Genomic DNA, 114,644 nt, shown 5'->3' with positions numbered 1-114,644 from the left:
CGAAGGCGAGCCAGGCCTCGATGACGCCGTTGGACTCGGTCGGCGGCTCGGCGAGCGCGAAGCTGACCGGACGGACATTGTCGAGGGTCGCCGCCAGCATGTCGCGCACGCCGTCGGGCGTTTCGACGGTCCTGATGTTCCAGGTGAAGGCGATCAGGTCGCGCCAGAAGCTGACCGGCGCAAAGAGCCGGGCGGCGGCTTCGGCGTCACCGGCGTTCAATGCCCGGTTGAAACTGTCGAGCCACGCCTCGACCGCCTTCTGCGGCGCGGAGACGGTGATGGGCTTGTCGATCGTCATGTCGTTCATGGGTTGCGTTTCCCTTGCTGTTGTGACGCCGCGTCAGGCGGCGAGATCGATGAGAATCTTGATGTGCCTGCCGGAGGGATCGAGCAGCGCCTCGAACCCTTCGGCAACGGCATCGTCGAGCCGGATGCGGGCGGTGACGATCTTCGAGGCGGGCAGGATGCCGCTCGCGATCATGCGGATCACGCGCGGCCAGTAATGGGTCGGGTAGGCCCAGGCGCCCCGCAGGTCGACATCCTTGAACGTGACCTGGAACCAGTCGAGCGGATTGTCGTGCGGGTGAAGCCCGGTCTGGACCACCACGCCCTGCTTGCGCACCGCATCGAGGCAGGCTTTCAGCGCGTGCTCGTTCCCGACGCATTCGAGGGCGACGTCGCAGCCCGCCCCGCCCTCGGTCGCCGCACGGACGCGGGAGCCGACATCGTCGCGCTGCGGGTTGAGAACGACGATGTCGGGAAGGATGCTGCGGGCGAAGGCGAGCCGCGCGTCGTTGATGTCGGAGAGGAAGAGCGTCGTCGCGCCGGCGGCGCGGGCGGCAATCAGGGTGAGCAGGCCGATCGGCCCGGCGCCCGTCACCAGCACCGCGCTGCCCGCGCCGACGCCGCCGCGGTCGCAGGAATAGACGGCGACGGCGGCGGGCTCGACCAGGGCGGCCTCCTCGTCGCTCAGCGCGTCGGGAATCCTCTGCACGTTGTATTCGTGCAGCATCGCTTCCTCGGCCATGCCGCCCCAGGCCCAGCTGAGGCCGGCCAGCGCCAGCTGCGGGCTGAGGTGAAACAGGCCACGGTCGGCATAATAGTCGCCGGCGCGCGGCATGATCAGGGGCTGGACGGAGACGCGGTCGCCCGGCTTCACGCTGGAGACGCCCTCGCCGATCGCGGTGACGACACCGCCGAATTCGTGCCCGAGGATTTGCGGCCCCTGGGCGCCGGTGAAGGGATGCGGTGTGGTGGGGATGAAGATCGGCCCGTAGGCGTATTCGTGCAGGTCGGTGCCGCAGATGCCGACGAAGCGGTTGCGCACGAGGACCTGACCGGGTGGTGGCTTGCGGTCAGGTGCGGCGACGTCCTCGATCCGCAGATCGCGGGCGGCATGGAATCGTAGTGCTTTCACGTCGTTCCTCCTTGCAATCTTGGCGTTGCGAACGAGTGAAAAGCAAACGGCATGCCAGCCCGGATTCGGCGGAAATGCGCGGCCGGCCGGGCAGGATGGCGCCACAGTGTGGCGCCCCTGTGTGGCGTTCCGTGGCGCTCAGCGCTGCGGGCGGAGGCGGCCGGAGATGCCGAGGCGGCGCATCCGGCGGTGCAAGGTGGTACGGTCGCAGCCCAGGCGGCGGGCGAGAGCGGAAACATTGCCGCCACAGCCATCGAGCGCGGCGCGGAGCGAAGCGGCCGCATCGTCCTCCGTTCGAACGGAGACCGGGCCAAGACCGCCGGGAAGATCCGCAACGCGGATTTCGCCTTCCTCGCACAAGGCGGTCGCCACCGCGAGGACGTTGTCGAGTTCGCGCAGATTGCCCGGCCACCGGTGGGCGCGAAGCATGGCGGCGGCATCCGGCGCGAGACGGACCGGCCGCCCCTCGCGCTGCCGCGTCGCCAGCAGACGGGCGAGCAGCCAGTCGAAATCGCCGCGGCTGCGCAGCGGCGGGAGGCTGAGCGCGGCGACGTTCAGCCGATAGAAGAGATCCTCGCGGAAGCTCCCCGCGGCGACCAATGCGCGAAGGTCGCGATGCGAGGCCGAGATCAGCCGGAAGCCGACCTTGCGCGGGCGGGCGGCGCCGAGGGGCTGGACCGTGCGTTCGGCAAGGACGCGCAGCAGGCGGGTCTGCAGGGAGAGCGGCATGTCGCCAATCTCGTCGAGGAACAGCGTGCCGCCATCCGCCTCCTCGATCAGGCCGCGGCGGCCGCGCGGGGCCGCTCCGGTGAACGCGCCGGGAGCGTGGCCGAACAGCTCTGATTCGGCCAGGGTTTCCGGAATCGCAGCGCAGTTGACCGCGACGAAGGGGCCTTTCGCGCCGCTCGCCTCGTGAATTGCGCGGGCGAGATATTCCTTGCCGGTGCCGGTTTCGCCGTGGATCAGCACCGGCAGGTCGGTGCGGGCAAAGCGCGCGGCACGGTCCTGAAGCGCCTTGATCTCAGGCGTCTCGCCGCCGAGGCGGCGGAGGGCGGGCGGCAGGGTTTGCCGTGCTGCGCGCGGACGGGGCGGCGGCTCGATCGCATGGGCGAAGAGCATATTGCCGTCACGGGCGCGGAGCACGCGCTCATGGGTTGGCCGGCCGCGCATCAGGGCGGGCAGATCGTCGATCGAGAGATCGAGGAAGCGGGAGATCGGCTGGCCGATCAACTGCTCCGGGCGGCGCCAGTCGCGCCCCGCGGCGCGGGCGAGCATGCGCGCCGCGCCGTGGGTGAGGCCGGCGATGCGGCCGGAATCATCGATCGCGATGCCGCCTTCGGGGTCGACGTCGAGAAACTCGGGAGAGAGGGCGAAACGCAGCACCCACTGGCGCCGGGTGCGTTCCATCAGGTTGGCGAGTTCGATGCGCCGCACGGTGGTGGTGACAAGGTGCCGGGCCAGGTTCTGGCTGGTCTTTTCCACGGGCGATTTGAGGAGCGAGATGTCGAGCACCGCGGAAAGCTGCCCCGCGGTATCGTAGATCGGCGCCGCCGTGCAGGAGAGCGGCGTGTGGGTCATGTCGAAATGGTCGGTCTGATGGATCGTCAACGCCTCGCCGGTGGCGATGCAGGCACCGACGGCGCAGGTGCCGGCATGCGATTCGGCCCAGTCCGAGCCGAGATAGAGCCCTGCGCGGCGCAGATCGTCATCGTAGCGGGGATCGCCGAGATATTCGACGGTGACGCCAGCCCGGTCGGCGAGGAGCAGGACATAGGCCTGGTTCGCGACATTGCCATAAAGCCGCTCGAGGCCGGACCGGGCGATGGCGATCAGTCCCTCGGCCTGCTGGCGGTGCTCCTTCAGCCGTCCCTCGGGGAGGATGACGGCTTCGGCGTTCACCGCAGGATCAAGGCGGTAGTCATCGAGGCAGCGGCGCCAGGACTGGATGACATAGGGGTCGCGCATGCTGGCATTGCCCTGCCAGACGGATTCGATCTCACGCACATGGTCGGCGATGGTCATGCTTTCGACTTTTCAACGTTTCCCAAGGCATCATATGACAAAAACCGAATCCGCCTGCACGGAAATAGCACGAAATGTTCAACGTGCGCGGTCCGACCCGACTTCAACAGTGGAACCCGGAACGATACGATAACGGCACGATAGAGGATTGGGAGATAACGGTTTTTTCGGAGCCGTTTGAAGATCTTTTAAAAACGTAGTGCCACGTATCGCGCGATTGTGTGTTGATCTTGCTTGCATCGGCTCCGTAGCGTGGTGTCCGGAGTCGGGGTCATGTTCTTCCGCATCAAACCATCAGGTGGCCGTCGCTACCTGCAGATCGTCGAGAACAAGCGGGTCGATGGCAAGGTCCGCCAGGTTGTGCGGCTGACCATCGGCCGGATGGACGAACTCGAAGCAAGCGGCCAGCTCGCGAGGCTCCTGGCCTCCGGCGCCCGCCATTGCGAGCAGATGATGCTGCTCTCCGCCATGGAGAATGAGGCGACCACGCTGAGCATGCGCCGGTTCGGCGCGCCATTGCTGTTCGGCCGACTGTGGCAGGAGAGCGGGATCGCTGCTGTGTTCGAGGAGCTGCTGGCCGGGCGGCAGTTCGAGTTCCCGGTCGAGCGCGCGGTGTTCGCCACCGTGCTCCACCGGATTATGGTCTCGGGCTCGGATCGCGCCTGCGACAAATGGCTCGACGATTACGACATTCCCAGCACCGAGGAGCTCGGCCTGCATCACCTCTACCGCGCCATGGCCTGGCTTGGCGAGGAGTTGCCGGAGGCAGAGCAGGCGGATGCCACGCCCTTTGCGCCACGGACGGTGAAGGATCTGGTGGAAGAGCGGCTCTTCGCTCGGCGGCATGATCTGTTCACCGATCTCTCGGTCGTATTCATGGACACCACCTCGCTGTATTTCGAAGGTGCCGGCGGCGAGACGCTGGGCGCGTGGGGCCACTCCAAGGATTACCGCCCACAGCTCGCGCAGATGATCCTGGGCGTGGTGATCGATCAGGACGGAAGGCCTATCTGCACCGAGATGTGGCCGGGCAACACCGCCGATGTCTCGGTGCTGGTGCCGGTGATCGACCGCCTGCGGTCGCGCTTCGGCATCACCCGGGTCTGCGTTGTCGCCGATCGCGGCATGATCAGCGCCGCGACGATCGCCGCGCTGGAGGAGCGCGGGCTGGAATACGTCCTCGGCGCAAGGGAACGCACCGACCGCATCGTCCGCGAGGTGGTGCTGGCCGATGAGCGCCCCTACATCCCGCTCTGCCTCGAGCGCGCAAGTGGCGACGAGACACAGCTCTTCATCAAGGAGGTCAAGGTCGCGGGCAAGCGCTATATCGTCTGCCGCAACGAGGCGGTGGCCATCGAAGAGGCCGAGACCAGGCGCCAGGTGGTCGCCGCCCTCGATCGTCAGCTGAAGCGAGGCGACAAGGCGCTGATCGGCAACTCCGCCTATCGCCGCTTCCTGCGCCCGGTCAGTGACGCAAAGCCCGGCCGCAAGAGCAAGCTGTTCGAGATCGACGCCGGCAAGCTCGCCGAGGAAGCCCGCTTCGACGGCGTCTTCGTGCTGCGCTCCAATGCCAGGATCTCGCCGCTGCAGGCGGTGCTCCGCTACCGGGACCTGCAGAATGTCGAACGGCTGTTCCGTGTGGCGAAGGCGACGATGCGCACCCGGCCAATCTACCATTCCTCCGACGCCGCCATCCGCGGCCATGTGTTCTGTTCTTTTCTCGCGCTGATCCTGCACCAGGCGCTCGACGAAAAACTCCGCCGGGCCGGCAAGCGCGTCGAATGGGCCGATCTCCTTCGTGATCTCGACAGACTGCAGCACGGCGAAATCAGTCAGAACGGCAAGCGCTGGCAGCTGCGCACCGAAGCCGGCGTTGCGGCGGCCACAGCCTTCAAAGCCGCCCGCATCGCCCTGCCGCCCCGTCTGCAGACCCCCCAGCAAGCCGTAACCTGATCCGGCTGCGCATTCCGCCCTGTAGTGCCACAGCTCCGGCGCACGCCAGATTTCACACGCCTTTTCAATTGCTTAGGAAAACCCGCTGTTTAACTGGGGTCCGACGCGATCGGCCGCCTCCCGATCATCGGCGCCGAGGGCCCCGGAACCCGTTCGTCACCGGCGGCTTCCGTAGCCCGCGAGATGGGTCACGAAGCGCGCGCCCGCCTCATCTGCCGGGTCCACGAAATGCACATCGTCCGGCGCGCGGCGTGGCGTGTCGACGGTCAGGAATATCGCGGGGGCGGCGCCTTCGACCGGCCGGATCGCATGCACGACGTGACGCAGGAACATCACCATCTGGCCCGCGCGAAGCCGGCGCGGCGGCTCGTCGGCCAGGCTGAAATCGGCCTCGCCATCCAGGAGCAGGAGGTGCTCGTCGCAATTCATGTGAAAATGCCTCGGCAATGGCCGATACAAACGAAAGACACGGGAACTTGCCGATTCACTGTCCGACAGATAGGCATCGACAATCACGGAATCCGCAGCGTCGGGAAATCTCGCCTTGATTTCGTCAAGATCGAAGAAATTATGAATGTCGTTGCCCATGATTATGTTCCAGACCTGCATTTGCATTGAATTCGTGCACGTCCGAACGGATCGTCCCGGCCCGTTCCGCTCTGCCGTGTCCGCACCGGATCTGGCCCGTCCCCGCCATCGTTCAAATGAAATCTTTTGATCCACCCTTTCGGTTGCGCAGATGAACGGCCACGGGAGCGCCCATGCGCCACGGCGGACGACAAGGCGCCGCGCCGTTCACGACGCCGGGGGCGGACGCGCGGCTGACGATACCGGAGCACGGCAGGCCAACCCGGCCCCGGTGACCGCGCCTGGCATCCTCACCACGAGCACCGCTCCCGCGCACCGGGCCGGGTTCGCGGCCAGGTCTCGCCCGGAGCGGAACGGCGGATCATTGCTTGCGCGGTCCCGAGGGAGCGGCACCGCGCCCATTCAGGACATGCGCCCGTTCAGAAAGCCGAGCGCCGGCAGCGGCCGCCACCCGCGGGGCAATTGCGCGCGGCTCATCGAGCGGATCGTATAGCGCGGCACTGGCAGCTCGCAGCGTTGCAGAAAGCCGAGATAGGCCCGCACCTGCTGCTCGCGCCAGATCTGGTCAGCCTGGGCGCGGGTGTGGCTGGCATGAATGTCGGCGATCCGTACAACACGGCCGATGGTGGCGATAACGGCCCAGAGCCGATCATCGCCGCGCCCCGGATCCTTTTCATAAGGTCTGACGTTATCGGGCATTTGCCGGAAAACTTGGCATGGAGACACGGTGCCCGCAAGCCGGTTCTGCGCATCCGGCAGCGTCATGGCGCGGCCCGCCCGGCCGGCGCCGTCGAGCGGCTCGCCCGGGGCGTGACAAGGACGATCGTGTCCGGCGCACTCGCGGCCACCTGAGCGGCGCCCTCGTCCAGACCGTATGCAGCGCCCGATCCTGTTGATGAATGAAGCAGGATCAGCAGACGGACCCGTGCGCCGTGTAGGAACGCACCACGCCGCCGACGATGGCGAAGGTCACGGTGCAGGTATTGTGATAGGTCTGGGGCGGAACGGCTGGGGGAATTCCGCCGATCGCCGGTCTCTGGTCCACGAAGAGCGGCCCGCCGACCCAGCCGGGGACCGAGTAGGTGATCGTCCGCTCGTAGCGATCATAGGTGATCCCGCCGCTTTCGGTGCGGCTGGCCGGCACGCCCAGCGCCGCCACCAGCGCCGATTCCGGCTTGCCGACATAGGCGCTCATCGTCCTGGCAAGGTGCGGCCCAGCGCATCCGGCGAGGCCGAGAGACCACAGCGCCATCAGACCCAGTCGCCAGCCATTCCTCACGCGCATCCCCTCACTCCCCGAGACGCTCCGGCCCATCCCTTCAAGATCGGCTGAAATCTTCCGCTTCCAAGGGGGCGGCCGACATACCATCCCCGGTCGATGCGGCGCCCGCGCCGCTCGGGCCTACCGGTTCGCGGCGGCGCGGGCGATCTTGCCGAGGGCGGGGGGCGTCAGCGCGGGGCTGGCCAGCACATGGCGCAGGGCAGCAACGGTCGGCAGCCCGCCGCGCGGCGCCGTCACCACGACCACGAGTTGCGCATCCCGGGCCGCGAACAGGTCGTCCAGCATGTAGAGGCGGGTGACCAGCGAGCCGAGGGTAAGCCGGCCGTCGATCACGAGATCGCTCGCGGCCATGCGATGCCCGTTCTTGCTCACCGCGAGCTGCCAGTTCGGCGCGCCGGAACCCGTTGCCCGGATCAGCCCGAGATGCACTTCGCGCAGGTTGAACAGGCCGAGCCGGCGGCGCAGGTCGAAGATCGGCTCCGGCGCGGTGCCCGGCGGAAAGGCGACGATCGTCGCCCTGAACCCGTCGGGGTCGACGAAGTCGCTGCGGATGGCGCCGGCGGGCAAACCGCCGGAAGGGGTCGGAACCGCACGCCATCCGGCCAGCCTGGCCGGCGGCACGACGACGGTCTGCCGCGCCTGCCGGTCCAGCGCGAAGGCGACGGCCGGCCCGGCGAGGCTGACCGCCAGCACGGCGAGGGCGGCAACCAGACTCGTGCCCCGCGCCGCCGGCGCCGGCGCGCCCGGCACCACCGCCGGCAGCGCGTGATCCTCGCGGAACGGCAGGCCGAGCAGGATGATCACGAACAGCACGATCGAGAAGAAGATGTAGCCGTACAGCACGTGATCGGTCGCGGCGGCCTTCGCACTGCCTTCGGCATAGCCGAGCCAGATGATGCCGAGCGCGCGGAACCCGTTCGCGATGACCGGCACGACGAGACAGACGGCAATGAACGCCAGCCGCCGCCCGGTGGAGCGGAAGATCACCAGCGCATACAGCACGGCGAAGGCGATGGCGGCGATCAGGAAGCGCAGCCCGGCGCAGGCCCGGGCGATGCGGAACGCGCCGGCGGCGATCTCGATCGTGGTGCCGTGCAGATAATGGGCGATCCCCAGCAGGCTCAGGCCGGCGGCGGCGAATTCGGCGGTGAAACGCTGGAGCGGCGCGACCAGGAAACTGCCGAACGGCACGAGGAAGACCAGGTACCAGAACGGCGCGCGAAAATGCCAGTAGACCGACCGGCCGAGCACGCCGAGCAGCAGGCATTGCAGGATCCCCATCGCGGCGAGCTGGCGGCCCTCCATGATGCCGAGGCGCTGGGCGACGAACCATGCCACCACGAAGGGCACCGCCAGCAGCGCCGCGCGCGGCTCGGCCGCGGGCTCAAGCGCGGCGAACCCGGCACGGCGTTCCCACAGCAGATACAGCGCGATCGGCAGGATCAGGAAGCAGTGATTATACGCCGTCGACGCCCACCAGACGCCATAGGCGGCCTCGGCCTCATGCGCGAAGACGATGCCGAACCCGACGATGCCGAGGGCAAGCGCCAGCCCGGCCCGGCGCCATGAAGCGCTCACGCGAGCACCCGGTCGAGTGCTGCGAGCGCGGTCGACCAGCCGTGATTTGCGGTCACCGAAGCCCGCCCGGCCGCACCGAGCCCGGGCCACTCGCCCCGCAGGATCGCCCGCGCGCCGGAGAGCATCGCCTCCGCGTCATCGGCGACCAGCGCATCGCGCCCGGCGATCGCGGATATGCCGGTCAGGGCGGCGGTGGTGGTCAGCACGGGGCGGGCCATGGCCATGGCTTCGAGCACCTTGTTCTGGATGCCGCGGGCGATGCGCAGCGGCGCGACCGCCAGGGCGGCGTGACGGAGATAGGGGCGGATGTCGGGCACGTCGGGATGCACGTTGATGGATGGATGCGCCGCCAGCGCGCGGATCTGCGGCGCGGGATCGGCGCCGACGATGTGGAACACCGGCCCGGGCCGGTCCCGCGCCAGGTCGGGCATCACGCTCTGGGCGAACCACAGGCAGGCGTCGATGTTCGGCCGGTAGTCCATCGCGCCGGTGAACACGATGGCCGGCCGGTCGGGTGGATAGGGGTTGGGCCAGTCCTGCCCCGGATCGAAAAACCCGGTATCGACGCCGTTCGGCACCGCCTCGGTCCGCGCCCCGGTCTCCGGCGCCAGGGCGGTGAAGCGGTCGCGCTCGGCATCGGAAACCAGGAAGGTGCGGGTGAAGCGCGCCGTCGCGGCCCGTTCGAGGGCCAGCAGCGTGCGCGCCTCCCGCCGCCAGACCAGCGCGCGAAGGCCGCCGGACTCCGCGCCATAGGCGGCGAATTTCTCCGAATCGAGATCCACCATGTCGAACAGCGTCGGCAGCCCGTCGGCATCGTCGAGATACGGCGCCATCGCGCTGGAGAACACCAATGCGCGCTCGATCGGGTGGTTCCGGCGCGTCTGCCGCACCCAGGCGCGCAGCCGCCGGTCATGGAAATAGCCGACGCTGAGCGGCATCCCGGGCCGCAGCCGGGCGAGCGCGCGCAGCCGCGCCAGCCGCGGATCGAGCGGGATCGCCGCGACCGAGGCGAGGCCGGGCCGCAGCGTCTCGACATGCGCCATGTCCTCCTGCCGGTCGACGAAGCAGCCGAGATGGACGTCGTATTTCCGGCTGAGATGATCCAGCCAGCGGAAGGAGCGGATCTTGTCGCCCTTGTTCGGCGGATAGGGCAGCCGGTGGGCGAGAAACAGCAGATGCATCGCCCCTCACCCGAGGCCGCGGATGATCGCCGGGCCCAGCCGGTTCACCACCGGCCGCGGCAGGCGCTTCCAGAGCGCGATCATGGCGCGGTATTTCGGATTGAGCGGGTTGTTCTCCGGGATCGCGGCACCCGGCGCCAGCGCGAAGCAATAGGGCAGCGGCGCGGGCGCGAAGCCCCAGTTCTTCTTGAAGTCGAAGGCGCCGGTGCCGGCCTTGCTGCGGCCGAAATCGAACCCGCTCAGCCCCCGCTCCCGGGCGCGGCGCATCAGCGCCCAATACATGAAGTCGTGGCCGCCGACGCCCCGCGCCGCCGGCCCGCCGCCGGCGTAATAGGGCAGGATCTCGTCGCGGAACACGAAGGACAGCACGGCGCAGACCGGCCGGTCCTCGTGCCGCACGGTCAGGATCTCGACATCCCGGCCAAGACCTTCCAGCAGGGCGCGGACATAGCGGCGCGAGAAGACCGGCGTGCCGAGATGATGCACGCTCTCGGCATAGAGCGAAAAGAACGGCTCGACCGTGTGCTCGATCCGGCTGGTCAGCCCGCGCTCGATCGCCTTGCGCACCACGGCGCGCTGCTTGCGCGGGATCGCCTTCAGCAGGTCGTCCTCGCCCTCGGGCAGCGTCTTGCGGAAGGTGAAATAGAGCGGCTCGGGGGTGACGAAGCGCTGCGGGTCGAGGTCGAGCCCGCCGCGCGCGCGGAATTCGCACACCGGCGCGCCCAGCCGGCGTTGCAGCGCCAGCGCCGCCTCGGCGAGGCCCTGCAGCGTCTCGGCATCCGCCGCCAGCGGGCCGCCATAGACGGCGAAGGGCAGCGAGACCAGCGCATGGCCGAACAACAGCGTCTTCACCTCCATCAGCGGCAGCACGCCGCAGACCTGCCCGTCGCGCTCGGCGAGCAGGAAATGCGGCCGATGCCCGAAGCCGGTGGCGAGAATCCCGCCCCAGGCGAAGCGGTGAAAGAAGGTCGCGTCGGGATGGGTGTCGACGAACGCATCCCAGGCGGCGGCGTCGCGCGGTTCGGCGGGGCGGTAACGGAGCGTCATGTCAGCACGGGCGGGACGGGTCGAGAAGATCGGCATAGACCCGGTCCATCCGGTCCCATGCGAAATCCTCCAGCAGGGCCGCGAAGCGCGTCTTCATCCGGCCGAGATTGACCCGGTGGCGAAACCGCGCGCTGAGCCGGGCATGGGGGATGTGCGGCTGCCCGGGGTCGAGTTCCCAGGGATGGGTGTAGAAGATCTGCGGCCGCCCTTCCCGCCGGTGCAGGTGCCGCACCGCGCCGCGATAGGCGGCATAGGGCAGCAGGCGGAAATAGCCGCCGCCGGCGCAGGGCCAGTTCCGCCCGAAGCCGTGAACGGTGGTGAGCGGAATTTCCCAGAGCGACGATCCCGCCGGCCGGAACGGCACGCGCGCGGCATCCGGCGTGCCGTAGAGGTCGTGCTTCACCGGGAACAGGCTGGAGGTGTAGCGATGCCCGGTCTCCTCGAGGATCTCCCACGCCCAGGGCACGTGCGGCCCGATCGAGAAGGTCGGCGCCCGATAGCCGATCACCGCGACGCCGCCGGCATCCTCCAGCGCGGCGCGGGCGCGGGCGAGGTCGGCGCGGAAGGCCTCCGGCCCGATGCGGTCGACCAGCTGGTGCCCGTAGCCGTGGCTGGCGAGCTCGTGCCCGGCCGCGACGATGCGGCGGACCAGACCCCTGTGCCGCTCGGCCACCCAGCCGAGGGTGAAGAAGGTCGCGTGCACGCCGCGCGCGGCCAGCGCCTCGAGCATCCATTCCGTATTGGCCTCGACGCGCCGCGGCCAGCGCTCCCAGCTCTCGCGGTCGATCACGTCGGCGAAGGCCTGCACCTGGAAATAATCCTCGACATCGATGGTCATGGCCCCGGTCAGGCTCATCGGAAGAACTCCGGAGAGGCCGGCGCATCGTCGGGATCGAAGCCGGCCGGCTCGACCAGGCCGGTGCGTGACCGCGCGCGCGGGGCCGGCTCGGGCGGGCTGCCGGCGGTGAGGTCGCGTTCGAGCTCGTCGGCGATCCGCTTCGCCGCCGCCGCGCCGATATGCTGCTCGCCCTCCAGTGCGGCGTTGAACAGCAGCCTGGCGCAGAGGCGGTTGATGCGGCGCGGCACGCCGTTGGTGGCGGCATGGATCGCGGCGACCGCGCCCTCGTCGAACAGGTCGTCGCGCTCGCAGCCGGCCGCGGCGAGCCGGTGCCGGATATAGGCGGCAACGTCGGCGGCCGGCAGCGGGTTCAGATGGTAGGAGGCGAGGACCCGCTGGCGCAGCTGTTCCATCTGCGGGCTGGCGAGCGTGCGGCGGAATTCCGGCTGGCCCAGAAGGATGACCTGCATCAGCGGGCGAGACCGGTCCGCGAGGTTGGAGAGCAGGCGCAGGATTTCCAGCGTCTGCGCCGGCAGGGCCTGCGCCTCGTCGATGACGATGACGGGGCGGCGCCCGCGGGCATGGTCGCCGCGCCAGCGCTCGCAGATCTGCCCGAGGAACTCGGCCTGGTCGGCGACGCGGGTGATGCCGAATTCCGCCCCGATCAGGCGGAGCAGCGACCAGCCGCTGACCGCCGGCGTCGTGATCACCGCGGGCCGGTAGGCGCTCGGGTTGAGGCGCGCGAGCAGGCGCTCCATCAGCGTGGTCTTGCCGGCGCCGACCTCGCCGGTGATCACCACGAAGCCATCCCCCTGGGAGAGGCCGAACAGCAGATGCGCCATCGCCCGGCCATGTTCGCCGCTCTCGAAGAAATAGCGCTCGTCCGGCGTCAGCCGGAACGGCATTTCCCGCAGGTTGAAATGGCTTCGAAGCAGATCCACGCTCAGAACACCTTCTGCACGCCGAAGGTGATGCTCGCCTGCACCCCGTTGCCGGCGATGCCGGGCGAAACGCCGTAGCCGTTGAGCGATGTGTTGGTGACCGCGAGCTGCAGGTCGAATTCGAGCCGGTTGGCGGTTTGATAAGTGCCGGTCAGGGCGCCGGTATAGACCGGGCTCTGGCCGAGCCCGGCCAGTGCTCCGCCCTGCGGCGTATCGAGCGTGCTGTAGTCGAAATAGGCGCTGACCGTCGCGCTCCGCGTGAGCTGATGCGAAAACGTGGCCGACGCCGACAGGCTGCGCTGCGAAAAGCCGGACGTGCCGGGCGCGTTGGCGACCAGGGTTTCGTCGCTGCGCACGAGGTTGAGCGAGAGACGGTCGCGCGACCAGCGGGTGATGGTCGCGATCGAGAACTGCCGCGTGCGGAACAGGCCCGACTGGACGCTGAGGCTGTTATTGGTCAGCAGCAGCGGCACCTGCGTGCCGGTGGCGACGATCTGCCCGCCGGCGCTCACCGTGCTGCCGGCAAGGTTGGCCGCGATGGCCTGGGCCTGGGTGGCCAGCGTTTCCGAATAACTGGCCGATAGTGTGGTGCGCGGCGTCAGTTGCAGGGTGGCGCGCAGATAGGGCGCGTCGAACCCGTCGCGGTGGCGATAGGCGAGCCGGATATCGACGTCGCGGCGCGGATGCAGATGCAGGCCGATGCTCCAGACGGCATCGGCGATATGGGTCGGCGGAAAGCCCTGGTAGCGGAGATTTTCGTAGCCGCCGGAAACGATGAGAAATTCCTGCGGCAGGAAGGCGTAGCGGACCCGGTCCTCGGCCCGCATCTGGCTCGATCCGTCCAGCACGCCGGTGCCGGTGTCCTGCGAGGCGGTGACGAGGACGACATCGTCGAGATCGGGGAAGATCGGCACCGTGGTGAACTGCGCGCTGCCCGTCTGCGAAAAGACGTCGTTCGGCACGAAATAGGGAAGCTGGCTGCCGGACAGCGCGGCGCTGTTGCCGGTCTGCCGCGTATACTGGGCCAGATACACCAGATCGAGCCGGCCCAGCCCGCGAAACCTGTAGCGGTAATGCGGGCTGACCAGGTAGCTCTGCGTGGTGGTGCGCGCGTTCGGCGCGATGGCGGCGGAACCACCGGGCGCCAGGCCGCCTTCCGTCGCCTGCTGGGTCAGGAAGGCGCTGGCACTGAGGTCGAGCCGGCCGGGAATCAGCTGGGTCTCGAAGCTGCCGTTCAGCGACTGGCTGATGCCGGAATCCCGGCTCTCGCGCGCGTAGAGTTCGAGCTGCGGCCGATAGTCGAGCGACACGCGCCCGATCGGCGCGGTGCCGACGACACGCAGGCCCGGCGTCAGGCTGGTGATGAATTCGTTGTCGAAGCCATAGGATTTCGGAAATCCGCCGACAAGCGCCTCCTCCGACAGGCCGATCGAGGGGGTGAATTCCAACCCCCTCGGCAGCGGCGCCGGGCCTTCGAGCCCGCCGGACGAGGCGAAGGGGCTCGGCAGCGCGCCGAGGCGCACCGCGGTGCCGAACGGCGCCGCGCTGGTCATCGACGAGTCCGTCACGCCGGCGGACGACGACGACGCTGAAGATGACGACGACGACGCGGCCGCGTCGCTCGTGGCCTGGGCGACCGCCCGCCCTTCCCGCGCGACCAGCGCCGGCACGAGCAGCAGGGCCATGCGCAGGGTGCGGGCGCGCGGGAACAATGGCGCCGACAACGCGTCAGCCCCTTCTGGCGAACAGGCCGCGCCGGCGCTTCGCCGCGCGGTTCAGCAGCAGGCTGAGCTGCGGGCAGGAATCGAGCAGGTCGAGCGACTGTTCGATTTCGGCGCGGCGCGTCTGCCCGGCCTGCACCACCAGGATCGCCTGCCCGGCGATCGCGGAGATTTCGGTGGCGTCGCTCCTGGTCAGGCAGGCCGGGGCGTCGACCACGACGATCGCGTCCTCGTAGCTGTCGGCCACCGCGCTGGCCAGGCTGCGGACATGCCGCTGGGCGGCCAGAGCGGTGCGGGCTTCGGCGTCGGCCGAACCGCCGACGGGAATGAACACCAGCCGGTCGATCGCGGTGCCGAGCGGGATCGATCCGGCGAGTTGCCTTGGCGAGTCGCCGAATTCGAGAAGGCCGGGCGATTCCGCAAGACCGAAATGCGCGGTCAGCGAGGCGCCGCCGAAATCGGCATCGACGAGCACGATGTCGCGATCCCCGCCCTCCGCCAGCAGGCCGGCGAGATTCAGCGCGGCGAAACTCTTGCCGTCGCCGTCGCGCGGGCTGGTGACGAGGACGATGTTGTTGCGGCGCACCGGGTCGTGCTGCCCCTGCGCCTGCTGGAAGTGTTCCAGCACATGGTGGCGGACGATCCGGAACTCCTCGCCAACATGACGGTGACGACGAAGGGCGACCATGCCGTTTTCCTCCAGCTGGGCCAGCGACACGACGGCAGGGCGGTGCTGGCGGCGCGGCGCGAGGGGCGAGGAGAATCGCGCGGCGCGCAGCGCGAGCGGTTCGGCCGCGGCGGATGCCTGGCGGGCCGGTTGCGATGCGGCCTGCGGCTCGTTCGGGTTGATCACCGGCATCCCCTCGGCGTCCAGCCCGGCGGCGAGGCGCTCGATCAGGCTGCGGACGGAATTCGGCGGACGTTCGTTCTGGCTCATCCGAGCCCCCCGATGATGAAGGTCGCAATGAAGAGCGCGCCGAACACGCCCAGGAGCAGCGAACCGCCGATGCCGATGCGCAGCGCCGGCATGATCACGCCGGATTGCGGCGAGATGTCGGAAATCTGGCCGATCACGGGGATGCCGAAGCCGCGCAGATCCGCCTCGGAGCGGACGCGGCCCTCGAGTTCGCCGAGCAGCACGCCGACGCCGAGCCCGGCGCCGATGCCGAGGACCAGCACGGCGACGAGGAACAGGCGCCGGTTCGGCCCGATGGGAAGCCGGGGCAGAACCGGCGGATTGATCACCTGCAGCTGCACCTGGTTGGCATCGATATTGGCGGCGGCGCCGATGCGCATCGCCTCGCGCCGGCTGATCAGGTCCTGATATTCCTTCTGCAGGACACCGTAATTCCGGTTGAGGTTGATGAACTTCGCCTCGACGCCGGGCGCCGAACGGGCGAGCGCGGTCAGCTTCGCATGCTCCACCTTGGCGCGCGCCAGCGCGCGGGTCGTCTCGAGGATCCTGGTCTGCGTCTGCAGGATTTCGAGATGCAGCGCCTTGTAGACCGGATTGGCGACCGGCACGCTGTAGCTGGACTTGCCGCCGCCGGCCGGCCCGTGTTCGAGCGCCTTGACCTGCCGTTCGGCCGCCTGCACGCCGGGATAGCTGTTGGTGTATTGCTGGCGCAGCCTGGCCAGGTTGGCGAGGGCCGCGGCGAGCGCGGGGTTGCCGCCGGCGGCCTGGGTTTCCGACAGCAGCGGCTTGGTCTTGGCGAGTTCGCTGGCCAGCAGCGCCTGCTCGGCCTTGGCGTCCTGCAGTTCGGTCTCCAGCTTGCGGACCCGCGCGCCCGATGCCCGCACGGCGGAAACGCCGTCGCTGCCCGGCAGCAGTTCGAGATATTTCGCCTGGAACGCCGCGCGGCGCGCTTCGAGCGATTTCAGCTGGTTGTGGAAATAGTCGATCTGCGATTGCAGGAACTTGCCGGCATTGTCGATGTCGCTCTGGTTGTGGTCCGACGCGCGCTCGACATAGATGTTCACCAGACCGGCGATGATGTTGTAGGCGCGCCGCGGATCGTGACCGACATAGCGGATGGTGAACAGGTTGCGGCTCTGCGGCACCACGGTCACCCGCGCCCGCAGCCGGCGCACCAGCGCCTCGCGCGCACCCGGCCCCTGCGCGTGCAGCCCTTCGCGGTCGATCAGGTGCTGGAGATTGGGGGTGCTGAGCAGCGTCTGGCGGAGCAGGTTGAATTCCTGTTCGGAATTGCCGTTGATGGCGATGCCGCGCAGCAGCGGCGTCAGCACCGGGTCGGCCGCGACGTAGAGCTGCGCGCTGGCCTCGAAATTCGGCGGCAGCAGCATGACCGCCGTCCACCCGAGCGCGCAGACGAGCCACGCGGTGGCGAGCGCGTACCAGCGCTTGCGCCAGGCGGTGGCGAGCAGCCGCAGTGCGGTTTCGATGAGCTGTTCCATCGGCGGCTCAGAACAGGCTGCGCGGGATGACGACGATGTCACCCGGCTGCAGGGTGATATTCTGCTTCAGGTCGCCCTGGTTCAGCAGCGCGCCGAGGGCGACCGGGATCTTCACGTCATGCCCGCCGGTGCGGCGGATGATGAAGGCGCCGTTGGCCAGGCCGAAACGGGGCACGCCGCCGATCTCGGTCATCAGGTCGAGCATGGTCATGCCGTTGACGTACGGGATCGCGCGCGGCTTGCCGGCGCCGATGACCCTGATGTCGCTGCCGAGCGCGCCGTGAAAGCTTTTGACGATCACGGTGACGTTGGGATTCTTGACGTAGCTTTTCAGCCGCCTGGCGATGTCGTTCTGCAGTTGCAGGGGCGTCTTGCCGGCCGCGCGGATGTTCTGGACGAGCGGGATCGAGAATCGTCCGTCCGGCCGCACCGGCACCGCCGCCTCCGAGAGATCGGGCGAGCCATAGACGAACACGCTCAACACGTCCCCCGGCCCGATCCGGTAGGTCGGATTCGGAACCGCGACGGTCGGCACTTTCGGCGCCGGCGGCGCCGCGCAGCTGGCCAGTCCCAGGCTTAGCGCGGCCATGAACAGCAACGGCAGGGTTGTCTTGTGGCGAAAAATCCGCCGGTAACGATCTGAATTCATGGGCTTGCAATCTCCTTGCCGGTCAAAGATCCCGGGCGGCGCGTGAAACGGTCATCGGGGCGGTGATGAAAATTCCGGGCCGGGATCGTGCATCGTCCGACCACGCCGCGGCCGACCAGGCCCGCGCACCCACCCTTCGCCGCGGGGCGCGGCGACGAGCGCCCAACCGGGTTTACGGCAGCTTGCGGCAGGAGACACGACGATGCTCATGCGGGCCAGTCAGCGACGGGGAACGCGATCGGCGTCCCCGACGCCAGACACGTCGATCGATACGTTCTTCAAAATGACCTCTCTCGCTGAAATACGCGCCTGACAATCAGTTAAGCGATCCCTCAGGGCATAGCATGGCGATCGTGGGAAAGCGACAGATTTATGCACATTTCTGGACTGGAATCCTATTACGGTATAAAAATCACGAGAGCGGCGAGTATGTTTAATTTAAGACAACCTTGCGTTACGAAGACCGTCCGCCGAAGACCATGAAGGATCGGCTGCGGTGCCCCTCATGTTGATGAGCGGAGCATCGTCATCGCGCCCCTCATGCGCAGGCCGCCTGTTCGACCGGCGCGCCCGCCGCCGCGCCGCGCCGTGCCAGAACGGTCTCGAAAATCCGGGCCTGGCCGAGGCTGATGCTCCGCCAGTCGTGCGCCGCGGCAAAACCCGCCGTCGCCGCGCGATCGGGCGGGGATGAGAGCAGCGTCAGGATCGCGTCGGCCAGGGCCTCCGGCGTGTTCGCCGCGGCCACGAGCCCCGCCGCCGGATCGCGCACGACCTCGGCATTTCCCGGCGCCGGCGACGCGACGGCCGGCGTGCCGCACGCCATCGACTCGAGCAGCACGTTGGCCCAGCCTTCCCGGCTCGACGCCAGCACGAGAAGATCCGCGCCGGAATAATAGGCGTGCAGATCTTCCTGCGGGATGCTGCCCGCAAACCGCACCCGCCCGCCCAGCCCGAGCGACGCCGCGAGCCTGCGCAACCGCGGCTCCTCCGCGCCGCTGCCGGCGATCAGCAGGTCGTGCGAGCCGAGGCCGCGCCGATGCAGGATCGCCAGCGCGCGGATCACCCGGTCATGCCCCTTGCGCGGGATCAGATGCCCGACCGAGAGCAGATACCGCCGTTGCTGGCCGATCCGCTCGCGAGCCAGCACGGGGTCGATCGCGACGAACCGCCCGAGGTCGACGCCGTTGCGCAACACCGTGACCGATCGCGGGTCCGCGCCCAGCGAGACCAGGCCCTCGGCCAGTGCCGCACTCACCGCGATCAGGTGATCCGCCTGCCGGATCGCGGCGCGGATCTGCCGGGCCGGCCCCCTGTGCGCCGGCCAGGCGGTGACATCCGAACCACGCGCCGTGATCACCAGCGGCAGGCCCAGGCGCCGCGCCAGACGCGCGGCGGCGACACCGTCCGGATACAGGTAATGGGCATCGATCAGCTGCGGATGAAATCCGGCCGCATGCAGGCGCTCCATGCCCCGGCACATCGCCCGGTAGAGCAGCGACGGCGTCGCGGCACCGCTGATGCCGGGAATCACCCCGTAGCGCGGATGCAGCACATCGAGCCCGAGGCGAACATCCTCGCGCGGCACGCGGCCCCATTGCCCGAACCGGCCGAAGAGCGGCGCACGGAACGGGAAATAGGGCACCGGCGCGATCACCCGCGCCGCGCAGCCGGTATCGGCGACGAGATGGCGCAACCGCGTCTCCACGAAAATCCCGTGCGAGGGAAACATCGCATTGGGATAAAGCGTGGACACGGTGGCGATGCGCATCACGGCCGCGTCTTCGACTGCGCCCGCCGCTGCCGCCAGCCCGCGCCCGCGGCCGGGGTGACCGCGGCCGGTGCGGCCGGCTTCGCCTCGACGTAATCGAACGGGGTCGCGCGCGGCTTGCGGGACGGATCCGCCGTCCGGGGCTCGTCGAAAATCCAGACCCCGAGCCAGAGGACGGCGATCATGGCGAGGAGAAAAAGCGCGGCGCTCATTGCGCGACCGCCCCGCGCGCCCGCCACCCCCGTGCGGCCGCAGGCGCCGCCTCGGCGGCGACCCGGGGCAATTCCGCGCGCAGCAGCACCAGGGCCGAGGACACGAGAATCAGCAGCATGTAGAAGTAGTCGTAATAGCCGAGCGAAAGGAACGATCCGCCGACCATGAAGGCAATGATGGAAACCTCCGTCATGCGGCCGAAATCGACCAGCCAGGCCAGGGCCGGATTGCCTCGCGCCCGCCGCGCCACCCGCCGCGCCATGAACAGGCCGTTGAGGTTCAGCGCGATCCAGACGAACAGCGCCGGGAATCCCTGGTCGCCCAGGACCTCGAACCAGATGCTGTGGGTCGCCCGCTGCTGCGCCATCGGAAAATAGCGATGGATGACGCCAGGCATGGCGGTGGCCTGGAATCCGCCGCCGGTTAGCGGATTGTGCAGCGCGATCCCGAACGCATCGCGCCAGACCGTCATTCTCTCATTGGCCGAATTCGAATGATGGAAATGCAGGATGGTGAACATGCGCGCCTTCCAGTCGGCGGGCATGAAGCTGATCGCGGTGGCCATCACGATTCCGAACAGCAGGAAACTGGTCAGGCGGTTTCTGCTGTTCCACCACAGCCGCGCGACCATGGCGGCGAGGGCGATCAATCCGCCGCGCGAATAGGTCGCGACCACGGCGAACAGCGTCAGCACCATGCTCGCGAGCAGACCCGTCCGCACCGCGCGATGGGCGGCGTGCAGGCGCAGGTAGTTCATCAGCGGGATCGTCATCAGCAGCGCCACCGCGAGCTGATTGTTGTCGCCGATGAACGTGTTGGCCGGGCCGTAGACGTGATCTTTCCCGCCGGTCAGCAACGCGAAACCACCGCCGCGCACGCCGTAATAGCCGATCGAGATGACCATGATCCAGAGCACCGCGTGCAGCCGCCGGCGGCTGGTGACGAGGGCGCCGGCGAGCAGGGCAAAGCCGAGCGACTTGATCAGCTGGATGTAGTCATGGCTCTCCACACTGGCCGGCACCAGGGCGAAGAGCGTGTTGAAGGTGATCAGGCCGGCGAAGGCGACGATCAGCACCTGCGTCGATGTCATCGGAAATCGGCGCGGCTCATGCGCGACGAGACAGCCGATCACGGTCGCCAGCGCGGCACCCAGCGCCCAGGGCAGATGCGCCCCGGTGCCGAAGAGGTCCTGCTGGGGGTTCATCAGCGAGATCCAGTCGAACGCGATCACCCCGACCATGGGGCGCACCATGGCCATGCCGAGCAGGATCAGGAACGGAACGGCCAGCGCCAGGAGATGCAGCATCGCGGGATCTCAGCCCTGCCGCTCCAGTTTCGCCAGCAGCGCCGCCGCCGCGGCATGGTCGGCGAACGAGGCCTTCGGCGTGACGATCGGCTTGAGGATCGCGATCGCCTTGCCCCGCTCGCCGGTGCGGGCCAGCGCCGCGGCATCGTGATAGGCGATCGACGGGTCGGCGGGGTCTTCCCGGTGCGCCGCATCGAGCAGCGCCGCCGCCCGCGCGCGCCGCGCCTTGCCGGGCGTGCCGTGGAGAAGGATCCAGCCGAGTGTGTCGGCGGTTTGCGGCGTCGGCGCCCCGACATAGGCGCGCTCGGCCAAAGCCTCGGCGTCCGGCTTGCCGGATTTCGCCTCGATCCAGGCGAGATTGTTGAGCGCCACCGCGTCCTGCGGCGCCAGGCGCAGGGAGTGTGCGTACTCCGCCGCGGCCGCTTTCAGGTCGCCCCGGGACAGCGCGACCGATCCCCGCATGTCGCTCAGCGCCACGCTGTCGGGGAACCGGGCGCTCGCCGCCTTGAGCAGGGCCAGCGCCGCGTCGCGATGGCCGCCCTGGATGTCGGCGCGGATCGCGCCCGCCGCCAGCGCCGGCGACGGATTGGCGTCATAGGCGGCCTTGAACGCGGCCGCCGCCTTCGCCCAATGATGCAGCGACAGGGCGAGATCGCCTTCCAGCGCGCCGGCCTCGGGCATGTGGTCGGGCGCGGCGGCGAGTCGCTTCGCCTCCTGCTCGGCCGCGCCGGCGCCGTGCCGCGCCAGGGCCAGGCCGACCCGGGCCTGCATGAGGGCGAGCTGGCGCGGATCGCGCGCGAGCCCGGCCTCGATCACCGCTTCGGCCGCCTGCGGCTGCTTGCGCGCCATGTCGATATGCGCGAGCGCCAGCCGCGACGTCACGTCGTCCGGCGTCGCGGCCAGCAGGGATTGCAGGTTCAGGGCGGCCTGATCGAGGCGCCCCTGCGCGGCATCGAGCTTCGCGCGCAGGAGCAGGATCTGCGGCTGGCGCTGCATCGCGGCCGGGAGGGTCGAGACCAGGTTGCCGGCCTCGGTGAACTGCTTCGCCGCGAGCCGCTGCTGCAGGATCGCCGCCACGAACGCGACATTGTCGGGGGCACGGTCATGCGCGCGATCGAGCGTGGCCAGCGCGGCGTCGGGCTGGTTCATCGTCCGTTGCAGGGCGGCCAGCGCGAGCACGGGGCGCGGGTCCGCGGGATGCGCCTTCACCACGGCGGTCAGGCGTTTCAGCGCCGCATCCGGCCGCTGCGTCAGCAGGTCGACCCGCGCGAGGCCGAGCTGCGCCGTCACCGAGCCAGGGCGGGCGGCGAGCAGCCGGGTCAGGTCGGCCCGCGCCGCGTCGAGATCGCCGCGGCGGAAGTCCAGTTTCGCCTGCAGCTGCGCGGCGGCGGGTGTGGCGCCCTGCTTGTCCAGCGCGGCGACCATCTGCGTTACCGTCGGGGCGTCGTTCGCCAGCAGCGCGGCCGATCCCAGCCGGATCTCGACCGAGGTGAGCACGGCGCTCGCCGATGCGGGAACCCCGGCGAGCACCGCGCGGTATCGCTGCTCGGCCGCCTTGAAGTCGCCGCGCTGCTGGGCGAGCTCGGCCAGATTGATCCCCGCCGCGAGATCCTTCGGATCCGCCTTGAGGGCCTGAAGCGCGTCCTGTTCGGCCTGATTCCACTTGTGGTCGTGGATCTCGATCGCCGTGCGCAGGTCGAGGGCCTGGGCATCCAGCTTCCCGGCCGCCGCCAGCTTGTCGAGGCTGCGGCTGGCGACGCCGTAATGACCGCTCCGCACCGCCAGCGTGGCCACCAGCAGCTGCGCGGCGCTGTCACCGGGCTGCTGCGCCGCGAACTTCTGGGCCGCGGTCAGCGCGGCGGCCGGCTGGCCGAGCGCCGCATCCGTCCTCGCGCGAAGATACAGGATGCCGGGCAGCTGCGTGGCGATGCCGCCGAGATGATCGAGCAGCGCGCTGGCGCGATGCCAGTGATGTTCGTCGACGTCGATCGTCGCCTGGAAATACGCGAGCCCGGCCGAATGGGGCAGCAGGGAAGCCGCGCGCTTGAGCTCGGCCTGCGCCGCGGGCAGCGCGCCGGCGGCCAGGTGAGCCTGGATGAGCAGCAGTTTGCCGCGGGTGTTGAGCGGGTCCGCGGCATTGGCGCGCTGCAGGATGGTTGCGGCGCGCGCCGGCTGGCCCTCCCCGATGTCCAGTTGCGCCTCGCGGCGCAGCAGGGCCGGCGCGGCCGGCGTCACCTTGAGCCGCGCGGCGATCATGCGCCGCGCCGCGGCGAGGTCGTGCCGGGCGATGGCGAGGTCGATCCGGGTCTCGTACAGGCCCGGCGCATCGGGCGCGAAACCGGCGGCGCGCGCGAGGTCGGCCTCGGCGCGGTCGAAGCGGGCGAGGACCAGGTTGGCGCGCGCCCGCCCCACGGCGATGACGGCGGCGTGGACCCCGGTGGCCGAGCCGATCGGGAAATCGTGCAGCAGGGCGATCGACCTGCCCTGGGCCACGTAGCTGCGCAGCAGCAGGGCCAGGCTGCGGTTCGGCTGGTAGCCGGCGGCGATGGCCTTGCGCGCCTCGCGCTCGGCCGAGACGGCATCGCCGAGCTGGAGCGAGACCTCGCCCAGCAGGGCGTGCGCGGCGCCGTCATGCGGATGCCGGCGGACGGCGTTCAGCAGGTCGAGCCGCGCATCGAGCAGCTTGCCGTGCGCCACGGCCGCCTGCGCCCGCTGGTAGGAGCGCGGTTGCCCGGCATGGGCGGCGGGGGCGAAGCCCGCCATCCCCGCCACGGCCAGTGACAGTGTCACCGACCGGACGGATCGCATGATCGACGCTGGTTTCATCATCGCGCGCCCCTTCTCGCGTTCATGTGCGGCATTGCGTTCAGGCCTGACCGTCGATGGCGCGGTCATGGCTCGTCGGGTCCGGACGGGTCGGCGGCGTCGGCGGCGCGGTCCGCCCTGACGTCATCGCTCAGGCCCAGGCTGTCGATCAGCGCGTACAGGGTGGGACGGCTGATGCCGAGCAGCTTCGCCGCGGCGACCATCGAGCCGTCGGCCCGGGCCAGCGCGAGCTGGACGGCTTCACGCTCCGCCTCGCGGCGCGCCGAGCGCAGGTCCGGCAGCGGCGCGAGCGCGCCGTCCGCCAGGTCGAGGTCGGCCGCCTCGATCTGCTGGCCTTCGGCCATGATGACGGCGCGGCGCACCCGGTTTTCCAGCTCGCGCACGTTGCCCGGCCAGCCATGCCGCATCAGCGCGGCGATCGCCGCTTCGGAGAAGGCGAGTCCCTGACGGTTCTGGTCCTGGGCGAAGCGCCGGAGAAAGAAGCGCGCCAGCAGGACCGCGTCGCCGCCGCGCTCGCGCAGCGGCGGGATCCTGACGCTGACGATATTCAGGCGGAACAGCAGATCGAGCCGGAACCGGCCGGCGGCGACCAGCCCGTCGAGATCCTGATGGGTCGCGGACACGATCCGCGCGTCGATCGGGATCGGGCGCCGCCCGCCCACCCGCTCGATCACGCCCTCCTGCAGGAAGCGCAGCAGCTTGACCTGCAGGGCGAGCGGCAGGTCGCCGATTTCATCGAGGAAGAGCGTGCCGCCCTGGGCCAGTTCGATCCGGCCCGGCGTCTGCTTGATGGCGCCGGTGAAGGCGCCCTTCTCGTGCCCGAACAGCTCGGACTCCAGCAGGGGCTCGGGGATCGCGCCGCAATTGATCGCGATGAAGGGGCCGTCCGCGCGGGGGCCGAGATCGTGCAGCGCCCGGGCGAGGATCTCCTTGCCGGTGCCGCTTTCGCCCAGCAGCAGGACCGGCGCGGTCGCCGGCGCGAGCTTCTCGATCGTCCGGCAGGTCTTGAGCATGGTCTCGGAGCCGGCGATGACGCGCGGCAGCGGGCTCGGCCCCACCATGTTGCTGAGGCGGCGGTTCTCCCGCTCCAGCGCGGCCAGCCGGAAGGCGCGGTCGACGATGATCCGCAGGATCTCGATATCGACCGGCTTTTCGAAGAAGTCGTGGGCGCCGCGCCCGATCGCCAGCAGCGCGTTCTCGCGGCGGCCGTTGCCGGTCGCCACGATCACCTTGATCGCCGGAAGCTCGCGGAAGAGCGCATCGAGGATGGCCAGCCCCTCGCTGATGCCGTCGGGGTCGGGCGGCAGTCCGAGATCGATGATGGCCACCTCGGGCCGCGCCCGGCGCGCCTGGTCGATGGCCTGGTCGCGGTCGCCCGCGACGAGGACGGTGCGGCCGGGGAACGCCCAGCGATATTGCCGGCGCAGGCCCGGATCGTCCTCGACGATCAGCAGGCTCGGCTCGGGGACGGTGGGCTCACTCATGATCGATGCCGGCCGTTTCGAGGCGTTCCGCCGCCGGTTCGTGGACCGTCGGCAGGCGGATCGTCATGGTGGTGCCGGCCGCTTCCTCGCTCTCCACGTCGAGCGATCCGCCGGCCTGCAGGATCAGTTCGCGCGTCTGGAAGGCGCCGATCCCGAAGCCGGCGGCCTTGGTCGAGGCGAAGGGCCTGAACAGGCGCTCGCGCACGAAATGCGCGCTCATCCCGCGGCCCTGGTCGATGACCCGGATCGTCACCCGGCCGGGCTCGTGCGACAGGGCGACGATGACGGTCTGCGCCGCCGTGCCGGCCTCCAGGGCATTGTCCAGCAAATGGTTGACGATCATGTCGAACGTGATCGGGTCGATGGCGACGATCGAGTGACCGTCTCCCTCGTCGAGCACCACCCTGCCGCGATGGGCGAGCAGATGCCGCAGGCGGGCGCCGACGTCGAGCCGGCCGGCCCGGTCGGCGGCCGACGGATCGAGGCGGCGGATCATCGCGCGGATCTTGTCGACCGAATCGCGGACCGTGCCGATCAGGTCGGCCTGGAATTCCGGGTCGGCCATGTGGCGCTGGGAGTTGTCGAGCAGCAGCCCGAGCTGGTTGGCGATGTTCTTGATGTCGTGCGCGACGAAGGCGAAGCGCTTGCCGGCTTCCTCGAAGCGGCGGGCGACGGCCAGGGCTTCCGCGGCCTGCCGCTCCGCCATCACCAGCGAGATCTCGCCGGCGACCACGGTGAGCAGCGCCGCCATCTCGCGGTGCAGCGGCTGCGCGACGCGCGGCCGGCCGAGCAGCACCACGCCGAGCGGGCCGCTCGCGCGCGGATCGGGCAGGGCGACGGCGAGCCAGAACGGCGCGGTCACGCCCTCGGGGTCGAGTTCGACGACCGTGCGTTCGCAGCATTGGCGGAACAGGTCGGTCCCCGCCGGAATGGCCGGGATTTCGAGCGCGGTGTTCCACCCCTCGCTGTAGCGGAGCCTGGCGGCCTGCCGGTCGTGCGTGAGCAGGATGCCGCTGGGGGAATCCGCCGTGTCGGCCAGCGCCTTGATCGCCCGCTGGGCGACGCTGACCCCGCCATCGGCGGACAGCGTCGCGATGCTGCGCAGCCATTCCTGGCGGTAGTCGTACGGCGCCGCCGCGAAATGGCGGCTGAGCGCGACCATGAGGCGGGAGCGCGCCGAGCCGGAACTCGCCAGGATCGCCAGCACCAGCAGGCCGGCGAACATGATGGCCCATTCGATGACCCCGGCGAGGCTGGTGCCGTAATCGCGCACGAGTTCGGCGACGATGCCGAGCACGATCATGAACGAGCCGCCGAGGATCAGGCTGGCGGAGTAGAACGCCGCCTCCCGCGAGAGGTGCAGCCGACGCGGCCGCCAGCGGATCGCGCGCATCGCGCCGGCGGCGAAGAGCGGCAGGACCATGACCAGCAGGGCGAGTCTCGCGCCGATCAGCGGCGGGCTGAAGCGGTGCTGCAGGATCACCGCCGCGTACAGAAGCAGGCTGACCAGCGCGAGGCCGCCGGTGGCGACGCCGGGCAGGCTGACATGCCACAGGATCTCGCGCTCGGCGTTGCGCATGACGTTTTCCAGCAGCACCAGCATGGCGATGGCGAAGACGACCTGGGCCTCGATGGCGATGGCCGCGCCCAGCGCCGGTGCGAGCGCCCGCGTCAGCGTCACCGCGGCGAAGACGACGACGAGCGCGGTCAGCAGGCCGCGCTGGAGGGCCGGCAGCTCGCGCAGCCTCTTGCCGCGGGAGACCGCATCGAGGATGACGACCGCGCCGGTCCAGCCGAGCAGCGCCGCCATCCAGGTGCCGGAAGCCACGGCCGAGCCGGGTGGAAGCAGGCTCGAGGCGAGGGCGAAGGCGCCGGTCGCCACGGCGGCGAGCGTCATCGGCAGGCGGGTGCGGCGCCAGAGCGGCCAGGCGACCGGCGGCAGGTTCAGCCGGTCCTGCCGCGGCAGCCGGGCGAGAATCACGAAGACCGAGAGAGCGAGATAGGCCAGGCCGACGGCGATGCCGGCGGCGCCGAGTCCGGATTCGTTCACATGCCCACGCAGGCCGTCACCGTGCGCCCTTGCCAAACAATACGACCGAAACGGTTTCGATCAGAATTTTTCCATCGAGCAGGAACGACCTCTTCCTGAGGTACTCGGTGTCATAGATGTGCTTGATCCGCGCATCCTCGACCGAGGCGCCGTAAGCATAGCGCACTTGAGCGAGACCGGTAATGCCCGGCTTCACCGCGTGGCGCAAATCGTAGTCGGGGATCGACTCGCGCAGGATCGCGACGAACTCGGGACGCTCGGGGCGCGGGCCGATGATGCTCATGTCGCCGCGCAGGACGTCGAAGAACTGGGGCAGCTCGTCGATCCGGTATTTGCGCAGGATGCGGCCGACCGCGGTGATGCGCGGATCCTCGGTCGCGGCCCAGACGGCGACGCCCGCTCCCTCGGCGTCGCGGCGCATGCTGCGGAACTTGGTGATGCGGAACGGCCGGCCGTTCAGGCCGACGCGGGTCTGGCGGTAGAAGACCGGGCCGGGACTGTCGATGGCGATGGCGAGGGCGGCGAGAAGCATGACGGGGGCGAGAAAGACCGCCATGACGAGGCTCATCGTGACGTCGAAGACCCGGCGGGAGGCGCGGGCCAGGCGCCCCTCCCGCCGGACCTGCAGGTCGGGCGCGGCAGGGGCGCGGGTGACCGGCGAGGCGAAATGCGGCAGTTCTGCAAGCTGATCGCCATAAGGCATGAAGCGGACCAGCGGAAACCGATGCTTCGGATCGACGATCATCATGCAACCTCTCAAATATGCGATAAATCTAAAAGGCGGATCGAAACGCCTAATGTGAAGCAATGTTATCCAGTTGCGCTTTATTAACTCAATTTTATCTAATAGGCAAACGAAGTTCTCAAAACGGAGATATCGACCGCGCTTGACATTATGCCACAAAAACAGTTTGTTATGTCGATTCGTATGCAAAATGTCTACAAAATATGATGGAATCCAATTAATAATTTTTCATGATTTGCATCAATTTACGAAAAAAATCTTAAATTTGTCGTATTGTATCGTTTAGTTAAATGATTCGCATTTTTTAGATGACGTAAACGTAAGGCTGCCCGAATCGCGACTGAAGAGCCTCTCCCAACCCGTTTCCGGATCATCCGCCGGTCGCGACGCGGCGTGCCGCCGCGCCGGATCAGCCGGTGTCGAGGCGGAGGTCCGGGTGGAGCGGACAGGCGCGGTTGCCGGGCGGCCGCGCGAGGCGGCGGCGCGGGAGGAGCGGCGAAGGCGCGGGCGGCGGCGCGGGCCGGGCGCGGGGCCGGGCGCGGGGCCGGGGTGACAACGGGGCGCGGAGCGCAACCTTGCGGCGCAGGGCGGGTGGCGGGCGGATGCCGAGCAGATGGCAGAGCGGGCGCAGGGCGCGGCCGGTGGCCGGGCGCGATTCGATCAAGGCGGTCATGTCCGGATCGTCGAGCAGGTGGCGCAGCTGCGAGGCGGCGGCGCCGGTGCCGGGCAGGACGCGCAGCAGCCAGGCGAAGCGGCGGGGCAGTGGCGAGGGGACATGCGCGCGCGCCGGGCGCGGTTTCGCGCCGCGGCGCGGCTTTGCCGCCGCCTGCGCGGAAGCGGCGAAGCGGGCGACGAGGCGGTTGAGGCGGATCGCGATCAGGATGATGAGCGGGCCGCCGAGGCCGCGCGCGAGGCCCTTCGCGGCGACGAGGTCGACGAGCCCGGCGACGATGCGGGCGAGGCGCGCGGCGATGTCGTCAGTTGTGCTCATCGCCCCGTTTGAAACACGAACGGGCGGGGGTGGGCAAGGCGCCTCGCGCCGGGGCGGGATAGGGCGCGGCGGACCGGCCGCGCGGCCGGGCACCCTCACGCGCCGGGCAGCACGGCGCGGGGCCTGTCGCGGAAGCGGCCGGCGGTGGCGAAGGCGAGCAGCGCCGCGGCGAGGGCGGGGATGGCGATGGCCCGGGACAGGGATTCGGCGAGGAAGCCGGACAGGGCGGCGCCGGCGAGGTAGACGCCCAGCATGCCGGACTGGCGGAGGGTGATGGGCGTGAAGGGCGAGAGGTCCGGCCGGCGGTGGCGGAGGCTGCGGCGCAGGGCGGCGCCGACGGCGCTCATCACCAGGGTCAGGGTGTTGGTGACGACGACGGTGTTGATGCCGGGGAGGTTGATTTCCTTGGCGGCGATGCTCTGCATGCCCATGGCGAAGGCGCCGGCGACGATGAGGACATAGAGGTGCGGGCCGAAGACGGGATGCCGCGCCACCGCCCAGAGGACGAGGACCGCGGCGAGGAAGGCGGCTTCGGCGCCGATGAGCAGGCGCAGCCGGAGGGCGCGGCGGAACCGGGCGGCGGCATCGTTCAGGATGGTGCCGGCGACGCTGCCGGAGCAGTAGCCGAGCAGCGCGGCGAGCGAGCGCTGGGCGGCGAGGACGTGCCCCTGCCCCAGCGCGAGGCCGAGCAGCGCGGTGTTGCCGGTCATCGCCGAGGTGAAGACGTCGTGGAATTTCAGGAAGGCGAAGATGTCCGCGCTGCCCGAGGCGAAGGCGAGGGCGGCGAGGGTGAGATCGGCCGCGGTGAGGAAGGTGGCGTTGGCGTGGTCCATGACGGGATTATCCTGGGGAGGACCCGTCATGGACCATTGCCGCGAGGGACGCGACGCTATTCCGCCGGCGCCGTCGCGGCGCTGCGGGTGACCGCGCTGACGGCGAAGAGGACGACGATGTTGGCGATCAGCGCGATGATGCCGACATTGAAGTCCTTCAGCGGGCCGGGCAGGAAGGGCAGCAGCTTGCCGACCGAGGCGTGGCTGAAGGTCAGCCAGGCGGCGACCGCCACACCGACGACGATGCCGGCCATCGCCCCCTGCCGGGTGACGCCGGAGCGGGGGAAGAGGCTCGCGATCAGGGCGGGGAACATCTGGGTGACGAAGCTGTAGCCGACCAGCAGCAGGGTCACGATGGTGGAGTTGCCGGTCAGGGTGAAATAGACCGCCACCGCCATCACCACCGGGACCAGGCATTTGGCGAGGAAGACGACCTGGTCGTCCGAGGCGTCGCGGTTGAAGGCGCCGTAGATGTTGCGCGAGAGCAGGGTGGCGGCCGTCATCGTGATCATCGAGCCGGGGACGAGGGCGGTGAGGACGCCGGCGGCGCCGACCACGCCGACCACCCAGGGCGGCAGCGTCGCGGTGACGATCTTGAAGAGGGCGAGGTTGGTCGCCGCGCCCTTGAGGCCGGGAACCTTCAGCACCGCCGCGAAGCCGACGAAATACACGAAGAGCAGGATCAGCTGGTAGAGCGGCAGCACCATCGCGTTCTTGCGGAACACCTTCTCCTCGCGCGCGGTGTAGCAGCTGGCGAAGGAATGCGGCCACATGAAGAAGCCGAGCGCGGTCAGCAGCACGGTGGAGACGAACCACCAGACCGAGGTGCCGTGCGCGGCGAAGACGAGGAAGCCGGGCTTGGCCTTGGCGATTTGCGTGAACATCGGGCCGATGCCGCCATAGAGATGCGCCGGCAGCCAGAGGCCGAGGAAGAGGACGACGGCGAGGATCATCAGGTCCTTGGCGACGGCGGTCCAGGCGGAGCCGCGCACGCCAGAGATGATGACATAGACGGTGACGACGACGGCGCCGATGAGGACCGAGATCCAGTCCGGGATCGCGCCGTAGCTGGCGGCGGTGACGATGATGCCGAGGCCGGTGAGCTGGAGGACGAGATAGGGGATCAGCGCGACGATATCGACCAGGGAGACGACGACGCCGAGCGAGGGGCTGTCGTATTTGTGGGCGAAGAAGTCGGGCTGGGAGACGAGGTGGTGCTGCTTCGCGTAGCGCCAGACCGGCGGGAGCATGAAATAGCCGATGACGTAGGCGATGGTGCCGTAGGCGAGGATGTAATAGGCCGGCGCGCCCTGGCCGTAGGCGAAGCCGGAGGCGCCGAGGAAGGTGAAGGTGGTGTAGATTTCGCCGGCGAGCAGCAGGAAGACGAGGATGGCGCCGAAGCCGCGGTTGCCGACCGTCCATTGCTCGAGGCCCATCTCGTGGCCGGTGCGGGCGACGACGCCGAGCACGAGGGCGAAGACGGCGGACAGGGCGAGAAGAACGAGGGCGATGCTCATCGGCCGGCCCCCGCGCCGTCGCGGTTGGCGGGATCGAGCGCGTAGACGAGGGCCATGACCACCGCGGTGATCAGGATCCAGACGGTGATCCAGCCGAGGGGAAAGGGCATGCCGAGGATGAGGGGATCGACCTCGTTGTGCAGCACGGGGCCGAGCAGCATCACGATGCACGGCAATGCCGCGATCCAGTGGATGGGTTTCATGGTTGCTCCCTTGTTTATTGTGCGACGGCGTCTCCGCGCGCAGTCTGGCGCAGGCGGAGGGCGCGCCGCAAGCTTTTTATCGCGAAGGCGCAGGGAGCGGCGGCGCGGGCGCGCGGGGCGCCGCGGCGGTCAGGCCTCGACGGCGTCGAGGTCGAGCGCGTAGCCGGCGGCGCGGACGGTGCGGACCAGATCGATGTCGGTCTCGGCGTTGATGGACTTGCGCAGGCGGCGGATGTGGACGTCCACCGTGCGGGGCTCGACATGGATGTCCCGCCCCCAGACGGCGTTCAGCACGTCCTCGCGCGAGAAGACGCGGCGGGGGTGGCGCATGAAGAATTCGAGCAGGCGGAACTCGGTGGGGCCGAGATGCAGGACGCGGCCGCCGCGGGTGACGCGGTGGGTGGTGGGGTCGAGCTCGAGATCGTGGAAGACCAGCGGCGCCCTGGCCGGGGCGGTGCCGCTGCGGCGCAGCAGGGCGCGGATGCGGGCGATCAGCGCCTCGGGCGAGAAGGGCTTGGTGATGTAGTCGTCGGCCCCGGTTTCGAGGCCGCGGACGGTGTCCTGGTCCTCGGCGCGGGCGGTGAGCATGATCACCGGCAGATGGCGGGTGGAGGGCTTGCGGCGGAGCTGGCGGCAGACCTCGATGCCGGACATGGTGGGCAGCATCCAGTCCAGCAGGACGAGATCGGGCATCGCCTCGTTGATGCGGCCGAGCGCCTCGCCGCCATCGCCGGCCTCGTCGACGCGGAAGCCGGACTTCTCGAGATTGTAGCGCAGCAGGGTGACCAGCGGGGCCTCGTCCTCGACCACCAGCACAAACGGCTTCGCCGCCTCGTTCATCGCGTTGTCTCTCCTCAGGAAGCGGCGCCCGCCCCGGGGCTGGCCGAAAGGTCGCCCTTGGGCCGCGCATCGGGCAGGGTCTGGCCGGTGGCGGCGTAGTAGGTCAGCTCGGCGATGTTGGTCGCGTGGTCGCCGATGCGCTCGAGATTCTTGGCGATGAAGAGAAGATGCGTGCAGGCGGTGATGTTGCGCGGATCTTCCATCATGTAGGTGATCAGCTCGCGGAAGATCGTGGTGTAGAGATCGTCGATCATCTGGTCGGCGCGCCAGACCGAGATCGCCTTCACCGGATCGGCCTCGCCGATCGCGTCGATCGTGGATTTGAGGCTTTCCTGCACGAGGCGGGCCATCTGCGAGAGGCTGGCGAGCGGCCAGGTGGAGCCGGCCTGGTTGAGCACCAGGGTGCGCTTGGCGACGTTCGCCGCATAGTCGCCGATGCGCTCGATGTCGGTGGTGACCTTCAGCGCGGCGACGACCTGGCGGAGATCGTCGGCGACGGGCTGGCGCAGGGCGAGGACGCGGACGGCGAACTGCTCGATCGCGCGTTCGTCGGCATCGACCTTCGCGTCCATCTCGACGACGCGGGCGGCGATCGCGCTGTCATGGGTGAGAAGGGCGGTGACGGCATCGGCGAGCTCGGTCTCGACCAGGCCGCCCATCGCCGCGATCATGTCGCGCAGGCGGGCGAGATCGGCCTCGAAACTGCTCAGGATGTGCTTGCTGTCTTCGGGCATGGCCGTGCTCCTCAGCCGAACCGGCCGGTGATGTATTCCTGGGTGCGCCGCTCGCGCGGGGCGGTGAACATCTGCGTCGCGTCGGAGACCTCGATGAGCTCGCCGAGATAGAAGAAGGCGACGCGGTCGGCGCAGCGGCCGGCCTGCTGCATGTTGTGGGTGACGATGACGATGGTGAAGTCGCGCTTCAGCTCGTCGATCAGCTCCTCGATGCGCAGCGTCGAGATCGGGTCGAGGGCGGAGGTCGGCTCGTCGAGCAGGAGGACCTGCGGGCTGACCGCGATGCTGCGGGCGATGCACAGGCGCTGCTGCTGGCCGCCGGAGAGCGCGTTGGCCGAGGCGTGCAGCTTGTCCTTCACCTCGTTCCACAGCGCCGCCTTGTGCAGGGCGGATTCCACCCGCTCGTCCATCGCGCTGCGCGAGAGGCGCTCGTGCAGGCGGACGCCGAAGGCGATGTTCTCGTAGATCGATTTCGGGAAGGGCGTGGGTTTCTGGAACACCATGCCGACGCGGCGGCGCAGGCGGTTGATGTCGGTCCTCGGGTCGAGGATGTTCTCGCCGTCGAGGATCACCTCGCCCTCGGCGCGCTGGCCGGGATAGAGGTCGTACATCCGGTTGAGCACGCGCAGCAGGGTGGACTTGCCGCAGCCGGAGGGGCCGATCATCGCCGTGGTCTGGCGGTCGGGGAAGTCGATCGAGACCGATTTCAGGGCCTGGGTCGCGCCGTAATAGAAGTCGAGATTGCGGATCGAGACGCGGGGTTCCATCGCCGGCTCCACGACTTCGGACTTCATGCGGGCAGCTGCGTCGGGCATCACCAAATGACCTGTTCCTCAAAACGCCGCCCGCGGCCCTTGCGGACCGCGGGACGCGCCGGCGGCATCGCCGGATGGCAGTAGCGGACTATCATGCAACCATTGTGACAGTCGCATGAAGCTTTCATGACAGCGGCCGCGGCTCAGCTCGCCGAGGGGAGCTTCGGCTGCTTCACCATCCGCAGATAGGGCTTGAGCGTGCGGAAACCCTCGGGGAAGCGCTGCTTCGCCTCCTCGTCGGAGAGCGAGGGGACGATGATCACGTCCTTGCCGTCGGTCCAGTTGACCGGGGTGGCGACCTTGTAGCCGTCGGTCAGCTGGAGGGCGTCGATCACGCGGAGGATTTCCGCGAAGTTGCGGCCCGTCGCCGGCGGGTAGGTCATGATCAGGCGGATCTTCTTCTGCGGGTCGATGATGAAGACCGAGCGCACCGTCACCGTCGGGTCGGCCGCGGGGTGGATCATGTCGTAGAGGGTGGAGACCTTGCGGTCATGGTCGGCGATGACCGGGAAATTGAGCGTCTGGCCCTGGGTTTCCTCGATATCGGCGGCCCAGCCCTTGTGGTTCTCGCCAGTGTCGACCGAGAGGCCGACGGGCTTGACGTTGCGCTTCTTCCACTCCGGCATCAGGCGCGCGGCCTCGGCCAGCTCGGTGGTGCAGACCGGGGTGAAATCCTTCGGGTGGCTGAACAGGATGCCCCAGGACGAGCCGAGATACTCGTGGAACTTCAGGCGCCCCTCGGAGCTGTCCTGTTCGAAATCCGGCGCGATCTGGCCGAGTTGAAGAGCCATGCTGGTGATCCTCCATCGCTGATGGCAAAGGGCGACGCCGCGCGGCCCGGACGGCCGGCGGCGTGCCCGACACATAGGACCGGACGCGGCGAAGCGCAAAACGCGCGGCCCTCGCCCTTTGGGGGATGGCCAACCGCGGCGGTCAGCCGCCATGACCAACCGCGGCGGTCAGCCGCCGGAGAGGACGCGGCCGGCGACGGCGTCGAGCCGTGCCACCAGATCGGGGTCGCGCGCGGCGGGGGCGGTGATCAGCGCGTGGTCGAGCGCGTGGTCGCAGCCGGCGGCGCAGGCGGGGCGGGCGGCGCCGAGGCTGGGGACGACGGCGCGGACCAGGGCGCGGGCGCGGTCGGCATTGCCGAGCAGCACCTTGACCACCTGCTCGACCGTGACCGCCTCGTGATCCTCGTGCCAGCAATCATAGTCGGTGACCATCGCGACGGTCGCGTAGCAGAGCTCGGCCTCGCGGGCGAGCTTGGCCTCGGGCATGTTGGTCATGCCGATCACCGAGCAGCCCCAGGCGCGGTAGAGATGGCTTTCCGCCTTCGTCGAGAATTGCGGGCCTTCCATCGCGAGATAGGTGCCGCCGCGGGTCACCGGCAGGTCGAGCGCGCGGGCGGAGCGTTCCAGCGCGTCGCCCAGCCGGGCGCAGACCGGCTCGGCCATCGAGACATGGGCGACGCAGCCGGCGCCGAAGAAGCTTTTCGCGCGGGCGAAGGTGCGGTCGATGAACTGGTCGACGATGACGAAATGGCCGGGCGGCAGATCCTCGCGCAGGCTGCCGACGGCGGACATCGACAGGATGTCGGTCACGCCGGCGCGTTTCAGCGCGTCGATATTGGCGCGGTAGTTGAGGTCGGTCGGCGAGAGCTTGTGGCCGCGGCCGTGGCGCGGCAGGAACACCACCGACACGCCTTCGAGCGTGCCGAACATCAGCTCGTCCGACGCCTCGCCCCAGGGGGTGGCGACGCGCTCCCAGCGCTTGTCCTCGATCCCCTCGATGTCATAGAGGCCGGAGCCGCCGATGACGCCGATGACCGGGCGGCGGGGTTCGGCCGCGCTCATGCGCGCCGCCGGCGGAAGACGACGGCGCCGAGCCCGCCGAGGACGAGCAGGAAGAGGATGGCGCCGAGGCCGCTGACCTTGCGGTCCTCCAGTTTGGGATCGGCGGTCCAGGCGAGGAATTCGGCGACGTCGTGCGCCATCTGCGCCGCGTCGGGCTGCTTGCCGTCGGCCAGCGTGACGGAGCCGGGCTTCAGCGCCGGGGGCATCGCGATCTGCCCGCCGGGGAAGGCGACGTTGTAATAGTGGTTCGGCAGCAGGGTCAGGTTCGGCGGGGCCTTGCGGTAGCCGAGCAGCAGCGACTGGACATAGGCGGCGCCGCGCGGATGGCCGGCCTCGAACAGCGAGAGGTCCGGCGGCAGGGCGCCGTGATTGGCGGCGATCGCGGCCTTCGCATCGGGGTAGGACCAGGTGATGGCGTCGTCCGGCGTGGCCTTGACCATATGCGGCTTGCCGTGGGCGTCGGTGCCGTCCGGCTGGCTGATCTGCGCGGTGATCGCCGCGATGTCCTTCTCGGAAAGGCCGATGCCGCCGAGATCGCGGTAGTGCACGAGGCTGAGCCCGTGGCAGCTCGCGCAGTCGGCGCGGTAGACGGCGAAGCCGGTCTGCAGCGCGGCCTGGCTGTAGCCGCCGAACAGCGAGTCGAAGCCGAAGCCGTTGCCGCTGGCGAGGGCCGGGCCGGCGGCGAGAAGCGCCCCGGCGGTGAGGCAGGTGGCAAGCAGGCGCCGCATCAGGCGGTCCTCCGCGAAAGCCGCGCCGGCACCTCGTGCGGGGTTTCCAGCATGGTGACCAGCGGCGTGATGATGAGGAAATGGGCGAAGGCGTAGATCGCGGTGATGTCGGTCACCGCGGGCCAGAGGCCGCGCGCGGGCTCGCTGGCGGCGATGCCGAGGAGGACGAGATCGACCGCGAGCAGGATCAGGAAGCCGGCATAGACCGGGCGGTAGCGGCCGCTCGCCACCGTGCCGCGATCGAGCCAGGGCAGCGCGCCGAGCAGCAGGAAGGCCGCGACGGTGAGCAGCAGGCCGCCGCCGGGCGAGCCGCCCATGCGGGCGAAGCCGTGGAAGACCAGCAGGTACCAGGGCGGGGTGACCCGCACCGGGATGGCCAGCGCCGCCGGCAGGAGCGGGGTTTTCGGCGTGCCGAGGCCGGGGGCGAAGGCGAGGATGGCGGCGAAGATCAGCGCGAAGATCAGGAAGGCGGTGAAATACTGGCCGGCCAGGGCGGAGCGGGGCAGCAGGTCGCGCGGGTCGGGGGTGGCGATGCCGTCGGGGTTGGCGGGCGGGGCGGCGCGCGAGGCGACCACGGTGAGGGCGGCGATCAGCAGGACGAGGAAGCCGATCGCCTCATGCGCCATCGCGATGCGCGGGCCGGTGGCGGCATTGAGCCCGGCGCCGCCGAGAAAGGCGGGGCCGACCAGATGGCCGACCAGCGGAAGTGCCGCGAGATGCGCCTGCATGATCAGCAGCGCGCCCTGGGCGGCGGGGCTGCCGGTCATCGCGAAGCCGAGGAAGCCGACCGCCATGCAGGCGAAGAGGCGGACGATCCCGATGACCCAGGCGAGTTCGCGGCCGTTGCGGTAGGTGCCGTAGAAGGCGCCGCGGAACAGCTCGACGAACAGCACGCCGAACAGCATGGTGGTGCCGACGCGGTGCAGGTCGCGGATCAGCCAGCCATAGGGGACGTTGCGGGTGTAGTCGGCGATCGACAGCGCGGCGCCGGACAGGCTCGGCTGGTAGGCGAGGCCGAGCCAGATGCCCGAGAGCGTCAGCACCGCGAGGGCGACGCCGACCAGCGGGCCGACCGACCAGGAGAGCGGCTGGCTGGCGGGGACCAGACCATCGCTCCAGTGGCGGCGATAGACGGCGCAGAGCGGCAGGCGGGCCTCGAACCAGCCGGGTTTCGTGTCGGTGCTCATGTCAGCGCAACTGGTTCATCATGGCCGGGGCGAGCGGCGCGGGGGCTGGCCCGGAGCGGGAGGGCGCGAGGGCGGCGGCGAAGCACCAGAGCAGGACGACGAGCCCCATCACCGAAATCGTGGCAAAAATGATCCGCAGGGAATCGAGCTGCCCGCCGTCTCCCTGTCCGCCGCCATGCGCGCCGGCATCCGCTTGCGTTGCCATGAGCTGTCTCCGTGACCAACCTGTTGCCTCTGGATGACCGCAAACCGCATAAAATTCAATCCCGTCCGGCCGGCGGGAGGGGTTGCGCGCGCTGGAAGGGGGGCGGCGATGCTGTATAAGTCGGGCATGAATGATCGTTCCGCACCGAATCCGCCCGCCCCCGCCCACGAGGCGCTGAAACCGGCGGCGAGCGAGTGGTTCCGCACGCTGCGCGACCGCATCTGCGCCGCCTTCGAGGCGATCGAGGACGCGCATGGGGGAATGCTGGCGGACCGCGCGCCGGGCCGCTTCGCCCGCACGCCCTGGACGCGCGCGCCGGACGGGCAGAACCGGCTGGAGGGCGGCGGCGAGATGAGCCTGATGCGCGGCCGGGTGTTCGAGAAGGTGGGGGTGAACATCTCGGTGGTGGGCGGCGCGTTCAGCCCGGACTTCGCGAAGAACATTCCCGGCGCGGCGGAGGACCCGCGCTTCTGGGCGGCGGGGATCAGCCTGGTGGCGCACATGCACTCGCCGCGGGTGCCGGCGGCGCACATGAACACGCGCATGATCGTGACGACGAAGGGATGGTTCGGCGGCGGCGGCGATCTCACCCCGTTGCAGCCGGGGACGGCGGCGGCGAAGGAGGACGCGGCGCTGTTCCACGACGCGTTCCGGGCGGCGTGCGACAGATACGATCCCGACTACTACCCGCGCTTCAGCAAGTGGTGCGACGAGTATTTCTACCTGCCGCATCGCGGCGAGACGCGGGGTGCCGGGGGGATTTTCTACGATTATCTGGAGACCGAGCCGGAGCTTCATTTCGCCTTTACCCGCGATGTCGGGCTCGCGTTCCTTGAATCCTATCCCGCGATCGTGCGGCGGCGGATGGACGAGGCGTGGACGCCGGAGGAGCGCGAGGCGCAGCTGGTGCGGCGGGGGCGGTATGTCGAGTTCAACCTGCTCTATGACCGCGGGACCACGTTCGGGCTGAAGACCGGCGGCAATACCGAGGCGATCCTGATGAGCATGCCGCCCGAGGTCAAATGGCCGTGATGGCGGCGTGAGGGCGTGGTGGTCCGGCACGGCGGGGCAGCTCGCCGCGGCGGCGCCGGAGGCGGTGATCGGCGCCCTCGCCCGCCGGCTGGTCGAGACCCATGCGCTCAACCATGAGGAGCAGATCCGCGCCTGGCGGGCGCAGCTGCCGATCCTGACCGCGGCGCTGGCCGGGTGCGGGGACTGGCGGGTGATGCTGGAATATCCGCTGATCCGGCTGGGGCGGCGGATCGATGCCGTTGTGCTGGGGGAGCGCGGGATTTTCGTGCTCGAATTCAAGATCGGGGCGGCGCGGTTCGCCAATGCCGACCGGTTGCAGGTGGAGGATTACGCGCTCGACCTGTTCGATTTTCACGCCGAGAGCCGGCGCCATCCGATCGTGCCGGTGCTGGTCGCCCCGGACGCGCCGGCGCGCGCGGCGACCCCGCCGCTGCTGGCGCAGCCGATCATGCCGGTGATGGAGGCGAATGCCGCATCGCTCGGCGGGCTGATCGCGGCGACCGAGGCGATGCTGCCGGCGCCGGCGGCGGCGATCGACGCGGCGGCCTGGGAGGCGGGGGCGTATCGGCCGGTGCCGACCATCGTCGAGGCGGCGACGATGCTGTATCGCCGGCACGGGGTGGAGGAGATCGCCGCGGCGCGGGCGGATGTGAGCAACCTGACGCGGACGACCGAGGCGATCGGCCGCGCGGTGGACCGGGCGCTGGCGGCGGGCGAGCGGGTTGTGGTGTTCGTCACCGGGATTCCGGGCGCGGGCAAGACGCTGTGCGGGCTGAACACGGTGTTCCGCAGCGCCGCACCTGCGGCGTTCCTGACCGGCAACCTGCCGCTCGTGCATGTGCTGCGCGAGGCGCTGGCGCGGGATGCGAAGGGGCCCGGCGTGTCGCTGCGGGCGGCGAACCACCGGCTGGACAGCGCGATCCAGCCGCTGCTCGGCTTCCTGCGCGACAACGTGCCGCGCGCGGCGGCGCCGCATGAGCGGGTGATCGTGTTCGACGAGGCGCAGCGGGCGTGGGACGCGGCCTTCGGGCAGCGCAAGTTCCAGCTCGATGACAGCGAGGCCGGGCTGTTTCTCGACATCATGGCGCGGCACGAGGGCGGGGCGGCGATCGTGGCGCTGGTGGGCAACGGACAGGAGATCAATACCGGCGAGGCGGGGCTGGCCTCGTGGGGCGAGGCGCTGGCGCGGCGGCCGGGCTGGCGGATCGTCGGGCCGGACGGGGTGATCGGCCATCCCGATCCGGCGCGGCGGCTGGCGGATGCGGCGCCGGCGGGGATGGAGATCGATCCGGCGCTGCATCTCGATGTGAGCGTGCGGCAGGTGCGCTCGGCCGCCGCCGCGGCGTGGATCGACGCGGTGCTGGACGGGCGGGCGGAGATGGCGGCGGGGATCGCTTCTGCCGCGGGCGGGGTGCCGTTCCGGATCACACGGTCGCTCGACGCGATGCGGGCGGCGCTGCGGGGGGCCTCGCGCGGGACGCGGCGGGCCGGGCTCGTGTGCAGCGCCGGGGCGAAGCGGCTGCGGGCGGAGGGGCTGTCGGCCGATTTTCCGCATATGGACCGGCAGGCGGTGGCGAGCTGGTTCCTCAATGCCTGGCCGGACGTGCGCGCCTCGGACGCGCTGGAGGCGCCGGCGACGCAATATGCCTGCCAGGGGCTGGAGATCGACAATGTCGGCCTGTGCTGGGGCGGCGACCTGATCCGCCCGCGCGCCGGGGATGGTTGGCTGGCGCGGCGCTTTCGCGGCACGCGGTGGGAGGAGATCCGCCATAAGGAGGCCGCGTCCTGGCAGGTGAACACCTATCGGGTGCTGCTCTCCCGCGCGCGCTATGAAACGGTGATTTTTGTTCCGCCCGGCGATGCGGGGGATGCGACACGGCCGCCGGCGGAGTTCGACCGGATCGCGGCGTTTCTGACGGCGGCGGGCGCGGCGCCGCTGGCGGTGGATGCGCGGGCGGAGGCCCCTGCCCCGCTGCTTTCCGGCTGACGCGCCGGGGCGGGATCCGCAACCCGGTGGATGGCCGGGCGACCAGCCGGATGCGGGTGCCCGGAAACGCCCGCGTCGATCATGCCGACCCGTCATCGGGCGCAGGGGCCAGCACCACGGCAGCGAGATTCACGCGGCGTTTGCCACCAGAGGTGGCGCTCGCTAAAAATTAGTTTCACATATTATTTTTATGTAACATATTCATATAATTAACTTTTTTATACTCCTTGTAAATTGTCTAATTCTTTTATACCTCTGCCCTCCAGAGAAGAGACTGAGGAGGTCATGGCAACCGGGACGCGAGGCCTCAGGCTTTCACGGGAGCATCATCCGACCGGATGGAGTCGTCCGATCGGGTGAGGATGCTGTGTTTTTCGACATGATCGAGCACGGCCTTCGATCCGGGAGGATCGGGACGTGCTCTGGACAGTCTATCGCCGGCAGTTTTCGCCCTGCAGAAATGAAATAGGCCCAAAGCTGTTCGAACAATGCTTGCCTATCCGGTTGTTACCCACACCCACTAAATGTAGGGTGTGTCCATTCCCCGGAATAAAGCTCGTCAAAGGTTGGTGCGGCTGCCCTACCCGCGATTCCGAGCAGCGAGCGGAACGCGTTGAAGGGATAGAGGCGCCGGTTGAACCGAAACGTGAATTCATTGAGGTAGGCTTGTAGATGTTTGGCGCTGACCCCGTGATGGATGCCGTTGATCCAGGTCTTCAGGTTGGTAAAGACCAAGTGGACGATCGGCAGGAATTCTTCTGCCACCTCCGGGTCGCCGCATTCGGCGATTGCATGGTGGTCGAACCCGCGCCTTCCGAGACCGGCATAGCCGCTCCAGTCGTCGGTAACGATCAGCGATCCGGGAGCAACGGCGTTTTCGACGAATCCGCAGAGCGAATTGGCGCTACGGTCGGGGACAACAGCGAGACGAACGCGTCCCGCGTAGCGACCGTCTTTCCGATTGTCGAGCTTGGTTCCCGGTTTCCGGTGGCGCACCTCCACGGCACAGGCGACGAGAACCTTGTGATGGACACCCCGTCCATCGCCTCGGGTTCGTCCTCCAACCCACGTTTCATCCACTTCGACGTGTTCTTGCGGCGTGTCGCCAATCTTGTCGCGCTCGGGGCGCACCATCCCGGCGCGCAGCTTATGAAGGATGCCGAAGGCGGTCTCGTAGCGCGACAGGCCGAGTTGCCGCTGAAATTGGACGGCCGACATTCCGGGCGTCTGGCTGGCGATCAAGTAAGCCGCCCAGAACCAAGTCGACAGCGGCGTGTGACTGCGTTCCATAACGGTCCCAGCCATCAGGCTTACGTCTTTGCGACAGGCCCGGCAGCGCAGAACGCCCGGGCGCGCCTCGAAACGGAACGGCTCGCCAACGACGCCGCACCTTGGGCAGGCGAACCCTCCATTCCAGCGGGCGCTTTCGAGATAGGCGGCACAGGCCGCGTCGTTCGGGAAAATACGCTGGAATTCCGGCAGAGACTGCGGGAACGGCAGGTCTTCACGGGCCAGGACATCCATGCCCAACACTAGATCTAGTAGGTATGGGAGTCAACCGGATAGGCAAGGAACAATGGATATTCCTGCAATAAATCGCGATGCTTTTGTATCGTATGCTCAGAATTTTGAGGATGTCATACTTTGGCGCGCTCTGAGACATGTGTCGCCGGGCCGCTATATCGATATCGGCGCGCAGGATCCGATCGTCGATTCGGTGAGCCTCGCCTTCTACGAGCGTGGCTGGCGCGGCGTTCATGTCGAGCCGGATCCGGCCTATGCCGAGCAGCTTCGCAAGGCGCGCCCTGACGAGACCGTCATGCAGGCTGCCGTCAATACGGCGGGCGGGACGATACCGCTGTTCGAAATTCCCGGCACCGGCCTGAGCACCGGCGTCTCCTCGATCGCCGAGACGCATCGGGAGCAAGGCTTCGACGTCCGCCGCATCGATGTGCCGGCTATCCCCTTGTCACAGGTGCTCGGCACATTCGAGGGCGAGGAGGTGCACTGGCTCAAGATCGATGTCGAGGGCATGGAAAGCGAGGTCATCGAGAGCTGGGCGCCGTCGGACGTGCGGCCGTGGATCGTCGTCGTCGAAAGCACGTATCCGAACACCTCCACCCCGTCCTTCTCCGCCTGGGAAGATCGGCTGACCGGGCTGGGATATGACCTGGTCTATCGTGACGGGCTCAATAACTTCTACCTCAGTCACGGCCACCCGGAACTTCGGGTTCACTTCGAGGTTCCCCCCAACGTGTTCGACAATTTCACACTGGGCGGGCGCGCCTCGTCGACGATATGCCATCACGTGCTTGGCGAGGCCGCTGCCGAACGCAAGGCGCTGCAGGACAGACTCGACGCGGAGGAAAGCGGCAGCGCGGCGCTTCGGCTGCGGATCACCTCGCTTCAGCAGCAGATCACCTCCCTGCATGAACAAGTCGCCTCGCTTCAGCAGCAGGTCAACGCGGGCGAGGATGAATTGGCAAAGGCGCGGAGGAGGGCCGACCTGATCGAGACGCATCTGCGCCAGACGCTGGAGCGGGCCAGCCAGGCCGAAACGCGATCGGCCGAAATCCAGCAGGCGGCCGCGCAGATACATGCGAAATTGAACGACGCGTTGCGGCAGATCGACCATAGGGACCAGTTGCTGATCGAGGCGCGAAGCGAGATCCGGCAGATTTATGCGAGCCGTTCGTGGCGCGTCACGAACGGCCCGCGGGTGGCCGCGGCAAGGCTGCGCTGGGTCAGGGACGGAAGCTATGCCTGGGTCACGTTGACCCCGGGCAGCCGGCCGAGACGCATCGCGCGGGGGCTCGTGCATTCCCTCTCCCACTGGGTTCGGCAGGATCCGCGGCGGCGGGCACTGGCCGTCCGGGTCCTCGGCCATATGCCGGGTGTGCAGCGGAAACTTTCCGCAGCCCTCCGCTCGTCCCAAAGATCCGCGGCCTTTCCGGAAGCGGCCGAGATGTCGGCGCGGGCGCAGAAGATTCATCTCTGGATTCATTCCTGACGGCATTCACGCGAACGAAAGATTTGCATCATGCGGATTGTCCTGGACCTGCAGGGCGCACAGAGCGCCAGTCGCCTTCGCGGGATCGGCCGGTATTCGCTCAGCCTCGCGCAAGCGCTCGTGCGCAACAATGCAGGCCATGACATCATCATTGCCCTGAGCGCGCTGTTTCCCGAAACGATCCAGCCGATCCGTCGCGCCTTCGACAACCTGCTGCCGGCCGGGAATATCGTTGTCTGGGATGCGCCCGGCCCGGTCGCCGCCATTGATCCCTCGAATGCCGAACTGCGGGATCTTGCCGAACTGGTCCGCGAGGCCTTCCTGGCGTCGCTCAACCCGGACATCGTGCATGTCACCAGCCTGTTCGAAGGTTACATCGATGACGCGGTGACCAGCATCGCACGCCACGGCGCGGGCTATCCGGTCAGCGTCACGCTCTACGACCTCATTCCGCTGCTGAACGCCGACCGCTTCCTCGACCCCGATCCCCGCTATGCGGAATACTACAGACAGAAAATCGGGTATCTGAAAAAGGCGTCGCTGCTACTGGCGATTTCCCGATCGGCCGCATCGGAGGCGGTTGATCATCTTGGGCGGGACGAGGCACAGGTCATCCCCGTCGGAACCGGCAGCGATGGTCACTTCCGCAAGACCGAGCTTCGGCCGGTCGAACGCGATGCCGTGCTGGCCAGCATGGGCCTTTATCATCCCTTTTTCCTGTATGTCAGCGCACCGGCCGTTCACAAGAATCATGCGTGGACGGCCCATTGAGTTCAAGTAGGCATTGCAAGCTTTGATGACGGTTCGAAAGCGATCATGCGTTCGGCCTGTGTACGCGGCCACATGCCGCCGGCCCAGATGGGTTCCGCGAGCAACATCCAAACACAAGTGCGGCATATTATTTACCGGTGATTCTATCGGATTTTGTTGCTCGTCGGTTCGACCGATCATCATCTCTTGGTCTGCCCTTAAACTCTCGGCACCGGCGCGCAGATCAGGCGGCTACCGGCTGATGCCGATACGCTTCACCACGCGCCATCATGGCCCAGATGATCCGGGCCATCTTGTTGGCCAGAGCGATCGCCGCGACCTTGCGCGGCCTCCGCTCCAGCAATTGCAACAGCCAAGCGGTCGCTGATTTGCTGCCTGGTTTAGCGAAGCGGATCACCGCCATCGCCCCGACCACGAGCAACTGCCGCAACCTCTCATTGCCTGCCTTACTTATCTTTCCCATACGATGCTTGCCGCCGGTAGAATGCTCTCGCGGAGTCAGCCCGAGCCACGCTGCAAAATGCCGCCCGGTCTCAAAATTCGCAGGGTTCACGTTGAGCGCCATGGTGATCGCGGTGATTGGCCCAACGCCGGGAATCGCGGCGAGGAGCTTGCTGACCGCGTTGGCCTTGTGCTGTTCGAGCAGCTGTCTCTCCAGTGCGTCGATCTTTGCATCGAGATCCGTCACATGCTGACCCATTTGCTCAAACATCGCCTTTGCAATTGCTGGAATCGCTTCCTCGGCAGACAGGAGAGCAAGCAATGCTGTGACGTTCGCACCGCCCTTGGCGGCAACGATGCCAAATTCCGCCGCGTGCCCCCGCAACGCGTTGATCGCCTGGGTTCGTTGATTCACCATGAGTTCCCGATGCTTCACGATGATCGCTGCCGCTTGCTCATCCACCGATTTGACCGGAACCGTGCGCATGGTCGGGCGGGATGCTGCCTCACTGATCGCTTCTGCGTCGTTGCGATCATTTTTACTCCGCTTCACGAAGGGCTTCACATATTGCGGTGGGATCAACCTGACCCGGTGGCCCATACCGCCCAACACCCGCCCCCAGTGGTGCGAGCCGGCACAAGCTTCAAGAACCACCTCCGTCGAAGCCAATTTGACGAAGAACGGTTCAACCTGAGCGCGCCTGATTTCACGCCGCAGTACCGGGCGCTCCTGCTCATCGACCCCATGGATCGTAAAAACATGCTTGGACGTGTCCATCGAAATACGCTTAAATTTCATTAGGCGGCCCTTTCATTAGGTTCGTTGTTCGACCTTATATTGGCACATTCGATGCCGGTGGGCCGTCCACCCCAACACAAGCGCCTGATCGAGGCGTTTGCCCGCCTTCCCGCATCGGTGCGCGACACGCACCAGCTGGTCTTCATCGGTCATTTTTCGATCTTCGACCGGCAGGACTTCGAGACCCATGCCGCGCGCAGCGGCCTCCGGCCCGGAAGTCTCGTACTTCTCGATGCGGTGTCAGACAGCGATCTCAATACGCTTTACAACCTGTCGCAGGGGTTCATCATGCCTTCATGGCATGAAGGCTTCGGTCTGCCGGCGGTCGAGGCCATGTTGTGCGGGCGCGCGACGATCGGCAGCCGGGCATCGAGCCTGCCCGAGGTGATCGGGCGCGACGACGCGCTCTTCGATCCGTTCGACGTCGATGACATGTGCCGGGTGATCCATCGGCTGGCCACGGATGATGAATGGCGCCGTGAACTCGAAGCGCACGCCGCCGTCCAGTCCCGGCTGTTCACCTGGGACAATGTGGCCCGGAAGACGTTTCAGGCGTTCGAAAGCCTGCGCCCGGCTGCCGGATCCGGCGTTGCGCCCGATCCATTGCCGCAACGCAAGCGCCGCCTTGCCTTCGTGTCCCCGCTTCCGCCGGAGCGCAGCGGCATCAGCGACTACAGCGCCGATCTGCTGCCGGCGCTTGCGCGGCATTACGACATCGATCTGATTTCCAGCCAGGCGCTCGTCGGCACCGAGATAGCCGGCGGGGCTATGCCGGTGAGATCCGTCGACTGGTTTCACGATCATGCGGGCGAATTCGATCGTATCGTGTACCAGTTCGGCAACTCGCCATTGCACGCGCACATGGTTGATCTGCTCGAGCAATTTCCGGGCGTCGTTGTCTTGCATGATTTCTATCTCTCGTCGCTTCAGGCCTATCGAGCCGGTCACGATCAACGAAAGCTGTTCGATGCGCTGCGGCGCGATCATGGCATTGCCGCCGCCGGCGACTGGATCGCCGGCGGGGACGGCGCGGCGTTTGGAAAATACCCGTTGAACCTACAGATCCTGCAGGACGCACTCGGCATCATCGTGCATAGCGAACACTCGAAAGCCTTGGCGGACCATTGGTATGGACCATCGAGTTCGGCCGACTGGCGCGTGATTCCGCACGTACGCACACCCGCCGCCGATGTATCCCGGGAGCAGGCCAGAACGCAACTCGGTCTCGGGGAGGATGATCTTCTGGTCTGCTCGTTCGGATTTCTGGATCCGACCAAGCTCAATCATCGCCTTCTCGAAGCCTGGCTCGACAGTCCTGTCGCATCCAGGCCGGGCGCGAGACTGGTGTTCGTGGGGGAGAATCACGGCGCAGCCTATGGCAGGGCGCTGCTCGATCGCATCGCGCAGGCCGGCGCGCGGGAGGCCGTGCAGATCACCGGCTGGGGGGATCGCGCGCGGTTTCAGACCTACCTCGCCGCCGCCGATATCGCCGTTCAGTTGCGGGCGAATACGCGCGGCGAGACCTCGGGATCCGTGCTCGACTGCATGAACCATGGCGTTCCCACCATCGTGAATGCCCACGGGACGATGGGGGAACTCGACCGCTCGGCCGTCTGGATGCTCCAGGATGAGTTCGACCAGGCGGATCTGCTCGACGCCCTGAACACGCTGGCCAAGGACGCCGATCGCAGGCGCGATCTGGGAGACCGGGCAAGATCCGTCATTCGCGAGCGGCACGCGCCCGCGATCTGCGCCGCACTTTATGAACGGGCCATCGAGGACGCTTACGGACGCGCCGATCGGGGCCTTTACGGCTTGATCCGGTCATTGAAGACGCAGCCGATACCGTCCGGCGAGGGCTCTCGCCTCGCGACCGCGCTGGCCAGAAACTTCCCGGCACACCCTCGACAGCGGCAGTTGTTGGTCGATGTATCGGTTCTGGTGCATGCCGATCTGCGAACCGGCATTCAGCGCGTGGTTCGTGCGATATTGCTGGAGTGGCTCACCAATCCGCCTCGCGGCTGGCAAGTGGAGCCTGTTTACGCGTCCCGCAACGCGCCGGGTTATCGCTATGCGCGGCAATTCACCAATCGCCTTTTTGGAATCGAAGACGACACGGCAGAAGAGGGCACCGTCGAAGCGTGGTCCGGCGATGTATTTTTCGGCCTTGATTTCGCGCCTGATGCGGCCGCCGCGCAGCAGGATCATCTGCAGGCATGGCGGAACCGCGGCGTGAAGGTCTGGTTTGCCGTGTATGACCTGCTGCCGGTGCTGATGCCGCATGCCTTCCCCGCCGGAACCGGCGAGGGCCACGAGCAATGGCTGCGGCACGTCAGCGGATTTGACGGAAATATCTGCATCTCGAAAGCCGTCGCGGACGAGTTGAAGCTATGGCGCGTGTCGGCGGTGGTGGAGGCCGGAGTTCAGCGGATCGAGTGGGTTCATCTCGGCGCCGATATTCAACGCTCGGCGCCGACGACCGGATTTCCGGATGGCGCCGAGCAGGTCCTGTCCACGATTCGCGGCCGCCCGACATTCCTGATGGTGGGCACGATCGAGCCGCGCAAGGGATATCTCCAGACGATCGCCGCCTTCGAACTGCTCTGGGCGAAGGGGGTCGATGTCAACCTGGTGATTGTGGGGCAGGAAGGCTGGAAGCCGGTGCCCGATATTCAGCGGCGGCCGATCCCCCGCATCGTGAGCACGCTGCGCCAGCACCCCGAGCGCGGCGAGAGGCTCTTCTGGCTCGATGGAATCAGCGACGAATATCTCGAGGCGATCTATGAAGCGAGTTCGTGCCTGATCGCCGCCAGCGAGGGTGAGGGGTTTGGCCTGCCGTTGATCGAAGCGGCGCAGCACGGACTGCCGGTGCTGGCGCGCGACATTCCGGTGTTCCGCGAAGTGGCGGGCGAGCATGCCACCTATTTCTCGGGCCTCGATGCCGCAGATCTGGCGGAGGCCGTTCAGGGCTGGCTGGAGGACGCGCAGAGAGAGCGCATTCCGGACCCCACCTCGATCACCTGGCACACATGGCAGGAGGCCGCGCGCAGGATTGCCCGGCATCTCGGCGTCATCACGGAAGAGTGACGGCCGCCGGACAACCGCGCCGAAGGCGCGTCAACCGCCGGCCCCGGTTGCTGTCCTGATTTCGGCTGAATTCGCCTCGGCCACGGCGGAACGACAGCGCGGCCGATGGCATCGTTCAATCGAAAGCCGCTCAAAATATTCCATTAGATCATGATATTGGAACCATTCGTGCAATTTGCATGATTTCGCACTGAATGATACGGCCGATGTGGACCCCCGAACCGAGGTTTCGATGAAGGCTGACGAACCACGCGTTGCCGTTCTGATTCCCTGTTTCAACGAGGAAGTGGCCATTTCCAGCGTGATACATGCCTTTCAGAGCACCTTGCCCGATGCCACGATCTACGTTTTCGACAACAACTCGACCGACGATACGGCGACGATCGCCCGACAGGCCGGCGCGGTGGTGCGGCACGAGCCGCTTCAGGGCAAAGGTTACGTCGTCCGCCGCATGTTCCGCGACATCGAGGCCGATCTCTATGTGATGGCGGATGGCGACGATACCTATGATGCGGCGCTGGCACCGGCGATGATCCACCGCGCCCGGACCGGCCCGTTCGATCTGGTGAACTGCATACGGCGTCAGACGGACGATGCCGCCTACCGGGACGGGCACCGCTTCGGCAATCTTTTGCTCACGGGGGCGGTGCGGATGATCTTCGGCGACCGTGTCGAAGACATGCTGTCGGGATACAAGGTGCTGTCCCGGCGGTTCGTGAAGTCGTTTCCGGTGCTGTCCACGGGCTTCGATATCGAGACGGAATTGACGGTTCACGCTCTGGAACTGGCTCTCCCGATCGCGCATGTCGAAGGGGCGTATCGGCCGCGGCCCCCCGGATCGGTGAGCAAGCTCCGCACCTGGAGCGATGGCTGGCGCATCCTGCGCCTGATCGTCAGGCTGCTGCGCCACGAGAGGCCGCTGGCGTTTTTCGGCGCGCTTGCCGTGTTCGCGTTCGCGCTGGCGCTCCGACTCGCTGCACCGCTGATCGCCACCTATCTGCACACGGGCCTGGTTCCGCGGCTACCGACCGCCGTTCTGGCGACGGGCATCGTGATTGCCGGCGCCCTGAGCCTGACGACCGGACTGATCCTGGACACCGTGACGCGAGGCCGCCGCGAGACGAGGCTGCTTGCCTATCTCCATCATGCCCCGCCGGGCGATTTGCAGACAGACGCGCCCAGGGCCTGAGCCGTCAAACAAGAGAGCACGATACATGCAAGCCCCTGCAAGCACGGCGCCAAATTCGCAGAAGAGCCGATATCTCTTTCTCGCGCCTGCCGTCATTTTCATTAACGCCGCCCTGCTATGCGGCATCTCTCTTCGGCTTGGCGCTGATCTGAACTGGGATTTGCTGAATTATCATTTTCTCAATGGCTATCTCTGGCTGAACGGCAAGATTTTTTCAGATTCGATCTGCACGGTGCAGTCTTACCTGGATCCACTATTGAATTCGTTTTACTATATCCTGATAGATCATTTTTCTCCCCTCGCGGCGAATTTGATCATTGCCAGTCTGCAATCCCTGTCCCTGTCGGCGGTATGGTTGCTCTGCTTTCGCATGACCGAACACGGTTTCGGCATGTTCCAGCGGATCATGCTTTCATCGATCGCAACACTGGCCGCATTGATCAGCCCTGTCTTCTGGTCCGAAATCGGCGGCACGATGGGCGACACGCTTCTGGATACGCCCATCATCATCGCACTCTGGTGTATCCTCGAAGGTCTCAGGGACAGAAGGCTGTTGTTTTTTGGAATTGCCGGCGCGCTCGTCGGCTTTGCCTGCGGCTTGAAATTCACCAATATGGTATACGCCCTGGCGGTCGCCGGCGCCTTGATCCTGACGGGCATATTCGAGTCGCCATCAAAAATCCGGGGCATTCTTCTGAATGCATTTGTATTCTCGGCGTATTCGGCTGTCGCGTTTCTGGCGACCTATGGATATTTCGGCTGGCAGATGTGGTCGCACTTCCGCAATCCGATTTTTCCCTATTTCAACAACATCTTTCACTCACCCTTCATGGCGCCACGTGCAATCCATGATGGCCGTTGGTTCCCGGTGGATTTCGCGGGCTACCTGGCCCTGCCGTTCAGGTTTGCCTTTGTTCATCATCATACGACGGGCAATCATCTGGTCGGGTTGGAAATTCCCTTTCGTACGCTCTTCCCTGCCCTCGTCCTGATTCTGGTTCCAGCCGTTTATTTTTGGGCTTACGCAAAAAGATCATCGACGTGCCGGTTCAAACCATCCGTTATTGAGATGTATTTTTTGGCTAGTTTTGTATTGCTTTCTTTTATTGTATGGGAAAAGATGTTTAGTTATTATCGATATTTTTCAGCAATTGAAACAATCGCCCCCGCTTTTTCCTTGGTTTCACTTGCCAGACTTTTGTCGTGGAAGCGCATGCGGTCCGCCTCCATTGCGGGGGCGGCTCTGTTTGTCGCCTTGATCGCCGGCGGCAGCCTATATGGGACCCACGCATTGGCCGACACCAATTGGGGCCGCGAACAATTTGGCAGAACCTATTTCGGGATCAACAAGGGAGAATTCGGGAAATATGAAAATTCGCTGCTGATCCTCGGTACTGTGCCTCTTGGATTTATGGTTCCGTATTTTCCAGATACCGATCAGGTCATCGGAATACCCGAACGGATACCATACTTGACGACTCGTTTTCAAAAAAACTATCTGAAAAAACTTTCGAAAGCAAAAGACATTTATTATTTGTCTTCGTCGCCGAATATAGAGCGACACAAATTATTGTTGGCTGAAATGTATGGAATTCATGTCGATTTTAAGAGTTGCGAAAGATACCATACAGCGGCGGCTGATGTTGCAATTTGTCCGGCAAGGCGTCGTACTTCCGGCTTGCCTCCATTGGCTGAGGGGCCGGATTTGAAGTGAGTGGCGGGAGCCCGGCTGATTCAATATCTACCTTGGTGGCGGCGTGGTTTTCCGCGCGCGGGCAAGCCGTGACAGTCTGGCGGTGACTTCGGGCGGGTCGAGCATGCGGCTGGCCGGTTGCGGCATTCGCCGTCGCCAGTTCGGATGTTCGGTGGTCGTGCCGGGGAGATTGGGCTGGTCCGGCAGTCCGAGCGCATCCTCCAGGGGAAGAAGCGCAAGCGCGGATGAGGCCGTGCCGATATGGGCCACCGCGGCGTCGATGACCGCTTCGGGCTCCCGATCCTGCGGCCGCGGCCCGCGGGCGCAACCGGATTGCCGGAGGGCGGACCACAGGTGACGGCGGTCCTCCGCCCGATCGGCGGCGCTTTCGCCGGCGATGCCGAGACGCTCCCGCCAGCCGAGGTCGGTGCCGCGCCACCAGCCGGCGACGGTCGGCAGGTCGTGCGTCGTGGTCATCGCCACCGAATTGGGGCGCCAGTCGGCCGGGGGCAGGAAGCGGCGGCCCTCGCGTTCGAACCACATCACCGCCATCCCTGAAATTCCGGAGGCGGCGAGCTCGGCGCGGAAGCCTGGCGGAACGGTGCCGAGATCCTCGGCGACGATGATGCCGCGGTGGCGGACCGATTCCAGCGCCACGATCCGGCGCATGTCCGCGAACGGATAGTGAAGGTAGCACCCTTCGGCGGGACTGGCGCCGTCGGGGACGAGCCACAGCCGGGCGAGGCCCATCGCATGGTCGATCCGCACGCCGCCGGTGAAGCGCAGCGCCGATGCCATCATGTCCCGCAGGGCGGCGAAGCCCGACCGACGCAGGCCGCGCGGCGAGACGGTGGTCAGCCCCCAGTTCTGTCCCGCACGGTTGAACGCATCCGGCGGCGCGCCGACCGAGACTCCGCGCAGCATCTCGCCCGGCCGCGCCCAGGCATCGCAGCCGGCGGGATCGGCGCCGACCGCAAGGTCGGCGATGAGGCCGATCGCCATGCCGGCGCCGCGCGCGGAGCGCTGGGCCATCTCCAGGCCCTGGCGGGCGCGGAACTGGGCGTAAAGGTGGAACGACACCTCATCGTCGAGGCGTTGGGCCGCCGCGGCGACATCGGCGCTGGCCGGATCGCGCCACGAGGCGGGCCAGCCGCGCCAGTCGCGCCCCTCGCCGCGGGCGACGCGTTCGGCGACGAGGGCTTCGAACAAGGCGTAATGCCTGATTCCCGCCGGCGCATCGTCGCGGAAGGCGCGGAATGCCGGATCCTCGCGCCCGGCGGCGAACGCCGCGCGCAGCAGCGCCTCGCGGCGGGAGAGCGCCTTGCGCCAGTCGATCAGCCCGGCCTCCGCCAGCGGCGCGCAATCGAGGGGCGCATAGGCCGGGTTCAGGGCGAAGCGGCTCGATGGCGCATAGGGGCTGTAATGATCGGGCTCGGCGGCGTGCAGGGCGTGAATGGGGCTGATCGCCAGGGCATCGGCGCCGAGGCGGCCGGCCGGCCCGGCAAGGTCGGCCAGGGCGGCGAAATCGCCGTTGCCGCAATCGCCCTCGCGTCTCAGGCCGTAGAGCTGGACGGCAAGTCCCCACGCCTTGCCCTCCCGTCCGGCGGCGGCGAGCGCATCGGCCACGGTGTGGGCGCGCCGCGGCGCGATGGCGAGCGTGCGGACGCCTGAGGCCGTCTCCAGACGGTGATAGCCCGGTGGCAGGGTGCCGGGCAGCGAGACCGTTCCGGCGGCATCCCTGTCGGGCATGACATCGAGCCGGCGCCCGTCCTCGAGATGGATGACCGCTGGAGCGCGGAGTGCCGGAAGCGTCAGCGCTTCGCCCGCGGTCGCGGCGAGCAGGGGCGCGGCTGCGAGGTCCTCGTCGTCGAGCCGGCGCATGGTGTCGCGGCACGCCGCGTCGGTGGTCGCTTCGAGGCCGAGGCAGCCGAGGATCGCGCGAAGCGTGGCCGGCGAGACCGTGCGCCGGACGCCCGACGCGTCCTGCCAGACCACCTGCAGGCCCGCCCGCTCGGCGAGCGCGTGCAATGCCGATCCGCTCATGCGATGGGCGGCGCGAGCTCGGCGCCGAGGATCATCATCGACCGCGCGGCGACGGTGAGATCCGGGCCGTCCACCGGGCGGCGGGACTGCTCCGCCCGGGCGGAATCGATTTCGACGATCCAGGCGAAGGCGGGTGCGGGCAGGGTGAAGGCCCTGTCATCCTCGGAGGCGTTCAGCAGCAGCAGGGTTGCCTCGCGCCGCCGTTCGCTCGCGGTGGCGCGCCGCAGCACCAGCAGGCGCGCCGCGGCATCGGACCAGGCGTGACTGTCGAGCGGGTTTCCGGCCTCGTCGAACCAGGCGGTGTCCGGCAGGTCATCCGCGATCATGCCGATACCGTGGAGAAAGACGGCGCTGCGCAGACTGGGATAGCGGCGACGCACGGCGGCCAGCGCGGTGACGAAGCCGAGCATGCCGGTGCCGGACTCGTCGTCGAGCGCGGTCCAGTCGAGCCAGGAAAGCTCGTTGTCCTGGCAATAGGCGTTGTTGTTCCCGCGCTGGGTGCGGTTGATCTCGTCTCCCGCAAGCAGCATCGGCGTGCCGTATGATGAAAACAACGTCGCCAGCAGCGCCCGGCGCACGCGATCGCGCAGGGCATTGATCGCGCCGTCCGCGGTCTCGCCCTCGACGCCCCAGTTCGAGGAGACGTTGTCTTCGGCGCCGTCTCGGTTGTCCTCGCCGTTGGCGAAATTATGCCGTTCCGAATACGAGACGAGATCGCGCAGGGTGAAGCCGTCATGCGCGGTGACGAAATTGACCGAGGCCGAGGGACGCCGGCGGCGGCGATCGAACAGCTCGGGCGAGCCCATCAGCCGACGCGCGATTTCCGGCCGCTGCCCGGGATCGCCACGCCAGAACCGCCGCGCGCCGTCCCTGAATGCCGCGTTCCATTCGGCGAAGCCGGGCGGATAATTGCCCAGCTGATAGCCGCCGGGCCCGAGATCCCACGGCTCGGCGATCAGCTTGAGGCGGGAGAGCACGGGATCCTGCCGGATGGCATCGAAGAAGCCGGCGGAGGGATCGAAATCATCCGCTTCGCGGCCGAGCGTCGTTGCGAGATCGAATCTGAAACCGTCGATCCGGAAGCGCGTTGCCCAATGGCGCAGACTGTCGGTCACCATCTGCAGCACGCGCGGGTGGGCGATGTTGACCGTGTTTCCGCACCCCGTGTGGTTGACGCAGCGGCGTTGGTGGCCGGGCATAAGCCGGTAATAGCTGGCATTGTCGAGCCCGCGCCAGGAGAGCGTGGGGCCGGTCTCGTCCCCCTCGCAGGTATGCTTGTAGACGACATCGAGGATGATCTCGATTCCGGCTTCGTGCAGGCGCCGGACGGTGGCGCGCAACTCGTCATCCGGGTTGTCGGGCTCGGCGAAATAGCGCCGCTCCGGCGCGAAGAAGGAAAGCGTCGAATAGCCCCAGTAATTCGAGAGTCGCCGCTCGACGAGGAACCGGTCCTGCAGGATCGCGTGAACCGGGAGAAGCTCGATCGCGGTGATCCCGAGCCTGACGAGATGATCGATCATGCGCGGATCGCGCAGCGCGGCGAAGGTGCCGCGTCTGTCCTCCGGAAGGTCGGCGCGTTGCCGCGTCAGGCCGCGTATGTGCGCCTCGTAGATGACCGTCTCCGCCCAGCCCAGAAGCGGCTTGCGGTCATCGCCCCAGGTTGCGTCGTCGGTGAGGACGACCGCCTTGGGCATCGCCTGGGCCGAGTCGCGGCGATCGAACGAGAGGTCGGCGCGGGTGGCACCAGGCCGGTAGCCGAACAACGTGTCGGACCAGCGGACCTCGCCGATCAGGGCGCGGGCGTAAGGATCGAGCAGCAGCTTGTTCGGGTTGAAGCGGTGGCCCAGTTCGGGCTGATACGGACCATGGGCGCGGTATCCGTAGACGAGGCCGGGCAGGGCATCGGGCAGATAGCCGTGAAAGACCTCGTCCGTGCAGTCCGGCAGGTCGTAGCGCGCGATCTCGCGGCGGCCGCTCCTGTCGAACACGCATAGTTCGATCCGGTCGGCATTGGCCGAGAACACCGCGAAATTGACCCCGAACCCGTCCCAGGTCGCGCCCAGCGGATCGCACCGCCCCGCGGTCATATATTTCGGCAGGCTGGCCATCAGCTCTCCGCACGCAGGATCAGCGCTGCCAGCGGCGGCAATGTCAGCGACAGCGACTGCGCGAAGCCGTGGGCGGGACGATCGTCACTGTCGATCCCGCCGAGATTCCCGAGGCCGCTGCCGCCATACTCGACGGCGTCGGTGTTCAGCACCTCGCGCCAGCGCCCCGGCAGCGGCACGCCCACACGGTATCGCTCACGCGGCACCGGCGTGAAGTTGCAGAGGACCAGGAGGGCGTTTGGGTCATTTCCCACGTGCCGCAGCCAGGCAAAGACGCTTTGATCCGCGTCATCCTCGACCACCCAGCGAAAGCCGCCGGGATCGAAATCCGTGCACGACAGCGAGGGGGCGTCGCGATAGAGATGATTCAGGTCGCGCAGCAGCAGGCGCAGGGCCGCGTGTTCCGGCGTTGCCGCCTCCGGCCAGTTCAATTCGGCATCGTGATTCCATTCCGCACTCTGGCCGAATTCCTGCCCCATGAACAACAGCTTCTTGCCAGGCTGGGTCCACATGAACGCGAGGTAGAGCCGGAGGTTGGCCAGACGCTGCCAGGCGTCGCCGGGCATCTTGCCGAGCAGCGACCGCTTTCCGTGCACGACCTCGTCGTGCGAGATCGGCAGCACGAAGCGCTCGGAAAACGCGTAAACGAGGCCAAAGGTCATGTCGTGGTGGGAGAATTTCCGATGCACCGGATCATGTCCGACATACCGCAACGTGTCGTGCATCCAGCCCATGTTCCACTTGTGGGTGAAGCCGAGACCGCCCTGTTCGACCGGATGGCTCACCCCCGGCCACGCCGTCGATTCCTCGGCGATCAGCATGGCGCCTGGAACATCTTCAGCGATGGCGGCTGAAAGCTCCCGGAGGAAGGCGACGGCTTCGAGGTTCTCCCGCCCGCCATGGCGGTTCGGGATCCACTCGCCGGGCTGGCGCGAATAGTCGCGATACAGCATCGACGCGACCGCATCGACGCGGAGTCCATCGATGTGAAATGTCTCGAGCCAGAACACCGCGCTGGCAATCAGGAAATTCCTGACTTCGGTCCGGCCGAGATTGTAGATCAGCGTATTCCAGTCCTGATGGAATCCCTCTCTGGGATCTTCGTGTTCATAGAGCGCGGTTCCGTCGAACCGGACGAGCCCGTGGGCATCGGTCGGAAAATGTCCGGGCACCCAGTCGAGAATGACTCCGAGACCTGCCGCATGACAGCGATCAACGAAGTCCGCCAGCTCTTCCGGCGTGCCGAGGGCGGGGAGCGGCGCGAATTGCGACAGCGGCTGGTACCCCCACGACCCGCCGAAAGGGTGCGCCGTGAGCGGCAGGAATTCGATATGGGTAAAGCCGAGATCGCGCACATAGGGGATCAGCGTGTCGGCCAGTTCGCGCCAGAGCAAGGGGCGGCCATCCGGGTGACGGCGCCATGAGGGGGCGTGGACTTCGTAGATTGATAACGGTCGGTCAGCACGGGCTTCGCGCGCGGCACACCAGGCGCCATCCCGCCAGCGAAACGCCGGGACCGGCGCGACGATGGAGGCGGTTGCCGGCGGGCCCTCGACCTGCCGCGCGACGGGGTCCGATTTCTGCTGGACTTCGCCCGAGTGCTGGAGAATTTCATACTTGTAGAGAACTCCGGCGGAAAGTTCCGGAATGAAGATCTCCCAGACGCCGGCATCGTGCCGGAACCGCATCGGGTGCCGGCGGCCATCCCAGTTGTTGAACGACCCGATAACGGACACCCGCCGCGCGTTCGGCGCCCAGACCGCGAAGCGGACGCCCTCGACGCCCCCGATCGCGACGGGGATGGCGCCGAGGCATTCGGCGAGCCGCAGTTTCCGCCCTTCGGCGAGATCGCGGATTTCGTCGCGGCCGAGCAGCGGGCCGTAGCGGTAGGGATCGTCGATCTCCTGGCTGGAACCACCCCAATCGATCCTGAGCCGGTAGGACGCGGCCTCGACCGGCGCGCTTTCGAAAATGCCGCCCGCATGCACGCGGGTCATCGGCAGTTCCAGACCCGTCCCGCACAGGAGCGTGACGCCGCTCGCGCCGGGCTGGAGGGTCCGGACGAACGTTCCGTGCGGCCCGTGGCAGGGACCAAGCACGCTGAACGGGTCGGAATGGGTTCCGGCGGCAAGCGCGTCCAGCGTTTCGTCAGCCGATGCCGGCATCCCCGCCTCCCTCGTGCCGCTCATGTATCCGGACCAGGCCGCTCAGCGGGATGTCGATCCAGCCGGGCCGGTTCGCCGCCTCGTAACAGATTTCATACGCGGCCTTCTCGATCATGAACAATGCCAGGACATCGCGCCACGCGGCTTCCGTGATCCATGGCCGCGGCGCCGTCATCGCGACCGCGCGATAGGCCTCGATGAAGACCGCGGTGGCATCGGTGCGAAAGCGCGCGATCATGGCCTGCTGACGGTCTTCGCCGCGTTCGCTGGCCGCGAAAGCCGCGCGCTCCACGGTGGCGGCCGCGTAATCGAGGGATCGCAGCAGCCCGGCGACATCACGCAGGGGAGAGGATTTCTTTCGCCGCTCGGCAATCGGCTTGATGGGCTCGCCTTCGAAATCGATGATGAACGCATCGCCCTGCGCCACCAGAACCTGGCCGAGATGAAAGTCGCCATGCACACGGGTCAGCAGGGTTCCGGCGCCCGCCTCGGCGAGGCGCCGCAATCGGGTTTCGATCGCCGTCCGCTCGTCGCGCAGGCGCCGGATCAGGCCTTGCGTTTCTGGCCCGGCCCGGTCGGCCATCTGCTCGACCGCGGCGACGGCGGCGTCCAGCTGGCCTTTCGCGCCCTCGGCCCATGCCGCGATCTCGGCCTCGCCGGCCTGTTCGGGCGCGAAATCGGGTCCGGTGCCGAACTGCGCGAGGACCGAGTGCATCTCCGCGAGGCGCCGTCCGATCACCGAGACGAAGGAGAGATAGCCGGAGAGCGGATCGATCCCGCCGGGGTCGCGGAGTTCGGCGTGAATCGCGCCATCGACCGCGCGCCCGAGGACATCCAGCGTCCACTGCCAGGCATCGCCCTGGTTGCGGACAAACTGCTGGACGACGATCAGTGTGCGCCGTTCGCCATCCGGATCGAGCCGCACGACATCGCCCAGCAATGCGGGAATGTTCGCAAAGGACGCGTCGGTCAGAAAGCGGCTCATTTCGGTCTCGGGATGAATCCCGCGCTCCGTCCGCCGCAGGATCTTCATGACCGCGGCGTCGCCGACGATCAGGGAACTGTTGGATTGTTCGGCGGAAAAGCGGCGGATTTCCGCATCGTCGAGCGGCGGCAGGTCGTCGATCAGCGCGGTGGGTTCATAGCTGAGCCGGCCCGAGTCGAGCGAGATGCAGGATTTTGTCCTCAATCTGGCGATGATGTCGTGGCAGAAGCGGTCGACCGCAAATGCGTCCGTCAGATAGCCGACCCGGCGGTGCCGGCGAATGCGGGCCAAGGCGAGCTGCTGGACGATACTTGCAACCGGGCCGTCATCCCAGACCACCGCGAGCGGCAGGAGATACACATCCCCCCTCCCCTCGCCCGCGAACTCAACCTCGATTTCGCAGAGCAGGAAATCATCCTCCGCCGTGCCGAGCATATGGGCATTGGCGATCGTCACGCTCCGGACATGCCTGTCCTTCGCGGCGAACCAGCGCCGGCGCTGGAGATAGGGCGGGAGAATTTCGGTCTCGAGACTGTGCCGGCTGTCGACGGCAACGAGGTCGGCGAGGCCGAGCCGCATGACGAGGGTGATGTAATCGGGCAGCGGCTCCGACGGCTGGATGCGCCAGAAGGGCATCGCCGCTTCGGTCGTCAGGCTGAACCAGTAGAATGCGAATGGCGGCAGGGTCAGCATGTAGGGAAGCTGGCCCACCGGCGGGAACGGCGCGCCGCCGATGAGGTCGAGCGGAATTCGGCCATCGAAGGCCGCGAGGTCGAGTTCGACCGCCTGGGCGGTGCGGGCGAGGTTGTAGACGCAGAGTATCGTTTCCTCTCCGCCGTCCTGATCGGTCCACTCCCGCACATAGGCGAGCACCTTCCGGTTACCGGGATAGAGAAAGCGCAAGCTGCCGCGCCCGAATGCGCGATGCCGGCGGCGGACGGCGAGCATCCTGCGCATCCAGTTCAGCAGCGAATACGGATCCTTCGCCTGCGCCTCGACATTCAGCGCCTGATAGCCGTAGAGCGGATCCATGATCGGCGGCAGGACGAGGGCGGCCGGGTCCGCGCGCGAGAAGCCGCCATTGCGGTCGGGCGACCACTGCATCGGCGTTCGCACCCCGTCCCGGTCCCCGAGATGGATGTTGTCGCCCATGCCGATCTCATCGCCATAGTAGATGACCGGCGTGCCGGGCATCGACAGCAGCAGGCCGTTCATCAGCTCGATGCGGCGCCGGTCCCGTTCGAGCAGTGGGGCGAGGCGGCGGCGAATGCCGAGATTGATCCGCGCCCGGCGATCGGCGGCGTAGGTTTCCCAAAGGTAATCACGTTCCTTGTCCGTAACCATTTCGAGCGTGAGCTCGTCGTGGTTGCGCAGGAACACCGCCCACTGGCAGTTTTCCGGAATCTCCGGTGTCTGGCGCATGATGTCGGAAATGGGGAAGCGGTCCTCCTGGGCGATCGCCATATACATGCGCGGCATCAGCGGGAAATGAAACGCCATGTGGCACTCGTCGCCTTCGCCGAAATAGGGGCGGGCGTCCTCGGGCCATTGATTGGCTTCGGCGAGGAGCATCCGCCCGGGCGCATGGGCATCGAGCGCGGCGCGGATCTGCTTCAGGATGGCGTGGGTTTCGGGGAGATTTTCGTTGTTCGTTCCGTCACGCTCGATCAGGTAGGGGACCGCATCGAGCCGCATGCCGTCCACACCGAGATCGAGCCAGAAGCGCATGATGCCCAGCACTTCCTGCAGGACACGCGGATTGTCGAAATTGAGATCTGGCTGGTGACTGTAGAACCGATGCCAGTAATAGGCTCCCGCCACCGGATCCCACGTCCAGTTCGATTTCTCGGTATCGAGAAAGATGATGCGTGTGCCGTCGTATTTCCGGTCGGTGTCGGACCAGACATAGTAGTTCCGCGCCGACGAGCCCGGCCGGGCATGCCGTGCGCGCTGGAACCAGGGGTGCTGATCGGACGTGTGGTTGACGACGAGTTCGGTAATGACGCGCAAGCCGCGGCGGTGCGCCGCGTCGATGAAACGCCGCAGGTCGCCAAGCGAGCCGTATTCGGGATGAACCGCGCGATAGGCGCTGATGTCGTATCCGTCATCGCGGCGCGGCGAGGGATAGAACGGCAGGATCCAGACGGCCGTCACGCCGAGTTCGGCGATATAATCGAGCTTTTCGGTCAAGCCGGCAAAGTCGCCGACGCCATCGTTGTTCTTGTCGAAGAACGATTTGACGTGAACCTGATAGATCACCGCGTCCTTGTACCAGAGCGGATCGAACATGTTCGCCTGGGGTCGAATGATCTGATCGGTCAATGATGTCATTTGCGAATCCTCCAGATGCTGAAGGGTAGTTCGCCCGGGTCGAAATCGACGACCTGCTGCCGCCCGTGCCAGGTGAATGCGACGCCGCGCATGAGATCTTCGAGATGCAGGGCATCCCGCCCGGAAGACCCGTAGCGTTCGAGAGGGAGGTCGATCGTGGTTGTCTGCCACCGGCGGGGATCGAAACTGATTGCGACCAGCACGATGTTCGAGCGATCCGGACTGGCCTTTTCGAAGCACAGGACGTTGTCATTATCGCAATCGATGAAGTGCACGCCGAGGTGGCTTTGCAGGGCCGGGTTCTGCCGGCGGATCCGGTTGAGCAGGGAAATTTCCGCCACGATATTTCCGGACCGCCCATAATCCCAGCTTCTGATCTGGTATTTTTCCGAATCGAGATATTCCTCCGTCCCTGGCGGCGCGGCGGCTTCGCAGAGCTCGAAGCCGTTATAGACGCCCCAGAGGCCGGACAGCGTCGCGGCGAGGGCCGCGCGGATCAGGAAGCCGGGGCGGCCGCATGTCTGCAGGAACGCGGGATTTATGTCCGGCGTGTTGACGAAGAAATGGGGACGGAAATAGTCCCGTGTCGATGACTGCGTCAGTTCGACGAGGTAATTTTTCATTTCGTCAGCAGAATTTCGCCAGGTGAAATAGGTGTAGGATTGCGAGAATCCGATCTTCGCCAGGCGATGCATGATCTTCGGCCGGGTGAAGGCCTCGGCGAGAAAGATCACGTCGGGATGGTTCCGCCGGATATCGGCGATCAGCCACTCCCAGAACGGGAACGGCTTGGTATGCGGATTGTCGACGCGAAAGATCCGTATCCCCTCGCGGATCCAGAAGAGGACGATATCGCGCAAGGCGTGCCAGAGCGCGGGTCGCGCGCCATCGGCGTAGAAATCGACATTCACGATATCCTGGTATTTCTTCGGCGGATTTTCGGCATACTTGATCGAGCCGTCCGGCCGCCAGTCGAACCATTCCGGGTGCTCGGCCAGCCATGGATGGTCCGGAGCGCACTGGATGGCGAAGTCCAGCGCGATTTCGAGGCCCTGCCCGGCCGCCGCAGAGATCAGGCGGCGAAAATCGTCGAACGAGCCGAGCTCGGGATGGATCGCGTCATGTCCGCCCTCGGCACCGCCGATGGCGTAGGGGCTTCCCGGATCGCCGGGATTGGCGACGAGCGTGTTGTTCGGCCCCTTGCGGTTCTTCCGGCCGATGGGATGGATCGGCGGGAAATACAGGACATCGAATCCCATGGCGCGGATTCGCGGCAATGCGGCGATCACGTCGTCGAAGGTGCCGTGGCGATCGGCGTCGCCGCTCTGGCTGCGGGGGAAGATTTCGTACCAGCTCGCGAAACCCGCGGCGCGACGCTCGGAATCGATCGGCAAGGCGGGTTCGTGCCGTGCCAGGAAGCGACGCTCCTCGGCATCGCGCATCGCGGCGATGATGGCGGGCGCGGTCAGTTTTCCGACCTGCTCTCCGGGAGCGCAGGGTTCGAGCCCCGCTCGGCATTCGGCCAGAACGGTTCTGGCCTCACCGCTGGATTTTGCGATCGCGGCGTCCAGCAACTGCCGGCCTTCAACAAGCTCAAGCCGGACATCGAGGCCGGCCTCGTGTTTCTTCGCGAGCTCGTCGGCGAAGGTGCCGTAGCGATCCACCCATGCCTCGATGGTGAATTCGGCGCGGCCGATCGCGCTCAGCCCGAATTGGGCGCGCCAGCGATCGTTGCCGATGGCCGCCATCGGCGCGCGCCGCCAGGCTGGCTCGCCGGACATCCGCCAGAGCAGGTCGGCCGCGAGGCGGCCGTGGCCGTCGCAAAGGAGATCGGCCTCGACCGTCACGTCTTCACCGGCCATCCGCTTCACCGGGAAGCGGCCGCCGTCGACGGCCGGCGCAATCGCCTCGATCGCGATGCGCGGCGCATCGACCGAATGGCGCGGGGATTCCGGTGAATGGTGGGCGGGCAGCGGCGAGGTCGTGAACCAGGCAAGGCCGGCGGCGTTCCATCCCTCGAGCGGGACCGGAACAGGCGCCGCGGCCCGGCCGGCCAGAAACGCATGCAGTTCGTGGCGATCGGGCTCGGCACCCGTTGGGGTGCAGGCGAGCGCCAGTCCGCGGCCATCGGCCGCGAAGCGGGCAAACAGGGATGTTGCCGCGTGCGGCGGCGCGAGGCTGAAGGGCCGCCCCGCGAACACCTCGCGCTCGGTCCGACGCAAGCTGTTGAGCGCCGTCACGGCGGCGCGCTGGCGGGGCGGAATGGCGGCGTTCATCACCCAGGCCGTGCCGAGAAAGCCCGCGACGGCGAGGCGCCAGTCCGCGACGGTTTGCGACGCCGCGAGCGGCGGCACGGCGAAGCTGGCCACGTTGCCCGCGCAGGCGATCCGTTCGAGATCGTCGGCGAGCCAGGCGGCCTCGCCATCCCACCAGCACGACGATGCGGCGATGTAATCAAATTCCCCGCCCATGAGGCTGGCGATCTGCGGCGGCGCCGCGCCGAAGGGGGCGGCGATGGCGGTCCAGCCCGGATTGCGCGCTCGTGCGTCGCGGTTCAGCCGGGCGGCCGCCGCCACCGGCATGCGGTGCGCGCCGAGCAGGCAGAGGCCGTCCAGACCGTGTTCCTGGAGCCGGAGGACCAGGTCGTTCCACCAGGCGTCCGGAACGCCATCCGCGCCGAAGCGGAACGCCAGCCCGTCGGCGGTGTAGGTGAACCAGCCGGGATGGCGCCGCACCAGCGCCGCGCCCGGCGCGACCTGATCGAGCCGGAGTTCGAGGCACATCGCGAGCCCGTGCCGCCTGGCCTCGCCCGCAAGCCGGGCGAGTGCCGGCATGGAGGGGCCGCCATCGGGCGCAATCAGCAGGGGGTCATGCTCGGAGGCGGCGTCGCGCGACGGATCGGTGGCGAACGGTCCGCCGATCAGGATGGTATCGAACCCCAGATCCGCCGCATCGGCGATTTGCGTCGCGACATCGTCGAACGTCGCGCTCGCCAGGGGATCGATGCGGCGGATCGAGACGGGGGCGGGCGCCCGGTTCGCAGTCGTCGCGGCCGGCTCGTTCATGCGGCGCAGCTCCACTTGGCATCAGGCGAGGTTCGGTGCCCGCGGCGGCGCGATTCTGCCCACGGGGACGGAAGCCGGCCCTCTGGTCATGTTACAGCCCTTCCGATGTGGGCCGGCAGAGGGAGCTGGTCAACCCACGAGACGGCCCGCCGTCAGATCGGCGGCGGTCGGCGTCCGGCCCAGGGGGCGGCCTGTTCGAGCTGCGCGGCGAGGCGGAACAGCGTCGCCTCGTCGCCGGAGCGGCCGATGAACTGCATGCCGATCGGCAGGCCGTCCGGCCCGTGATGCAGCGGCACCGACATTGCCGGCACGAAGGTCAGGTTGGCGAGCTGGGTGAAGGGGGTGCGTTCGAGGTTGCGGAAGGCCAGATCGTCGACCACGCCGGAGCGGATCAGCAGCCCGCCGGCGCGCGCGCGGCTGATCAGCCGGCTCAGCGCCTGGATGGCGGGCGGGGAGTCGAGCTCGCCGATCCGCGCCGGACCGAGTGCGGTGGTCGGGGTGAGGTAGAGATCGTAGGTTTCGTGGAAGGCGCCGAGGGCGCGGGCGAAGCCGTTCCACTGCTCGCGCAGCTCGGCATAGGCGCCGGCCGACATGGCGCGGCCGATCGCCGCGATGGCCCTGGTATCCGGGTGGAAATCGGACTCGCGGCAGCCGTGCCGGCGTTTCAGCGTGGACAGCATGGCGGCGACCTGGCCGTAATACATGCCCATGTAGCAGCGGGCGAGCAGGGTGCCGTCGATCGCGGGTTCGGCCTCCTCGACGATGTGGCCGAGCGACTCGAGGAGGTGCGCGGTGGCGCGGGTCGCCTCGGCGATCTCGGGGGCGACGCGGCCGCCGATCGGCGAGCGGAGCGAAAAGGCGATCCTGAGCTGGCCCGGCGCTTCGCCAAGCTCGGCGAGGAAGGGCCGCGCCGGCGGGGCGATGACGAAGGGATCGCCGGGCGCCGGGCCGGCCAGGCAATCGAGCATGGCGGCGGAATCGCGGACGCTACGGGTCACGACATGGTCGGCCACCGCGCCGTCCCACACCTCGCCGGCCAGGGGGCCGGCGGTGACCCGGCCGCGCGAGGGCTTGAGCCCGAACAGGCCGCAATAGGCGGCGGGGATACGGATCGACCCGCCGCCATCGGAGGCGCCGGCCATCGGCACGTAGCCGGCGGCGACGGCCGCACCGGCGCCGCCGGAGGAGCCGCCGGGCGTGTGCGCGGGATTCCACGGGTTGCGGGTGGCGCCGTGCAGCCGGGTTTCGGTGATCGCCTTCAGGCCGAGTTCCGGCGAGGTGGTGGTTCCGGCGATGACCAGCCCGACGCGCAGGCAGCGCTCGACGTAATAAGCGGAACGGGCGGCGACGTGATGGCGCATCGCATGGGCGCCCATCGTCATCGGCGCGCCTTCATAGTCGTGACCCAGATCCTTCAGCAGGAAGGGCACGCCGGCGAAGGGGCCGTTGAGGCCGGCGGCGATCTGCCGCCGGGCGCGGTCGCGCAGGTCGGCGGCGATGGCGTTGTATCGGCCATCGCACGAGTCGATCCGCGCCAGCGTCGCGTCGAGCAGTTCGTCCGGCGAGAGTTCGCCGGCGCGGATCAGCCCGGCAAGCGACGTGGCGTCATGTTCGCGCAGTTCGTCAGTCGGCATCCCGCATTAAAGGGACAATTTGAGCCAGGAGGCAACTTCGCCGGCAACGCCGCGACGGAACGCCAGCACGCAGGCGATGAAGATCGTTCCCTGGATCACCGTGACCCAGTCGCTGAAGCTGGCGAGGTAGTATTGCATCGCGACGATGATCGCCGCGCCGACCAGCGGGCCGAAGACGGTGCCGATGCCGCCGACCAGCACCATCAGGACGACGAGGCCGGATGTCACGTTGCCGACATCGGTGAGCGTCGCGATGCGGACGACCAGGGCATTCAACCCGCCGGCTACGCCGCCGAGGGCGGCGGCCAGGACGAAGATGATCCACTTGTAGTGCTCGACCTTGTAGCCGAGCGATATGGCGCGGTTCTCGTTCTCCCGGATCGCCTTCACCACCTGCCCGAAGGGCGAGTGGATCACCCGGTGCACGAAGAGGAACCCCAGGATGAACACCGCGAAGACCAGCCAGTAGATCTGCTTGTCGGCATGCAAGGGGATGCTGCCGAAGAGCGCGCCGCGCGGGATGTTCTGGATGCCGTTCTCGCCGCCGGTGAAGCCGGTGTCCTGCACGGCGAAGAAATAGACCAGCTGGGCGAGCGCCAGCGTGATCATCGCGAAATAGATGGTCTGCCGGCGGATGGCGAGCCAGCCGAACACGACGCCGATCGCGGCGGCGGTGAGGCCGCCGAGGAGAAGGCCGACCTCGGTCGAGGCGTGCATCGTCTGGATCATGTAGCCGGCGACATAGCCGCCCATGCCGAAGAACGCGGCCTGGCCGAGCGACAGCAGGCCGGTGTAGCCCATGAGCAGGTTCGCCCCCATCGCGAACAGGGCGAAGCACATCACCTGCATGACGAAGATCGGGTAGACGACGAACGGGGCGACCGCGAGGAGCGCGGCCATGAGCAGAAAGCCCACGGCCTGGGCACGGGTGAAACCGAACATCACGCCACCCTTCCGAACAGGCCGGCCGGACGGGCCAGCAGAACCACGGCCATCACCGCGAACACGACCACCGACGACGCCGCCGGGTAATAGACCTCGGTGAAGCCCTGGATGATGCCAAGACCGAAGCCGGTGAGGATGGCGCCGCCGATCGATCCCATGCCGCCGATGACGACAACGGCGAAGACGGTGTTGATCAGGTCGGTTCCCATGCCCGGGTTCACCGAATAGAGCGGCGCCGCCAGCACGCCGGCGAGCCCCGCGAGGGCGACGCCGGCGGCGAAGGTGAGCGCGATCACGCGCGGCACGTTCACGCCGAAGGCCTGCACGAGCGAGGGGTTCTCCGTCGCGGCGCGCAGCAATGCGCCGAGGCTCGTCTTCTCGATCACGAACCACACCGCGACGCAGATGACGATCGCCGCGACGACCACGAAGCCGCGATAGACCGGCAGATACATGAAGCCGAGATCCAGCGTGCCGGAGAGGATGCCCGGCGCGGAATAGGACACGCCGGAGCTGCCATAGGCGTTGGTGAACAGCCCTTCGAGCACGAGGGCGAGGCCGAAGGTCAGCAGCAGGCCATAGAGAATGTCGAGCTTGTAGGTGAAGCGGATCAGCGTGCGTTCGAGCCCGAGCCCGAACGCACCGACCATGACGGGGGCGAGCACCATCGCCGGCCAGTAGCCGATGCCGAGATAATGCAGCAGCCCCCAGGTCACGAAGGCGCCGACCATGAAGAGCGCGCCATGCGCGAAGTTGATCACGTTGAGCAGGCCGAAGATGATCGCCAGCCCGAGCGACAGCATCGCATAGAACGAGCCGTTGATGATGCCGAGCAGCAACTGCCCGAACAGCAGCGGCGCCGGCTTGCCGAGGATCATGAGCATGACGTGGATCTCTTCATGGCAGGCTGTGCCTCAGGCCTTGACCAGCGGGCAGCCTTCTGCCGCCATCGGCATGAAGGCGTCCTTCGCGGGGGTGGTCGCGAGGAGTTCGTAGTAGTCCCACGGCTCCTTGCTCTCGGAGGGCGACTTCACGCGGAACAGGTAGGCGTCGCACATGAAGCGGCCATCCTCGCGGATGTACTTCTTGCCGTAGGCGTCGTCATCGGTCGGCATCTTCTTCATCTGGGCGATGACGGCGGCGCCGTTCTTGACGTCCTTCATGTTGTTCATGGCCTCGACGGCCTTGAGGAAGTGCAGCGTGCCGGAGTAGCAGCCGGCCTGGCCCATCGAGGGGTAGTTGTTCGGCGTGCGGGGCTTCACGCGCTTCATGAAGGCGCGCGTGCGGTCGTTCAGGTTCCAGTAGAAGCTCTCGGTCAGCGTCAGGCCCTGGGCGATATCGAGACCCATGCCGTGGACGTCGTTCAGGAAGATCAGCAGACCGGCGATCCGCATCTTCTTGTTGAGGCCGAACTGGTGCGCCTGCTTGATCGAGTTGACCGTGTCCTTGCCGGCGTTGGCGAGGCCGAGCACGTCGGCGCCGGAGGACTGGGCCTGGATCAGGTAGGAGGAGAAGTCGGTCGTCTGCGGGAACGGATAGTTGATGTTGCCCAGCACCTGGCCGCCCATCTGCTTGACGACCGCCGCGGTCTGGTCATGCAGCAGGTGGCCGAACGCGTAATCGGCGGTGATGAAGAACCACTTCTTGCCGCCAGCCTTGACGATGGCGCCGCCGGTGGAGTGCGACAGCATGTAGGTGTCGTAGGTCCAGTGCACGGTCTGCGCGTTGCAGAACTTGCCGGTGATTTCGGACGACGCCGAGTTCGTGTTGATGTAGGCGCGGTTCTTGTCGTGCGCGACGCCCTCGATGGCGATGCCGATCGCCGAGTTCGGCACGTCGATCACGAGGTCGGCGCCCTCATCGTAGAAGCGGCGCGCGAGAGCGGTGCCGACGCCGGGATTCTCCTGGTGATCGCCCTTGATCACCTCGACGTCGTAGCCCTTCTGCTTGGCGCCGAAATCGGCGATCGCCTGCTCGACGCAGGCCACCGAGGTCGGGCCGCCGATGTCGCGATAGGGACCGGAGAAATCGCTGATCACCGCGATCTTGAGCTTCTTCGCCGAGGCCGCGCGCGCCCGCGCGCCCGGCAGGGTGGCGGCGGCAACACCGGCGGCGGCGCCGCCGAGAAGGTTTCTTCTGGTCAGGTCCATGGATGTTTCCTTCGTTGGGGTTCAGATACCAAGTCGCCGGTTGAGCGACTCGGCGCGGGCCGCGAGTTCATGGGCCGGGATCATGTCGACGACCTGGCCATGCTCGACGAGGTAGTGCCGGTCAGCAAGTTTGGCGGCAAAACGGAAATTCTGTTCGACAAGCAGAACGGTGAAACCGCGGCGCTTGATCTCGGCGATCATGTGGCCGATCTGCTGCACGATGACCGGCGCGAGGCCTTCGGTGGGCTCGTCGAGCAGCAGCAGCTTCGCGCCGGTGCGCAGGATCCGGGCGATCGCCAGCATCTGCTGCTCGCCGCCGGAGAGTTTCGTTCCGGGGCTCTTCGCGCGTTCGCGGAGGTTGGGAAACAGCTCGTGAATATCGGCGACACTCATGCCGCCGGGGGCGACGACCGGCGGCAGCATCAGGTTTTCCTCGACCGACAGGCCCGCGAAGATGCCGCGATCCTCCGGGCAGAAGCCGATTCCGGCCCGGCCGATCGTGTCCGGACGGGCGGCGATCAGTTCCGCGCCGCGGAAGCGGATGCTGCCGGACCGCTTCGGCACCAGGCCCATGATCGCCTTCAGCGTCGTGGATTTTCCGGCGCCGTTGCGGCCGAGCAGGGTGACGCACTCGCCCTCGCGCACCTCGAATTTCATGCCGTGCAGGACATGGCTTTCGTCGTACCAGGCGTTGAGATCGGCAACTTCAAGCATCGGCATGCTCCGAGCCGAGATAGGCGGTGATCACCGCTTCATCGGCGGAAACGCTGGCATAGTCGCCCTCGGCCAGCACCCGTCCGCGCGCCAGCACGGTGATCCGGTCCGAGAGGCCGGAAACGACCGAGAGATTGTGCTCGACCATGAGGATGGTCCGGCCGCTGCGGATCTGGCGAATGAGGGCGACGATCCGCGCCACGTCGGATTCCGTCATCCCGGCGGTCGGCTCGTCGAGCAGCATCAGCTTCGGATCGAGCGCCAGCGTCGTCGCAATCTCGAGGGCGCGCTTGCGGCCGTAGGAAAGCTCGGCCGCGGGGACATCGACACTGTCCGAAAGGCCGACATCGTAGAGGAGTTCGTGCGCGCGGTCGTTGAAGACCGAAAGCGCGCGTTCGCTGCGCCAGAAATCGAAATTGCCGCCGCGCGACCGGGCCAAGGCGACGCGGACGTTCTCCAGCGCGCTCATGTGCCCGAACACCGCCGAAATCTGGAAGCTGCGGACCATGCCGCGACGCGCGACGTCCGCCGGCTTGAGCTCGGTGATGTCGCGCCCCTCGAACACGATGCGTCCGGCACTCGGCTGCAGGAATTTGGTCAGCAGGTTGAAGCAGGTGGTTTTGCCGGCCCCGTTCGGACCGATCAGGGCATGAATACTACCCCGTTCGATCGACAGATCGACGTCCTGCACGGCCATGAAACCACGGAATGCCTTGGACAGGCCACGAGCTTCGAGAATATTGTCAGCCATTGCACAGGCGATCGCCTGCCGCCGCAACGGCGGGGGCCGAGATCAAGATGAAAGACATTTTCCCCTCGTCGGCCCCAGCGGGGCCAGTCACTAAATTGTGACGGCCTCGTGGCATATCGGCGGTATCAGTGCAAGTCCCCAATACCGCCGATCGTCGTTTCAGACCTTCAGGACGAGCTTTCCAAAATTTTCGCCGGTGAAAAGTTTCAGAAGCGTTTCGGGAAAATTGTCGAGTCCGTCCACGATGTCTTCGCGGCTCTTCAGCTTGCCCTCTTTCAGCCAGCCGGCCATCGCCCGCATGCCTTCGGGATAGCGGTCGGCCCAGTCGAACACGATCATGCCCTGCATCCGCGCGCGATTGACGAGCAGCGAGAGATAGTTCGCCGGCCCGCGCACCGGCGTCGTGCTGTTGTATTGCGAGATCGCGCCGCAGATGACGATCCTCGCGCGCAGGTTGATGCGGGCCAGGCAATCGTCGAGGATCTGGCCGCCGACATTGTCGAAATAGACGTCGATGCCGTTCGGGCAGGTTTCGCGCAGACGGTCGGGCACGCTTTCGGTCTTGTAGTCGATCGCCGCATCGAACCCGAGTTCGTCGACGATGTAGCGGCACTTGTCTTCGCGGCCGGCGATGCCGACCACGCGGCAGCCCTGGATCTTCGCGATCTGCCCGACCAGCGCGCCGACGGCGCCGGCGGCGGCGGAGACCACCACCGTCTCGCCTTGCTTCGGCTCGCCGACGGCAAGAAGGCCGAAATAGGCGGTCATGCCCGGCATGCCGAGGGTGGAAATGAACAGCGGCTTCGGCGCCAGGGACGGATCGACCTTCAGGCAGTCCTTCGCGGCGAGGGTCGCGACGCTCTGCACGCCGAGCGGGCCGGTCACCACATCGCCGGCGGCGAAGCCCTCGGCGCGGCTTTCGATCACCGTGCCGATCGCGCCGGCGCGCATCACCTCGCCAAGCCCGACCGGCTTGATGTAGGACTTGCCCTCGTTCATCCAGCCGCGCATCGCGGGGTCGAGCGAGATGTATTCGACGCCGACCATGACTTCGCCGGCTTCCGGCGGGCGCGCCGGCTCGACGCGGAATTCGAAATCATCCCGCTTCGGCAGGCCGACGGGGCGGCGGATCAGACGGAACTGGCGGCTTTCGGGCTGGCTCATGTTTCGCTCCAATAAGTTTACGTATAGGGTAATCTCTGGCCGAGGGGCCGGCAAGGGGATGCGGCCTTGAAGCCCGCCGCAAAGTCTGGAATGTATCCGCTCCTTTCAGGAATGGATGACCATGCACAGCACGCCAGCCGAAGCGACCCGGGCCCTCATCGAAGCCTATTACGCCGCGTTCAATGAGGGGCGGCCGCAGAGCATGCTCGACCTGCTGAGCGAGGATGTCGCGCACGACATCAACCAGGGGAAGCGGGAGGCCGGCCGTGCCGCCTTCGCCGCCTTTCTCGATCACATGAATGTCTCGTATCGCGAGCGCCTGACCGACATCGTCGTCTTCGCCAGCGCCGACGGGCGGCGCGCCGCGGCGGAATTCGTGGTGCATGGCGAATATCTGAAGACCGATGCCGGGCTGCCCGAGGCGCGCGGCCAGCGCTACGTGCTGCCCGCGGGCGCCTTCTTCGATGTGCGCGACGGCAAGATCGCGCGCGTCACCAATTATTACAATTTGCAGGACTGGACGGCCCAGGTCGGCGGTTGATTTCGCCCGCCTTTATCGGCGCAGTGCGTCATGTCGTTGTAAAGATCGAGGCCCTGTCACCGGACTTTCATTAGGCGCGACGCGCCGGCACGCCGTAGTGAGCGCGCCATGACAGTCCCCGGCGCGATCATCCGCTATCGCAGCGTGTTCATCTCGGACATCCATCTCGGCACGCGCGGCAGCCGGGCGGATTTCCTCGCCGATTTCCTGCGGCGGACCAGCGCCGAGCACATCTACCTCGTCGGCGACATCATCGACGGCTGGCGGCTGCGCCGCGGCTGGTACTGGGACCGCCACCATGACGACGTGATCAACCTGCTGCTCCGCCATGCGCGGGCCGGCGCGAAGATCACGTATGTGCCGGGCAATCACGACGAACTCGTGCGGCGCTATCTTCATCTCGGGCTCGAAATCGCCGGCGTGCGGTTCGCCGAGGAGGCGGAGCACGTCACCGCCGCCGGCGAGCGGCTGCTGGTGATCCACGGCGACCAGTTCGACTCGGTCGTGCGCTATGCGAAGCTGCTCGCGGTTCTCGGCGACTGGGCCTATACCGGGGCGCTGGCTCTCAACCGCTGGTTCAACATCGCCCGCGCGCGGTTCGGCTACCCGTACTGGTCGCTCTCCGCCTATCTCAAGCGCCAGGTGAAGGAGGCGGTGAAGGCGATCGACCGGTTCGAGGTCGCGCTGGCCGCCGAGGCCTCGGCGCGCGGCTTCGACGGCGTGGTCTGCGGCCATATCCATCATCCGGAAATGCGCGTGGTCAACGGCGTGCGCTACATCAACGACGGCGACTGGGTGGAAAGCTGCACGGCGCTCGTCGAGCATCACGACGGAAGGCTCGAACTGCTCGACTGGGCCGCGCTCAACCGGCTCTCCTTCCTCGCTCCCCGCGGCGAGACCGCCCAGCCCGGCGCAATGGATGCGGCACCTGCCTGATCCCGCCGGAATCATGATCGTCACCGACGCCTGGCACGCCCAGGTGAACGGTGTCGTGAGGACACTCTCGATGCTGGCGGATCAGCTTGCGCGGCTCGGCCAGCGGGTGCTCGTCGTCGGGCCGGATCGGTTCCTCACGCTGCCCTGCCCGTTCTATCCCGAAATCCGCCTCGCGGTCGCGCCGGGCCGGCGGCTCGGCCGGATTGTCGACAATTTCGCGCCGGACGCGCTGCACATCGCCACCGAAGGGCCGCTCGGCGTCGCCGCCGCGCGCCTGGCCCGGCGCCGGGGCTGGCAGTTCACCACCGCCTATCATACCCGCTTTCCCGACTATCTCGCGGCGCGGACCGCCCTGCCCCGGCGGCTCTCGTATGCCTGGCTCCGCCGCTTCCATCTGCACGGCGCCGGCACGATGGTGGCGACCGTTTCGCTCGCCGACGAGCTCCGCGCGCGGGGGTTTTCGAACACGCTGCTCTGGTCGCGCGGCGTGGATGCCGACCTCTTCAACCCCGGCCGGGCGATCGACCTGCCCTACGAGCGGCCGATCTTTCTCTCGGTCGGGCGGCTCGCGGTGGAGAAGAACCTGCCCGCCTTTCTCGATCTCGACCTGCCGGGCACGAAGCTCATCGTCGGCGATGGCCCGGCCCGGCCGGCGCTCGAACGGCGCCATGCGGGACCGCGGACGGTGTTTCTGGGCACGCGGCACGGCCCGGACCTGGCGAGCCTGTTCGCCAGCGCGGATGTTTTCGTGTTTCCGAGCCGGACGGACACGTTCGGCCTCGTCGTGCTCGAGGCGCTGGCGAGCGGCACGCCCGTCGCGGCGTTTCCGGTGGCGGGGCCGGCCGACATCATTGGGGGCGCGACGCCGCCGGTCGGTGTTCTCGATGAGGATCTGGGATCGGCGGCGCTGGCCGCCCTGAAACTTGACCGCGCCGACTGCCGGCGCTTTGCCGAACGCCACAGCTGGGCGTCCTGTGCCGCGCTGTTCATGCGGCACCTGGTGCCGATCCGCGGGCGCGGACCGGCACCGGATTAGCCGATCAGCCGCGCACGGCCTTCGCGGCCTCGACGATCGCGGTGAAACCGGCCGGATCGTCGAACGCCATGGCGGCGAGCACCTTGCGGTCCAGCTCGATATTCGCGGCCTTGAGGGCGGCGATGAACTGGCTGTAGGTCATGCCCTGCTCGCGCACGGCCGCATTGATGCGCTGGATCCAGAGGGCGCGGAACTCGCGCTTCTTGTTCCGGCGGTCGCGATAGGCGTAGCGGAGCGCCTTTTCGAGACGCTCGAGCGCAATCCGGTAATTGGTCGACGAACGGCCGACAAACCCCTTGGACTGCTTGAGAACCTTCTTGTGACGGGCGTGGGTCGTCACACCCCGTTTGACGCGTGCCATTGTCTATCGCTCCTCAATCCAGACCGTAGGGAGCCCACTGCTTGACGGTCTTGCCGTCCTGCTCGGGCAGCGCCATCGTGCCGCGATTGGTGCGCTTCATCTTCTGGGAGCGGTTGATCAGGCCGTGGCGCTTGTTGCCGTGGCCGGCCATCACCTTGCCGGTCGCGGTGATCTTGAACCGCTTCTTGACCGACGACTTGGTCTTCATCTTCGGCATTTCATACTCCTTCTCGTCCATACCCGACGCCTGCCGGGCGCGCGGCGTGCGGCCGGGCATGCCAAAATGGCCCGGGCTCGCGACCTGATCGCGCTGGAAGGGGGCGGTATAGGCAATCGTGCCGGGCTTGGCAACTCGCCGGCCGCACCCCCGGCCGATCGCTTGCCGCCGGACTGTCCGGCGGTTAGAAAACATGCATCGTCGAATCCGCATTTGAGGCCGCGCCGTGCCGCGGCGCACGACATTTCAGACAAGGAGATTTCCATGGCCAGATTGCCGGCCAGCGGAGCGGGACGCGCGAAGTCCAAACCCTCCGCGCCGCGCGCGGCGCCCGCGCCGACCATGCCCGCGTCGACCATTCTCGGGTTTCTCGACAGGATCGAGGATGCGACGCTGGCCGGATGGGCGGTGGATACGGCCGATATCGACCGGCCGCTGGCGCTGCGCGTGCTGATCGACGGGCAGGTCGCCGATGTGATCCAGTGCGATCTCGACCGGCCGGACCTGCGGCGGCTGAGCCTGCCGAACACGAAGGTCGGCTTCCAGTTCGCCATCCCGGCCATGCATCAGGACGGGCTTCGCCACGTCCTCACCCTGGCCACCGTGGATGGCCGCCCGGTCGGCCTGCCGGGCCGGGGCGGCTTCGTGCTGCCGGAGCTGCATTTCTGCCTCGCGCGGCAGGTGCGCGTGGAAGGCGTGCTGGACGGGCTGGTGGACGGGCTGATCCAGGGCTGGGTGCTGCAGGTCGACGAGCGGACGGGGCAGAAAGCGGGCGGCGCCCGCGTCGTGGTGTCGACGAACGGCCAGCCGGTCGCCGAGCTGATGGCCGACCAGTTCCGGGCGGACGTGGCGGAGGCGCTCGGCGCCGACCCGGCCTGCGGCTTCTCGTGGTCGCCGCCGCCGGAGCTGCGGCGCGGCGGCGGAACGCTCAGCTTCGACTTCCACGTGATGCCCGGCCGCGTCGCGCTGCGCGGCAGTCCTGTCGAGCTGCGCATGCCCGGCTCGGCCGAGCGCGAGCGCATCGAAGGGCTGATCGAACAGGCGGACGACCTGTTCCGCTACGCCTACCGGCTGCGGCGCGAGCTCAAGGCGGTGCTGCCGGCCGAGGGCCATTCGCTGGCGAGCTACCGGAGCTGGGCCGCGCGCAGCCAACCCCTCGCCGGGGCCCGGATCGCCGCCCGCTACGGCGCGCGCGCCGACGCGCCGCTGGTTTCGGTGATCTGCCCGGTCTACCGGCCCGATCACGGCGCGTTCGTGACCGCGGTGGATTCCGTGCGCGCGCAGACCTACCGGAACTGGGAACTCATCCTGGTGGACGATGGCAGCGGCGATGCACGCCTCACCGCGCTGATGAAGCGCCTCGCCGACGCCGATCCGCGCATCCGCGTGCAGGCGCGCAGGGCCAATGCCGGGATCGCCGCCGCGACCAACCGCGCGATCGAGGCGGCGACGGGCGATTTCATCGCCTTCTTCGATCATGACGACGTGCTGGAACCCTGCGCGCTCGACGCGATGATGCGGGCGCAGGCCGCGACCGGGGCGCGGCTGCTCTATTCCGACGAGGACAAGATCGACCGGCGCGGCGCGTTTTCCGAGCCCAATTTCAAGCCGGACTTCAATTACCGGCTGCTGCTCGACCTGAACTATATCTGCCATCTCGTCGTCGCCGAGGCGGCGCTGGTCCGCGCCGCCGGCGGGCTCGACCCGGATCTGGACGGCGCGCAGGACCACGACCTGCTGCTGCGCCTGGTCGAGCGGCTCGGCGCGCACGAGATCCACCACGTGCCGGAAATCCTGTATCACTGGCGGATCACCGCGCAGTCGACCGCCGGCTCCGGGGCGGCCAAGCCGAAGGCGGCGCTGGCCGGCGCCGCCGCCGTCGCCGCGCATCTGAAGCGGCGGGGCCTGGCGGCGCGGACCGAACGGCGGGGCGGGCTGACCTGCTATCGCACCAGCTTCCGCATGAGCGAGGACCCGGGCGTTTCGATCCTGATCCCATATCGCGACCATATCGGGATGACGCGCGCGTGCGTCGAGGCGATCCGGGACGTGACGCGGGGGGCGCGCTACGAGATTCTTCTCCTCGACAACTGGTCGCAGGACGAGGAGGCGGAGGGTTTCGCCGTCGAGCAGGGCAACCTGCGGGACACGAGGGTGATCCGCATCGCCGAGCCGTTCAACTACTCGCGCATCAACAATCGCGGGGTGGAGGCGGCGCGCTTCCCATTTCTGCTGTTCATGAACAACGACGTGTTCGTGAGCGACCCGGAATGGCTGCGCACGATGCTGAACGAGGCGCTGGCCGATCCGGGCGTGGGCGCGGTCGGCGCGAAACTGCTCTATCCGAACGAGACCGTGCAGCATGCCGGCGTCGTTCTGGGTGTCGGCGGGATCGCCGATCACAGTTTCCGCGGACTGCCGGCCGACAAGCCGGGCTACATCGCCAATGCCATCGCCTGCCGCGAGGTTTCTGCGGTGACCGCCGCGTGCATGCTGGTCCGCCGCGAGGCGTTCGCGGCGGCTGGCGGCTTCGACGAGGACGGGCTGAGCGTGGCGTTCAACGACGTCGATCTCTGCATGAAGATCAGGCAGGCGGGATACCGCATCATCTTCAGCGCCGACGCGGTCTGCGAACATCGCGAGAGCCTGAGCCGGGGCGACGATTTCGACGAGAGCAAGCTGGCGCGGTTCATGCTGGAAAACGAGACGATGCGCGAAAGATGGGACGAAGCGCTGAAACGCGACCCGTTCTACAATCCGCATTTCAGCCGCGAGGGCGGCGTGTATCGCGACCTGCGGGTGATCGACCCGGCGGACGTCCGGCGTGTTTCGCCGCCCGCGCCCGCCCGGTTCCCGGCCGCGCCGGCGGCGGCGGCACCGCAGCCCCGGCGGCGGCAAGCGGGCTGATGCCGCCTGAGGCCGGCCATCTCTGGATTCGGGCCGCCGTTTCCGGCATCTGCTAGGCATGGATTTCGAACGCAAACGGGGTGAGGCCCTCTGGAGCCAGATCGCCAACGCGCTGGCCCGCGACATTCGCGAGGGGGTCTACCCGCACGACACGAGGTTGCCGACCGAGGCGCGGCTCGCCCAGGGCTACGGCGTCAACCGCCACACCGTTCGCCGCGCGCTGGAGGAACTGGCCAAGGCGCGCATCATCCGCACCGAGCATGGACGGGGGTCGTTCGTGGCGGAGGAGGTGCTGGATTACCGGATCGGCCAGCGGCCGCGATTCTCGGAATGGGTGCGCGGCCACAACCGCACGCCGCTCGGCGATATCCTGATGCTGGAGGAAACCGCCCTCGACACCCTGCCCGAAGCCGCCGCCGCCGCCGAGGCGCTGCGGCTGGCGCCGGCGCAACCGGTGATCCTGCTGGAGCGCATCGGCTCGGCGGATTCGACGCCGATCTCGCTGTCGCGGCACATTTTCCCCGCGCGGGCACTGCCGGGACTGCTGGAGGCGCTGCGGCACAGCGGGTCGATCACCGCGGCGCTGGCCGCGCTCGGGATCGCCGACTACACGCGCAAATGGACGCGCGTCTGCGCCCGCCAGCCGGATGCGCGCGAGGCGCGGCTGCTGCGCATGGCCCGCAGCGACGCCCTGCTGGCCACGGAATCCCTGAACATCGCGGAGGGCGGGGCGCCGATCGAATTCGGCCTGTCGATCTATCCGGCGCCACGCGTGCAACTGGTGTTCGAGCCGTAGAGTATCGTTATCCGATCCAACAGGATCGGAAAGTGCTCTAGCGGCGGGGCGCCCGCCGCATCACGGCAGGCAGGGCAGGTCGCGGCAGCGGAGCAGGATGCCGAGAAACGCCGCCCCCGCCGCTTCCGGCGTGGTTTCGTTGGCGACGACGGCATCGGCCTCGACCGGGGCCGCGGCGCGGGCCAGCCGCGCGCCGATTTCGGCCGCGGTTTCGCGCCGCCGGACCGCGAGCCGCGCGGCGAGGATGGCGGGCGCCGCCGTCACCGCGACGACGAAACAGGGAAAGCGGCGCCGCGCATCGGCCACGATCGCGCGGGAGACGTTGACCACGACGATCCGCCCGGCGTCGAGATCGCCGGCGATGCTTGCCGGAATGCCGTAGCTCAGGCCATGCGCCGACCAGGAGAGGGCGAAGGCGCGGCGCTGGAAGTCATCGTCGGAGACCGGTTCGTGATCCTCCGCCGGATCGGGCGGCCGGGTGATGACGCGCCGGGGGAACACGATGTCCGGCGCATGCCCGAGGCGGCGCCTGGCCTGGCGCAGCACCGTGTCCTTGCCCGCGCCGGACGGGCCGACGACCAGCACGAGGCGGCCCGATCGCGGCATCAGGCGCCGAAGCGCAGGCGGCGGGCCAGACGGAACGGCGCCCCCGCGCCCTCTTCCACGAAGACGGCGATCCCGGTGACGCGCCGCGACGCGGCCAGGGTCTCGCCGAAATGCGCGGCGGCGGCGGGGACGAGCGGATTGTCGGCGATCCGGTCGGTCAGCGTCATGTGGAAGCGGAACGCATCGAACACCAGCGGATAGCCCCACCGCTCGATATACGCGCGCTCGGCGGCGGGGCGGCCTTCGGCGCGCCGCGCCCGCGCCGCCGCGTCCTCCGGCACGCGGTGGTGATCGAGTTCGGCGACGCAGGCATCGGCGAGGTCGCGCATCGGCGGGCACGCCCCGGCGAGGCACAGGGCGAGGAAGCCGTGCAGGTTGGCGATGTCGAGGGGCGGCAGGTCGAAGGGCCGCATCCGCGCGGCGAGCGCCGCCGCATCGGCGATGAAGGCGTCGAGCCCGTGCCGCAGCGCCATCGGCGGCTTCAGCGTCGCGTGGAAGCCGTAGCGCCGTGGCGACTCCGTCATGCCCTCGAGTCCGGCGACCGGCGGCTGGGGCAGGCGCTCTCCGCTCAGCGGATCGCGGCCGAGCCAGGCGCAGCCCCGCGACCAGAGCGGATCATCCGGTTCGGGAACGTAGTAGACGGCGGCGCGGTGGGGTTCAGGCAATGCGCACGCCCTCCCGCCAGACGGACCGGACCACGGGCAGGCCCTCGTAGACCCGCACCTGCACGAGATCGGCCCGCAGTCCGACGGCGAGCCGGCCGCGATCGTCGAGCCCGGCGATGTCCGCGGCCCCCGCGGTGACCAGCCCGATCGCGGCGGGCAGCGGCAGGATCTCGCGCGCGGCGAGGCAGAACACCGCTTCCAGCATGGACGCCGGCACGTAGTCCGAGGCCAGGGCATCGAGCAGGCCCTCGCGGACCAGGTCGAGCACCGCGACATTGCCGGAATGCGACCCGCCGCGCACGATGTTCGGCGCGCCGGCGATGCTGCGCATGCCGCGCGCGCGGGCGGCCCGCGCGGCGGCGAGCGAGACGGGAAATTCGGCGATCCCGATCCCTTCCTCCGCGTTGCGCGCCACATCGGCCTCGGTGTGATCGTCGTGGGAGGCGAGCGGAATGCCCCGCTGCCGCGCCTCGGCGATCACGAAGGCGCGGTTCGGCCCGTGATAGGCGTGATGATTGTCCTGCAACTCGGCGATGATGGTGTCGAGCTCGCCCTCGGCGACGCCCTCGTCGCGCCGCATCTGCCGGTAACGCTCGACATCCGCATACTGCCCGCTCAAACCGGGGCTGTGATCCATCAGGGAGATCAGCCGCACGCGATCGTCGTCGATGGCGCGGGCCAGCATGCCGGGCATTTCGGGCGCGGGGAGTTCGCAGCGCAGATGCAGGAAGTGCTCGCTCTTCAGGGCGCCGAGCGGCAACAGGGCGCGCAGGTCGACAAAGGCGTCCTCGAAGGTCTGGTTGCGGGCCTTGCCGAAGCCGATATCGCCGAGGCAGAGGGCGTCGAACACCGTCGTGATGCCGGCCGCAGCGCATTGCGCGTCATGCGTCAGCAGGGCGGACCGCGACGGCCAGCGCGCGTTGTTGCGCGGCTGGGTCTGCCGTTCCAGATTGTCGGTGTGCAGGTCGATGATGCCCGGAATCAGGTAATCGCCCTCGAGGTCGACATCCGCGCCGGAGCCGCCGAATGCCGCGATCCGGCCCTGCGCGACGGACAGGGTGCCGTCGCGGATTTGGTCGGGCAGCACGAGCCTTGCATTGGTGAACGTCGTCATGCGCTTTCCTTCAGGGGTTCGAGCGACAGCGTTTCGTCCGCCACGGCGTCGCGGACGTGCCGGTCGTGGAATATCCCGAGCAGGGCCGCGCCGCGAGCCTTCGCCTCGCGCATCAGCCCGATCACGATGTCCCGGTTGGCGGCATCGAGCGAGGCGGTCGGCTCGTCGAGGAGGAGGATCGGCCACTCGCAGGCGAAGGCGCGGGCGAGGTTCACGCGCTGCTGCTCGCCGCCCGAGAAGGTCACCGGCGGCAGGGCATGCAGGGGGGTTGGAATGCCGAGCCGGTCCAGCATCGCCCCCGCCCGCGCGGCGGCGGCCTCCGCGGCGGCGCCACGGTCGAGCAGGGGCGCGGCCACGACGTCGCGCGCGGCGAGGCGCGGCATGGCGCGCAGGAACTGGGAGACATAGCCCAGCGTCTCGCGCCGGATCTCGATCACCCGCTCCGGCGGCGCATCGGCCATGTCGATCATGACGCCGCGATGGCGGACGCGGATCGATCCGACACTAACCAGGTAGTTTCCGTAGAGCGCGCGCAACAGGGTCGATTTTCCGGCACCCGAAGGGCCGGTCAGCGCGACGCACCGGCCGGCGCGCAGCGTCAGCCCGGCGCCGCGCAGCACCGGCAGCCGGGTTCCGTTCTGCAGGTGCAGCACGAAGGTTTTCTCAAGCCCGGCGGCGTCGAGCACGATCATGCGGGCAGCACCGAGGAGACGAGGAGCTGGGTGTATTCATGGTGCGGATCGTCCAGCACCTGATCGGTCAATCCGGTCTCGACGATGCGGCCGTGGCGCATCACCACGAGCCGGTCGGCGAGGAGGCGCGCCACGCCGATATCGTGCGTGACGAGGAGGACCGCGAGGCCGAGCCGGCGCACGAGGCCGCGCACCAGGTCGAGAATCCGCGCCTGGACGGACACGTCGAGCCCGCCGGTCGGTTCGTCCATGAAGACGAGTTCCGGCTCGGTCACCAGGGTCGCGGCGATCTGCAGGCGCTGGAGCATGCCGCCGGAGAAGGTGCGGGGCAGATCGTCGAGCCGCGCCGGATCGATTTCGACGGTTTCGAGCCAGCGCGCGGCGGTGGCGCGGATATCGCCGTAATGCCGCGCGCCGGAGACCATCAGCCGCTCGCCGATATTGCCGCCCGCCGTGACCGAAAGCCGGAGCGCCTGCCGCGGGTCCTGCTGGACGAAGCCCCAGCGGGTGCGCTGCAGGTGCCGCAGCCGCGCCTCGCCGCGCCCGGCGATCGGCGACAGGCCCTCGCCCTCGTCATACAGCACGGTTCCCGAATCGGGCGCGATGCGGCCGCTCAGGACGTTCAGGAGGGTGGACTTGCCGGACCCGCTCTCGCCGACGATCGCCACGATCTCACGCCGGCGCAGCGACAGCGAAACATCGTCCAGCGCGGCGACCGGGCCGAACCGCTTGCGGAGGTCCCGCGCCTGCAGCAGCGTCATGGCGCCGTCTCCCGCCGCGACTCGCAGCAATCGGTATCCGAGCAGACGAACATCTTCCCGCCGCGATCGTCCGAGACGATCTCGTCGAGATAGGTCTCCCGCGCGCCGCACAGCGCGCAGGCGGCATCCGCGCGGCGGGGGTCGAAGGGATGATCCTCGAAATCCAGCGAGCGCACGGCCGTGAACGGCGGCACCGCGTAGATGCGCTTCTCGCGCCCCGCGCCGAAGAGCTGCATGGCCGGGTTCATATGCAGCTTCGGATTGTCGAAGGCCGGAATCGGCGATGGCGACATCAGATAGCGCTCGTTCACCATGACCGGATAATCGTAGGACAGCGCGACGCGGCCATGGCGCGTGATCTCTTCGTAGAGCCTGACATGCATGGCCCCGTAATCCGCCAGCGCGTGCATCTGCGCGGCCGCGGCGCGGCTCGGTTCGAGCCGGTAGAGCGGCTCGGGTATCGGCACCTGGTAGACGATGATCTGTCCTTCCCGCAGCGGCGTCTCGGGAATCCGGTGCCTTGTCTGGATCACCGTCGCCTCGGCCGTGCGGGTCGTGGTGCGGATGCCGGCGGTGCGGGCGAAGAACCGCCGGATCGACACCGCGTTCGTCGTGTCGTCCGCCCCCTGGTCGATCACCTTGAGAACGTCGTCCGGGCCGAGGAGCGACGCCGTCAGCTGGATGCCGCCGGTGCCCCAGCCATAGGGCAGCGGCATCTCGCGGCTCGCGAAGGGGACCTGATGGCCCGGTATCGCCACGGCCTTGAGGATCGCGCGGCGGATCATGCGCTTCGTGTGCTCGTCCAGATAGGCGAAATTATAGCCCTGCATCGCCGGCCCCCGCTGCGGCCCGCATGGCGCGGATCGTTTCCAGCTCGCTCTGGAAATCCACGTGATGCGGCAATTTGAGATGTTCGACGAAGCCGGTCGCTTCGATGTTGTCGCAGTGGGATACGACGAATTCGACGTCCTGCGCCGGCGATGCGGCATCCTCGCCCAGTTCGTCCGCGCGCATCGCCCGGTCGACCAGCGCCATCGCGATCGCCTTGCGGTCGGCATGGCCGAAGCAGAGCCCGTAGCCGCGCGTGAATTGCGGCGGCGCCGCCCGGCTGCCGATGAACTGGTTCACCATCTGGCACTCGGTGAGCGTGATGTCGCCGATCTCGATCGCGAAGCCGAGTTCCGGCGGCACGATGCTGACCGGCACCTCGCCGACCCGGAGTTCGCCGACGAAGGGGTGATTGTTGCCGTAGCCGCGCTGCGTCGAATAGCCGAGCGCGAGCAGGAAGCCCTCGTCGCCCCGGGCGAGGGCCTGAAGGCGCACCCCGCGCGGGGCCGGGAAGGCGACGGGTTCCATGGTCAGGTCGCCGGCAGGCCGTTCGCCGGAGCCATCCGGCTCGATCAGCGATTCCGCGCCCAGAAGATCGGTCACGCGCGGCACCGGCGCGGGCGGCGGGACAGGCTCCGCACGCGGCTCCGCGGGCGGCGGGTCAGGCGCATCCGGCGACAGATCGAGCAGGCGATGGGTGTAGTCCGTCGTCGGCCCCAGGCGCTGGCCGCCCGGCAGGTCCTTGAAAACGGCGGAGATCCGGCGCTTCAGCAGCATTGCCGCGGTGTCGACCGGCTCCGAATCGACCAGGCGCGGCAGCGTCGTGCGATAGGCGCGCAGCAGGAACGCCGCCTCGATCAGGTCGCCCTGCGCCTGGCGGATCGCCCGCGCGGCCAGTTCGCGGTCGTACAGGGCGCCCTCCGCCATCACGCGGTCGACCGCGCGGCCGAGCTGGTTGGCGATCTGGTCGAGCGCCAGAGGCGGCACCGACGGATCGCCGCGGCGCTCATCGGCCGTCCAGCGATGCGCCGCATCGATGGCCGCCTCGCCGCCCTTGACCGCCACATACATGTCAGGCCTCCTCGATGGACAGGCTGCGCGGCAGGGCAATCACGCGGTGGCCGGCGCAGAGCAGGACGTCGATGCCGCAAGGCGCGCGGCGCATCTGCGCCCGCCATTCGGCCACGAAGGCGCCATCCACCGGCAGCGGCACCGTCACCGGCGCCGCCAGGCCCGGCCCGGCCAGCCGGCAGCGGCGGCCGGCATCGAGGGCCGGAACATCGAGGATCAGGGTTGCGCCGTCTTCCGGAACCTCCTCGCTGCCCTGTCGCAGAGACGCGAGGGCCGGCCGCGCGGCGGCGACGCAGAATGCGGCATCCGCCGGCGCGGCGAGCGGCGCGCCGGTGTGGAACGCCAGCCAATCCCGCGCGGGGGCTTGTGCCGGAAGGGCGACGCCCGTCGCGGGATCGGCGAGGGTCAGAAGAACGGCGGCGGCAGCCGGCGAAAGCCCGGCGGGCGGTTCAACCACGTGGGGCAGCGCAACGATCCGGCCCGGGGCGCCAAACGCGGTGAGCAGGGCGCGAAAACAGGCCTGCGCCGCCAGAGGCGATGCGAAACCGGTCTCAAGGCGGGTCATGGCAGATCGCCCCGCATCGTCGAGAGGGTGAAGAAGCGCACTTCCGTCGCCGCGGCGCGGGCCTCGGCCGCCGCCCGGCGCGCAGTCTGCGCCGCCGCCAGCGGCGCGACGACCGCTTCATGGTAGAGCGGATGAAGCGCCTCGTCCTGCAATACCGCGTCCAGCCTGGCGATCAGTTCGACGAGATCGCGGTCACGCCCCGCCGCGTAGCCGTGGCCGATGCGGCCCGCCTCGTCGCGGATGCTGCAACGGGCGATCGTCATCTCTCCGAGATTGAATGGGGGGCCGCCGCCGCCGATCCGCCCGCGCACCATCGACATGCCGATTTCCGGGCCGCGCAGCCTCACGAAGCCGGCCAAAGGCGGCACGGCGGCGAGGCAGGCCGCCAGTTCAGCACATGTCGCCCGGGCGAGGACGCCAAGCCATGCGGCGCGGGACATATCAGGCATCTCTCATAAATAGATATCTATACAAGTTGTTGGCCCAGAGCCTAACTCCGTCCGCCCCGGTTTGTCCATCCGCCTTGTGTGACGTCCTTGCGAAACCTGCGGCCCGATACCGCCCGGACCTGCGCGCCAGCCGGCATGACCGGACGCTCCGGCATCCGGCCCTTTGCAGAGCGCATGCTGTTGAGTATACACTTTATCCGTTGGCCCTCTGTCGGAATGGTAGACGAACGCGACTCATCGTAAATTGGGTGCCCGGGTGGAAATGCCCGGCGTAGAACCGCTCAAAGTCGGGGAAGGCTTCACTGCTAATCCCGAGCCAAGCCCGGAAACGGGAAGGTGTAGAGACTGGACGGGCGGCACCTAAACCTCCGGCGAAAGCCGGGGTATGGTGAAGGGACAGTCCAGACCACGAACCCGCATGGGGCGGCGAAAGCCGAAGTGGTACGAAAATCGCGCGCCCTTGCGGGCATCCCGGTTCGAGTCCGGGGAGGGCCACCACCTTTTTTCTCCGTCTCTTCTTCATCGCCACCTCTCGCCGGCGGCCGGCCCGTCGATCGGGCAGGGCCGATATGAACAGACCCTGTTGCCATTCTCCACGGGCTTGGCTATGAGGCGCTTCACGGTTCCCGGATAGCTCAGCTGGTAGAGCAAGCGGCTGTTAACCGCTCGGTCGTAGGTTCGAGTCCTACTCCGGGAGCCAGACTTCCCCTTCCGGTTCGAATCAGTCTACCCGCCCTCTGCTGAACGGGATGGATCGATCTCACCATGGGGTTCATTTTCGCGGTTCTCGTCATCGATTCGATCGGTTTCGGCCTCATCGCGCCGATTCTGCCCGATCTCGTCGAGAAGCTGTCCGCAACACCCGCCTCGCACGCGGCCCTCTGGGTCGGCGTGCTGAGCATGACCTTCGCGGCGACGCAATTCTTCGCCGCCCCGGTGCTCGGCCAGCTGAGCGACCGGTTCGGCCGCCGCCGCCTCATTCTCGTTTCCCTCGCCGGGAGTGCGGCGAACTATCTGCTCCTCGCCTTCGCGCCCAACCTGCTCTGGCTGTTCGTCGGCCGGCTGATCGCCGGTGCGACGGCCGGCAACGTCTCGGCCGCCAGCGCGTATATCGCCGACATCACCCCGCCGGAACGGCGCGCCCAGCGTTTCGGCCTGATCGGCGCCGCGTTCGGGCTCGGCTTCACCACCGGGCCGGTGATCGGCGGGTTTCTCGGCGCGATCGATCTGCGGTTGCCCTTTCTGGTCTCGGCCGGGCTGGTCGCGGTGAACGTGGTCTACGGTATTTTCGTCCTGCCCGAATCGCTGCCGCCGGAGCGGCGGCGGCCGTTTCGCCTGCGGGAAGCGACACCGCTCGGCGCCATGCGGCTGCTCACCACCGTGCCGCGCCTCTGGCGCCTCGCCGCGGCGTGGAGCGTGCGATGGTTCGGCCTCGGCGCGATCCAGGCGGTTTTTGTACTCTATGCCTCGTTGCGCTTCGGCTGGGGGCCGCGCGAGAACGGCATCTTCTTCGCATGCACCGGCATCGCGTCGACGCTCGTGCAGTTCGGTCTGGTCCGCCGGGCCGTGACACTGCTTGGCGAACGCGGCGCCGCCTTTGTCGGCTTCGCCTGCAACGCGGCCGCCTACATGATCTTCGGCGTTGCGCCGACCGCTTCGTGGCTGTTCGCCGGAGTGGGGCTGATGGCGCTGGGCTCGATCGCCAATCCGGCGATCCGCAGCATGCTCTCGCGCGCAGCACCGGCGGACCAGCAGGGGCGGATGAACGGCGCGCTCTCCTCCATCGAGGGGCTGACCGCGATCGTCGCGCCGCTGACCGGGGCTGCCGTGTTCGAGGCGTTCAGCGGCGTCCTGCCGTGGCGGTTTCCGGGCGCGCCGTTCGTGATGGTGGCGGTGATGCTGGCCGGCGCCGCAATGCTGGTCTGGTCGGTGAAGCCGGTTCAGGCCGCGCCCGAAATCGCGCCCAGCCCGGCGCGCAACTGAGCCGCCATCGCCGTCCATGCCGCCATCGGATCGGCGGCGGGCGTCGGCCCCGGCGTGAAGCGCCGGTCGCGCCAGGTGCGCAGGGCATCGGCCAGCGCGCCGGCATCCGGCGGACAGAGGATCGCCTGCGGCGCGTCGCGCAGTTGCTCGGCAAGGCCGCCGACATCGGTGGCGATCACCTGGCGGCCCAGGGCGAGCGCCGCCGCCGCCACGCCGGACTGGCTCGCCTGCCGGTAGGGCAGCACCAGCGCATCCGAATCGCCGATCAGTTGCGCCAGTTCGGCCTCGGGAATCCAGCGCCGGTCGACCACGACATGCGGCATCGCGCCGAGGCGACCGAGTTCGGCGGAATCCGGGCCATCGCCCGCCACCTTCAGCATGAACCCGGGATCGGGGCCGAGATCCGCCATCGCCTGGCACAGCAGGTCGAGCCCCTTGTAGGGCAGCAGCCGGCCGAACATCAGCAGCCGCGGCCGGCCGCCATGGGCGAAGGGCGCGGCCGGCATCGCGCCGTCGCCCACCGGCATCGGCGGATGCGTGAGGGTGAGAACCCGCTGGCCGGGGCGGACCGCGCCGGCATTGTGCAACTCGTCGGTCACCGCCTGGCTGAGCGTGGCCAGCAGCCCCGCGCCGCGCAGCAGCCGCGCCTGATCCACCAGCCGGAAGCTCAAGCTTTCGCCGGGGTGCGAGACCGCGTCGTGCACGATGATCCCGTAAGGCACGCGCAGATTGGCGACCATCAGCCGGTCGAGCACCGCGGGCATGGCGCAGAGCGCCACATCCGGTGCGAGACGGTCGAGTTCCGCCCGAACGCTGCGCCCGGCGAGGGGCAGGGTGAGTAGCCGCGCCAGCGCGCCGGCGGCGCTCGAATAGGTCGGGTAGCGCCAGGCGCAGTCCGGCGCATCCGCCGCGCCGAGGATTTCCGCCTCGGCCGAGAGCGACAGCACCGATTCGGTCGCCGGCAGGCGGCCGAGTGCCGCATGGAGCAGGGCGGCGAAGCGCGGCCCGGCGCCGCGCCGTCCCCATTGCCAGGTGAGAATCCTCATCGGATGCCGGAGGCGGCGAGCGCGTCGCGCACCGGCGCGTCTCCCAGCGCGCGCATCGCGGTCTCCCGCCCGCGCGCGGCGAGTGCGGCCCGCGCGGAGGGATCGTCGGCCAGTTGCCGGAGCAGCGCCGCCGCATGGCCGGCATCCGGCTCCGCCCAGCGGCTGCCCTCCAGCCGGTAGGTGCCGCGCGGGTCGTTCACCGGCACCAGATCGTATTTCACAAGGCCAGCGCTGTCCGCGTCCATGAAGCTCATGTTGCCGGACCAGCCGGTGGTCACCACCGGGCGGCCGAGCAGCATCGCGGTGGCCGGGATGAGGCCGAACCCCTCGGCGCGATGCAGCGACATCACGATATCGCTCGCCGCGATGAGGCCGCGCAGGGCGGGCTCGGGAATGGTCTCGTCGATCACCCGGATGTTCGGCGCATCCGCGACCATCGCCCGGATCTCCGCGAGGTCCTCGGGATACAGCGAGGTGCCGGACAGTTTGAGCACCAGCATCCGGTCGCGGCGGTCGCCGAAGGCGGCGCGGAAGGCGCGGATGGCGCCTTCGGGGTTCTTGCGCACGCGGCTGGACGCGAGATTGAACACGACCAGCACCACCAGCGCGCCGTCGGGCAGGCCGAAATCGGCGCGTCCGCCCTCGACCGGGCGCGGTGGCAGGGCGGCGAGCGGATAGGGCACGACGCGCACGCGGCCCGGCGCCAGGGGCTCGAACGCCTCGGCGCAGAAGGCGGACGGCGCCCAGATCTCGTGGACGAATTTCGCCCCCACGTGCCAGGCGGCCGGCACCGCCGGCAGTTCCCACACGAAGAGACCGATGACCCGGCGGCCCCGCATCAGCGCGCGCGGCCAGCGGGCGAGGCCGACGGGCAGGATCGGCGCGTTCACCACCGCGAGCATCGCGGCCTCGGCGGGCGGCAGCGCGCCCGGCGCGGGGGTGACGCTGGGCAGGCCGAGCTGGAGCGTGCCGCGCCCCACGCCGATCTGGCGGAACACCGTATCCATGATCCGGCTGGTCTCGGCGAGGCCGTTCGCCCCGTCGATATCGCCGGCCACCACGATGCCCTCGCTCGCCGCCGGCGGCAGGCGATCCGGCCGGCCGGCGATGAGGCCCGCCACCCGCGTCATCGCGCGGCGGCGCGTCTCGGCGGGCAGCAGCCGCCATGCGCGATGCGCCAGCCCCAGCGACGCACTCTCCATCCATCCCCCGATCATGACCGCAAAAACGGGTCGCCGAAGGGGCATATCAAATTCGGGCCGGACATGGTATCGCCGGCCGCGACCAAACTTCCGGGACGCGCGCGGGCGCGCACCGGCGATGAATCATGGATTTTCTGATGGCCGGACATTCGCAATTCAAGAACATCATGCACCGCAAGGGCGCGCAGGATGCGCGGCGCGCCAGGCAGTTCGCCAAGCTGATCCGCGAGATCACCGTCTCGGCCAAGACCGGCCTGCCCGACCCGGCAGCGAACCCGCGGCTGCGCGCGGCCTGCGCCGCCGCCCGCCAGGCGAACATGCCGCGCGACACGATCGAGCGGGCGATCAAGAAGGCGGCGGGCGGCGCCGGCGGTGACGATTACGTGGAGGTGCGCTACGAGGGTTACGGCCCGTCCGGGATCGCGATCATCGTCGAGGCGCTGACCGACAACCGCAACCGCACGGCCTCCGACGTGCGGGCGGCCTTCTCGAAACATGGCGGCGCGCTGGGCGAGACCAATTCCGTCGCCTTCATGTTCGACCGGATCGGCCTGATCCGCTATCCGACCGCGGCCGCCAGCGCGGACGACATGCTCGAAGCCGCGATCGAGGCCGGGGCGGACGACGTGCAGAGCACCGACGAGGGCCACGAGATCATCTGCGCGGTGGAAAACTTCTTCGCCGTGCGCGACGCGATGGAGCAGAAATTCGGCGAGCCCGAAGCCGCGAAGCTCGACTGGCGGCCGACCACCACCACGCCGCTCGACGAGGAGGCCGCCCGCAGCGTGATGAAGCTGATCGACGCGCTCGAGGAGAGCGACGACGTGCAGAGCGTCTACGCCAATTTCGAGATTCCCGACGACGTGATGCAGGCACTGTCCGCCTGACCGGACGGGGGGCGCGGAATCCTTTATAGTCCGTGAGCATGCCGATTCGCGCGCGCATCATCGGGATCGATCCCGGCCTTCGCTTCACCGGCTTCGGCATCATCGACGCCGATGGCAACCGGCTGCGGCATGTCGCCGACGGGGTGATCGCGACCGACGGCGCGGCGGCGGTGGCCGAGCGGCTGCATACGCTCGACGCCGCCCTCGCCCGGCTGCTCGCGACCTATGCGCCCGACCATGCGGCGGTCGAGGAAACCTATGTCAACCGCAACGCGACCGCGACGCTCAAGCTCGGCTATGCCCGCGGCGTCGCCCTGCTCGCCCCGGCGCGGGCGGGAATCGCGGTCGCCGAATACGGCGCCAAGACGGTGAAGCGCGCCGTGGTCGGCACCGGGGCCGCGGAAAAGGACCAGGTCGCCCTCATGGTGCGCCGCCTGCTGCCGGGGGCGGCGATCACCCGCGCCGATGCGGCGGATGCACTCGCCGTCGCCATCTGCCATGCGCATCATCTCGCCACCGCCAGCCGGGTGCCGGCGGCATGATCGGGCGGCTCTGCGGCACGGCCGAGCAGATCGAGGACGGGCGCTGCCTGATCGATGTGAGCGGCGTCGGCTACGTGGTGTTCTGCTCCGCGCGCAGCCTGGCCGCCTTGCCGGCGCCGCCGGCGCGCGCGACGCTGCTCGTCGAAACCCAGGTCCGCGAGGATGCGATCACCCTGTTCGGCTTCATCGATGCCGCCGAGCGCGACTGGTTCCGCCTGCTCACCACCATTCAGGGCGTGGGCGCGAAAGTGGCGCTCAACCTGCTTTCGGCGCTGCCGCCGGACCAGCTCGCCAGCGCCATCGCCGCGAGCGACCGGGGGGCGATCACCCGCGCGCCCGGCGTCGGCCCCAAGCTTGCCGCAAGGCTGATTTCCGAGCTGCGCGAGCGGATTGCCGCGATGCCGACCGGCTCGGCCTTCATCCCGACCGGAACGGCCCCGCCCGTCGCTCCGCCGCAGGGGAAGCTGGCCGACGCGCTTTCGGCCCTGGTCAATCTCGGCTACCGCCGTGCCGAAGCAGAGGCGGCCCTTTCCGCGGTGCAGGCGGAGGCCGGCGAGGACGCGGCGCTGGATGAGCTGATCCGCGGCGGGCTGCGGCGGCTCGCCCGATGAGCGGCGCGGAAGACCGGGCGCTGCTCTCCGGCGCGCGCGATGCGGAGGACGGGCCGGAAGCCGCCCTGCGGCCGCAAACTCTCGCGGAATTCACGGGGCAGAAAGCGAGCCGAGAAAATCTTGCGATATTCATCGCCGCGGCGCGCGGCCGGGGCGAATCGCTCGACCATGTGCTGCTGCACGGCCCGCCGGGGCTGGGCAAGACCACGCTGGCGCAGATCATCGCGCGCGAGATGGGGGTTGGTTTCCGGGCGACCTCGGGGCCGATCATCCAGAAATCGGGCGATCTGGCGGCCATCCTGACCAACCTGCAACCGAGGGACGTTCTGTTCATCGACGAGATTCATCGCCTGCAGCCCTCGATCGAGGAGGTTCTCTATCCCGCGATGGAGGATTTCGTGCTCGACCTGATCATCGGCGAGGGGCCCGGGGCGCGATCGGTGCGGATCGACCTGCCGCGGTTCACGCTGATCGGCGCGACCACGCGTTCCGGCCTGCTCGCCAATCCGCTGCGCGACCGGTTCGGCATTCCGCTCCGGCTCGTCTTCTACACGCCGGAGGAACTGACCCTGATCGTCACCCGCGCCGCCACGCTGCTGGAGATGGACATCACGGCGGATGGCGCGGCGGAAATCGCCCGCCGCTCGCGCGGGACACCGCGGATCGCCGGCCGGCTGACGCGGCGGGTGCGCGATTTCGCCGCCGTCGCGGGCACGGCGAGGGTCGACCGCGCGGCGGCCGACGCGGCGCTGACGCGGCTCGACGTCGATCAGCGCGGGCTCGATGCGATGGACCGGCGCTATCTCCGCCGCATCGCCGAGCACCACAATGGCGGGCCGGTCGGTATCGAGACCCTGGCCGCGGCACTGTCCGAACCGCGCGACACGCTCGAAGACGTGATCGAGCCCTTTCTCATCCAGGAGGGGTTCGTGATCCGCACCCCGCGCGGTCGAATGCTCGGGCGCGAGGCCTGGGCGCATCTCGGCCTGCTGCCGCCCACCGCTGCTCCCGGCCAGTCGGATCTGCCGTTCGACCCATGAACGACGTCGCGAACATGCTGGAAAATGCGCTTCGCGGCGGCGAGCATCGGCTCGGCGTGCGGATCTATTTCGAGGATACCGATGCGGGCGGCATCGTCTATCACGCCAATTATCTGCGTTACGCCGAGCGGGCGCGGTCGGAAGCCCTGCGTTCGCTGGGGGTGCCACACGCGGAAATGGTAGATGTCCACGACCGGATGTTCGTAGTGCACCGCGCGGAAATCGACTATGAGCGGCCCGCGCGACTCGATGATCTGATCACCGTCGTGACCCGTGTGCGGCAGGTTGCCGCAGCGCGTGTCGCGCTGGACCAGACGATCCGGCGCGACGCCATTACGCTGGTGCGAATCAGGCTGCAGCTCGCCTGCGTCGATCGGGCGAGCGGGAGAGCGGCGCGCCTGCCGGCGGAGATGCGCGCCGCCCTCGTGCGGATGCACGATGACGCTGTCGCGGGCGGCAAAACAGAAGACGGCCTGGCGGCCGTGGAAGGGGACTGAACGTGGATCAGGCTGTGAATACTGCCGGGCTCGCGGCGCCTGGCACCAACCTCTCGCTGCTGGGCATGTTCCTGCATGCGGGTTTCGTGGTGCAGGTCGTCATCGTGCTGCTGCTTGCGGCCAGCGTCTGGGTCTGGGCGATCATCATCGAGAAGTCGCTCAGCATCCGCCGCGTCAACCGCGAGGCCAACGCGTTCGAGGACAAGTTCTGGTCCGGCCGCAGCCTGGATGAGCTTTACGACCAGGAAGGCGCGGAACCGGGCCATCCGATGGCGGCCGTTTTCGGCGCCGCCATGGGCGAATGGCGCCGTTCCAGCCGGATCGCGGGCGCCGACGTGGTGCGCTCCAGCGTCGCCGAACGGATCGACCGGGCGATGGGCGTCACGACGATGCGGGAAATGGAGCGCCTTGAGCGCTACATGGTGTTTCTGGCCTCGATCGGCGCGGTGGCCCCGTTCGTCGGCCTGTTCGGCACGGTCTGGGGCATCATGCACTCGTTCTCGGCGATCGCGGCGATGCACAACACCAATCTCGCCGTCGTCGCGCCCGGCATCGCCGAAGCGCTGTTCGCCACCGCGATCGGCCTCGTCGCGGCCATTCCGGCCGTGCTTGCCTACAACAAGCTGTCGACCGATCTTGCCCGCCTGGCCGCGCGCCTCGAGGCCTTCGGCGCCGAGTTCAGCGCGATCCTCTCCCGCCAGGCCGAGGAGCGCACCTGACCATGGCCGGCGGTCTGCTCGATCGGAAATCCGGCGGAAGGCGCGGTCGTTACCGGCCCATGGCGGAAATCAACGTCACCCCCCTCGTCGACGTGATGCTCGTCTTGCTGATCATCTTCATGATCACGGCGCCGCTCATCACCTCCGGCGTCACCGTCAATCTGCCGCACGCCAACGCGAAGCCGGTCAATACCGACGCGACGCCGATCACCATCTCGGTGAAGGCTGATGGCTCGGTGTATCTGCAGAACTCGTCGGTCCAGCTCGACAATCTGGTTTCGACGCTGCAACAGATCGCCAAGCACAACACCGACCGCCGCATCTTCGTGCGTGGAGACACGGCAGTGCCCTACGGCACGATGCTGAAGGTGATGGCCACGATCACCAATGGCGGGTTCACCAAGGTCGCGCTGCTCGCCCAGCAGCCGACGGCCACGAAACGCTGAGCCAGCCGGAACGGGATCACCGGCAGGCGGATGGATTGAGACGGGATCGACCCATGGAACCTGAGCTTCGGCGCGGTGCGATCGTCTCGGGAATCGCTCATCTGGCGATCATTCTGCTGCTCGTCGCCGTCCTGCCGACGGAGAAGCTGAACGCCCCGCCTTCCGAGGCGGTCGATGTCACGCTGGTCGGCAACGCGGCGCCGCAGCAGGCGCTCCACAAGGGCAAGGTGGCGGCGCCGGCGGACACGAAGGTGGTCCACAAGGCCCATCTTGCCGTCCAGAAACCCAAGCCTCAGCCGAAGGTCGCACCGCCGCCGCCGCCGCCGCCGCCGCCGCCCGCGCCCCACGCGGCGCCGAAGCTGCCGCAGCCGCCAGCGCCCCCGCCCCCTCCCCCGCCGCCAACCCCGGCACCGACACCGATTCCCACACCGCCGCCGCCGCCGCCGCATCCGCCGCAGAAGCAGACGCCGCCGAAGCCGGCGAAGAAACTGCCGCTGCCCCCCAAGAAGACGCCGCCGGCGCCCGCGGAAAAGAGCCCGACCAGCCAGAAGCACGAGGTGAAGACCCCCGTGCCGATGAGCCAGTCCGTGCTCAACACGCTGGCGAAGCTGCGCGCGCTGCAGAAGCAGAAGAAGCCGCCGACCGCGCGCTACAATCCCGAGCGCGGCGGCGCGCCGAATGGCGGCGGCACGAAGATGAGCACGGCGAATTCCGGCCTTTCCGCCTCGCAGCGGGATGCGATCGGCAACGAGGTCCGCCCGTGCTGGGGCATCGACGCCGGCGCGCCGGGCGTGCAGAAATTCAGCGTCCTGCTACAGGTCGTGACCGATGCGGGCGGCGTCGTGCGGGAAGCCCGGGTGGCGCCCGCCGACCAGGGCAAGATGAGCGATCCGCTCTTCGCCGCCTTCGCCAACCGCGCCGTCGATGCGGTTAAGAACTATCAATGTGCCAAGCTGCCGTTGCCGTCCTATATGCTCGGCTCGGTGCATACCTTCATCTTCAGGTTCACTCCATAGTGTTCGAAGCGTTTCAGGATAGAGGTTCTTCATGACGATCCGCCGTCCGTCGCCCGCCCACCATCCGCGCGTTCCCGGAACCCTGGTCGAGCGGCTGCCGCCGCTGTCCCGCCGGTTGATGATCGGCGCCGGAGCCGCGGGGCTGATGCTGCCCGGGCTCGCCCGCGCGCAGAATGCCGCGAACGGCCCGAGCGATGCGATCAACGTCTCCGGCGCGCATAACGCGCCCATCCCGATCGCCCTGCCGGCCTTCACCGATGCAAGCGGCAATACGTCGGATATCGGCGCCCAGATCACCCAGGTCGTCACATCGGATCTCGACCATTGCGGCTTGTTCAGCGCGATCGATCCCACCAGCTTCGTGCCGAATTCGGTGGTCAACAGCGTGCCGGTCTGGAACAACTGGAGCATTCTGGGGGCGCAGGCGCTTGTGACCGGCCAGGTGACGAGCCCGGGCGCGGGGCAGATCCGCGTCGAATACCGGCTCTGGGGCATTTCGCAGCAGAAGCAGTTGCAGGGGACGGCCTATACCACGGCATCGGGCAACTGGCGGCGGATCGCCCATATCATCGCCGATGACATCTATCAGCAGATGATCGGCGAAAAGGGCTATTTCGACACGCGGGTTGCGTTCATATCCGTCTCGGGCCCTCCGACCAGCCCGATCCGTCGCATGGCGCTGATGGATTACGACGGCGCGAATGTCCGCTTCCTCACCTCGGGCCGCAACATGGCGCTCTCGCCGCAGTTCAACCCGACGCGGCAACAACTCGCCTTCGTCAGCTTCGAGAACAATCGCCCGCAGGTCTATCTGTTCGACCTGCAGACGGGCGCGCGCACCAATATCGGCTCGTTCGGCGATATGAGCTTCGGCCCGCGTTTCAGCCCCGACGGCTCCGCGCTGCTGTTCTCGATATCGAAGGGCGGCGGCGCGATGATCGTGAAATACGACCTGGGAAGCCGGCGAATGACCCAGCTGACCGACGCGAACTCGATCAACGTCACCCCGTGCTACAGCCCGGATGGCACCAAGATCGTGTTCAACTCGGACCGCGACGGCTCCGGCGACCAGCAGCTTTTCGTCATGAATGCCGACGGATCGAACGTCCAGCGGATTTCATACGGCCATGCGCGCTATGCGGAGCCGGATTGGTCGCCGCGCGGCGATGCGATCGCCTTCACCCGCCTCGACTCGAGCGGTTTCGGCATCGGCGTGATGAAGCCGGATGGCTCGGGCGAGCGGTTGCTGTCGCAGGGCTATCTGGAAGAGGGGGCAACCTTCTGTCCCAACGGCCGGGTGATCATGTTCTACCGGCAGAGCCCGCTCAGGGTCGGGAACGTATCCCATCTCGTCACGATCGGCGTCGACGGTTTCAATGAGCGCATCACGCCGACGCCAACGAATGCCGAGGACCCGTCCTGGGGGCCGCGCCTTTCATAAACTCCGGGCGGGGGCGCCTGACCAGGTCGGATCGCCTGCTTGCGTGATATGGCAAATGGGGCCGGTTTCCCGGACAGGAGACCTCCGGACCGCATGGCGCAGGGTTCCCGGTCCGTTCAGGAAGACGGGCCTGCAATCGGGATTGGCGCGCGGCGATAGGCCGCGAGATTCCGGCCCGCCATGCCGCCGGCAATGGCGCCGGGCACGGTAATCCGTGACGCCGGGCCACCTGGCTGTGCGGTTGCGGGCAGGAGCGTCGGCGAACCGTGCAACGGCGCGAAGGCAAACGCGCCGGGTGCGAAGCGGCGAATTGCCACGGCACCCGGCGCGGGCTTCGACATCTGCGGCAGCGCCTTGCCGGCGGGCGAGGCGCCCGCGGATCCCGGCCCCCACACACGAGGCGCCGCCGATGGCTGCGCGACCGGCGCGAGAGGCGGCGTCATGGCCGTCTGCACCAGCGGCAGGCCGCTCGGTTGCCCGCCGGTCTGTCCCTGCCAACGGGCAAGAACCTGCCTCGCATAGGGTGCGCCGATCGACGGCGTCTGCGAGTGATAGGCGGCGATCGCCTGCTCCCAGGTGCCCAGTTGCGCCTTCAGCCGGGTGAGGAAGTCCGCCGCATAGAAGACGTTCGCCATCGGGTCGAACGCCTGCACGAGGTTGGTGAACGCGTGGGGGTGCTGCTGGATGTTCACCTGCATGCAACCGATGTCGAGCGAGGTCACGCCCTGCTGCAGAAACGACTGCGCCGCGGCGATCGCTTCGGCCTCGGTCTGGTACATGTGGCCGGCGCCATTTGCATCGATGGTCCAGGGCCAAGGCGCCAGCTGGCCGGTCACACGATCACGGCGGCCGCTTTCGACGGTTCCGACGGCACGCAGCAGCCCGACCGGAGTGTGCTTGTCGGACTCCGCCATGATGACGGCGGCCTGACAGAGCAGCGATGGATCCACGACCGGCGCCGACGCAGGCAACTCGCCGGTCGGCAATGCGCTGGCCGGCCGAATGCCGGACAGGGCGAATACCGCAAATGATGCGACAAGGGTTTTGGTCAGGCGCCGCTGCATGCGCGCAATATCCGGCAGAACGGTTAATTTGCCGTTATTTTCGCGCGCTTCATCGACCCCGGAGCTGACACGACGTCGGCAACGGCAAGCGCCGCAAAGCTTGCGATGCTGCACTGCAAAAAAGTTCTTGCATATCCCCGCTCGGATGACTATAAAAAGCATCAGCAACACAGCGATCCGTTCGCTCTGTTTGCTTTCTTGGACGTTTCCTCCCTAAACTTGGCGGCACGCAAGTGCCGCCATTTTTTTTGATCCATCAAGAAATCGGCTCGTGCGGCTGGGGCCGTTCACTTCGGCGCTTCCATTCTCTAAAGTCGCGAACGAAGGAGTGCCCGATGCTGAATACCAGCCCCGATTTCAAGGAAAATTCCCGCCGCGCGATGCAGGACGCGGGATTGCAGAAGGCGCTCGACCGCGCTCGCAAGCCCTTCGCCCAGACCCGCGCGGCCGCGGTCGCCCGGCTGCCCGAGTTCGAGACCCTGCGGGAAACCGCGAAGGGCATCAAGAACCATACGCTCGCCCATCTCGATTTCTACCTGGAGCGTTATGCGGAGCAGGTCGAGGCCCATGGCGGGCAGGTTCACTGGTGCCGCACCGCCGAGGACGCGCGCAATGCCGTGCTCGACATCTGCCGCCGGGTGGGGGCGAAAACCGTCACCAAGGGCAAGTCGATGATCTCCGAAGAGATCGGGCTGAACGAGCACCTCGCGGAAAACGGCGTCCGCCCGGTCGAGACCGATCTCGGCGAATACATCCTGCAGATCAGGGGCGAGGCGCCGAGCCACATCATCGGCCCGGCCTTCCACCTCAACCGCGAGGACTGGGAAGCCAGCTTCCGCGCCGCCCATACCCATCTGCCAGCCGACCGGGTGTTTCACGAAAAGCGCGACATCCAGGCCGAGGCCCGAGCGGTGCTGCGCGAGCAGTTCATCGCCGCCGATGTCGGCATCACCGGCGCCAATTTCCTGATCGCGGAAACCGGCAGTTCGGTGATCGTCACCAACGAGGGCAATGGCGACCTCACGCAAACCCTGCCGCGCGTGCATATCGTGCTCGCCAGCCTGGAAAAGATCGTCCCCACCCTTGAGGACACCGTCTCGCTGCTGCGGGTTCTGGCGCGCTCGGCCACCGGACAGGAATTCTCGGTCTACACCACCTTTTCCACCGGCGCGAAACGCCCCGGCGACCCCGACGGGCCGGAGGAATATCACGTCATCCTGCTCGACAATGGCCGCTCGAACATGGTCGGCACCGAGTTCCAGGACATGCTGCGCTGCATCCGCTGCTCGGCCTGCATGAACCATTGCCCGGTCTATCTCACCGTGGGTGGCCACGCCTATGGCTCGATGTATTCCGGCCCGATGGGCAGCGTGCTGACCCCGGCCATCTTCGGCGCCGACCAGGCGCATCTGCTGCCCACGGCCTCGACCTTCTGCGGCAAGTGCGAAAGCGTCTGCCCGATGAAGATTCCGCTCACCGGCATGATGCGCCACTGGCGCGAGCGGGCCTTCGAGCGGCATCTCGCACCGGCGACCACGCGCTATGGCATTCGCGGCTGGGGGTTCGTCGCCCGGCGCCCCGGGCTTTACCGCAGCGTGTCGCGCATCGCGGCATGGGGACTCGGGGTCATGGGGCGCAAGCGCGGCCGCTTCGGCTGGCTGCCGCTCGCCGGCGCCTGGACCGCCGCGCGCGACATGCCCGCCCCCGAGGGCGAAACCTTCTTCGCACGCTATGCACGGGAGCAGCGCAGCCGATGAAACAGGACAACCAGGCCCAGCGCGCGGCGATCCTCGGCACGATACGGCGCGGCCTCGGGCGCGGCACGCTGCCCGCCGACCAGGCGGCGATGCTCCGCACCCGGCTCGATGCCCACCCGCGCCACACGATCCCCGCCCGCGTCGCGCTCGACCATGACGCGCTGATCGAGCTGTTCATCGCCAATGCGACCCGGGAATACGCGACCGTTCAGCGCCTTGCCGACATGGCGGACCTGCCCGCCCATATCGCGGGCTACCTGCGCGAGCAGAACCTGCCGGCGGAGTTGGTGATCGCGCCGCATCCCGATCTGGAGGCGGCGAACTGGAACGATGCCCCGCTGCTCGCCCATCGCTTCGGCCGCGCGCAGCCGAGCGACATGGTTTCGGTGCAGCGCGGTTTCGCGGCGATCGCCGAAACCGGCACGCTGATGCTGCCTTCCGGCCAGCGCTCGCCGACCACGCTCAACCTGCTGCCGGATACCGAAATCGTCGTGCTCCGCGAGTCCGACGTGGTCGGGCCGTATGAAGACGCGTTCGACCGGCTGCGCCAGGCCGGCGGCATGCCGCGCAACGTGATGCTGGTCACCGGGCCGTCGCGCTCGGCCGATATCGAGCGCACGCTCGAACTCGGCGCGCATGGCCCGCGACGGCTGCACATCGTGCTGCTCGGCGGCGCAGGCGGGGATGGCGCGCAGGGCTAAACCCCTCCCGGCCGCCGATCTCGAGGTCTGGACGCGCTATCTGCGCCATGTCCGCCCGCTGCGCGGCGTGCGCGTGCCTGAGCCGCCGCCTCCGGACAAGCCCGGCAGCGTCCGGCCGGAGCCCGAGGGCGTGCGCGTCGTTGCTGCGCCGGCACCGCCCCCGGCCTTGCCGCAGCGCCGCCCGGGCGTGGCGATCGGCGTGGCGCCGCCGGGGCTCGACCGCGCGACCTGGGCGAAATTCCGCGCCGGGCGAATCGCCCCCGAACGCACGCTCGACCTGCACGGGATGACGGCGGCCGCGGCACATGTCGCCGTGAACGCGCTGATCGCGGGCGCGGTGTCGCGCGGGATGCGCTGCGTCGAGATCGTGACCGGCCACGGACGCCGGACCGGTGGCGAAGGTGTGCTGCGACGCGAAGTGCCGATCTGGCTCAACGACCAGCCCCTGCGCCCGATGATCCTGGCGGTCTGCCATCCGCATGCGGCCAATCAGGGCGCGCTGCGGGTGCTGCTGCGGCGTCTGCGGTCGTGAGGCGGGGCAGATGACGCCGTTCGGCGCCCGGCTGCGCGCGCTGCGGGCCGAACGCAAGATGACCCTGCGCGCCATGGCCGATGGGCTCGGCGTTTCGGCCGCCTACCTCTCGGCGCTGGAACACGGCCGGCGGGGCGCCCCCTCGCCGGGACTGATTCACCAGATTTGCGAACGGCTCGACCTGATCTGGGACGAGGCGCACGAACTCGCCGATCTCGCCCGCGACTCCCGCCCGCGCATCAGCCTGCACACGGGCGGGCTGACGCCGGCGCAGACGGCGCTCGCCAACCGCTTCGCCCGGCAGTTGCGCCACCTTCCGGACGAAACGGTCGCGGCGATCGACGCGCTGCTGCGTGAAACGCCGGCCAGGCCGGCGCCTTCGCTCAGACGGTCGCGATCGGAGTGACCGGCGAACCGACGGCGCCTGGCAGCCGCAGCGGCGGCGCCGTCAGCAGAAAGCGCGTCCGGCCATGCTCGCGCAGCCAGGTGGCCAGCGGCGTCAGGTGCCACAACTCGCCGAGATGGATGCCGTTCTTGAACAGGCAGTGCTCGTGCAGCGGCAGGATCGAGCAACATTCATGCCGGGCTTCCGAGGCCGGGAAGGCCTCGACCGCGTAATTGTCGGCGATCAGGACCGCGAGGCCGCTGTCGCTGATCCATCGCAGGAGCCGTTCGTCGCGGCCATCGAGCACGGCGCAGCTTTCGTGCAGCACGGCCCGGTCGGGCGAGCGGTCCATCTCGAGCACGCGCTGGGCAAAGCCGGTATGGAGGCACACCATGTCGCCGGTCTCGATCGCGATCCGGTCGGCGTCGATCACCCGCATCAACGCGTCATACCCGACCAGAACGCGGGCATCGCCGTAATGGGCGCGCAGGTCGATCATCACGCCCCTGCCCTGCACCCCGTGCGCCGCCATCCGCTCGATGCCCAGGGCGCCAGCGTGGGACGTGCTGTGCAACGCCATGTCCGACTGCACGCCCGCATCCCGGGTTTCGGTCGGGCCGACGATGTCTTCGCCGGCGCGGAAGCCGTTGTAGAAGACCTTCTCGGCCACGCCGTCGCCATCGGCGTCGAACAGGCCGCCGACATGGCTGAGCGCATCCCACTGGGTCGAGTATTGCAGATGGAGAATCGCGAGATCGTCGTTGAACACGTCGGTGCGCGCGCTTTCGGCGCCTGTGAGCGTGCAGTTGAAATTGGGTCGGTCGCCCCGCAGCGTCGGGCGCAGGACCGGCGGATGACGCCGTTCGTTCAGCAGGTTGCCGCCCGGAAAATCGAGCGGCAGGCTGAGGCAGAACACGAGCCCCTCCCGGACCTCGGCCATTCCCTGGAGAACCTTTTCCCGGGTGATCAGGTTGAGACGCCCCCGTTGATCGTCGGGTCCGAAATCGCCCCAGTTCGATCCCTCCGGCCGATGGCGCCAGCGCGGTTCCGTCATGTCATCCTCCCCTACGCGTTCCTTGCTGCCGGAGGTGACTCTCCGGCGCGGCCCATCATGCATGCCCGGACGATCCTGTCAGCACTCTTGCCGATCAGCGCACCGTGCGGCACCATCGGGCCGCAATTTGAGGAGACATCCGAATATGACGATCCATAAGGGGGCCTGTTTCTGCGGTGCCGTCGAAATCGAGGTCAGCGGGGAGCCGGAAGGCATGGGCATCTGCCATTGCCGCTCCTGCCGCTCCTGGTCCGGCGGGCCGGTCAACGCGTTCAGCCTCTGGAAGCCTGAAGCCGTGACGGTCACGAAGGGCGAGGAGAACATCGCCACCTTCGCCAAGACCCCGATGAGCGAGCGCAAGTTCTGCAAGCTGTGCGGCGGCCACATCATGGCGGACCATCCGCCTCTCGGCCTGGTCGATGTGTTTTCGGCAACGATTCCGACGCTCGAGCACAAACCCGCGCTGCATGTGAACTACAGCGAGACCGTGCTGCCCATTCGCGACGGCCTGCCGAAATTTGCCGATTTTCCGGCGGAATTCGGCGGCTCCGGCAACATCATCGCCGAGTGACCGATTGCCGTGGGGCCGGCGCGACCGGCCCCCTCAGTTCACGGTAGCGGATTAAAAGCGGAAGACGCGCAGGACGCTCGGCCCGCCGGAAAATTTTCCGCGCGCCATCTGGAAGCGCAGATAGAGGTAGGCGGCCACCCCGAACACAAACAGCAGCGGCAAGGTGAACACGGCCAGCCAGAACACAATGGCGGCAAATCCCAGCATCAGGCCGAACGCCGCAACGCGCAGCGCAATGACCGCCAGCGATGGATACCGCCCTGGCGGATCGCGAAATTCGCCGGAAATCGTCATATCGATGGTCGGAGCATGGTGCTGCGTCATAGCGCTAAGGTGGCGCGGCAGACGCCTTTCGGCAAGCGCAATCGGCTCACAATGACATGAAGGATTGGCAATCGTCGCAATGACGTGACCGGCAGAGACATTGGTCCATCAAGGGGCCGGCTTGTGCGCCGCGGGGGCGCCTCACCGCCGTTCCGCCCTGGCCCGCGAAATCAAGGCCTCAATACAATGCGACATATGACGGCGCTGCCGGCCTGCTTTCGGCAGGCAGACGAAACCCTGCGATCCATCCCGGTATTTCCTCCGCCCGCATCGGACGAGCGATGCCGTACCCCTGGCCGAACTCGGCGCCAAAGCGACGAGCCATGTCGATGAGTGCGGACGTTTCCAACCCTTCGACCGTCACCGGAATATCCAGCCGCCGCGCAAGTTCCACCAGCGCCTCGACCAGTTTCATGGAACGATGGTCATTCTCGGATATGCCCCGGACCAGGCCCTGATCGATCTTCACCATGTCAAAAGGAAGGTTCCGAAGCCGCATCAAACTGCCGTAACCCGCTCCCAGATCATCCAGCGCCAATTGCACTCCGGCACGATGGAGGGCTTCGATCGCCCGGAGGCCCGCATCGCCACCGCCGATTTCCTGGTCTTCCAGCAGTTCGAGCGTCAGATCTTTCGGATCGAAATCGTGCGTCTCAAGCGCCGCCCGGATCCATCCCGAACAATCGGGATTGCGGAGAGACGTCGGCGGCAGGTTCACCGAAAGATCGACCACGATGCCGAGGCTGCGATACTCTCGAACCGCCTTCATCGCCATATGCATGCCCTCGATGAAAAGCCTGTCGAGATCCTGCTGGCTCAGGATCGGCAGGAACTGGCCCGGGCTGATCAACTGCCCTCCCGGAAGTTCCAGCCGTGCCAAGGCCTCGACCTTGACCACCCGCCCCGTTCGCAGGTCGACGATCGGCTGCATGAACATCTGCAAGCCCCCGTCGAACAGACGGCTCCGCCACCTCTGGCGGTCGGCGGCAGGGAGGAGCGCCAGCGACTCATCGCGCGCCTGCTCAATGCCGCGTGCGGCGATCAGGCCGAGCGCCTCCAGGGAGTCGCGCAATACCGGCGCAGAGAACTGATTGGCTATCCGGCCGTAAAGAACCAGAATGGCACGCACGCGACCGCCGGTCTCCGTGATCGGCAGCGCCGCGGCGCTTTGAATTCCCGCCTCGGCGAGGGGCCTGTCATTTGCGTCAGTGTCACGAGCGCCAAGGAACTCCTCCGCCGCGCCATGGACCGGCTCTCCCGAAAGCCAGGCCTCGGCAATGGGATGCCCATCGAGTTCCTTGAGGCTGCGCCCGTCCAGACGCAGCCGCGGTTGCCGTTTCATGGTTGCACGATGAGCCGCGCTTTCCGCTTCGATAACGAGCAGGCCGTCGACACCTTCGGTGTATATGGCGCTGAAGGCGACGAAGGGCCAGGTTTCCATCGCGCCGATGATCGAGTCGCAGACATCGACGCCGCGCGTCTGCCCGCGCGTTTCCAAGGCCAGTGCGCCGAGTGTCCTGTGAATTTCATGGCGCAACCGCGCCGCGGCATCCTGCTGGGTCTCCATGTCGAATTCGCAACGTTGCAGGATGATATCCAGATATATCTGGCGCTGGCTGACGCGCCCCGGAATCTGCTGGCTCAGTACCGCAATGCGCTGGTAGAGGCCGCTGGTCGCACTCGTCAGCGCACTGATATCGATCCCCAGCGCGACATGCATGCGGCCGACCCGCAACGCCTCGTCCCGATGGCGCTCGCGCGTCAATTCCGGATCGAGCAACATTGCGACATGGCGCCGGAGTCCATTTTCGAGCCTTCTGGCACGTTCTGTGCCGAGCGACTGGATGATGGGGACATTCCGCGCGTCCGCCGCGAAATCGTCGAATACTCCGGCGGCCAAATCGGGGATCAGATGATTGAGAAAGCGCCATCCCCATCCGAGCATGGCATGGTATTCCGGCGAATAGGGGTCGAGATCCCGGCGCCTGATACCGTATTGGCGTTGAATTTGGCCGAAAATGGACACCTCGGCCCGGCCGAGCAACGCCGCCGCCGATCCCGTATCGGCCGGGTAAAGGGCGCTTCCGAGAGAGAGTTTCAGGGTCTCCGCAACCCCTGCCGATATGTCGAACGGCGTTTCGACAACCGCCAGCGCCGCATCGATCCGCGCATGTATCTCGCGCTCCAGGATGCCGACATGAACGAATGCGAAGGAATCCGCGCCGACACGGGCCAGAAGCCGAGCATCCGGCAGCGCCCTGAGGCGTTCGGCAAGGGCGCGCAGAATCCTGTCGCCCGCCTTCCGGCCGTGCCTGGCATTGATTTCCGTGAAGCCCTCGATATCAATCACGATGACAGCCAGTTGGCGGCCGGAGCCGAGGGCATCGCAGAGCCCGGGGATCCGTTCCTCGAACATCGCGCGCGTGCTCAGACCCGTGGCCTCGTCCGTCGTTCGGACCCGCTCGATTGCCTCGGCGGCCCGCTGCTCGCGGCGGCGGCCTCGATCGACAAGCAGCACCAGAAGCGCCATAACCCCGACAAAGAGCGCCTCGACGGCCCAGCGGAGACGACCTGTCCGGACCCAATCGTCGAAGACGACATTTCGGGGCCAGCCCGCGGCAATTTCCAGCGGCAGGCCCGGCACCGGCACGATGCCGGCTCGACCGCGGACGAGAGGTCTGCCGCCTGCCTTCCCGGCAACGCCCGTGTCCCGCTTGTTAAATTCGCTGAAATCGAGCCGGCCGGATCGCCAGGTGGCAAGCTCCCTGTGGTTTCTCAAATCGATCACGGAGAGCGCAAGCGGTGTGCGCAAGCGGTTCGGAAAGGCGAAAAGCCGATCGAGCCTGTAGGGTGTGCCAACGAAATACCGCGTTCGCCCGTCTGGACCCGATGCGCGATACCGCATCGTTATGGCGTAACTATGCACACGGGAGGCAAAGCGCGGCCGCCCCAGCAGATATCCGGCATGGGCTGGCAGGGGTGTGAACCCCGATGCCATCGTGATCGGTCGCTTCGGTTGCCTGATCGTCGACCAGATGATGCGGTTACCGTCCGGCGACTGCACGTTGAACGCATAAAGGCTCGGATGCAGTGCCATGAAGCGGAAAAGAGCGTGCATCGTTCGCGGCGATGGAGATATCGTCCCGTCCGGCTGCGGGGCAAGAAGGCTGATCGCGATGAATTCCAGTTCGGTAAACTGGTTGAACAGGCGCCGCGCGATCGTGCCTGCATATTCCGTCGCGACCGTCTTTGCCTGCGCCCGGATGCCGTTCGCAACATCCTCGAATTCGAACCGCTCGAATGCGCCACAGATCAGAACGACGAGTGCGACAGCAATCCAGAGAAAGCCAACCGCGCCCCTCGACCAGGCGGCCTTGTTAGTACGCATGCATCACAAACTTCCCGATATCGGGGTTATTCTGATCGAAAAATATTAATGCGTAGTATAGGCAGGTATGCTGCCTTTTCCGGTCCCTGGTTCGGCGGCGGCGGGGATTGGTACCCGCCGAAAGGCCTGGCACCGCCGGTCATGAAATCTGCCGTTGATGTCCGCCGTCGCCCGGACCGTTCACGGTCTGGCGGCACGGGCGGCCTGCCGCCTCAATGCGTGACGTAGAGGTAGCCCGAGACGCTGAGCAGCGAGAGCACCGTGGAAGCGAGAATGACCTTCGATGTCATTCCCGCCTCCCGCCGATAGTACTCGGCCAGCATGAAAGGCCCGGTGCCGGTCGGCAATGCCGCCAGAAGGACTGCCGTATGCGAGAGAGCGGCCGGCAGTTCGAATACGAAACTGGCCAATACCCAGGTCAGCGCCGGCTGGAGGACAAGCTTGAATCCGACGAGCAGGCAGGCGGGCGCCGCATCTGGCTTCGTATCCCGCTGCTCCGCAAGGAAAAGGCCAAGCGCCACCAAAGCGCACGGTGACGCCGCGCCACCCAGCAGTTTCAGGAACGTCTCGGCGGCGGATGGAATCGCAAGCCCGGCGATCGGCACGACGGCACCTGCCATTGGTGCGACCAGAAGAGGATTCCGCCCGAGCGACCGCACGACTTTCAGGACCATGCGGGCCGGGCGCTGCTCCGTTTGCAGGCCGATTTCGATCAGCACGATCGCGGCTCCGAACAGGACGCAGACGGTGATCATCGTCGCGACCAGGGTCGGCCCGAGCGCATTGCGGCCGATGGCGACCGCCACCAGCGGAAACCCGATGAAGCCGACATTCGCATAGCCCGCATTGAGTCCGTCGATCACCGCATCGGCCAGATGCAATGGCCGCTTCAGGCTCACCAGGATCGTCAACGCGAAGACGGCAAGGCATCCGAGTGCGAACACGGCGATAAAGCCCGGCTGCCAGATCTCCGACAAACGGGCATGCGCGACGATATCGAACAGTAGCGCCGGCAATGCGAGATACACGACGAAGCGGTTGAGTTCGGTCGTCGCATTCGAACCAAGCACGGCGAGGCGCCGCGCCAGCCAGCCGACGAAGATCAAGGCAAAGACGGGGATGACGATGATGAGGGTCGACAGCATGGCGGGCATGTAGACTCATCGATTGATACTGTCTAATACCGATTAACGTCCCGATTGATGCTTATTCGGTATCATGCCCGATATCCGCCAGCTGCGTTACTTCATCGCACTCGCCGAGACGCTCCATTTCGGGCGCGCAGCGGAGCGGTTGAACCTTACCCAACCGCCGCTCAGCAGGCAGATCATGGCCCTTGAGAAGGATCTTGGGGTGCGGCTCGTCGATCGGCATTCCCGCCATGTGCGCCTGACGCAAGCGGGCCTTCGTTTTGTTGCCGAGGCGCGCGAGATCGTGACCCTCTTCGATCGGGCGTGTCGCAACGCACGCCGCGCGGCTTCCGGCGAAATAGGCGAACTCTCCCTCGGCTTCATGATGCATGCCGCCCAAACCATCGTTCCGAAACTGGCCCGCCGGGTCATGACCGACCTGCCGGGCGTGGAATTACGTTTGCGGGAGGTGATGCCGAACATATTGGTCAGCGATCTGATGGCGGGGCAACTCGACCTCGGCGTCATGTTTCCGCCGCCGCCGGTGCGCGGGCTCGAAGTCCGGCCGGTTTATCGGGAGCGGCTTTGCGTCGTCCTTCAGGCCGGGCATGAACTGGCGGCGCGGAGCCTGATCTGCCGCGACGATCTGGTAAACCTGCCGCTGATCCTCACGCCCGCCGAAACCGCGCCCGCCTTGCGCAACGTGATTGAAGAGTATTGCCACGCGGGGGGATTCAGACCGACGATCCGGGTAGAGACCCAGTTGCAGACGACAATCGTCAGCCTCGCGGCCGAAGGGATCGGCGCCGGCCTCGTGCCGGTTTCGGTGAGCAGACTGGCCCCTTCGGGCGTGCAGTTCTGTGAATTGGAGGAGGCGCCGACGATTGATCACGTCCTTGCCTGGTGTGCGGCCAACATGAATCCGAGCCTGAAACTGTTCCTGGCGATGACTTTCCCCGAATCAGGTGATCCGGCCATCCATCGTTGAGAGGCTACAATCGCCCCTGCCGGCACAAAGGCGGATGTCGAGGCATCTTCCGACCGGTTCGAATGCCGTGCGTTGTGGCCTGGATGTCCCGTCATGCCGGCAGAACGATTGCCGAACTGAAGGCGCGGCCGCGACCCGGTGCCCTGGCCTATTGTTCGCCGGGCGCCACTGCGGAATAATGTTTCGCGGCCTGTGTATCACCGAACACGGCGCCATACACGACAGCCGCGATAAAACTCGTGGAAATCACGAGCACGATGGCGATCCCGAATAACTGTCCCCGCGACAGACGCTGCATGATGGGCTGAATTATAACGTCAGTCCTTTCCGATCAGACAGTCCCCGGGCAATCACATCTTGATCATCCACGACATGCTGGCCGACAGCACCGTCGAACGGGCTTCGCCCGCCCGAAATTCCATTCCGCCAAGCAGCCACTAGCGCAAATGCGCCAATGCATGTCACGGAATGCATTCCGGATACCATCAGCACTCCCGGCAGCGGACCGGACCGCTCCAGCCGCGGTCACACGTCGAGATTGGCGACCTTGAGCGCATTGCCGACGATGAATTCCCGGCGCGGTTCGACGACATCGCCCATCAGGGTCGAGAAGATCTGGTCGCTGTCCTCGGCGTCGCCAATCCGCACCTGCAGCAGGCGGCGGGTCGTGGGATCGAGCGTGGTCTGCCAGAGCTGGTCGGGATTCATCTCGCCCAGCCCCTTGAACCGCTGGATCGACAATCCCTTGCGCCCGATGCCGAACAGGGTTTCGATCAGGCTGGACGGGCCGCGGACCGGCTGCGCCGCGGTTCCGTGCGCCAGTTGCGGCGCGGTCGCGAAGCGCGCCTCGAGGCGGCCGGACCGCTCGGCGAGCCAGCGCGCATCGGATGAGCGCAGCATCGCGAGATCGATCGTGTGCCGCTCGGCAACGCCGCGCACGGTCCGCGCCATGGTGACACCCTGGGCATCCACCGCGACCATCCAGCCGCGTTCGTTCGGCAGCGAAATCGCATCGAGCCGCGCCGCGAGCACGGGCGCCAGATCGCCGGCGGCCTCGGGCGTCGCCCCGAGCAGTCCGGCGATGGCGGCCTGTTCGACATAGGCCACCGGAATATCCCGCGCGAGATCGGCGATCCGCCGCGCCGCCTCGCGCATGAACGGCAGTTCGGCCGCGAGGTCCACACCCTCGATCGCCACCTCGGCCAGCGCGCGCTCGAAGAGGTAGGCCTCCATCGCGTCGTCGTCCTTCAGGTAGCGCTCCTCGTTCCCGCGCTTGACGCGATAGAGCGGCGGCTGCGCGATATAGAGGTGCCCGCGCTCGATCAGCTCGCGCATCTGGCGGAAGAAGAAGGTGAGCAGCAGCGTGCGGATATGCGAGCCGTCGACGTCCGCGTCGGTCATGATGACGATGCGGTGATAGCGAAGCTTCGAGATGTCGAACCCGCCCTGCTCCGGCTCGGCCGGGCCGATGCCGGTGCCGAGGGCGGTGATCAGGGTGCCGATTTCCGCGGAACCCAGCATCCGGTCGAACCGCGCCCGCTCGACATTGAGGATCTTGCCCTTCAGCGGCAGGATCGCCTGGGTCTTGCGGTCGCGCCCCTGCTTGGCCGAGCCGCCCGCCGAGTCACCCTCGACGATGAAGATTTCCGACTTCGCCGGGTCGCGTTCCTGGCAGTCGGCCAGCTTGCCGGGCAGGGTCGAGATGTCGAGCACGCCCTTGCGGCGGGTGAGTTCGCGGGCCTTGCGCGCGGCCTCGCGGGCGGAGGCGGCGTCCATCACCTTCTGGGCGATCAGCCTGCCTTCCTTCGGGTGCGTCTCGAACCAGTGTTCCAGCGCATCCGCCACCGCCGCCTGCACCAGCGGCTGCACCTCGGAGGAGACGAGCTTGTCCTTGGTCTGCGACGAGAATTTCGGGTCCGGCACCTTCACCGAAAGCACCGCCGTCAGCCCCTCGCGCATGTCCTCGCCGGAGAGCGAGAGGCTGTCCTTCTTGCCGAGGCTCTCCGCGTATTTGGAAACCACGCGCGTCAGCGCCGAGCGGAAGCCGGCGAGGTGGGTGCCGCCGTCGCGCTGGACGATGTTGTTGGTGAAGCAGAGCATCGTCTCGTGATAGGTGTCGTTCCAGGCGAGCGCGAACTCGACCTTGATGCCGCCCGGCGCATCGTCCTTGAACGCGGTAACCGGGGGCGAGAACAGCTGTGTCTTCGCGCGGTCGAGCCAGGAGACGAATTCGACGAGGCCGCCCTCGTACCGGAAATGCGCCTCCTGAACGGCGCTGTGCCGCTCGTCGCGCAGGTTGATCGTCAGGCCGGAATTGAGGAAGGCAAGCTCCCGCAACCGCCGCTCGTAGATCGCGAAATCGAACTCGGTGCGGGTGAAGGTCGCGGCCGAGGGCCTGAACGTGACCGAGGTGCCGGTGCCGTGCTCCGACGCGCCGACCACCGCGAGCGGCGCCACCGTGTCGCCGTTCTCGAAGCGGATGAGGTGCTCCTTGCCGTCCCGCCAGATGCGCACCTCCATCCATTCCGACAGCGCGTTCACCACCGCAGCGCCGACGCCGTGCAGCCCGCCGGACACCTTGTAGGAATTCTGGTTGAACTTGCCGCCGGCGTGCAACCGCGTCAGCACCACCTCGGCCGCCGAAATCCCCTCTTCGGGATGAATGTCGGTCGGGATGCCGCGGCCATTGTCGGTCACCGTCATCGAGCCGTCGCCGTTGAGCACGACATCGACCCGGTCGGCAAAGCCGGCCTGCGCCTCGTCCACCGCGTTGTCGATGATCTCGAAGCCCATGTGGTGCAGGCCGGATCCGTCATCGGTGTCGCCGATATACATGCCGGGCCGCTTGCGCACCGCATCGAGGCCGCGCAGCACGCTGATCGAGGCGGCGTCATAGACGCCGTCGGGCGCGGCGGCCGGGTCTTCGGAAGCGGGTACGGCGGTCGAATCGGCGGTGCTGGTCATGCCGGTCAAGCACTCCATTGGGCGGGAAATCTGACCTCACTCATAGCAGAGCCGGCCCCGATTGCCTAATCGCGCGCGGGCATGGCCGGGCGGCGCGCGGGGGCAAAAATGCCAGACGGTCTGTAAGCCGGGTTCTGTCCACACCCTCGCGGATGCTGGACGGCCATTCATCTGGGACACGCATCGCTGCGTGCCTCGCGCGACCAACCCGGGCGACGAGGCGGAATCCCTCCGCGGCCATGATCGCTCATGCCGCCGGTCGCCCCTATTCGGTCTTGCTCCCGGTGGGGTTTTCCCTGCCGCCCCCGTTGCCGGCGGCGCGGTGCGCTCTTACCGCACCTTTTCACCCTTGCCGGCAGGCCGAGGCGTACCGGCGGTATGTTTTCTGTGGCACTTTCCCTGGGGTCGCCCCCGCCGGCCGTTAGCCGGCACCGTCATTCCATGGAGCCCGGACTTTCCTCCGCGCCGCGAGCGGCACGGCGGCCGTCCAACCGTCTGGCCCGCGCTTCTTGGGCGATCGCCAGCGCCCGGTCAATGGGCGCCGAACAGGGCGCGGATCGCCGCGGCGCGGGCGCGCGTGCCGGCATCCGCCACACCATCGACCCGTTCGGGCCGGAACCGCCGCTGGAACGCGGCCACGACCGCGGCGCGGTCGAGCGCCACGTCATAGCCGATCGCGGCGAGATCGGCGGCGAGATCGTCGCCCGCGGCACCCGCCGCCGCCGACCACAGGCCGATCCCCGCGGCGGCGAGTTGCGGCCAGGGAAACAGCTCGCCAGGGTCCTGCTTGCGGTCCGGCGCGATGTCCGAATGGCCGACCACGTTCCGCGGCGGGATCGGATGGCGGCCGAGAATGCCAAGGCAAAGCTCGATGACCGCCGCGACCTGTTGCGGCGGGAACGGGACATAACCCCATTCATGGCCGGGATTGACGATCTCGATGCCGATCGACCGGTCGTTCAGCCCGCGCGCGCCGCGCCAGAAGCTGATCCCGGCATGCCAGGCGCGGTCCCGCTCGGGGACCAGCGCGTGAAGGCCGCCCGCCTCGTCGACGACATAGTGCGCCGAAACCTTCGCCGCCGGGTCGCAGAGCCGTTCGATCGCGGCAGCCGCGCTGCGCATGCCGGTATAGTGGAGCACCAGGTGATCGACCGGCATTCCCGCCGGCCGCGCGTCCCGGTTGGGCGAGATCACGCGCCGCGCTCGCGCTTGATGGTGTCCCAGGCGGCGTTGATCCGGGCGACGCGTTCGGTCGCGCGGGCGATGAACTCCGCCGGCACGCCGCGCGCGGCAAGCTGGTCCGGATGGTTCTCGCGCATCAGGGCCTTCCAGTGGGCGCGGATCGCCTCGGTGCTGGACGTGCGGGCGATGCCCAGCACCTGATACGGATCCTCACCGAGATTGCCGCCCGAAGGGTTCGCCGCCCGGGCGCGGGCCGCCTCGCCCAGGCCGAACAGCGCGCCGATCCGCGCCAGCATGTCGGCTTCGCGCGCGTTCACCGGCCCGTCCGCCCGGGCGATGGCGAACAGCGCGCCGAGCACCTGCTCGAGGGCAAGGCGGTTGTCGGCGAAGCTCTCGCCGAGCTGGCGCGCATAGGGCTCGAAGCCGGACGCATCCTCGCGCGCCTGGTCGAACAGGTGCCCGATCGTCGGGATCGCCGCATCCTCGATGCGGAACTGCCGCTTGAACGCGTCGATCTCGGCGCGGACCACCGGCCCGTCGCATTTCGCGAGCTTGGCGGCGAGAACGGTGGCGCCGATGGCGAACACCTGTTCGCGCCGGCCGAGCAGGGCGGCAAAGCGGGCGGAGTCGAGCGGCAGGGCGCGGCCGAGCCGGGCGCCGAGCGAGCCGAGGTCACCGGTATCGGCGGCATGGCCCAGCGCGGCGCCGGCCACGGCGCCGAACGGCCCGCCGACGGCGAACCCCGCGACGCCGCCGATGATCTTCCCCCACACGCTCATGCGCGCAATATCGGCCCGGTTGGCCGGCGGGTCAAAGGGGGGTGGGGCCGGCTCAGTAGCGTCGGAACAGCGCGACCAGCCGCCCTTGGACCTTCACCCGCTCGGCCGGGAAGATGCGGATCTCGTAGCGCGGGTTGGCCGGCTCCAGCGCCGTCGAGTTGCCGCGCCGGCGCAGCCGCTTGAGCGTCACCTCGACATCGTCGATCAGCGCCACGACGATCTGCCCCGTCTCGGCGGTCTCGCCCCGGCGGATGATGGCGGTGTCGCCATCGAGGATCCCGGCATCAACCATCGAATCGCCGGCCACCTCGAGCGCGTAGTGCTCGCCCGGACCCACGAGCGAGGCGGGAATCTCGATTTCGGCCTGGTGCTCGCGCAGCGCCTCGATCGGCTGGCCGGCGGCGATCCGCCCGTAGAGCGGCAGGGTGATGGCCGCCGCCGGATCGGCCGCGCGCGCGCCCTGCAGGCGGGCGGTGAAATCGCCCCGGATCACATTGGGCGCGAAGCCCGTATCCGGCCGGTCCGCCGCGGCATCCGAGGGCAGGCGCAGCACTTCCAGCGCCCGCGCGCGGTGTTTGTGCCGGCGCAGGAACCCGCGTTCCTCCAGCGCGCCGATCAGCCGGTGAATGCCCGATTTCGACTTGAGGTCGAGCGCCTCCTTCATCTCCTCGAAACTCGGGGAGCAGCCCGTCCGGCGCAGATGCTGATCGATATAGACCAGCAGTTCGTGTTGCTTGCGGGTGAGCATCGGGCATTCTCCGGCTTCTTGCCCCGAATGCGCCGCAATGGCCGGGGCCGACAGGACGCTTTTGGGAACAAAACGCTAACATCTGTTCTTAAAGGGCCGATTCGCGCC

At 67.8% G+C, this 114,644-nt stretch carries 99 protein-coding genes, 1 tRNA gene and 1 other RNA gene (1 of these 101 cut by a window edge); 30 read left to right on the top strand and 71 right to left on the bottom strand.

The features are described 5' to 3' along the window. From ACMV_RS16510 to ACMV_RS16500, 3 genes are all read right to left on the bottom strand, one after another. Positions 1-307, bottom strand: the 5' portion of a protein-coding gene (locus tag ACMV_RS16510; RefSeq protein ID WP_013641142.1) for an NAD(P)/FAD-dependent oxidoreductase. Its footprint begins 1,517 nt before the window's first position; the window shows 307 of its 1,824 coding nt (coding positions 1-307); the start codon lies at positions 305-307; its stop codon lies beyond the left edge, outside the window. Positions 308-340: 33 nt separating this feature from the next. After that, positions 341-1,417 carry a 2,3-butanediol dehydrogenase gene (locus tag ACMV_RS16505; RefSeq protein WP_013641141.1) on the bottom strand — a complete coding sequence of 359 codons (1,077 nt, stop codon included), beginning with the start codon at positions 1,415-1,417 and terminating at the stop codon, positions 341-343. Positions 1,418-1,555: 138 nt separating this feature from the next. After that, positions 1,556-3,439: a sigma-54-dependent Fis family transcriptional regulator gene (locus ACMV_RS16500; RefSeq protein ID WP_013641140.1), complete on the bottom strand. Its 1,884-nt coding sequence runs from the start codon at positions 3,437-3,439 to the stop codon at positions 1,556-1,558. Positions 3,440-3,712: 273 nt separating this feature from the next. Here ACMV_RS16500 and ACMV_RS16495 point away from each other — a divergent pair, with 273 nt between their 5' ends. Next, positions 3,713-5,392, top strand: a complete 1,680-nt coding sequence (locus ACMV_RS16495) for an IS1634 family transposase (protein WP_013635043.1) — start codon at positions 3,713-3,715, stop codon at positions 5,390-5,392. A gap of 156 nt (positions 5,393-5,548) precedes the next feature. On the opposite strand, the gene ACMV_RS16490 is transcribed toward ACMV_RS16495, so the two are convergent. The 31 genes from ACMV_RS16490 to ACMV_RS16340 form a co-directional block, all read right to left on the bottom strand. Continuing rightward, on the bottom strand, positions 5,549-5,980 hold the full coding sequence (locus ACMV_RS16490; RefSeq protein WP_231844443.1) for a cupin domain-containing protein: 432 nt from the start codon (positions 5,978-5,980) through the stop codon (positions 5,549-5,551). Positions 5,981-6,382: 402 nt separating this feature from the next. After that, the gene (locus ACMV_RS16485; protein WP_007422170.1) at positions 6,383-6,745 is read right to left on the bottom strand and encodes a hypothetical protein; all 363 of its coding nucleotides are present in this window, start codon (positions 6,743-6,745) and stop codon (positions 6,383-6,385) included. 145 nt (positions 6,746-6,890) lie between these two features. After that, a complete protein-coding gene (locus ACMV_RS16480) occupies positions 6,891-7,265 on the bottom strand; it encodes a hypothetical protein (RefSeq protein WP_012040450.1) in 375 nt (124 codons plus the stop codon). A gap of 117 nt (positions 7,266-7,382) precedes the next feature. Next, on the bottom strand, positions 7,383-8,840 hold the full coding sequence (xrtA, locus tag ACMV_RS16475; protein ID WP_013641138.1) for an exosortase A: 1,458 nt from the start codon (positions 8,838-8,840) through the stop codon (positions 7,383-7,385). After that, positions 8,837-10,021, bottom strand: coding sequence for a TIGR03087 family PEP-CTERM/XrtA system glycosyltransferase (locus tag ACMV_RS16470; protein ID WP_013641137.1), 1,185 nt, complete (start codon positions 10,019-10,021; stop codon positions 8,837-8,839). The genes xrtA and ACMV_RS16470 overlap by 4 nt, the downstream gene beginning before the upstream one ends. Before the next feature lie 6 nt (positions 10,022-10,027). Continuing rightward, positions 10,028-11,104 (bottom strand): FemAB family XrtA/PEP-CTERM system-associated protein, encoded by a 1,077-nt coding sequence (locus tag ACMV_RS16465; protein ID WP_414668801.1) that lies wholly within the window; start codon positions 11,102-11,104, stop codon positions 10,028-10,030. Continuing rightward, the gene (locus ACMV_RS16460; protein ID WP_013641135.1) at positions 11,070-11,924 is read right to left on the bottom strand and encodes an XrtA system polysaccharide deacetylase; all 855 of its coding nucleotides are present in this window, start codon (positions 11,922-11,924) and stop codon (positions 11,070-11,072) included. Before ACMV_RS16460 ends, ACMV_RS16465 begins: the two co-directional genes overlap by 35 nt. Beyond that, on the bottom strand, positions 11,921-12,847 hold the full coding sequence (locus ACMV_RS16455; RefSeq protein WP_007423884.1) for an ExeA family protein: 927 nt from the start codon (positions 12,845-12,847) through the stop codon (positions 11,921-11,923). Before ACMV_RS16455 ends, ACMV_RS16460 begins: the two co-directional genes overlap by 4 nt. 2 nt (positions 12,848-12,849) lie before the next feature. Beyond that, positions 12,850-14,571, bottom strand: a complete 1,722-nt coding sequence (locus ACMV_RS16450; RefSeq protein ID WP_013641134.1) for a porin family protein — start codon at positions 14,569-14,571, stop codon at positions 12,850-12,852. Between the two features lie 4 nt (positions 14,572-14,575). Beyond that, a complete protein-coding gene (locus ACMV_RS16445) occupies positions 14,576-15,505 on the bottom strand; it encodes a P-loop NTPase family protein (protein ID WP_013641133.1) in 930 nt (309 codons plus the stop codon). After that, a complete protein-coding gene (locus ACMV_RS16440) occupies positions 15,502-16,983 on the bottom strand; it encodes an XrtA system polysaccharide chain length determinant (RefSeq protein WP_012040443.1) in 1,482 nt (493 codons plus the stop codon). Before ACMV_RS16440 ends, ACMV_RS16445 begins: the two co-directional genes overlap by 4 nt. A 7-nt stretch (positions 16,984-16,990) precedes the next feature. Then, on the bottom strand, positions 16,991-17,632 hold the full coding sequence (locus tag ACMV_RS16435) for an XrtA/PEP-CTERM system exopolysaccharide export protein (protein ID WP_012040442.1): 642 nt from the start codon (positions 17,630-17,632) through the stop codon (positions 16,991-16,993). Positions 17,633-18,170: 538 nt separating this feature from the next. Beyond that, positions 18,171-19,400 carry a glycosyltransferase gene (locus tag ACMV_RS16430; RefSeq protein ID WP_007423879.1) on the bottom strand — a complete coding sequence of 410 codons (1,230 nt, stop codon included), beginning with the start codon at positions 19,398-19,400 and terminating at the stop codon, positions 18,171-18,173. Next, the gene (locus ACMV_RS16425) at positions 19,400-19,612 is read right to left on the bottom strand and encodes a hypothetical protein (RefSeq protein ID WP_013641132.1); all 213 of its coding nucleotides are present in this window, start codon (positions 19,610-19,612) and stop codon (positions 19,400-19,402) included. The genes ACMV_RS16430 and ACMV_RS16425 overlap by 1 nt, the downstream gene beginning before the upstream one ends. Further along, positions 19,609-20,919: a putative O-glycosylation ligase, exosortase A system-associated gene (locus tag ACMV_RS16420; RefSeq protein WP_013641131.1), complete on the bottom strand. Its 1,311-nt coding sequence runs from the start codon at positions 20,917-20,919 to the stop codon at positions 19,609-19,611. Before ACMV_RS16420 ends, ACMV_RS16425 begins: the two co-directional genes overlap by 4 nt. Before the next feature lie 9 nt (positions 20,920-20,928). After that, a complete protein-coding gene (locus ACMV_RS16415) occupies positions 20,929-23,709 on the bottom strand; it encodes a tetratricopeptide repeat protein (protein ID WP_231844442.1) in 2,781 nt (926 codons plus the stop codon). Between the two features lie 101 nt (positions 23,710-23,810). After that, on the bottom strand, positions 23,811-25,229 hold the full coding sequence (prsR, locus tag ACMV_RS16410; RefSeq protein ID WP_007423615.1) for a PEP-CTERM-box response regulator transcription factor: 1,419 nt from the start codon (positions 25,227-25,229) through the stop codon (positions 23,811-23,813). Further along, on the bottom strand, positions 25,222-27,279 hold the full coding sequence (prsK, locus tag ACMV_RS16405; protein ID WP_013641129.1) for an XrtA/PEP-CTERM system histidine kinase PrsK: 2,058 nt from the start codon (positions 27,277-27,279) through the stop codon (positions 25,222-25,224). The genes prsR and prsK overlap by 8 nt, the downstream gene beginning before the upstream one ends. Before the next feature lie 16 nt (positions 27,280-27,295). Continuing rightward, complete coding sequence (locus ACMV_RS16400; protein ID WP_013641128.1) at positions 27,296-28,027, bottom strand: sugar transferase; 732 nt, start codon at positions 28,025-28,027, stop codon at positions 27,296-27,298. Positions 28,028-28,433: 406 nt separating this feature from the next. Next, positions 28,434-29,015 carry a hypothetical protein gene (locus ACMV_RS16395; RefSeq protein ID WP_013641127.1) on the bottom strand — a complete coding sequence of 194 codons (582 nt, stop codon included), beginning with the start codon at positions 29,013-29,015 and terminating at the stop codon, positions 28,434-28,436. A gap of 95 nt (positions 29,016-29,110) precedes the next feature. Then, positions 29,111-29,848 (bottom strand): YoaK family protein, encoded by a 738-nt coding sequence (locus tag ACMV_RS16390; protein ID WP_013641126.1) that lies wholly within the window; start codon positions 29,846-29,848, stop codon positions 29,111-29,113. Between the two features lie 56 nt (positions 29,849-29,904). Beyond that, positions 29,905-31,365, bottom strand: coding sequence for a sodium:solute symporter family protein (locus ACMV_RS16385; protein WP_007424679.1), 1,461 nt, complete (start codon positions 31,363-31,365; stop codon positions 29,905-29,907). Continuing rightward, a complete protein-coding gene (locus tag ACMV_RS16380; RefSeq protein ID WP_007424678.1) occupies positions 31,362-31,568 on the bottom strand; it encodes a DUF3311 domain-containing protein in 207 nt (68 codons plus the stop codon). The genes ACMV_RS16385 and ACMV_RS16380 overlap by 4 nt, the downstream gene beginning before the upstream one ends. 129 nt (positions 31,569-31,697) lie before the next feature. Beyond that, positions 31,698-32,408: a phosphate regulon transcriptional regulator PhoB gene (gene phoB, locus ACMV_RS16375; protein WP_007424677.1), complete on the bottom strand. Its 711-nt coding sequence runs from the start codon at positions 32,406-32,408 to the stop codon at positions 31,698-31,700. A gap of 14 nt (positions 32,409-32,422) precedes the next feature. Then, the gene (gene phoU / locus ACMV_RS16370) at positions 32,423-33,142 is read right to left on the bottom strand and encodes a phosphate signaling complex protein PhoU (protein WP_007424676.1); all 720 of its coding nucleotides are present in this window, start codon (positions 33,140-33,142) and stop codon (positions 32,423-32,425) included. Between the two features lie 11 nt (positions 33,143-33,153). After that, positions 33,154-33,936 carry a phosphate ABC transporter ATP-binding protein PstB gene (pstB, locus tag ACMV_RS16365; RefSeq protein WP_035188080.1) on the bottom strand — a complete coding sequence of 261 codons (783 nt, stop codon included), beginning with the start codon at positions 33,934-33,936 and terminating at the stop codon, positions 33,154-33,156. Positions 33,937-34,100: 164 nt separating this feature from the next. Then, complete coding sequence (locus ACMV_RS16360; RefSeq protein WP_012040432.1) at positions 34,101-34,748, bottom strand: peroxiredoxin; 648 nt, start codon at positions 34,746-34,748, stop codon at positions 34,101-34,103. A 168-nt stretch (positions 34,749-34,916) separates the two neighbouring features. Further along, positions 34,917-35,810, bottom strand: coding sequence for an S-methyl-5'-thioadenosine phosphorylase (locus ACMV_RS16355; protein WP_013641124.1), 894 nt, complete (start codon positions 35,808-35,810; stop codon positions 34,917-34,919). Further along, the gene (locus ACMV_RS16350) at positions 35,807-36,538 is read right to left on the bottom strand and encodes a cytochrome c1 (RefSeq protein ID WP_007424672.1); all 732 of its coding nucleotides are present in this window, start codon (positions 36,536-36,538) and stop codon (positions 35,807-35,809) included. Before ACMV_RS16350 ends, ACMV_RS16355 begins: the two co-directional genes overlap by 4 nt. Next, a complete protein-coding gene (locus tag ACMV_RS16345; protein ID WP_012040431.1) occupies positions 36,538-37,725 on the bottom strand; it encodes a cytochrome b in 1,188 nt (395 codons plus the stop codon). Before ACMV_RS16345 ends, ACMV_RS16350 begins: the two co-directional genes overlap by 1 nt. A gap of 1 nt (position 37,726) precedes the next feature. After that, entirely contained in the window at positions 37,727-37,930 is a 204-nt protein-coding gene (locus ACMV_RS16340; protein ID WP_013641123.1) for a hypothetical protein, read from the bottom strand. A gap of 108 nt (positions 37,931-38,038) precedes the next feature. On the opposite strand from ACMV_RS16340, the gene hemF reads away from it, so the two are divergent. Together hemF and ACMV_RS16330 are read left to right on the top strand one after the other, a co-directional pair. After that, positions 38,039-38,962: an oxygen-dependent coproporphyrinogen oxidase gene (hemF, locus tag ACMV_RS16335; protein ID WP_013641122.1), complete on the top strand. Its 924-nt coding sequence runs from the start codon at positions 38,039-38,041 to the stop codon at positions 38,960-38,962. A gap of 7 nt (positions 38,963-38,969) precedes the next feature. Then, positions 38,970-40,949: a DUF2075 domain-containing protein gene (locus ACMV_RS16330; RefSeq protein WP_013641121.1), complete on the top strand. Its 1,980-nt coding sequence runs from the start codon at positions 38,970-38,972 to the stop codon at positions 40,947-40,949. Positions 40,950-41,456: 507 nt separating this feature from the next. On the opposite strand, the gene ACMV_RS16325 is transcribed toward ACMV_RS16330, so the two are convergent. After that, the gene (locus tag ACMV_RS16325) at positions 41,457-42,473 is read right to left on the bottom strand and encodes an IS1595-like element ISAcr1 family transposase (RefSeq protein ID WP_007421341.1); all 1,017 of its coding nucleotides are present in this window, start codon (positions 42,471-42,473) and stop codon (positions 41,457-41,459) included. Positions 42,474-42,525: 52 nt separating this feature from the next. On the opposite strand from ACMV_RS16325, the gene ACMV_RS16320 reads away from it, so the two are divergent. Continuing rightward, positions 42,526-43,959: an FkbM family methyltransferase gene (locus ACMV_RS16320; protein ID WP_013641120.1), complete on the top strand. Its 1,434-nt coding sequence runs from the start codon at positions 42,526-42,528 to the stop codon at positions 43,957-43,959. 30 nt (positions 43,960-43,989) lie between these two features. Next, positions 43,990-44,730, top strand: a complete 741-nt coding sequence (locus ACMV_RS16315; protein ID WP_013641119.1) for a glycosyltransferase — start codon at positions 43,990-43,992, stop codon at positions 44,728-44,730. 223 nt (positions 44,731-44,953) lie between these two features. On the opposite strand, the gene ACMV_RS16310 is transcribed toward ACMV_RS16315, so the two are convergent. Continuing rightward, on the bottom strand, positions 44,954-45,970 hold the full coding sequence (locus tag ACMV_RS16310; protein ID WP_013634952.1) for an IS110 family RNA-guided transposase: 1,017 nt from the start codon (positions 45,968-45,970) through the stop codon (positions 44,954-44,956). A 51-nt stretch (positions 45,971-46,021) separates the two neighbouring features. On the opposite strand from ACMV_RS16310, the gene ACMV_RS16305 reads away from it, so the two are divergent. The 3 genes from ACMV_RS16305 (at position 46,022) to ACMV_RS16295 (ending at position 51,960) form a co-directional block, all read left to right on the top strand. After that, positions 46,022-49,057 (top strand): glycosyltransferase, encoded by a 3,036-nt coding sequence (locus ACMV_RS16305; RefSeq protein WP_013641118.1) that lies wholly within the window; start codon positions 46,022-46,024, stop codon positions 49,055-49,057. 232 nt (positions 49,058-49,289) lie between these two features. Further along, complete coding sequence (locus ACMV_RS16300) at positions 49,290-50,246, top strand: glycosyltransferase family 2 protein (RefSeq protein ID WP_041665458.1); 957 nt, start codon at positions 49,290-49,292, stop codon at positions 50,244-50,246. 25 nt (positions 50,247-50,271) lie between these two features. After that, positions 50,272-51,960 (top strand): hypothetical protein, encoded by a 1,689-nt coding sequence (locus ACMV_RS16295; RefSeq protein ID WP_013641116.1) that lies wholly within the window; start codon positions 50,272-50,274, stop codon positions 51,958-51,960. 27 nt (positions 51,961-51,987) lie between these two features. Here ACMV_RS16295 and malQ read toward each other — a convergent pair whose 3' ends face one another. From malQ to ACMV_RS16235, 12 genes are all read right to left on the bottom strand, one after another. Then, entirely contained in the window at positions 51,988-53,982 is a 1,995-nt protein-coding gene (gene malQ / locus ACMV_RS16290) for a 4-alpha-glucanotransferase (protein ID WP_013641115.1), read from the bottom strand. Continuing rightward, positions 53,979-56,090, bottom strand: coding sequence for a glycogen debranching protein GlgX (gene glgX / locus ACMV_RS16285; protein WP_013641114.1), 2,112 nt, complete (start codon positions 56,088-56,090; stop codon positions 53,979-53,981). Before glgX ends, malQ begins: the two co-directional genes overlap by 4 nt. Continuing rightward, positions 56,090-58,255: a 1,4-alpha-glucan branching protein GlgB gene (gene glgB / locus ACMV_RS16280; protein WP_041665456.1), complete on the bottom strand. Its 2,166-nt coding sequence runs from the start codon at positions 58,253-58,255 to the stop codon at positions 56,090-56,092. Before glgB ends, glgX begins: the two co-directional genes overlap by 1 nt. Continuing rightward, on the bottom strand, positions 58,239-61,571 hold the full coding sequence (treS, locus tag ACMV_RS16275) for a maltose alpha-D-glucosyltransferase (protein WP_013641112.1): 3,333 nt from the start codon (positions 61,569-61,571) through the stop codon (positions 58,239-58,241). Before treS ends, glgB begins: the two co-directional genes overlap by 17 nt. Continuing rightward, the gene (locus ACMV_RS16270; RefSeq protein ID WP_041665454.1) at positions 61,568-64,636 is read right to left on the bottom strand and encodes a maltotransferase domain-containing protein; all 3,069 of its coding nucleotides are present in this window, start codon (positions 64,634-64,636) and stop codon (positions 61,568-61,570) included. The genes treS and ACMV_RS16270 overlap by 4 nt, the downstream gene beginning before the upstream one ends. A gap of 152 nt (positions 64,637-64,788) precedes the next feature. Further along, positions 64,789-66,270, bottom strand: coding sequence for an amidase (locus ACMV_RS16265; RefSeq protein WP_013641110.1), 1,482 nt, complete (start codon positions 66,268-66,270; stop codon positions 64,789-64,791). Positions 66,271-66,276: 6 nt separating this feature from the next. Further along, entirely contained in the window at positions 66,277-67,212 is a 936-nt protein-coding gene (locus ACMV_RS16260; protein WP_007421722.1) for a branched-chain amino acid ABC transporter permease, read from the bottom strand. Beyond that, positions 67,212-68,099 carry a branched-chain amino acid ABC transporter permease gene (locus ACMV_RS16255; protein WP_007421721.1) on the bottom strand — a complete coding sequence of 296 codons (888 nt, stop codon included), beginning with the start codon at positions 68,097-68,099 and terminating at the stop codon, positions 67,212-67,214. Before ACMV_RS16255 ends, ACMV_RS16260 begins: the two co-directional genes overlap by 1 nt. A gap of 30 nt (positions 68,100-68,129) precedes the next feature. Beyond that, entirely contained in the window at positions 68,130-69,365 is a 1,236-nt protein-coding gene (locus ACMV_RS16250) for an ABC transporter substrate-binding protein (RefSeq protein WP_007421720.1), read from the bottom strand. A 21-nt stretch (positions 69,366-69,386) separates the two neighbouring features. Continuing rightward, positions 69,387-70,079, bottom strand: coding sequence for an ABC transporter ATP-binding protein (locus ACMV_RS16245; RefSeq protein WP_007421719.1), 693 nt, complete (start codon positions 70,077-70,079; stop codon positions 69,387-69,389). Then, on the bottom strand, positions 70,072-70,830 hold the full coding sequence (locus ACMV_RS16240; RefSeq protein WP_012040418.1) for an ABC transporter ATP-binding protein: 759 nt from the start codon (positions 70,828-70,830) through the stop codon (positions 70,072-70,074). The genes ACMV_RS16245 and ACMV_RS16240 overlap by 8 nt, the downstream gene beginning before the upstream one ends. Before the next feature lie 159 nt (positions 70,831-70,989). Next, positions 70,990-71,994 (bottom strand): NADP-dependent oxidoreductase, encoded by a 1,005-nt coding sequence (locus tag ACMV_RS16235; RefSeq protein WP_007421717.1) that lies wholly within the window; start codon positions 71,992-71,994, stop codon positions 70,990-70,992. A gap of 115 nt (positions 71,995-72,109) precedes the next feature. Here ACMV_RS16235 and ACMV_RS16230 point away from each other — a divergent pair, with 115 nt between their 5' ends. The 3 genes from ACMV_RS16230 (at position 72,110) to ACMV_RS16220 (ending at position 74,507) form a co-directional block, all read left to right on the top strand. Further along, positions 72,110-72,535, top strand: a complete 426-nt coding sequence (locus ACMV_RS16230) for a ketosteroid isomerase-related protein (protein WP_013641108.1) — start codon at positions 72,110-72,112, stop codon at positions 72,533-72,535. A gap of 108 nt (positions 72,536-72,643) precedes the next feature. After that, positions 72,644-73,471 carry a UDP-2,3-diacylglucosamine diphosphatase gene (locus tag ACMV_RS16225; RefSeq protein WP_013641107.1) on the top strand — a complete coding sequence of 276 codons (828 nt, stop codon included), beginning with the start codon at positions 72,644-72,646 and terminating at the stop codon, positions 73,469-73,471. Then, a complete protein-coding gene (locus ACMV_RS16220; RefSeq protein ID WP_007421714.1) occupies positions 73,455-74,507 on the top strand; it encodes a glycosyltransferase family 4 protein in 1,053 nt (350 codons plus the stop codon). The genes ACMV_RS16225 and ACMV_RS16220 overlap by 17 nt, the downstream gene beginning before the upstream one ends. Before the next feature lie 4 nt (positions 74,508-74,511). Here ACMV_RS16220 and rplT read toward each other — a convergent pair whose 3' ends face one another. Together rplT and rpmI are read right to left on the bottom strand one after the other, a co-directional pair. Then, the gene (gene rplT, locus ACMV_RS16215; RefSeq protein ID WP_007421713.1) at positions 74,512-74,868 is read right to left on the bottom strand and encodes a 50S ribosomal protein L20; all 357 of its coding nucleotides are present in this window, start codon (positions 74,866-74,868) and stop codon (positions 74,512-74,514) included. Positions 74,869-74,881: 13 nt separating this feature from the next. Beyond that, positions 74,882-75,085 (bottom strand): 50S ribosomal protein L35, encoded by a 204-nt coding sequence (gene rpmI, locus ACMV_RS16210; protein WP_012040415.1) that lies wholly within the window; start codon positions 75,083-75,085, stop codon positions 74,882-74,884. A 264-nt stretch (positions 75,086-75,349) separates the two neighbouring features. On the opposite strand from rpmI, the gene ACMV_RS16205 reads away from it, so the two are divergent. After that, a complete protein-coding gene (locus tag ACMV_RS16205; RefSeq protein ID WP_013641106.1) occupies positions 75,350-77,992 on the top strand; it encodes a glycosyltransferase family 2 protein in 2,643 nt (880 codons plus the stop codon). 58 nt (positions 77,993-78,050) lie between these two features. Continuing rightward, on the top strand, positions 78,051-78,788 hold the full coding sequence (gene phnF, locus ACMV_RS16200; RefSeq protein ID WP_007423840.1) for a phosphonate metabolism transcriptional regulator PhnF: 738 nt from the start codon (positions 78,051-78,053) through the stop codon (positions 78,786-78,788). Between the two features lie 60 nt (positions 78,789-78,848). Here the strand turns inward: phnF and phnN are convergent, their stop codons facing one another. From phnN to phnG, 9 genes are read right to left on the bottom strand one after another with little or no spacing between them, the layout of a single operon-like run. After that, on the bottom strand, positions 78,849-79,394 hold the full coding sequence (gene phnN / locus ACMV_RS16195; protein ID WP_013641105.1) for a phosphonate metabolism protein/1,5-bisphosphokinase (PRPP-forming) PhnN: 546 nt from the start codon (positions 79,392-79,394) through the stop codon (positions 78,849-78,851). Further along, on the bottom strand, positions 79,394-80,059 hold the full coding sequence (locus ACMV_RS16190) for a DUF1045 domain-containing protein (RefSeq protein ID WP_013641104.1): 666 nt from the start codon (positions 80,057-80,059) through the stop codon (positions 79,394-79,396). The genes phnN and ACMV_RS16190 overlap by 1 nt, the downstream gene beginning before the upstream one ends. Continuing rightward, positions 80,052-81,173 (bottom strand): alpha-D-ribose 1-methylphosphonate 5-triphosphate diphosphatase, encoded by a 1,122-nt coding sequence (locus ACMV_RS16185; RefSeq protein ID WP_013641103.1) that lies wholly within the window; start codon positions 81,171-81,173, stop codon positions 80,052-80,054. The genes ACMV_RS16190 and ACMV_RS16185 overlap by 8 nt, the downstream gene beginning before the upstream one ends. Beyond that, positions 81,170-81,865, bottom strand: a complete 696-nt coding sequence (gene phnL, locus ACMV_RS16180; RefSeq protein WP_013641102.1) for a phosphonate C-P lyase system protein PhnL — start codon at positions 81,863-81,865, stop codon at positions 81,170-81,172. The genes ACMV_RS16185 and phnL overlap by 4 nt, the downstream gene beginning before the upstream one ends. Next, positions 81,862-82,626: a phosphonate C-P lyase system protein PhnK gene (gene phnK, locus ACMV_RS16175; RefSeq protein ID WP_012040408.1), complete on the bottom strand. Its 765-nt coding sequence runs from the start codon at positions 82,624-82,626 to the stop codon at positions 81,862-81,864. Before phnK ends, phnL begins: the two co-directional genes overlap by 4 nt. Next, complete coding sequence (locus ACMV_RS16170; RefSeq protein ID WP_012040407.1) at positions 82,623-83,456, bottom strand: alpha-D-ribose 1-methylphosphonate 5-phosphate C-P-lyase PhnJ; 834 nt, start codon at positions 83,454-83,456, stop codon at positions 82,623-82,625. The genes phnK and ACMV_RS16170 overlap by 4 nt, the downstream gene beginning before the upstream one ends. Further along, positions 83,443-84,525 (bottom strand): carbon-phosphorus lyase complex subunit PhnI, encoded by a 1,083-nt coding sequence (locus ACMV_RS16165; RefSeq protein ID WP_012040406.1) that lies wholly within the window; start codon positions 84,523-84,525, stop codon positions 83,443-83,445. The genes ACMV_RS16170 and ACMV_RS16165 overlap by 14 nt, the downstream gene beginning before the upstream one ends. Before the next feature lies 1 nt (position 84,526). Beyond that, positions 84,527-85,090, bottom strand: coding sequence for a phosphonate C-P lyase system protein PhnH (gene phnH, locus ACMV_RS16160; protein ID WP_013641101.1), 564 nt, complete (start codon positions 85,088-85,090; stop codon positions 84,527-84,529). Then, positions 85,087-85,530, bottom strand: coding sequence for a phosphonate C-P lyase system protein PhnG (gene phnG / locus ACMV_RS16155; protein WP_013641100.1), 444 nt, complete (start codon positions 85,528-85,530; stop codon positions 85,087-85,089). Before phnG ends, phnH begins: the two co-directional genes overlap by 4 nt. A 633-nt stretch (positions 85,531-86,163) precedes the next feature. Here phnG and ACMV_RS16150 point away from each other — a divergent pair. Both ACMV_RS16150 and ACMV_RS16145 read left to right on the top strand, forming a co-directional pair. Beyond that, positions 86,164-86,239 (top strand) — tRNA-Asn (locus ACMV_RS16150). Positions 86,240-86,304: 65 nt separating this feature from the next. Further along, positions 86,305-87,522, top strand: a complete 1,218-nt coding sequence (locus tag ACMV_RS16145; protein WP_007421764.1) for a TCR/Tet family MFS transporter — start codon at positions 86,305-86,307, stop codon at positions 87,520-87,522. Here the strand turns inward: ACMV_RS16145 and ACMV_RS16140 are convergent. Together ACMV_RS16140 and ACMV_RS16135 are read right to left on the bottom strand one after the other, a co-directional pair. Continuing rightward, positions 87,480-88,568, bottom strand: coding sequence for a glycosyltransferase (locus tag ACMV_RS16140; RefSeq protein ID WP_013641099.1), 1,089 nt, complete (start codon positions 88,566-88,568; stop codon positions 87,480-87,482). The genes ACMV_RS16145 and ACMV_RS16140 overlap by 43 nt on opposite strands. Further along, positions 88,565-89,770, bottom strand: a complete 1,206-nt coding sequence (locus ACMV_RS16135) for a glycosyltransferase (protein ID WP_041665155.1) — start codon at positions 89,768-89,770, stop codon at positions 88,565-88,567. The genes ACMV_RS16140 and ACMV_RS16135 overlap by 4 nt, the downstream gene beginning before the upstream one ends. 137 nt (positions 89,771-89,907) lie before the next feature. Here ACMV_RS16135 and ACMV_RS16130 point away from each other — a divergent pair, with 137 nt between their 5' ends. From ACMV_RS16130 to tolB, 9 genes are read left to right on the top strand one after another with little or no spacing between them, the layout of a single operon-like run. Beyond that, positions 89,908-90,657: a YebC/PmpR family DNA-binding transcriptional regulator gene (locus tag ACMV_RS16130; RefSeq protein ID WP_035187039.1), complete on the top strand. Its 750-nt coding sequence runs from the start codon at positions 89,908-89,910 to the stop codon at positions 90,655-90,657. Between the two features lie 38 nt (positions 90,658-90,695). Next, a complete protein-coding gene (gene ruvC / locus ACMV_RS16125) occupies positions 90,696-91,199 on the top strand; it encodes a crossover junction endodeoxyribonuclease RuvC (RefSeq protein ID WP_035187026.1) in 504 nt (167 codons plus the stop codon). Next, positions 91,196-91,810 (top strand): Holliday junction branch migration protein RuvA, encoded by a 615-nt coding sequence (gene ruvA / locus ACMV_RS16120; protein WP_012040399.1) that lies wholly within the window; start codon positions 91,196-91,198, stop codon positions 91,808-91,810. The genes ruvC and ruvA overlap by 4 nt, the downstream gene beginning before the upstream one ends. Beyond that, entirely contained in the window at positions 91,807-92,850 is a 1,044-nt protein-coding gene (gene ruvB / locus ACMV_RS16115; RefSeq protein ID WP_012040398.1) for a Holliday junction branch migration DNA helicase RuvB, read from the top strand. Before ruvA ends, ruvB begins: the two co-directional genes overlap by 4 nt. Next, positions 92,847-93,347, top strand: coding sequence for a tol-pal system-associated acyl-CoA thioesterase (ybgC, locus tag ACMV_RS16110; RefSeq protein WP_007423685.1), 501 nt, complete (start codon positions 92,847-92,849; stop codon positions 93,345-93,347). The genes ruvB and ybgC overlap by 4 nt, the downstream gene beginning before the upstream one ends. 2 nt (positions 93,348-93,349) lie before the next feature. Continuing rightward, a complete protein-coding gene (gene tolQ / locus ACMV_RS16105) occupies positions 93,350-94,066 on the top strand; it encodes a protein TolQ (RefSeq protein WP_007423683.1) in 717 nt (238 codons plus the stop codon). Positions 94,067-94,068: 2 nt separating this feature from the next. Continuing rightward, complete coding sequence (gene tolR / locus ACMV_RS16100; protein WP_007423682.1) at positions 94,069-94,512, top strand: protein TolR; 444 nt, start codon at positions 94,069-94,071, stop codon at positions 94,510-94,512. Between the two features lie 53 nt (positions 94,513-94,565). Continuing rightward, positions 94,566-95,528, top strand: a complete 963-nt coding sequence (locus ACMV_RS16095; RefSeq protein WP_013641096.1) for a hypothetical protein — start codon at positions 94,566-94,568, stop codon at positions 95,526-95,528. A 31-nt stretch (positions 95,529-95,559) separates the two neighbouring features. After that, positions 95,560-96,969: a Tol-Pal system beta propeller repeat protein TolB gene (gene tolB, locus ACMV_RS16090; protein WP_007423228.1), complete on the top strand. Its 1,410-nt coding sequence runs from the start codon at positions 95,560-95,562 to the stop codon at positions 96,967-96,969. Positions 96,970-97,085: 116 nt separating this feature from the next. Here tolB and ACMV_RS16085 read toward each other — a convergent pair whose 3' ends face one another. Continuing rightward, positions 97,086-98,195, bottom strand: a complete 1,110-nt coding sequence (locus tag ACMV_RS16085; RefSeq protein ID WP_041665453.1) for a lytic transglycosylase domain-containing protein — start codon at positions 98,193-98,195, stop codon at positions 97,086-97,088. Between the two features lie 173 nt (positions 98,196-98,368). Between ACMV_RS16085 and ACMV_RS16080 the strand changes: the two genes are divergently transcribed. Genes ACMV_RS16080 through ACMV_RS16065 form a run of 4 tightly spaced genes read left to right on the top strand, consistent with a single transcriptional unit; the run spans position 98,369 to position 101,429 of the window. Next, complete coding sequence (locus tag ACMV_RS16080; protein WP_013641094.1) at positions 98,369-99,790, top strand: lactate utilization protein B; 1,422 nt, start codon at positions 98,369-98,371, stop codon at positions 99,788-99,790. Beyond that, positions 99,787-100,491 carry a LutC/YkgG family protein gene (locus tag ACMV_RS16075; RefSeq protein WP_013641093.1) on the top strand — a complete coding sequence of 235 codons (705 nt, stop codon included), beginning with the start codon at positions 99,787-99,789 and terminating at the stop codon, positions 100,489-100,491. The genes ACMV_RS16080 and ACMV_RS16075 overlap by 4 nt, the downstream gene beginning before the upstream one ends. Next, on the top strand, positions 100,475-101,023 hold the full coding sequence (locus ACMV_RS16070; RefSeq protein ID WP_012040392.1) for a Smr/MutS family protein: 549 nt from the start codon (positions 100,475-100,477) through the stop codon (positions 101,021-101,023). The genes ACMV_RS16075 and ACMV_RS16070 overlap by 17 nt, the downstream gene beginning before the upstream one ends. A gap of 10 nt (positions 101,024-101,033) precedes the next feature. Then, positions 101,034-101,429, top strand: a complete 396-nt coding sequence (locus ACMV_RS16065; protein WP_007424125.1) for a helix-turn-helix domain-containing protein — start codon at positions 101,034-101,036, stop codon at positions 101,427-101,429. Here the strand turns inward: ACMV_RS16065 and ACMV_RS16060 are convergent. Further along, positions 101,407-102,462 (bottom strand): cyclase family protein, encoded by a 1,056-nt coding sequence (locus ACMV_RS16060; RefSeq protein WP_007424123.1) that lies wholly within the window; start codon positions 102,460-102,462, stop codon positions 101,407-101,409. The genes ACMV_RS16065 and ACMV_RS16060 overlap by 23 nt on opposite strands. Positions 102,463-102,607: 145 nt before the next feature. On the opposite strand from ACMV_RS16060, the gene ACMV_RS16055 reads away from it, so the two are divergent. After that, on the top strand, positions 102,608-103,033 hold the full coding sequence (locus ACMV_RS16055; protein WP_007424124.1) for a GFA family protein: 426 nt from the start codon (positions 102,608-102,610) through the stop codon (positions 103,031-103,033). 51 nt (positions 103,034-103,084) lie between these two features. Here ACMV_RS16055 and ACMV_RS16050 read toward each other — a convergent pair whose 3' ends face one another. The 3 genes from ACMV_RS16050 to ACMV_RS16040 all read right to left on the bottom strand — a co-directional run bounded on the left by ACMV_RS16050 (position 103,085) and on the right by ACMV_RS16040 (position 107,899). Beyond that, positions 103,085-103,327, bottom strand: coding sequence for a hypothetical protein (locus ACMV_RS16050; RefSeq protein WP_007424122.1), 243 nt, complete (start codon positions 103,325-103,327; stop codon positions 103,085-103,087). A gap of 208 nt (positions 103,328-103,535) precedes the next feature. Then, positions 103,536-106,745 carry a bifunctional diguanylate cyclase/phosphodiesterase gene (locus ACMV_RS16045; RefSeq protein ID WP_013641092.1) on the bottom strand — a complete coding sequence of 1,070 codons (3,210 nt, stop codon included), beginning with the start codon at positions 106,743-106,745 and terminating at the stop codon, positions 103,536-103,538. Between the two features lie 212 nt (positions 106,746-106,957). Next, the gene (locus ACMV_RS16040; RefSeq protein WP_013641091.1) at positions 106,958-107,899 is read right to left on the bottom strand and encodes an AEC family transporter; all 942 of its coding nucleotides are present in this window, start codon (positions 107,897-107,899) and stop codon (positions 106,958-106,960) included. Between the two features lie 64 nt (positions 107,900-107,963). Between ACMV_RS16040 and ACMV_RS16035 the strand changes: the two genes are divergently transcribed. Continuing rightward, positions 107,964-108,863, top strand: coding sequence for a LysR family transcriptional regulator (locus ACMV_RS16035; protein ID WP_007424119.1), 900 nt, complete (start codon positions 107,964-107,966; stop codon positions 108,861-108,863). Between the two features lie 525 nt (positions 108,864-109,388). On the opposite strand, the gene gyrB is transcribed toward ACMV_RS16035, so the two are convergent. From gyrB to lexA, 5 genes are all read right to left on the bottom strand, one after another. Next, positions 109,389-111,827 (bottom strand): DNA topoisomerase (ATP-hydrolyzing) subunit B, encoded by a 2,439-nt coding sequence (gene gyrB / locus ACMV_RS16030; RefSeq protein ID WP_012040386.1) that lies wholly within the window; start codon positions 111,825-111,827, stop codon positions 109,389-109,391. A gap of 107 nt (positions 111,828-111,934) precedes the next feature. Then, an RNA gene (rnpB, locus tag ACMV_RS19400) (RNase P RNA component class A) lies at positions 111,935-112,326 on the bottom strand. Positions 112,327-112,358: 32 nt separating this feature from the next. Further along, a complete protein-coding gene (locus ACMV_RS16025) occupies positions 112,359-113,021 on the bottom strand; it encodes an N-acetylmuramoyl-L-alanine amidase (protein ID WP_007424117.1) in 663 nt (220 codons plus the stop codon). Further along, the gene (locus ACMV_RS16020; protein WP_013641090.1) at positions 113,018-113,788 is read right to left on the bottom strand and encodes a TerB family tellurite resistance protein; all 771 of its coding nucleotides are present in this window, start codon (positions 113,786-113,788) and stop codon (positions 113,018-113,020) included. Before ACMV_RS16020 ends, ACMV_RS16025 begins: the two co-directional genes overlap by 4 nt. Positions 113,789-113,840: 52 nt before the next feature. Then, entirely contained in the window at positions 113,841-114,536 is a 696-nt protein-coding gene (lexA, locus tag ACMV_RS16015) for a transcriptional repressor LexA (protein WP_007424091.1), read from the bottom strand. Positions 114,537-114,644: the final 108 nt, after the last annotated feature.

The sequence above is a fragment of the Acidiphilium multivorum AIU301 genome, assembly GCF_000202835.1.
GTDB classification, from domain to species: domain Bacteria; phylum Pseudomonadota; class Alphaproteobacteria; order Acetobacterales; family Acetobacteraceae; genus Acidiphilium; species Acidiphilium multivorum.
The sequence above is the reverse complement of the archived record's forward strand: the minus strand, read 5'-3'. Positions and strand labels throughout refer to the sequence as shown.

Excerpts from the sequence above, each read along its gene's own strand:
- ACMV_RS16465 (WP_414668801.1), bottom strand. The coding sequence starts at position 11,104 with ATGCCGATCTTCTCGACCCGTCCCGCCCGTGCTGACATGACGCTCCGT.
- ACMV_RS16080 (WP_013641094.1), top strand. The coding sequence starts at position 98,369 with ATGCTGAATACCAGCCCCGATTTCAAGGAAAATTCCCGCCGCGCGATG.
- ACMV_RS16300 (WP_041665458.1), top strand. The coding sequence starts at position 49,290 with ATGAAGGCTGACGAACCACGCGTTGCCGTTCTGATTCCCTGTTTCAAC.
- ACMV_RS16170 (WP_012040407.1), bottom strand. The coding sequence starts at position 83,456 with ATGCAGGGCTATAATTTCGCCTATCTGGACGAGCACACGAAGCGCATG.
- ACMV_RS16360 (WP_012040432.1), bottom strand. The coding sequence starts at position 34,748 with ATGGCTCTTCAACTCGGCCAGATCGCGCCGGATTTCGAACAGGACAGC.
- lexA (WP_007424091.1), bottom strand. The coding sequence starts at position 114,536 with ATGCTCACCCGCAAGCAACACGAACTGCTGGTCTATATCGATCAGCAT.
- ACMV_RS16350 (WP_007424672.1), bottom strand. The coding sequence starts at position 36,538 with ATGCGGCGCCTGCTTGCCACCTGCCTCACCGCCGGGGCGCTTCTCGCC.
- ACMV_RS16045 (WP_013641092.1), bottom strand. The coding sequence starts at position 106,745 with ATGCGTACTAACAAGGCCGCCTGGTCGAGGGGCGCGGTTGGCTTTCTC.
- ruvB (WP_012040398.1), top strand. The coding sequence starts at position 91,807 with ATGAGCGGCGCGGAAGACCGGGCGCTGCTCTCCGGCGCGCGCGATGCG.
- ruvA (WP_012040399.1), top strand. The coding sequence starts at position 91,196 with ATGATCGGGCGGCTCTGCGGCACGGCCGAGCAGATCGAGGACGGGCGC.
- ACMV_RS16395 (WP_013641127.1), bottom strand. The coding sequence starts at position 29,015 with ATGAGCACAACTGACGACATCGCCGCGCGCCTCGCCCGCATCGTCGCC.
- ACMV_RS16145 (WP_007421764.1), top strand. The coding sequence starts at position 86,305 with ATGGGGTTCATTTTCGCGGTTCTCGTCATCGATTCGATCGGTTTCGGC.
- ACMV_RS16220 (WP_007421714.1), top strand. The coding sequence starts at position 73,455 with ATGCGGCACCTGCCTGATCCCGCCGGAATCATGATCGTCACCGACGCC.
- ACMV_RS16430 (WP_007423879.1), bottom strand. The coding sequence starts at position 19,400 with ATGCGCATCGCCACCGTGTCCACGCTTTATCCCAATGCGATGTTTCCC.
- ACMV_RS16075 (WP_013641093.1), top strand. The coding sequence starts at position 99,787 with ATGAAACAGGACAACCAGGCCCAGCGCGCGGCGATCCTCGGCACGATA.
- ACMV_RS16245 (WP_007421719.1), bottom strand. The coding sequence starts at position 70,079 with ATGCTTGAAGTTGCCGATCTCAACGCCTGGTACGACGAAAGCCATGTC.
- ACMV_RS16485 (WP_007422170.1), bottom strand. The coding sequence starts at position 6,745 with ATGACGCTGCCGGATGCGCAGAACCGGCTTGCGGGCACCGTGTCTCCA.
- ACMV_RS16490 (WP_231844443.1), bottom strand. The coding sequence starts at position 5,980 with ATGGGCAACGACATTCATAATTTCTTCGATCTTGACGAAATCAAGGCG.
- ACMV_RS16460 (WP_013641135.1), bottom strand. The coding sequence starts at position 11,924 with ATGAGCCTGACCGGGGCCATGACCATCGATGTCGAGGATTATTTCCAG.
- ACMV_RS16130 (WP_035187039.1), top strand. The coding sequence starts at position 89,908 with ATGGCCGGACATTCGCAATTCAAGAACATCATGCACCGCAAGGGCGCG.
- ACMV_RS16255 (WP_007421721.1), bottom strand. The coding sequence starts at position 68,099 with ATGCTCATGATCCTCGGCAAGCCGGCGCCGCTGCTGTTCGGGCAGTTG.
- ACMV_RS16185 (WP_013641103.1), bottom strand. The coding sequence starts at position 81,173 with ATGACGACGTTCACCAATGCAAGGCTCGTGCTGCCCGACCAAATCCGC.
- ACMV_RS16340 (WP_013641123.1), bottom strand. The coding sequence starts at position 37,930 with ATGGCAACGCAAGCGGATGCCGGCGCGCATGGCGGCGGACAGGGAGAC.
- ACMV_RS16020 (WP_013641090.1), bottom strand. The coding sequence starts at position 113,788 with ATGAGCGTGTGGGGGAAGATCATCGGCGGCGTCGCGGGGTTCGCCGTC.
- phoU (WP_007424676.1), bottom strand. The coding sequence starts at position 33,142 with ATGCCCGAAGACAGCAAGCACATCCTGAGCAGTTTCGAGGCCGATCTC.
- ACMV_RS16205 (WP_013641106.1), top strand. The coding sequence starts at position 75,350 with ATGGCCAGATTGCCGGCCAGCGGAGCGGGACGCGCGAAGTCCAAACCC.
- phnL (WP_013641102.1), bottom strand. The coding sequence starts at position 81,865 with ATGATCGTGCTCGACGCCGCCGGGCTTGAGAAAACCTTCGTGCTGCAC.
- phnK (WP_012040408.1), bottom strand. The coding sequence starts at position 82,626 with ATGACGCTGCTGCAGGCGCGGGACCTCCGCAAGCGGTTCGGCCCGGTC.
- ACMV_RS16480 (WP_012040450.1), bottom strand. The coding sequence starts at position 7,265 with ATGCGCGTGAGGAATGGCTGGCGACTGGGTCTGATGGCGCTGTGGTCT.
- ACMV_RS16240 (WP_012040418.1), bottom strand. The coding sequence starts at position 70,830 with ATGGCTGACAATATTCTCGAAGCTCGTGGCCTGTCCAAGGCATTCCGT.
- ACMV_RS16040 (WP_013641091.1), bottom strand. The coding sequence starts at position 107,899 with ATGCCCGCCATGCTGTCGACCCTCATCATCGTCATCCCCGTCTTTGCC.
- ACMV_RS16165 (WP_012040406.1), bottom strand. The coding sequence starts at position 84,525 with ATGTATGTGGCGGTCAAGGGCGGCGAGGCGGCCATCGATGCGGCGCAT.
- ACMV_RS16225 (WP_013641107.1), top strand. The coding sequence starts at position 72,644 with ATGACAGTCCCCGGCGCGATCATCCGCTATCGCAGCGTGTTCATCTCG.
- prsR (WP_007423615.1), bottom strand. The coding sequence starts at position 25,229 with ATGAGTGAGCCCACCGTCCCCGAGCCGAGCCTGCTGATCGTCGAGGAC.
- ACMV_RS16085 (WP_041665453.1), bottom strand. The coding sequence starts at position 98,195 with ATGCTTTTTATAGTCATCCGAGCGGGGATATGCAAGAACTTTTTTGCA.
- ACMV_RS16305 (WP_013641118.1), top strand. The coding sequence starts at position 46,022 with ATGCCGGTGGGCCGTCCACCCCAACACAAGCGCCTGATCGAGGCGTTT.
- malQ (WP_013641115.1), bottom strand. The coding sequence starts at position 53,982 with ATGAGCGGATCGGCATTGCACGCGCTCGCCGAGCGGGCGGGCCTGCAG.
- ACMV_RS16320 (WP_013641120.1), top strand. The coding sequence starts at position 42,526 with ATGGATATTCCTGCAATAAATCGCGATGCTTTTGTATCGTATGCTCAG.
- ruvC (WP_035187026.1), top strand. The coding sequence starts at position 90,696 with ATGCCGATTCGCGCGCGCATCATCGGGATCGATCCCGGCCTTCGCTTC.
- tolR (WP_007423682.1), top strand. The coding sequence starts at position 94,069 with ATGGCCGGCGGTCTGCTCGATCGGAAATCCGGCGGAAGGCGCGGTCGT.
- pstB (WP_035188080.1), bottom strand. The coding sequence starts at position 33,936 with ATGAAGTCCGAAGTCGTGGAGCCGGCGATGGAACCCCGCGTCTCGATC.
- ACMV_RS16325 (WP_007421341.1), bottom strand. The coding sequence starts at position 42,473 with ATGGATGTCCTGGCCCGTGAAGACCTGCCGTTCCCGCAGTCTCTGCCG.
- phoB (WP_007424677.1), bottom strand. The coding sequence starts at position 32,408 with ATGAACGAGGCGGCGAAGCCGTTTGTGCTGGTGGTCGAGGACGAGGCC.
- ACMV_RS16425 (WP_013641132.1), bottom strand. The coding sequence starts at position 19,612 with ATGAGCGCCGCGCTTTTTCTCCTCGCCATGATCGCCGTCCTCTGGCTC.
- ACMV_RS16250 (WP_007421720.1), bottom strand. The coding sequence starts at position 69,365 with ATGGACCTGACCAGAAGAAACCTTCTCGGCGGCGCCGCCGCCGGTGTT.
- ACMV_RS16295 (WP_013641116.1), top strand. The coding sequence starts at position 50,272 with ATGCAAGCCCCTGCAAGCACGGCGCCAAATTCGCAGAAGAGCCGATAT.
- rpmI (WP_012040415.1), bottom strand. The coding sequence starts at position 75,085 with ATGCCGAAGATGAAGACCAAGTCGTCGGTCAAGAAGCGGTTCAAGATC.
- hemF (WP_013641122.1), top strand. The coding sequence starts at position 38,039 with ATGCTGTATAAGTCGGGCATGAATGATCGTTCCGCACCGAATCCGCCC.
- ybgC (WP_007423685.1), top strand. The coding sequence starts at position 92,847 with ATGAACGACGTCGCGAACATGCTGGAAAATGCGCTTCGCGGCGGCGAG.
- ACMV_RS16390 (WP_013641126.1), bottom strand. The coding sequence starts at position 29,848 with ATGGACCACGCCAACGCCACCTTCCTCACCGCGGCCGATCTCACCCTC.
- ACMV_RS16345 (WP_012040431.1), bottom strand. The coding sequence starts at position 37,725 with ATGAGCACCGACACGAAACCCGGCTGGTTCGAGGCCCGCCTGCCGCTC.
- ACMV_RS16050 (WP_007424122.1), bottom strand. The coding sequence starts at position 103,327 with ATGACGATTTCCGGCGAATTTCGCGATCCGCCAGGGCGGTATCCATCG.
- ACMV_RS16400 (WP_013641128.1), bottom strand. The coding sequence starts at position 28,027 with ATGATGATCGTCGATCCGAAGCATCGGTTTCCGCTGGTCCGCTTCATG.
- ACMV_RS16230 (WP_013641108.1), top strand. The coding sequence starts at position 72,110 with ATGACCATGCACAGCACGCCAGCCGAAGCGACCCGGGCCCTCATCGAA.
- ACMV_RS16470 (WP_013641137.1), bottom strand. The coding sequence starts at position 10,021 with ATGCATCTGCTGTTTCTCGCCCACCGGCTGCCCTATCCGCCGAACAAG.
- ACMV_RS16065 (WP_007424125.1), top strand. The coding sequence starts at position 101,034 with ATGACGCCGTTCGGCGCCCGGCTGCGCGCGCTGCGGGCCGAACGCAAG.
- ACMV_RS16055 (WP_007424124.1), top strand. The coding sequence starts at position 102,608 with ATGACGATCCATAAGGGGGCCTGTTTCTGCGGTGCCGTCGAAATCGAG.
- ACMV_RS16060 (WP_007424123.1), bottom strand. The coding sequence starts at position 102,462 with ATGACGGAACCGCGCTGGCGCCATCGGCCGGAGGGATCGAACTGGGGC.
- ACMV_RS16070 (WP_012040392.1), top strand. The coding sequence starts at position 100,475 with ATGGCGCGCAGGGCTAAACCCCTCCCGGCCGCCGATCTCGAGGTCTGG.
- ACMV_RS16315 (WP_013641119.1), top strand. The coding sequence starts at position 43,990 with ATGCGGATTGTCCTGGACCTGCAGGGCGCACAGAGCGCCAGTCGCCTT.
- ACMV_RS16355 (WP_013641124.1), bottom strand. The coding sequence starts at position 35,810 with ATGAGCGCGGCCGAACCCCGCCGCCCGGTCATCGGCGTCATCGGCGGC.
- ACMV_RS16500 (WP_013641140.1), bottom strand. The coding sequence starts at position 3,439 with ATGACCATCGCCGACCATGTGCGTGAGATCGAATCCGTCTGGCAGGGC.
- ACMV_RS16095 (WP_013641096.1), top strand. The coding sequence starts at position 94,566 with ATGGAACCTGAGCTTCGGCGCGGTGCGATCGTCTCGGGAATCGCTCAT.
- ACMV_RS16385 (WP_007424679.1), bottom strand. The coding sequence starts at position 31,365 with ATGAGCATCGCCCTCGTTCTTCTCGCCCTGTCCGCCGTCTTCGCCCTC.
- ACMV_RS16270 (WP_041665454.1), bottom strand. The coding sequence starts at position 64,636 with ATGAACGAGCCGGCCGCGACGACTGCGAACCGGGCGCCCGCCCCCGTC.
- ACMV_RS16380 (WP_007424678.1), bottom strand. The coding sequence starts at position 31,568 with ATGAAACCCATCCACTGGATCGCGGCATTGCCGTGCATCGTGATGCTG.
- ACMV_RS16440 (WP_012040443.1), bottom strand. The coding sequence starts at position 16,983 with ATGGAACAGCTCATCGAAACCGCACTGCGGCTGCTCGCCACCGCCTGG.
- gyrB (WP_012040386.1), bottom strand. The coding sequence starts at position 111,827 with ATGACCAGCACCGCCGATTCGACCGCCGTACCCGCTTCCGAAGACCCG.
- glgB (WP_041665456.1), bottom strand. The coding sequence starts at position 58,255 with ATGCCGGCATCGGCTGACGAAACGCTGGACGCGCTTGCCGCCGGAACC.
- ACMV_RS16495 (WP_013635043.1), top strand. The coding sequence starts at position 3,713 with ATGTTCTTCCGCATCAAACCATCAGGTGGCCGTCGCTACCTGCAGATC.
- ACMV_RS16235 (WP_007421717.1), bottom strand. The coding sequence starts at position 71,994 with ATGAGCCAGCCCGAAAGCCGCCAGTTCCGTCTGATCCGCCGCCCCGTC.
- phnG (WP_013641100.1), bottom strand. The coding sequence starts at position 85,530 with ATGTCCCGCGCCGCATGGCTTGGCGTCCTCGCCCGGGCGACATGTGCT.
- ACMV_RS16135 (WP_041665155.1), bottom strand. The coding sequence starts at position 89,770 with ATGGAGAGTGCGTCGCTGGGGCTGGCGCATCGCGCATGGCGGCTGCTG.
- tolB (WP_007423228.1), top strand. The coding sequence starts at position 95,560 with ATGACGATCCGCCGTCCGTCGCCCGCCCACCATCCGCGCGTTCCCGGA.
- rplT (WP_007421713.1), bottom strand. The coding sequence starts at position 74,868 with ATGGCACGCGTCAAACGGGGTGTGACGACCCACGCCCGTCACAAGAAG.
- ACMV_RS16265 (WP_013641110.1), bottom strand. The coding sequence starts at position 66,270 with ATGCCGACTGACGAACTGCGCGAACATGACGCCACGTCGCTTGCCGGG.
- phnF (WP_007423840.1), top strand. The coding sequence starts at position 78,051 with ATGGATTTCGAACGCAAACGGGGTGAGGCCCTCTGGAGCCAGATCGCC.
- treS (WP_013641112.1), bottom strand. The coding sequence starts at position 61,571 with ATGACATCATTGACCGATCAGATCATTCGACCCCAGGCGAACATGTTC.
- ACMV_RS16435 (WP_012040442.1), bottom strand. The coding sequence starts at position 17,632 with ATGAATTCAGATCGTTACCGGCGGATTTTTCGCCACAAGACAACCCTG.
- ACMV_RS16260 (WP_007421722.1), bottom strand. The coding sequence starts at position 67,212 with ATGTTCGGTTTCACCCGTGCCCAGGCCGTGGGCTTTCTGCTCATGGCC.
- phnN (WP_013641105.1), bottom strand. The coding sequence starts at position 79,394 with ATGCCGCGATCGGGCCGCCTCGTGCTGGTCGTCGGCCCGTCCGGCGCG.
- ACMV_RS16445 (WP_013641133.1), bottom strand. The coding sequence starts at position 15,505 with ATGAGCCAGAACGAACGTCCGCCGAATTCCGTCCGCAGCCTGATCGAG.
- ACMV_RS16140 (WP_013641099.1), bottom strand. The coding sequence starts at position 88,568 with ATGAGGATTCTCACCTGGCAATGGGGACGGCGCGGCGCCGGGCCGCGC.
- phnH (WP_013641101.1), bottom strand. The coding sequence starts at position 85,090 with ATGACCCGCCTTGAGACCGGTTTCGCATCGCCTCTGGCGGCGCAGGCC.
- ACMV_RS16035 (WP_007424119.1), top strand. The coding sequence starts at position 107,964 with ATGCCCGATATCCGCCAGCTGCGTTACTTCATCGCACTCGCCGAGACG.
- glgX (WP_013641114.1), bottom strand. The coding sequence starts at position 56,090 with ATGGCCAGCCTGCCGAAATATATGACCGCGGGGCGGTGCGATCCGCTG.
- ACMV_RS16310 (WP_013634952.1), bottom strand. The coding sequence starts at position 45,970 with ATGAAATTTAAGCGTATTTCGATGGACACGTCCAAGCATGTTTTTACG.
- ACMV_RS16420 (WP_013641131.1), bottom strand. The coding sequence starts at position 20,919 with ATGCTGCATCTCCTGGCGCTGGCCGTTCCGTTCCTGATCCTGCTCGGC.